This window comes from Paraburkholderia sp., from assembly GCF_024281035.1.
GTDB lineage: Bacteria > Pseudomonadota > Gammaproteobacteria > Burkholderiales > Burkholderiaceae > Paraburkholderia.
Genome location: NZ_JAMXLH010000049.1, coordinates 57,672 through 145,133, shown reverse-complemented (window position 1 = coordinate 145,133; position 87,462 = coordinate 57,672). Strand labels below are relative to the sequence as shown.

The following is an 87,462-nucleotide window of genomic DNA, read 5'->3' as shown; positions in this document are numbered from 1 at the left end:
ATCTCGGTCGGCGAGATCACGGCGCCCACGCCGGTTTCAGTCGGCTTGATGACGTTGATCGGATCGGTGGAGATGAGCTGCGGGAACGCGAGCGGATTGCGGCCCCAGATCATCATGGCGAGCGTCTGCAGCAGAATCGACACGCCGATCGCGGTAATGAGCGGCGCGAGACGCGGTGCGCGGCGCAGCGGCTGATAAGCGATTCGTTCGATCGTGTACCCGACGAAGGCGCAAACGACTGCGGCAACTGCGAGCGCGATGCACAGCGTGGGGATGTTCCCGAGGCCCGGGAAGTGGTTCTGCAGCACCGTGATGGCGGAGAGCGCAACCATCGCCCCGACCATGAGCACATCGCCGTGCGCGAAGTTGATGATGCCGAGAATGCCGTACACCATGGTGTAGCCCAGGGCGATGATGGCGTAGATGCTGCCGAGTACGAGTCCGTTAAGGAGCTGCTGGATAAAGATGTCCATTGCAATACCGGGTTGAATGTCGAGGCGATGTCGGTAGCGGCCATTCCCACCACTACCGTGCTACTCCGTTGCTACGGTTGATATGAGATTACGAAGCCGATATCGACCGCACAAACGAAATCGCCGCATGAGATATGCCGGACTGGAATATGTTGGCTAGGGATAACCCTAGATTGTATTGCCGAGAATCCGCAGCAATTCCTGCGAGGAATGCAAAGACAGCGCGACGACGGTCGCGCTGGAACGACGACTTCGTCTGGATCAGATCGTGGTGAGCAGCCAGTCGCGGAACGTTGCAGCCTGCGTACTAAGCGGACGATGTTTCACATACACGAGATGATCGCCGCGCCCCGTCTCGTACTGAAACTGACCGACTCGCTTGAGTTTGCCGGATTCAATCGCCGTGCGCGCCATCGAATCCCAGACAAGACTCACTCCAAGTCCTTCGAGCGCGGCGTTTAGCGTCAACGTCAGTTGGTTGAACGTAATCGCTTTTCCGGGGATTTGATAATCGACGCCGAAATGGTCGAACCAGTCCTGCCAGTCGAGGCAGTCCCACTGGTGCGAATCGAGTTGTATAAGCGGTAACGAACGCAGATCACCCGGCGTGGCAGGCTCGGGATATTGCATCTCGGCACTGCAGACCGGATAGACAATCTCGTGAATGAGGGGCGTGCTCTCCAGCGTCGTCCAGTCACCCGATCCATAAAGGATGCCCAGGTCGTTTTCACCGACGCTGTGCTCATTCATTGAGTTGGTCGAAACGACGCTCACCGTAATGTCCGGATATTTCTGGTTGAAACGAACGATTCGGGGAAACAGCCAATAATGCGCAACCGACAGTGTGCAGCTTATGGTGACGGCCTCCCCGGATTGCGCATTCCGGGCCTTTTGCACCGCACGCTGCAACCTGTACAAAACGGGTTCCACTTCCTCAAGAAAGCTTGCGCCCGCCTTGCTCAACGTGATGCCGCGCGCGTGCCGGTCAAACAGCGCACAATGAAGCGCCTCCTCCAAAGCCTTGATCTGTTTGCTCACGGCGCTCTGCGTGATCGAAAGCTCACGCGCGGCCGCCGTAAAACTCCCGCTGCGGGCGACGGCCTCAAAGCACACGAGCGTCTCGATCGGAGGCAACGAATTCAACATCCTCAACACATTCGTCATCTCTTCACCATTGCGTAGCCACGGGAATCCCCTCAAGATCGCCGATTATAGGGGATGATATTTGGCGCCATTCCGAATGAGCATAGGCCCGATGAACTTGCGCATCAGCCAGGTTCTGTCCGTATAGCGGACGTCATTTCCCGTTTTCCATTACGCCGAAATCGGGCGTGGCGCCAAGGTATTCCATCCAGGAAGGCATCATGACGAGATTTCGTTTGCTTCAGAGACATCTTGCTCTCTACGATTTCGCTCACCTATCCCTCACTCTCTGAATGCTTATCATGATCCCGGCATCCGCTTACCTTCCGCACGATCTCGAACGTGCATTGCTGGTTGGACGAATCTGGCGACAAACCCCTGCGGGTGCCGGCCCATGTGTCGTTGTCGTTCGCGACGGTATAGTCTTCGACATCTCCCGAGCGGCGCAGACCACGGCAGACCTGTTCGATCGAGAAGATCTGGTCGATTTCGCTCGTGCCGTATCGGGCGAATCGCTCGGCGATGTGCATGTCCTGCTCGAGCACAGCCTCGACGCATCGCGCGACACCGACCGGCCTTATTTGCTCACGCCATGCGACCTTCAGGCAATCAAGGCATGTGGCGTAACCTTCGCGGTGAGTCTCCTCGAGCGTGTCATCGAGGAGCAGGCCGGAGGCGATCCAGCGAAAGCACAAACCGTTCGCGCGGAAATCACGCAACTGATCGGCACCGATCTCTCGAAGATCAGGCCGGGCTCCGAGGCTGCGATCAGGCTGAAGGAAGCGCTTCAACGCCGTGGTGCGTGGTCACAGTACATGGAGGTCGGGATCGGCCCCGACGCCGAGGTGTTTTCGAAGTCGCAGCCGATGTCCGCCCTTGGATTCGGCGCGGATATCGGCCTGCATCCGGCCTCCGCATGGAACAACCCCGAGCCGGAGATCGTTCTTGCCGTCAACAGCAAGGGCAACGTGATCGGAGCGACGCTCGGCAACGACGTCAATCTGCGCGACATCGAAGGCCGTTCCGCTCTGCTGCTCGGCAAATGCAAGGACAACAACGGCTCGTGTGCGATCGGCCCGTTCGTTCGCGTATTCGACGGAACATTCACGCTCGACTCGGTTCGCGCGACCAGCGTGTCGCTTCGGGTGGAAGGCGCAGACGGCGACTTCCTGCTCGAAGGTGTGAGCCATATGCGGGAAATCAGCCGTGATCCGCTCGATCTCGTCTCGCAGGCGTGGGGCCGGCACCATCAGTATCCGGACGGCTTCATGCTGTTCCTCGGCACGATGTTCTCGCCGATCAAGGACCGTGACGCGCCCGGCGGCGGCTTTACCCACCACATCGGCGATCGTGTCACAATCAGCGCGCCGCCGCTTGGCGCCATCGTCAACACCGTGCGTCTTTGCACCGAAATCGAACCGTGGACGTTTGGCGTGCGAGCGCTTTATGCCAATCTCGCTGCGCGCGGTCTTTTTTAAATCGGAGTCAATTCGACATGCAGACAGAGAACCCTGTGACGTCGGCGCCTTTCGCGCCTATCGACGAAGCGGTCGCGCTCGCGCACGCTGCCCAGGCAACTTACGGCACGGCTTCGCGTGCGGTGCGCAGCGCCCTGCTGCGCGGCCTTGCCGACACGCTTGAGCGCGACGCCGCCCAGCTCGTCGCGATCGCCGACGACGAGACCTCGCTTGGCACCGCGCGTCTGAATGGCGAACTCGCACGCACCGCATTTCAGCTGCGCGGCTTTGCCGAACGCGTGGACGCAGGCATCGCCAATCTCCAGGTTGACGACGCGGCCGTGCCCGGCGCGCCGCCAGCGGGCCGACCGCAACTCACGCGCGTGCACGTTCCGCTCGGGCCTGTCGCGATGTTCTCGGCGAGCAATTTCCCCTTCGCATTCTCGGTGCTGGGCGGCGATACGGCGTCCGCGCTCGCCGCGGGTTGCACGGTGATCGTCAAGCCGCATCCGGGCCATCCTGAACTCTCACGCCGCGTGCATGCACTGGCCGCGCGCGTGCTGCGCGAACAGGGCCTGCCGGAAGGCGTGATCGCGTTCGTCGATCAGGCATCGCGCGAAGCGGCGGTGCACCTCGTGGGTCATGCAGATATCGCTGCGGTGGCGTTCACGGGTTCGTATCAGGGTGGCGTGGCCCTGTGGCGCGCCACCAATGCACGCCGTCGGCCCATTCCGTTTTATGGCGAACTGGGCTCGATCAATCCGCTCGTCGTGCTGCCGCAAGCGCTCACGGATGGGGTCGAAACGCCTGCCGCGACACTCGCCGCCTCGATCACGATGGGCTGCGGACAGTTTTGCACGAGCCCGGGGTTGATCGTCGTGCGCGACGATACCGACGGCGATCGCTTTGCGCAGGCGCTGGCGCAGACGTTGTCCACCCAGAAGCCGCATGCGATGCTCACGGCGGACATGCGCCGCGGCTTCGAAAGCGCTACGGCGCATGTCGCCGCGCAGGCGGGCGTGCGCGTGCGTCTCGCGGCGTCGGCAGAAAACGACGAAGCGACAGCGCCCGCGCCCCGCCTGTTCGAAACCGACGCGCAGACGTTCATTGCCAACGCGGCGTTGCACGAAGAGATGTTCGGCCCGGCTGCGTTGATCGTGAAGGTGCGCGACGAAGCGCAAACGCTCGACGTGCTCAGCGCCGTGGAAGGCTCGCTCACGGTCACACTGTGGGGCGCGCAAGCCGACACGGCCGCAAATCGTGCGCTTGCAGCTACAGCGCAACGTATCGCGGGGCGCGTGCTGTTCGGCAGCGTGCCGACGGGTGTGGCCGTCTGCGACGCGCAGCAGCACGGCGGACCGTGGCCCGCTTCGACGCAACCGCAAACGACTTCAGTGGGCTATGCCGCGATCGAGCGCTTCCTGCGCCCCGTTGCATTGCAGGGCGCACCACAGTGGGCAATTACCGCGACTGCCGGAACGGCTACGGTGGCATAAAGCTGGACAAGGCGGCACGTTGTCCGCGGACGACGCGGCGCGGATCGTCAGCGAAATGTCTCGGCGCAAATGCGTTATAGCGAGGATCGGCGAAAGCGGTTAAAACATTTGTTGACAGGTTTTATCGGGCCGCTATAATGGCCGCCTAGCTTCAAGACGTGCCCAGGTGGCGGAATTGGTAGACGCACCAGGTTCAGGTCCTGGCGGTGGCAACACTGTGGAGGTTCGAGTCCTCTCCTGGGCACCAGAAGATGTTCCGGCACAAGCCGAAGTAGTTCGAGAAACCCCGTAAGATCGAAATCTTACGGGGTTTTTTGTTTCTGCGGATGGCCGTCATATTCCGGTGGCATCAGCAATTTTTGCGTATACACATGCGTATACGCGGAATTGCGGTGCAAGCCATGTCCAAAGGCGTCAGAACCCAAGTCTGAAGCGGTGTTTCGCGTCGCTAAACCGCGCGAACGTCCCTATCTAATCACCGATGGAAGCGGGCTTGCCCTACGCGCCTGACTAGACGAAAGCAAAACGCGGCTGCTCCGCTATCGTCGCCCAGGTACGGGAAAGGAGAACTTTCGCAGCCTGCCCCCTACCCCGAGGTTGCATTCGTCGAGGCCCACAAGTCCGCCGCGATTGCTCGCGAACCGGCTAACGAGGCGCTTTAAAAATTAACGGAGGCCGAGGACCGAAGCCAAATTCCGTGGTTCACCGAGGGAGGATCTCAACGTTCCGTCGTCGTCTTTCCAGTAAAGCGCCGGTGTCGCGTCAATACCAAGATCGGACATCAGTTGCTGATTCTCGTCCAGTTCCTTCCTGATCCTCGCATCCACGTTTTCTAGCGGCGCTATTCCACTGTCATTAAGCGACTTCATCTGTCCCGGTTCACTCACTCGATTGATGCCGAACTGGACCATTTGATGGTCATGAAATGCCTTCTGTGGGTCTTTTGCCGAGAGTAACGCCGCGGCCTTGCCGTAACTCGTTGGCGTCAGAATGCCAACCAGGATGTTCCGGATCTGAACCTTCCCGGCCTTGACCCAAGGTTGCGTATCACTCCAGAGGCGGCTGCAATATGGACAATTTGGGTCTGTGAAAACGTACATGATCCGCGGTGAATTCGGATTTCCTTCCCGAATCCAATGACTTTTTTCCAGTTGACTCCAGACACCGCCACTCAATTGGCCACCAACAACCTTTATCAATGCGCCCTTGGTTACATCATGGCCCTGCGCATCGAACAGCGTGCCAGCTAAAAAGTACTTGCCGTCACTTGTACTGTAAAAGGCCAGCGGCTGTTGCCCCTTGTATGCAGCCCACCCAGTCATGCCCGCGGGTGCCGGCGCTATACGTCCCACAATTTTGACTCCAGCCGATTCGGCGAACTTCTGCAGTCCCGGCGGAACGACGGGCTGATCCGCTGCGGAAGCAAAGCGGCTGACAATTGCCACCGAACTTAACGCGATTAGGGCAATCGCACCCGCTGCAAACGAGACTGACTTCAATCTAATATTCATTCGTGAGCACCTTTTCCTGGTAAGTCGCCTATATCGCCGGTTCTTGCTCGCGATGCACTCCCGGCTTGGCCGCCTTCTGCATCTACCAGAGAGGCCACCCGTTGACAGGTACCTGCTTGACTAACCAGCCACCGCTGACCGGCTCCCGTGCCGTCGCGGAAAACGACCGAAGTCGTCGGCAAACCGATACCGTGGAACGCCGACGACAGACCCATAGCCTTGCCCTTTGATCGCGTCACGTCCACGCGAATCAACGTGACATCACGAAGCGCTGGTCAACGCGCACGATGTGATGCGGGTACTGTCCATCAGCTGTAGCCGAGGCAGCAAATGATCATTGCGATTCACGCATTTATGTTTCTGATAGATATCGCCACCAGATACATCCCGAATCCAAACACAGAGTGCCCTACGACACTCTTTAAACGTTCAAGATTTGGATGCGGCGTCCTGGATGCCGCAATTCCCTCGCCCATTCCAGGCATCATCACAAAATAAGGAGCGACCAAAAACATCCAAAGCAAGAGCATTGGAGGAAGGATTGTTGGCTGCCGCAACCACTCACCACCCCATATGGTGACGAGAATCAAGCCGTACACGATCCCCGTCACATAATGCACCATCCAACCGAGTGCGAGTTCCCCATTGATGGGAGAGGCGCGATCGATATTCGCGTGAACGAAGCGCCCCGAAGCCATATGGCCGACCCAGCGCCCCACCATCGCCCAATCGGGTCCCGAGATACCGAAAAGCCTCGAACCCACGGTTATCCACAGGTCGAGGATCACCGTCGCACCGATACCTATAACGGACGCCCGCACCGCACTTTCCATTACCGCAATCATTAATGCGCCCTGCTTGATAATTGATTAAAAAACTGAGTGCAGTTTCGAGAACACGTGAGAATGGGAACGTGATGTGTCGATAAGCATTAGCGAAGACCGGGATGCCGCAAGCCGAAGTCCAACAAAGTAGCTTGCCGAGATATCGACTTCATAACCATCGCGTTTCGGATATCGTCAGCCGCCACCTGCCAGGACCATCTGGGGCCGCGCCGCTCCCGCCTACAAATTGCCACGGAGCCGAACGGCGAATCCGCTGCGCGTTAGTTGCGACCTGCCATAACGCCACCATCCACGTCCCAAATCGCACCCGTGACCCAGCTCGCTTTATCCGACAGCAGGAACGCAACTACCTCCGCCACATCTTGAGGCGTGCCTATGCGACCGATGGGGTGAAAGCTGTTGAAGCCCTGCAGGGCATCATGCACTTCAGACTTCGAGATAAACCCTTCGTAGATCGGCGTCGCAACGACCGCGGGCGACACCGCGTTAACGCGGATCTTCCTGGCGGCCAACTCCATCGCGAGGTGTTGCGTTAACGAGTGAAGACCCGCCTTCGCCATCGAGTATGCTGACGACGGCGTTGCTGCGATAGCTTGTCTGGCCCACATCGAACCAATGTTGACGATCGAACCCGGTCGATTCGCGTCCGCCATGTTCGCGGCGACCTTCTGCGTGATAAAGAAGAACGCCTTGTTCAGCTTCATATACTGGTCGTAGTCCGCTTCATTGTGCTCCAGGAACGGCTTCGGGAAGAAAATGCCTGCTGCGTTGACGAGCAAATCAATGTCTTTGTGATCTTCGTCGATTGACCTCAGAAGCGCAGCCAGTCCTTCCTCGCTGGAGATATCCGCGGCCAACGCCATAACTTCGCCCTGCGCACTCAGTTCCTTTCGCGCCTGCTCAGCTTTCTCAGCACGGTTCCCAACAATCACAGCGCGGCCACCAGACGCCACGACCGTCCGAGCCGTTTCAAAACCCATCCCGCTAGTACCACCAATCACCAGCAACTTCTTACCGTTGAACTCGTTACTCACGTTGATATCCTTTCTGACCGGCCACAGGTTATGTCCGACAACTACCAAACGGTGCTACACATCGCTTTTCCGCGACCACCGATGAGACGCCGGGTACCGACACCGAAACAGCGCACTTAGTAGATTAGCTATCGATGTCCAGGCAGATCTTCTGCACCGCCACGGCGAGGCAAATCGTCAACACGCCCGAATTTTTGATAATTATTGTTTCTTTCGAACCAGCAGACAAACGAGATTAAACATGCGACGCAAAAAGAAAATCTTTGTGACAAGTCGAAGCCAGTGCGATCTTCCGGCGTTAAACCATTCACCGAAACTTCAACAGCGAACGCCCCACTAGAAGCAAGGATCATCAGCCTTACCGCGTGCTGTGCACACGCTCCCCCTCGGTGTGAAGCCCTCGGTTTCGGTCACGGCAGCAATTGGGCGCCAGTGTCAGCCGCGCCGTGTAGAGCCCCACGGCGGCGGCTGACCGCATTGAGAACCGATGCGCTAGCCGCGCGAAGAAGTCGGCTCCGGCTCAGCGAGAATCACTTCGCTCCTCGTGTAGAACTTGTAGGCGATGAATACGACCACGACCCACGCGGCAGACACTGCCAGAGACATCCGCATATCAGGGAGAATTGCGATGCAGACCATCACAGCCGCCATGAAACCCAATGCCAAGTAGTTGCTATACGGGTAGAAAGGCATCTTGTAAGAGATTTCCGCGTCGCGACCGCTTTGAATGCGCGTCTTTCTAAATTTCAGATGACTGACAAGGATGGACGACCACGCGCAGATCAGACCGAACACGGTGACCGAAGAGAAAAGCTCAAACGCACTTTCCGGCATGATGTAGTTGAGAACGACCCCCGCAAACATCGCCCCAAAGACGAGCATAATCGCGCGCGACGGCACCTTCTGGCTGTTCACCACGCTAAGGAAAGCTGGGGCATTCTTTTGCAAGGAAAGGTTGTAGAACGTGCGACTATTCGTGAACACGCTGGAGTTGACCGCCGATAGTACCGCCGTAACCACCACCAGATTCATGATCCCCGCCGCCGCCGGAACGCCGATCTTCGCAAAGACTTCCACGAATGGACTGCCCTTCGTGGTCAGCGAGGTCCACGGAAAGATCATCAGCAGCACGGCAATCGCACCCACATAGAAAATCAGCAGTCGCCAGAACGTGGCGCTCACGGCCTTTGGCATCGTTGTTTTGACGTCCTTTGCTTCTCCGGCGGCCAGACCAAGATTTTCAACACCGCCGAACGCAAACGCGACCATCACGATGGACAGAAGCGCACCTCCCCATCCTTTTGCGAAGAATCCGCCGTTAGCGACGAGATTGTGCGCACCAATCGGCACACCATGATTTCCCACCCCGAAGAAAATCATGGCAGCGCCGAAGCCGATCATCGCGACGATAGCGGCAACCTTTATGAGCGAGAACCAGAATTCGGCTTCACCGTATATCTTCACACCAGCGATATTGACCACGAACATCCCCGATACAGCCACCAGAGCAGTGACCCAGATCGGCAAGCCCGGATACCAGAAGTGCATGTAGTTGCCGAGCGCATTCAGTTCTGCCGCACTTGTGGCCAGCAGGAAGATGAATGCATTCCACCCATTCAGGAAGCCGACGAATCGATGGATGTAGCGATTCGAATAGGATATGTAGGACCCGGACACAGGTTCCTCGACCGCCATCTCGCCAAGCGCCCTCATCACGAAGTAGATGGCTATTGCTGCGAGTATGTACATGAGGAGAATCGCCGGGCCCGCTGTCTTGATGGCCCAGGACGACCCATAAAAGAGACCGGTCCCGATCGCGCCGCCGATCGCGATCATCTGGATGTGGCGGCTTTTGAGGTCTCTCTTTAAATCTTCCTGCTCGTACGCCTGTATTTCATTCGCTTCGCTCATTTTGTCTCCTCCAACGGACCTATACGTCCGTACTGTCTTCAAGATGCATAGCAACAACCCACGTACAGATGGGCCATGAAATGCCTTCACCCGAGATTTCCTCTCCCTCCCCATTTCTTTATCGTTATATGTAGTGCTAATTTATATATTTAATCGTTACTACACCGATTCGCGCCCGCGAAGTGATACAAAATCTACCGGTGGCTCTGCGGCCTGGCTTGCCACACGGAATTGATTAGATTTCCCTCTGGTGGTCGACCAGAGAGTCGGACGGCCAGCGTATCGCTTTCACTTTTGCAATGAAGCAACTGCACTGGCTTTCGGCTTCTCGAAGGTACGCGTCGGCGTCAGGTCTTATGCCGCCGCCCACTCCTGTCGCGCACCTTTCCTCAGAGTCCCGCCAACGCGACGGCGAGTCGCTTTACGGACTCGTCTACAGTAGACCTCGGACAACCGAGATTCACACGCATGTACCCGTGACCTTCGATCCCGAATTTCTGCCCTTTGTCGAGCCACAACCGCGCCTTCGTCAGCATGAACTTGTCTAGCGCTATCGCATCCATGCCAAGCCCTCGACAATCCATCCAGGCGAGGTAGAGCGAATCCGCGGGCAACACCTTGATTTTCGCCGTGACGTCGCGAACCGCATTGCGGAAATAGGTGTGGTTTCCACGAAGGTAAGACAGCATTTCTTCGAGCCACGGCTCGCCATGCGCATAGGCGGCTTCCGCCGCTACCATTCCCAGCGTATTGACGAGCGGGAACATGTTCCGGTCGTACTGTCGAAGCAGCTCCTCGCGCAAGCGCCGGTTCGGCACAAAGACGTTGGCGCTTTGCAGACCGGGCAAGTTAAACGTCTTGCTCGGGGCCGTACACGTGATGCTGTTCTGCGCGAATTGCTCGCTGAGGGAAGCGAACGGAATGTGCTTTTTTGCCGGGTTGATTATCAGGTCCTGGTGAATTTCATCGGAAATCACAAGCACGCCGTGGCGCAGGCAGATCTCACCCATAGCCCGCAACTCGCCTTCAGACCACACATTGCCTGTCGGGTTATGAGGATTGCTCAGAATAAAGAGCTTGGTATTGTCGCGAATCGCGGCCTCGAAGACCTTTTCGTCGAACCGGTAACCCGTTTCCGTTCGCTCCAATGGCGCAAAGGCCAGATGGCGCCCGTTCATCAGCACATCATTGTGGAAATGGGCATAGACCGGGGGCTGAATAAGGACGGAATCGCCTGGTGCGGAAAATGCCTGCACCGCCGTCTTCAGCGTCGTGATAATGCCCGACGTCTGTACGACCCACTCCTTCGCGACATCCCAGCCGAACCGCCTGGCCTGCCATCCAGTCACGGCATCGACATAGCTGTCCGGTGCGCCACCGGGATAGCCAAACACGCCGTGCTCAACGGCTTCGTGAAGCGCGTCGATGACCGGTTGGGGGGAGCGAAAATCCATGTCCGCGACCCACATAGGTAACGGCCGTGCTTCGAATTCGTCTGCGGAAAGGAGTTTTTCTGCGATTGCCCATTTCATCGAGTTCGATTTTTTTCGGTCGATCACTTCATCGAAAATCGAAACACTCCGGGCAGTCGGAGCACCATCCTTCAACACTGTTGAATAAGCAGTCAACATATCTTCCTTGTCTCGATAAATCGGCGCGCTGATGTTGCGTGCCCCTGGATTTCGGTCAGAATAGCAACTTGAAATCATGATTAAAAATGGTATTTTTTCACACACCAATGAGCTGAGGTCATGGATGCTAGATCGTCAACAACTCGCTATGCTGATGGAGGTCGGTCGTCTGGGAAGCGTCACGGCCGCGGCCGAGCGCCTGAACGTCACGCAGTCGGCACTCTCACACATGGTTCGCAAGCTCGAGGAGCGTTACCGTGTCACGATCTGGACCAAGGACGGGCGCAATCTACGTTTCACGCAGGCCGGCGAGTACCTGCTGGCTCTGGCCCATCGCGTACTACCCCAGATCGATCATGCTGAACGCGTCCTCGTCGATTTCGCCGAGGGCCGGCGCGGGGCATTGCGTGTGGGTATGGAGTGCCATCCCTGCCAGAAATGGCTGAACCGGCTGACACCGCGTTATCTGGCTGCATGGCCTGACGTCGACTTCGACGTCCGCACCGCCTTTCGCTTCGATGGGATCGCGGCACTTCAGGGGCATGAGATCGACGTGCTCATCACCCCGGACCCTGTCGACCTGCCCGACATCGTCTTTACGCCGGTAATCGACTACGAACTGGTTCTCGTCGTCCATGAGGGGCACGCGCTGGCCACGCGCACGTTCGCTCACCCGCGTGATCTGCTCGGCGAGGAATTGATCACCGTTCCCGTGAGCATCGAGCGACTCGACATCTACACGCGCTTCCTTGTACCGGCGCATTGCAAACCGAAAAGCCACAGAACCGCGGAAGCCACCGACCTGATGCTGCAGCTCGTATCCGCCGGCCGTGGCGTTTCAGTCCTGCCGGACTGGCTCGTGCTCGAGGAGGGCGCAGGTTTGCCCATCCGCGCGGTGCGACTCGGAAAGCGCGGCATCCAGAAAAGTATCAACGTGGGGATCCGACGCGGCGAGGAAGAGATTGCGTATATTGCAGGTTTCCTGGAGCTGGCCCAGGAAACAGGTGTCAAAGGCTCACGGAATACCGTGTGAAGATGCAAGCAATAACGGGCGGCAAGACCAGGGAAAAGTTTGTCAAGCCAGATGCCTCACTTACGAAATGGCTGACCTGCTGTTTAACCGGTCGGTGAAGTTGTTTTCATCGTTAGCACCATACGGAACTTGACGTCGCCTGATTTCATTCGCTGATACGCTTCATTGGCTCGCTCAAGCGGCATGGTTTCGATTAGCGGTCGCGCCCCCGTCAACACGCTGAAGGTCAGCGCGCGCTCCGTATCGTAAGGTGAGCCTGTGAGCGACCCACTTACGCTGCGCTCCCCGACGACCAGACGACCGATTGATACAAGCAGCGGATCTTTGTCGGCACCAAGCACGATCAGGCGGCCATGGGGTGCGAGTCCGTTCATTAGCGCCGACAACGTCCCGGCATGGCCGATGGTGGCCACGATCGCCCGTGCGCCACCCATGTCATTGAGTCGCGCGACCGCATCCTCCCGGTTGGTGTCGATATACACGTGTGCGCCCAGCGCAAGCACATCCTCAACAATGTCTTCGCCTCTCCCAACCGCAACCACCTTGAACCCCATCCTGCGCGCATACTGCAACGCCATGTGACCCAGCCCGCCGATGCCCAGTATCGCGACCAGATCGCCGGGCTCGGCGCCGGATTTCCGGAGCGCATTGAAGGTGGCAATGCCCGCACACAGGATCGGTGCCGCTTCTTCGGCGCCGAGTTCATCGGGGATGGAGACCAGCGCCGTGCTACGCGCGATCATCATTTCTGCATAACCGCCATCGCATGTAGCACCGACGAAGGGCTGGTTTTGACAGAGCTGGAACTCTCCACGGCGACACTGAACGCACTCATTGCAATGACCACCGAGGCGGCCCACACCGACCCGCTGGCCGATCTTCCAGATTGAGGGGATACCACTTCCACTCGCAACAATGCGGCCCACCACTTCATGTCCCGGCACACGAGGCGGTTGCGCTGCGGGATCAGCACCTTCGATATCACTGACATCGGCACCGCAGATTCCGCAGGCCTCGACTTCGATCAGGACTTCTCCAGCGCCGGGCACCGGTATCTGGCGATCCACCAGATCAAGTGTTCCAAGCGTCGTCACCTGCATAGCTTGATAGGTATTCTTCATAACTGCACCCCCATATGTCGTTGCTATTCAACGATGCCTGACCGGAGCCCCCTCCGCTTTATTGCCCTTCCAGCAGCATCTGAACGCCGTGGTCGGCCGCTTCGATAGCACCAGCAACGTAGCCCGGAAAATGGGAAGCCCATTCGCTGGCGACACCGACGAGGCGTCCGCACCAGACGCCCGATGTGGGCGACGCTGCAGGCGCTGACCCGTGCTGCTGAACGCCAGCATCCTGATCAGCTTCCGTGGCAGTGAGCACGTCCTCGGCCCAGTCCTTGACGACCATGGCCTTCGGTGCGGCTGCCTGCGGACCGAACATCCGTTCAAGTTGTGCACGACACAGTGCACGTAATGCGCTCGGTGATGTTTTCCTGCGAATAAGAGCAGGCACGCCGATGAAACCAGATAACCCCGCACTACCGCCCGGCATGGATGCATCGTGGATTTCAGTAAGCGGGCCACAGGCACTTCTTCCTTCACCAGAAAGCCCTTGCTCGCGCCAGAAGGGCGTGTCGTAGATCGCGATGTATTTTGCGTGTCGCGCCATCCAGGTTGCCGTATCACGCCACGCCCGCACTAACGTATTCGGTAGTTCAGGTTGAAAACCGATCGTCGCAGCGGCAAGGCGCGGCGGAACTGCCAACAGGACCTGCTCGACTGAACAGGACGTGAGTTGCCCGTGCGAATCCTCGACATTCAGTTCAATCCGATCGCCTGCGCAGCGCATGTGTCGCACGCGCTGATCCCCCCTGAGCCGCGTGGTTGTTAACTTCCGATGCAGGGCATCGACCAGCGCGCTCATTCCGCCGACGAGGCGCACCGCCTGTGGCGACGTAGCATAGCTGCCCATGTGCGTGGGAAGCTGGTGCGGTGATCGCTCAACCACGATATCGCCGGTTTCGTTCTGTTCGAAGCGTTCCAGACCGAGTTCGCGAACCAGACGGTCCAGTCGGGGTTGAAGTGTGGGCCAAAACCACGTCGCGCCAAGATCGAAGCGATCCAGATCACGCTGCACGTTACTGCCTCCCGAAACCGAAAACTCACCGGAAGACACAGATTCGATGCGGCCGCCATAGGTATGGCGCGCCTCCAGGAGCACGTAATCCTCGATCCCCCGCTGTTCAAGACGAAATGCCGCGTACAAACCCGCGAGACCTCCTCCCACGATCGCGATCCTGGCCACCACCATGAGACCTCCCCCTGTCTAAGACCGATGACGCAGCCCGTCTTCAGATACACGGTGACACCCGTGTGTCCCGCAATTGACAAGCATGGCCATTCTTCAAGAATCGAACCCGGGACTGGCCAGCTTGTCGTCGGTGGACAGCCCCGGTTCGGATTACTTATTCAGCAGCGAAGCGTAGGTATCGAGGACGCGAGCCGAGTAAACCAGTGCGGGCCCCGCATTCAGCGCAATCGCGACGCCCAGTGCTTCGGCGATTTCTTCCCGCGTCGCACCCAGCTCGGCCGCTTTCTGCGTATGAGTAGCGATACAGCCGTCGCACCGCGTCGTAACTGCCACCGCGAGCGCAATCAGTTCGTGAACCTTCGGCTCCAGCTTGTTACCTTTCTCGGCGGCACCGCTGATCATCGCCAGGCCATTCATCACGTCGGGATTCAGTTGTGCAAATTCGCCAATGCGGACCTGCAATGCGTTACGGTAAGCGTTCCAATCCTGCATCATGGTTTCAGCTCCAGTTGGGCTCCGGGAAGCCCGAGTACTCAAATTCGCGGCAGAGAGCGGTATTACACGACCTCGTAGATGCGCACGTCGGGCGCATCCGCCAACAACGGTTTGAGTTCGCCTACCACATCGGCGGTGAACAGGTCACTTTCCAGGTAGGCTTTGGCGTTATGCACACTGTCGAAGCCATGGAGCACCTGCACATCGACATCGCGCACCAGCAGTTCCTTTGATTGGGCGCCCGCAACCGTGTTGAGGAAAGGAGCCTTGTATTTCTGATAGACACCCGCCGCAGCCTCCCGGTTAGCAGGATTAACTTTCAGATTGATTTGCAGATAGACCATATTTGACACCGTAGTGAGGGGAAATTAAACCTGACGCCCAGCGGTCTCGCCACCGTCAGTTGAAGAACGATGAGAAATTCAGAGGGAGAATTTGCTCCATTGATTGACTGCGACAGTTACCACCGCCTGGAGAGTTTTATCGGAAAATGTCGAATGAATCGGCTTGATCCAGGTAGATCATTTTCTACTTGTCGATACCCGATCACAAACGAGATAAAGTATCGATCATGGAAAGCATTTCTTCATCGGCTTATCCACGCATCCAGATTTCCCGTCTCATCCGTCCGACTCGTGGTGCACGCATTATTCAATTTAGAGATCCTCACAAATAAAGAGAATTGATTTTCATCAGGATGCACGAAGCTGGATACCATTACGCCCGCACGGCACCCTGGTGTGAACACATTGTCGTTGGCGACACCGCTCGGGCCTTACCAAGTAACTGACCCAACCGCACCGGCCTGCCGGCATCGAGTGCGTCCACCCAATTCACCTGCCAGGGTCCGAACAATACGATCGCGGTGGAGCCCAACTTGAAATGCCCTAGTTCAGCGCCCTTTTCCAGACGAATCCGCGCGTGTATCGCATCGTAGCCAAACGTCGTCAGCGCTCGCCTGGGCGGGTTCACCGGGCCAGCCCAAACGGTCTCGATCGAAGCAACTATCATTGCGCCAACCAGCACTACGGCCATTGGGCCATGCTCGGTGTCAAACAGACAGACCACTCTTTCATTGCGAGCGAACAACTCCGGAACGTGCGCAACAGTTAGCGGGTTCACGGAGAACAGTCGCCCAGGGATGTAAACCATCTCACGCAATGTGCCAGCCACCGGCATGTGCACACGGTGATAGTCCCGTGGCGACAGATAGACGGTAACGAACTCGCCGCCCATAAACAGTGAGGCGCGGTCGGCATCGCCGCCGAGCAGTTCGACCAGACTATAGCTGTGGCCTTTGGCCTGGAATATGCGGCCGCGTTCTATGGTACCGAACTGGCTGATGGTTCCGTCTCCTGGGCAAAGCACTCCCCCGGCAGCTTTATTGAGCGGTCGAACGCCATCCTTCAGGAAGCGCGTGAAGAAGGCATTGAAGTTTTCGTAGCCTTCCAGATCTTCGACACGAGCATCGCGCATATCGACCTTGTAGTGGTGGATGAACCAGGCAATCAGATGGATCTTGAACCAGTGCACGCGGCATTCGGCGGCATAGCCGATGAGACGGGACAGTAGATGGTGTGGCAAGAGGTACTGAGTAAGGACAAACAGGCGATCTTTAAAGAACATTACACAAACCGCTATCCAGAGCGGCCTCGATCTGTGGCGTAAAAGGCGGACCTATCCTGTGATCAATCCGCCCGTGCGGCATGAGTATCGCCACGCATCCAGGTCGCTTCGCGTAGCGTGTACCAGTGAGAACACCTCAATCATCTGCCGTAATTTCCGATACTGAATTTCAGATTGCCAGCGCCACCAGAAAGCGGGAGACCATGTTGTAGGCCGCAACCGTGGCAACGGCTTCGACGGTTCGCGTTTCATCGAAAAGGCGCTTTAGTTCCTCGATGACGCCAGCATCCACATCAACCTGTTTCGTGGACTGGTCGGTCAACACGATCAGGGCGCGCTCCTTCTCGTCGAAGATAGGGCTAGCTACGCTTCGCGCTTTGAGCGCGAGGCACTTTTCTTCCGTGCCGCCGGCCTGCAGGTAAGCGGGATAATGCACATCCCATTCAAAGTCGGCATGGTTCAACACCGCCACCCGCAGCATGATGAGTTCACGGTATTCCAGTTCCAGGCTGAAGTCGGTGCGAACTCGGCGCAGTAGTTCGTTCCAGCCTGTTGCGAGTGGAAAACTCCTCAGCAACACACGGTCAATATCGATCAGCTCACCATTGGGCCGACGGGCCTGCATGCCAGCAAGCAACTCTCGAGGGACGAACTCGCCCTCTCGCCACGGGGTAACGCGTACACCACTCACACTTCGCTCCTTTGTCGAACTGCCATCTGCGCAGATGCCAACGGGCCGGCTTCAAGCCAACGGATTGACAGAAAATCTTTCCTGTTCGCACCATCGTGCGCCATTGAGCCCGGCGGTCGCTTCATACCGGCATTTGCGTGTTTCTGGCGTTATTATTCGCGTGGTGAACCGTGCGGACAACTGCTATATTCTTCGCACCAGGCAAAGAAAATATTTCTTATGAAAGCCCCCGTATTCCTCAATGCACTTCGCGCCTTTGAAGCCAGCGCACGCCATCAAAGTTTTTCGGCGGCGGCAGCGGATTTGAACGTAACGCCCGCAGCCGTGGGGCAGCTAGTCCGGTCCCTGGAAGAATGGCTCGGCACGCCTCTATTTCATCGCGGAGCAAGCGGTCGTGCCCGCCTGATTCCAACCGAAACGGCAGAGCGGGCTCTACCGGACATCCGGGCCGGCTTCGATCGCCTATTTCTGGGCTTGAGCCGATTGCGGGAGGGATCGCCCAGCGGGGTGTTGACCGTTGCCATCAGCCCTGCATTCGCGGCCAAATGGCTGCTGCCGCGAATCGAAAAATTTCATGTCCTTTGCCCCGAAACCGATGTCCGTCTCGATACGAATCTCAAGCTGGTGGACTTCGCCGCGCAAGGCATCGACATTGGCGTGCGATACGGCCGTGGAAGCTGGGTGGGCCTGGTTGCCGAAAAACTGCTGGATGAACAGATCTATCCGGTGTGTTCGCCAGCATGGCTCGCCCGGACCGGCGGCCTGACTACCCCGCACGATCTTGCCGGAAAACCGTTGATACATGATCTGTCCGTGGACACGCACACGGGGTTCGCCACCTGGGGTGACTGGCTATTGCGAGCCGGAGCACCCGAGGTCGATACCAGCCGCGGTATGCAGGTCAATAATTCCGCTGCGGTCCTGCAAGCGGCCATTGACGGGCACGGTGTTGCCCTGGCACGAAGCGTCATGGCCTGCGATGACGTGGCGGCAGGTCGGCTGGTCCCGCTGTTTCCCGGGATAAAGCTGGCGTCGGAGCTGGCTTACTATGTCGTCTATCGGGCGGAATGCGCGTCGCAGCCAAAGCTGGTGGCATTTCGCGAGTGGCTGATGCAGGAAGCAACGCCCTGTTAATCTGGCCATCACATCATGGCCTACTGACAATCTGAAGTTACTCGCCTTGAGTCAGGCTCGTCATTGAGCCTGACTCTTCCCCCAGCGGACTTGTAGCCTTGCACCAACCGCAAGACCTGCGGTCCACGCGTGAAGGCTTGCATTGCAACGCGGCATCATTTCATCATTCACGATTTGCTCACGTCATCATGTCGATTGGTTCGTTCGCCCTGCCTATACCTGCGCTGATTTTCATGTTCGGCGTCACTGTCGTATTGACGATGGGCTGGCTGATGGAGAAGCGCCACGGTTCCATCGAGGCCGATGTCTTGATGATCGTTGCAGCAGGGCTGATTGCGGCACGCATCGCGTTTGCAATCCGATTTCTTCCGCAGTATCGGCACGACATGATCGCCGTGTTCGATATTCGCGATCTCGGCTTCGATCCGCTCACCGGCGTGGTTGCCGGCGCCCTCATGACCGGATGGCGCCTGTTGCGCAGCGGGAAAACCCGAGTGCCACTTGCACTCGCCCTGACGACAGGTGTCTTGGCTTACGGTTCCGCACAGGTACTTCGAAATGACGCTCCCGCTCCATCACCGATACCGGCAGTCGTACTGCAATCGCTCGATGGAACGTCGCACCTCTTGAACACGGAAGGTCTGCCCACAATCGTCAATCTCTGGGCAACATGGTGCCCACCCTGCCAGGCTGAACTACCTGCATTTGAGCGCGTCCAGGCAGAAAATCCCCATGTACGCTTCATTTTCGTCAATCAGGGTGAGCAGGCAGATACTGTTCGCCGCTATCTTGCAGGTCGCTCGCTTCACCTGAGCAATGTGTGGCTTGATCCAACATCCTCTCTTGCGGCGCGCATTCATGCGGCAGGCTACCCGACTACCTTGTTCTATGATGCTAACGGTCGGCTTCTGGAAACACATCTCGGACCTTTCTCTACCGCGACGTTGCATGATGCCCTGGGGCGGTTCTATCCGTGACGTCCTTCCGGATGGCGAGATCTACGTCTGCCAGCGTGGAATTGAATCGTCTTTACCCGTCCTGTCGCGGTAGCTTTGTCACTTCACATGGCTTGTGCGGTTTGAGAACGTGACGGATAGGTTCACTCACGCGGCTTACCGTCGGCGACTACTTGGGGTCACTACAGACGTATTGTCTGGACCGGTACATAGTGCCCGTTCTTGACCTGATACACCGTCACACTGCTTGATCGCAGGCACGAATCCCTCTGGAAGCGCTTGGGTCATGACTGAACACTAGCCCTTGTCTGGTCTGCGCATCCCGACACTGCGGCGGACATGCTGCCCGTGGACGACGCAGCGCGGATCGTCAGCGAGATGTCTCAGCGCAAATGCGTTGTAGCGAGGATTGGCGAAGACATCCACTATTTTTGCGTATACACAAGCGTATACTCGCCCAAAGACAAGCGCCAAATTCACATATACTCAATAACTTACAAGCAGTGTTCGAGTCCTCTCCTGGCGCCAGAAAGCTAATCGAAGCAGTAGAAAGAAACAAACAGATAACCCCGTAAATTATCGAATTTGCGGGGTTTTTTTGTTTACTTCCCGTGGGCGCGAAGCGCGGTATTTAAAGCAGCGAATGAGCCTGGCAACTGAGCTGACAACGACGCCAGGCTTACGCTGCTTCAAGCCGCTTCAAGCTGCCTCAACAGCGCATCCACACTGCCCTTTGCATCGCCGAACAGCATCCGCGTGTTGTCCTTGTAGAACAGCGGATTGTCGACGCCGGCGTAACCGGTCGCCATACTGCGCTTCGACACAACCACAGTGCGCGCCTTCCACACTTCGAGCACCGGCATACCTGCGATCGGACTCGACGCATCTTCCTGCGCGCCCGGATTCACGATATCGTTCGCGCCAATGACGAGAACGACATCGGTTTCCGTAAACTCGTCGTTGATCTCGTCCATTTCCAGCACGATGTCGTATGGCACCTTCGCCTCGGCCAACAGCACGTTCATGTGTCCCGGCAGACGCCCTGCAACCGGATGGATGGCAAAGCGCACGCGCACGCCCGCCGCACGCAGACGCCGCGTAATCTCGCTGATCGTGCCCTGCGCCTGCGCAACCGCCATCCCATAGCCCGGCACGATCACGACTTCGGCGGCGTCGCGCAGCAGCGAGCCCACTTCGTCCACGGTCGTCGGCACCACCTCGCCCTGCGGCGCGGCGCTCCCCGTTGAAGTACTCGCACCGAAGCCGCCCAGTATCACCGAGACAAAGCTGCGATTCATCGCCCGGCACATGATGTAGCTGAGAATTGCGCCGCTCGATCCGACCAGCGCGCCAGTCGTGACGAGCAGATCGTTGTCGAGCATGAAGCCCGTCGCGGCGGCGGCCCAGCCGGAATAGCTGTTGAGCATCGACACCACCACCGGCATGTCGGCACCGCCGATCGCCATCACCAGATGCACGCCGAGCGCCGCCGCCAACACACACATGACGAGCAGCGCGTAAAGACCGCCGTCGCCTGCGGACGCACTGACAAAGCGATAGCCGAGCACGACGCACGCACCGAACACGACCGCGTTCAGCAGATGCCGTGCGGGCAGCACGAGCGGCTTGCCGCTCAGCGTCCCCTGCAACTTCAGGAACGCGATGATCGATCCGCTAAAGGTCACCGTACCGATGAATGCACCCACATAGATCTCGGTGTCGTGAATCACGCGCTCCACACCGACCATCGGCGTATCGCGAGCCACATAATTCGACACGCTGATTAACGTCGCGGCCAGGCCGACGAAGCTGTGCAGCACGGCCACCAGTTGCGGCATTTGTGTCATCGCTACGCGCTTCGCGAGCACGGTGCCGATGGCGCCGCCCACGACCGCCGCGACAAGCACAATCTGCAGCCCCGCACCGCGCGTGACGAGCAGCGTGGCGAGCACCGCGATCAGCATGCCTGCCACGCCATAGATGTTGCCGCGGCGCGCACTCGCGGGATGACTGAGTCCGCGCAGGCTCAGGATAAAAAGCGTCGCCGCGCCGAGCCACGCCATGCTTCCGATTCCATTCAACATGACGTCTCCTCAGGTCCGCTGGAACATTTTCAGCATGCGCTGGGTGACGAGAAATCCACCCGCGATATTGATCGTCGCCACCACGAGTGCGATGCCCGAAAGCACGCGCACGATCATTCCGGCATCGCCCGGATGCAGCAGTGCGCCGATCACGATGATGCCGCTGATGGCATTGGTCACGCTCATCAACGGCGTATGCAGCGCAGGCGTCACGTTCCAGACCACCTGATAGCCGACGAACACCGCAAGCACGAACACCGTGAAGTGCGCCACGAACGCACCCGGGGCAACCGCGCCGAGTGCGAGCAGCAGCAAAGCGATAACCATCAGCGCAACGAGCGACCACGCGCCGTGCCGACGCGCACTATCGCCATCGCCAGCCTTGCTCGCCTTGCCCGCCGCAGGCGCGGTGTTTGCCGCCGCGTTGCTTGCAGGCGTGGGCGACGGTTCTACGGCGGGCGGCGGCCAGCACACCGTGCCGCGCTGCATGACGGTCGTACCGCGTTGCACGACATCGGCCATGTCGAGTTGCACTTCACCGTCCTTCGCGGGCGTAATGTCCGCGAGCAGGTGGCGCACATTGGTCGCGTAAAGCTGGCTCGACTGGTTCGCCATGCGGCTCGCGAGATCCGTATAGCCGATCACCGTCACGCCGTGCACGTTGACCACCTCGCCCGGGCGCGTCAGTTCGCAATTGCCGCCCTGCTCCGCCGCCATGTCGACAATCACGCTTCCCGCGCGCATGCACGCGAGCGTGCGCGCGTCGATGAGCAGCGGCGCTGCCTTGCCGGGAATGAGCGCGGTCGTGATGATGATGTCGACCTCGCGCGCCTGTGCCTCGAAGAGCGCCATCTCCGCTTCGATGAATTTCGCGCTCATCTGCTTCGCGTAGCCGCCCGCGCCGCCGCCCTCCTCATCGATATCGATGGTGAGGAACTCCGCGCCCATGCTCTCGACCTGTTGCCCCACTTCCGGCCGCGTGTCGAACGCGCGCACGACCGCACCGAGCCCGCGCGCCGCGCCAATCGCCGCCAGCCCGGCGACGCCCGCACCGATCACGAGCACTTTCGCGGGCGGCATCTTCCCCGCCGCCGTGATCTGCCCGGTGAAAAGACGCCCGAAGTGCTGCGCCGCTTCGATCACGGCACGATAGCCCGCCATGTTCGCCATCGAACTCAATGCATCGAGCTTCTGCGCACGCGAAATGCGCGGCACGCAGTCCATCGCGAGGACAGTCGCGCCGCGTGCGGCCAGCAGATCGAGCAGCGCGGCGTTTTGCGCGGGCCAGATAAAACTGATGAGCGTCGCATCGCGCTTGAGTAGACCCGCTTCGTCAGCCGATGGCGGGCGCACCTTGATCACGATATCGGCGGCGGCCCACAGCGCGTGTGTATCGGCGACGATCCGGGCGCCCGCCTGGCGATAGGCCTCGTCGGTGAACGATGCCTGCGCACCCGCGCCCGTCTCGACATCGACTTCATATCCGAACTTGATAAGATGTGCGACGCTTTCCGGCGTCGCGGCCACACGTCGCTCGCCTCGATGCGTTTCGCGCGGCACTGCAATGGTCATTGCCAAATCGCACCTCCGACAAGCGGAATCGCAATGGCAAGGGAACAGCAGACAGAACAGATCGGCCACACGCCGTTGCGCGTGGCGTGCCGAATGCATAGCCGCGACTTCATCAAACGTCTCCTGCTCGATGTTGGAATGCTGCGAATGGCGCGACCTGGCGATGCGTGCCGCTTCGCGCGTACACGCTCGTATCGATCACCCAGCGCCCTGGAAATGCGGCTTGCGCCACGTGCCGTGCGTTGACCGCTGTGACCGTTGTGACCGCAACAATATGAAGCGGCGACAATCAGTCCGGACGTCGTCGTTAATCGGTGTGTACCGCAAGCGTTGGATTTTGCGGCAAGCAGGTTGTCCGGCGTAAATCGAAGGCGCCGGCACGGCTCACGCCGTGCCGGCGCCTCTATCGCGGATCCCCCCCGATCACACTGCGCGTACTTCGTGTAGCGTCGCGATCTGCTGCGGCGTGTAGCCAAGATCGGCCAGCACTTCGTCGGTATGCTCGCCGAGCAGCGGCGAACTCTTGATTTCCGGCTTGAGATCCGAAAATTTGATCGGGCTGCCGACGGTCAGATACGAGCCGCGCTGCTTATGCGGCACCTCGACAATCGTGCCGCTCGCACGCAGCGACGGATCGTTCGCCAGTTCTTTCATGCTCAACACCGGCGAGCACGGAATGTCGAACGTGCGAAGAACGTCGACGGCTTCGAACTTCGTCTTGTCGGCAAGCCACGCCTCGATCGTTTTGAAAATCTCGAAGATGTGCGGCTGGCGAGCCTTCGGCGTCGCGTAGTCCGGATGCTCGATCCACTCCGGCTTGCCGAGCGCGCGGCAGATCGGTTCCCATGCGTGATCCTGAACCGTGAAGTAAATGTACGCGTTCGGATCGGTTTCCCAGCCCTTGCACTTGAGCACCCAGCCCGGCTGGCCGCCGCCGCCCGCATTGCCGCCGCGCGGCACCGCCTCGCCGAACGTGCCATGCGGATACTGCGGATACTCTTCGAGGAAGCCCATGCGTTCGAGACGCTGCTGGTCACGCAGCTTCACGCGGCACAGATTCAGCACGCTGTCCTGCATCGAGACGGCCACCTTCTGCCCCTTGCCGGTCTTGTCGCGCGAGATCAGCGCCGTGAGAATGCCGATTGCCAGATGCATGCCGGTGTTGCTGTCGCCGAGCGCGGCTGCGCTCACCGTCGGCGGGCCGTCCCAGAAGCCCGTCGTCGAAGCCGCGCCGCCCGCGCACTGCGCAACGTTCTCATAGACCTTCAGGTCGCCGTAATGATGGCCCTCGCTGAAGCCCTTGACCGAAGCAACGATCATCTTCGGATTCAGCTCCTTGATGCGCTCCCACGTAAAACCCATGCGATCGAGTGCGCCCGGGCCGAAATTCTCGACCATCACGTCCGATTCGCGGATCAGCTTTTCAAGCACTTCTTTACCTTCGGGCTTCTTCGTGTCGAGCGTCAGCGAGCGCTTGTTGCTGTTGAGCATCGTGAAGTAAAGCGCATCGACGTTCGGGATGTCGCGTAACTGGTTGCGCGTAACGTCGCCCGCACCCGGACGCTCCACCTTGATCACGTCCGCGCCGAACCATGCGAGCATCTGCGTGCAGGCAGGCCCGGCCTGTACGTGCGTGAAGTCGATGATCTTGATGCCGTCGAGGGGTTTGCTCATTGCGTATCTCCTGTTTTCCGATCGATTGAATTTATTTTTTCATTGCCGCGCTTTGCGGATTCAGATTCGTGAGACGGCCGCTCTCCGTGCCGGCCGCTTCGTCGATAACAGCGTTGATCAAGGTGGGCTTGCCCGATGCGATCGCTTCGAGCAGCGCAGCGGTCAGCTCCTCAGGCGTGCTGGCCTGATGACCGATGCCGCCGAACGCTTCCATCATCCTGTCGTAGCGCGCGTTCTTCACGAACGCGGTGGGCGCCGTATCGGCGCCGCCGCCCATGTTCACGTCCGTGCCGCGATACACGCCGTTGTTGTTGAAGACGATGGTGCAGACCGGCAAGTTGTAGCGGCAGATAGTTTCGAGTTCCATGCCGCTGAAACCGAAAGCACTGTCGCCTTCGATCGCGACGACCTGTGTCCCGCTCGTCACCGCTGCGCCGATTGCGAAGCCCATGCCGATGCCCATGATTCCCCACGTGCCCGAGTCGAAGCGCTTGCGCGGCTCATACATGTCGATGATGCTGCGGGCGTAGTCGAGCGTATTCGCGCCTTCGTTGACGACGTTGATGTCCGGTCGCGTCTTCAGCACGTCGCGAATCGCGCGCAGTGCGCTGTGGAAGTTCATCGGCGTCGGACTCTTGTCGAGCGTGGCCGCCATCTTCGCGAGGTTCTTGTTCTTGCGGTCCGCCACGGCTTCGAGCCATTCGGCGCCGGGCTGCGGGAAGTGCTCGCCGATGCCTTCGAGCAGCGCCTCGACGCACGAGCCGATATCGCCGATCACCGGTGCTTCGATCGCGACGTTGCTGTCGATCTCGGTGGGCGCGATGTCGATCTGGACGAACTGCTTCGGCCCGTTCGCGGCGCCCCATGTCTTGCCCTTGCCGTGCGAGAGCAGCCAGTTCAGGCGCGCGCCGATCAGCAATACGACATCGGCTTCGGCGAGCACGAACGAACGCGCGGCCGACGCCGACTGCTCGTGCGTGTCGGGCAAGAGCCCCTTGGCCATCGACATCGGCAGATACGGAATACCGGTCTTCTCGACGAGCGCGCGGATCTGCGCATCGGCTTGCGCGTAGGCCGCGCCCTTGCCGAGCAGGATCAGCGGGCGCTTCGCGCCCTTGAGCACGTCGAGTGCGCGCTTGACCGAATCGGGCGCCGGGATCTGGCGCGGCGCGGCATCGATCACCTTCACGAGCGATTGCCTGGCCCTAACGGCGTCCAACGTCTGTGCGAGCAGCTTGGCCGGAAGATCGAGATAAACGCCGCCCGGTCGACCCGATACGGCCGCGCGGATCGCGCGCGCCACGCCGATGCCGATGTCCTCCGCGTGCAGCACGCGATACGCGGCCTTCGCGTAGGGCTTCGCCGCGTTGAGCTGGTCCATCTCCTCGTAGTCGCCCTGCTGCAAGTCGACGATCTCGCGCTCGCTCGATCCGCTAATCAGAATCATCGGGAAGCAATTCGTCGTGGCGTTCGCGAGCGCGGTAAGGCCGTTCAGAAAGCCCGGCGCGGAAACCGTCAGGCAGATACCGGGTTTTTTCGTCATGAAACCGGCGACAGCGGCGGCGTTGCCGGCGTTCTGCTCATGCCGGAAGCCGATGAAGCGCATGCCCTCGGCCTGGGCTAGGCGAGCGAGATCGGTAATGGGAATACCGACCAGCCCGAAGATCGTGTCGATATCGTTCAGCTTCAGCGCGTCGATGACGAGATGAAAACCGTCGGTGGTTTGCTGAGCTTCGGGCGCTGGGCTGTTTTGCGCCTGGTTAATGCCTGCTTCTGCCATGACGTCTCCTCTTTGGCGGGGCGTTACGTAACTGTGATATACAATATTCCACACACAATATTAGTCAAGACGTTTTTTCCCGGCCCCATACTGCTGCATTGCGATAAATACCGGGCCGATGTGCATCAGCAAAGAAGCACGTCCTGGCGATACTGAAAACCACAAATAAATACGCACTACATATCAATTATTAGAATGCTCGACGCTGTAATTCAGACGCAAAACTTATAGACCGACGCGCTCAGTCGAGAAAATCACAATTGGCTTCAACGAACAGGGCAAGCTCGATCGAATGCTGACGTACCAGTTGCTCGACGCGCGCCGTATCGCGTTGTTCGAGCGCCTCGATGATCCGCATATGGTCCACGATCGAGCGCTCTGCGCGGTCGCTCTGCGCGATCGTCATGCGCCGGATCGCACGCACATGCATGAAGATGTTCTTGATGGTCTCGACGATGATGGGCGACTTGGACAATTCCACCAGCGACTGGTGGAACATGATGTTCTTCTCCGAATACTCCTCGATGTGGTCGGCCGGCATCGCATCGCTGAAGTCGGCGAACATGCGCCGCAGGCGGGCGATATCGCCGTCGGAGGCGCGCTCGCTCGCGAGTCTCGCCGCCATGCTTTCGAGCGCGGCCCACATATAGATCATCTCGACGACTTCTTTACGCGTCTTGCGCAGGATGTAGACGCCGCGTCTCGGCACCGTGCGCAGAAAACCCTCCTGCTCCAGCAGCGTCATCGCCTCGCGCACCGGCGTTCGGCTCACGCCCAGCTTCTCGGTCAGCTCTTTTTCATCGATCCGGATTTCGTCTCGCGAGCGGTAGATGTCGGTCTCCGCGATGGCCTGTTTCAGCTTTGCATAGGCTTGATCGCGCAGCGAGACGGTGGCGTTGATGGGTTCGAGCGTCAAGGTGAGCTGGGCGATCCCAGCATCGGCTTGTCTATCGGCGGACATCGGTGTTTGTCTCCAACGTTCTGATTTGCCGGCTCTACTCTGGACATTCCACATTTTCAATACAATATATCAGACGTCAGCGAACAACCCAGCCGGGGTTTACGCTCACGCCGCACACAAAGCGCTTCATTTCAAACAATCAATAAACAATGCCTTATACAAAAAGCAAAAAACTTTAACTATCGTTTATTCATCGCCGCTTCTACGCTTGGCTCATCCGATCCGACATTGAGGAGACTGCAATGAGCCATTCACAAGCCAACCGGCACGGCATCGAACACGACCGCCAACTGGACGCGCATCTCGGCGCATTCAATTCGGCATTCGCGGAACTGGGCCTGCGGTTTCGCTGGGACGCGCAAACGCTCTACTCGCTTGCATCGATCGATGGCGAGCACGCGCGCGTCGCGGCCTATATCGAAGCGCATCACCCGCACCTGCTCAATGCCTACAGCATCGACTTCCTGTGCGAAGCGATTCTCGCGCTCAAGCGCGCGCAGGTTCCGGGCGAATGGTTTCCGGAGCGCGTCGTGCAACACGGACTGTCGAGGGAGCTGCCCGCCACGCGGGCGCATTGGGAAGAAGACTGGCGCGATCCGGGCGCGGGCGTGCCGGCGCTTGCCGGTGCCTGATGCCCGTGAGGGATTCAAAACGGCGCGGAGTTGTAGCGAATTGGAGTGCAGAAGATTCCGAGGCCGCAAGCGTGAGCGCTGCGGCCTCGGCTGGCGATTCGGCGCGCGCCGGGCGCGCCGAATCACCGTAGGCCATTTGCGCCGAGAAAATCAGCCGCGCGCTTGCGCCTCGTCTTCCTGAAGCTTGCGCCACAGGATCTTGCCGCTGCCCGACTTCGGCAGCGTGTCGACGAACTGCACGATGCGCGGCGCCTTGTAGGCCGCCATGTTGGCGTGCGCCCACGCGACGATGTCGTCCTCGCTCACGCTGCCTTGCTGCTTCGGATCGAGCACCACACAGGCTTTCACCGTTTCGCCGCGGCGTTCGTCCAGCGTGCCGATCACGCACACTTCCTTGATCGCCGGATGACGGTACATCAAGGCTTCGACTTCGGCCGGCCACACCTTGTAGCCCGACGCGTTGATCATCCGCTTCAGACGGTCGGTCATGAAGTAATAGCCTTCCTCATCGCGCCGCACGAGGTCGCCCGTGCGCAGGAAGCGCTTGCCGTCGCGTTCGATGAAAGCGTCGCGCGTCGCCTGCGGATTGCGCCAGTAACCCTGCATCACCTGCGGCCCGTGCATGATGAGTTCGCCCGATTCGCCGGCAGGCAATTCTTCGAGCGTGATCGGATCGACCACGCGCGCATCCACGTCGAATACCGGAATGCCGAGACACTGCGGCTTCGGACGCTGCGGCGGATTGATGTGCGTGGCCGCCATCGTCTCGGACATGCCGTAGCCCTCGACGAACTCCAGCCCCGTGAGATCGCGCAGTTTCTTCACCACCGCATCGGGCATCGTCGCGCCGCCGCCGCGCATCCACGCGAGACTCGACAGATCGTATTCGTCGATGCGCGGATTCGAAATGAAATCGACCACCATCGTCGAAATCGCCTGCCATCCGTTGATGCGATAGTGCTCGATCGCGCGCGCGGCGGCATCGCGATCCCAGCGCGGCAGGATGACGATGGTCGAGCCGTTGTAGAGCGGGCTGTTCATGCCGCCCTGCATGCCGGTCACGTGGAAGAGCGGCAGCACCGAAAGCTGCACGGCATCCTGGTTGCTGCCGAACCAGTTGCAACCGCCCACCGCCGTGCTCATCACGCTGCGATGCGTATGCATGCATCCCTTCGGCTTGCCCGTCGTGCCCGACGTATAAGGCATCACGCACAGGTCGTCCGGACCGGCGCTCAACGCGCCCGGAGCGCAGCGCGCATTGAGCACGTCGGCCCAGTGGACGACACCCGGCCCGGCAACATGACGCGGCGCGCTCACGAACTCCGGCGGCGGCGACGAAGGCTCGCGCTTGAGGTAATCGGAATAGGTCGCGACCAGCAGATGATGCAGACCCTCGCCCTCATCCTCGCGCACGTGCGGCGCGATCCGCGCGTAAAGATCCTGCGCGACAAAAGCGGTCGTCGCGCCGCTATCCTCGACGTAATGCGCGAGTTCCTCGGTGAGATTCATCGGATTCACGGGCACGACCACGGCGTTGGCGCGCAGGATGCCGTAATACGCAATGATCCACTGCGGGCTGTTCTGCATGTAGAGCAGCACGCGGTCGCCCGCTTTCACGCCGCAGTGCTGCTGCAGATAACCTGCGACGCGCTCGGCCTCGTCCTTGAACTGCGCGAACGTGACAGGCGTGTCGTAGAAGTAGATATACGGTTTGTCGGGAAAGCGCGCCGCCGACACTTCGGCGTTATAGAACAGGTTCGTGGCCGGAATCGTCAGATGCGGCGACAGATGCGACGGCCAGTGCGGCGAAGGCTGCGCAGATCTCGCGGGCGCCGCGGGTTGAGAAGCGGACTGTGACAGTTCTGACGTGGACATGGCGGTTTCCGTCTCGTTGGATGCGCGCCGCTGCGGCACGCATGTCATGCCATCCGTGCATGCGCCGCGCATGAGGCGGCGCATGCAGGCCGTGATGAAACTCAGACGACGCTCGCGCCGCCGTCGACAGCCAGGTACTGGCCGGTGATATGACGCGAAGCGGCGCTCGCGAGAAACACGACGACGCCCTTGAGATCGTCGTCGTCGCCGAGGCGGTGCAGCGGCGTGCGTTCGATCACGGACTCGCCGAGCTTGTCGAGCAGGCCCGCCGACATCTTCGACGGGAAGAAGCCCGGGCAGATCGCGTTGACGTTGATGCCGTACTTGCCCCATTCGGCTGCGAGCGCACGCGTGAAGTGGATCGCCGCGGCCTTCGACGTGTTGTACGCGATGGTCTGCATCGGGCCGGGCGACGCTTTGAGGCCTGCAACCGATGCGATGTTGATGATCTTGCCGCGCTTGCGCTCAATCATGCAGCGTTTGCCGACTTCGCGCGCGAGGAAAAACGGCGCGTTGATGTTCAGGTTCATGACCTTGTGCCACGCCTCGTCGGGATAGTCCTCGGCCGGTGCGCCCCACGTCGCGCCCGCATTGTTCACGAGGATATCGATCTTCCCGCATGCCGCCAGCGTTTCGTCGACGAGCGGCGCGATGCTCTCTGCGCGCTGGAGGTCGGTGACGACAGTCATCGCCTCGATGCCGCGCTCCTGCAAGTGACGCTGCGCCTGTGCGAGCTCGTCGGCCTTGCGCGCCGTGATCACGACGCGGCACCCCATCTCGCCCAGCGCCTCGGCCATCTGCAGCCCGAGGCCGCGCGAGCCGCCGGTGATGAGCGCCACCTGCCCGCCCAGTTCGAACATGTCCCTGACCTGCATGCTTGCTCCTCCTTGATCTGGGCTGGCCGGTGCGCGGCGCAGCCGATACGTTTGACAGACCCGGCATCGCCGGATCACCGACGATGGCGACCGATTCTAGCGACGCCTTCCGCTGAGGTAAATAAGGAAAGCACGGTCGTTCATTTGAAATGCGCAAAGGGATCACGGAGGTATCGCGTTGAAAAGACGAACCGTTGCGCGATTGAAATCCGTCACTGAATCGTTAATCCGAGTTAACCCGAGTTAACCCGACAGATAAATATGCGCAGAAAATCGATATTTTATAAATTACGTTTTTCTTTCCATTAACACAAATAGCTTTCAGTTGCGACAAATGACCCCAGGGATTAGTCCGAGGTTGTCGCAACATTGGTGCGGATGTTTAATGCCTGGCGTACACTCCCGCCAGGTCCACCGGCTGGCGCGTACCGGACCACACAAGACCTCGCCGCGACAGACGGCGCAGCGCAGCAATATCAGGAGAACAATCAATGAGCTGGACGCGTGAACAGAAGCACGTCACGATCGCCGCCTATCTAGGCTGGACACTTGACGCTTTCGATTTCTTTCTGACCGTATTCGTCCTGAAAGATATCGCCACGGCATTCAACGTCAAAATCCCTGAAGTCGCATTCGCCATTACGCTCACGCTGGCCATGCGCCCGCTCGGCGCGCTGATATTCGGACGCCTCGCCGACAAATACGGTCGCCGCCCGACGCTGATGCTCAACATCGCGTTGTATTCGGTGCTCGGCATGCTCTCGGGCTTCTCGCCGAATCTCACGACCTTCCTCGTCCTGCGCTCGCTCTTCGGCGTCGCGATGGGCGGCGAATGGGGCGTCGGCTCCGCGCTCACGATGGAAACCATTCCGCCGAAATCGCGCGGCATCGTTTCGGGCCTCCTGCAGGCCGGCTATCCGAGCGGCTTCCTGCTCGCCTCGATCGTGTTCGGCGTGTTCTATCAATACGTCGGCTGGCGCGGCATGTTCTTCATCGGCGTCGTGCCGGCGCTGCTGGTGCTCTATATCCGCCGTAACGTGCCGGAATCCCCGGCGTGGAAGGAAATGGAAAAGCGCCCGCGTCCGAGCCTGCTCACGACGCTCAAGCACAATTTCGGCCTTTCGATCTATGCGATCGTGCTGATGACCTGCTTCAACTTCTTCTCGCACGGCACGCAGGATATGTATCCGACGTTCCTGCGCGAACAGCATCACTTCGATCCGCATACCGTCTCGGTCATCACCATCGTGCTGAACATCGGCGCGATCTGCGGCGGTCTGTTCTTCGGTTCGCTCTCCGAGAAGATCGGCCGCCGCAAGGCAATCTTCATCTCCGCGCTCATCGCGCTGCCGGTGCTGCCGCTGTGGGCCTTCTCGAGCGGGCCGGTGCTGCTCGCCATGGGCGCGTTCCTGATGCAGATCTCCGTGCAAGGTGCGTGGGGCGTGATTCCGGTGCATCTGAACGAGATCTCGCCCGACGAAGTCCGCGCGACGTTCCCGGGCCTCGTCTATCAGCTCGGCAACCTGTTCGCCTCGGTCAACGCGACGATGCAGGCGTCGTTCGCCGTCTCGCATGACGACAACTACGGCCTTGCGATGGCGGTCGTGGCCGGCACGGTGGCGGTCATCATCGCCGTGATGATTCTCTTCAGCCGCGAGCGCCGCGGCATCGACATGACGCAGTCTGCAAAGCAAGTGTCGGCTGTCTGATCGCGCATACGCACTGCGGCCACGCGCCGCCGCATCGCAACACGAGACCGCGCGGGTTCACGCCCGCGCGGTTTTTTCGTTTGCGCGTGACGTTCCGTACGCTTTCGCGCCGCGCCGCGGCATGGCACGATTCGGACTGACGAATGGCTGCCGCACGGCTCCCTGCTCGCTGATGCTCACTGCGGCTTGCTGCTCGCCGTTGGCTTGCGGCCATTCGCACCACGCTCCATGCACGATGAACGCAACAACTACTCAAACGACGCCCGGAGAGACCTCATGACCGATCTGCCCTGCCCGCCCTCGACCACCGGCGGCGCCGCGCAACCCGCGCCGGACACCGACGGCGTCTGGTACGCGTCGTATCCCGCAGACGTCCCGCGTGAAATCGACGTGCACAGCTACGCCTCGCTCACGCAATTCTTCGATGACTGCACCGCACGCTACGGCCAACGCGTGGCCTACGTGAGCGCCGGTTCGCCGATGACCTATGCCGCACTCGCGCGCAAGGCCGCCGCGTTCGCATCGTGGTTACAAGGCGCAGGCGTCAAGCCGGGCGAGCGCGTCGCCATCATGCTGCCCAACACGCTGCAATATCCGGTCGCGCTGTTCGGCGCGCTGAAGGCCGGCGCCATCGTGGTCAACGTGAATCCGCTCTACACCGCGCGCGAACTCACGCACCAGTTGCAGGACAGCGGCGCGCAAACCATCGTCGTGTTCGAAAATTTCGCGAAAACGCTCGAAGACGCATTGCCCGGCACGCGCGTCAAGAACATCGTCGTGACGGGGCTCGGCGATCTGCTCGGCGAAGGCTTCAACCTGAAGGGCCGCTTTATCAACTTCATGCTGCGGCACGTCAAGAAACTCGTTCCTGCGTACCGGCTGCCGCATGCGGTCAAACTCCTCGACGCGCTCGCACAAGGCGCACGGCACCCCGTCGCGCCCGTCAACGTCAAGAGCGGCGATCTCGCGTTCCTGCAATACACGGGCGGCACGACGGGTGTCGCGAAAGGCGCGATGCTCACGCACGGCAATCTCGTCGCCAATCTCGTGCAGGCGAAGGTGTGGACGGCGGGCCAGCTCGACGCCGATCAGGAAACCGTGCTCACGCCGCTGCCGCTCTATCACATCTATTCGCTGACCGTGAACGCGATGGTGTTCATGGCGCTCGGCGGCCGCAACATCCTGATCGCGAATCCGCGCGACATCAAACGCGTGATGAAGACGATCCGGCATGAGAAGTTCAGCTGCATCTCGGCGGTGAATACGCTTTACAGCGCGCTGCTCGATAACGAGGAATTCCGCCAGCGCGACTTCTCGGGCCTCAAGCTCGCGATGGCGGGCGGGATGGCGACGCAGCGCGCCGTCGCCGAGCGCTTCAAGGCCGTGACCGGCCAGCCGATTATCGAAGGCTACGGCCTCACCGAATGCTCGCCGATCGTGACGCTCAATCCCGTCGATATCGGCCACCAGCACGACTTCGACGGGATGATCGGCCTGCCCGCGCCGTCGACGCAGGTGCGCTTTCGCCGGGACGACGGCACGTGGGCGAACATCGGCGAGGCTGGCGAGCTCTGCGTGAAGGGCCCGCAGGTCATGCAAGGCTACTGGAACCGCCCCGACGAGACCGCCAAGGTCCTCGACGCCGACGGCTGGCTCGCAACCGGCGACATCGGCGTGATGGACGCACAGGGCTACGTGCGGCTCGTCGACCGCAAGAAGGACTTGATCATCGTGTCGGGTTTCAATGTGTACCCGAACGAGATCGAGGACGTGATCGCCTCGCATCCGGGCGTGCGCGAAGTGGCGGCGATCGGCGTGCCCGATCCGGTGCAGGGCGAACGCGTGAAGGTGTTCGTCGTGCGCCGCGACCCGACGCTCACCGAGGACGCGCTGATCCAGTTCTGCCGCGAGCAGCTCACGGGCTACAAGGTGCCGCGCATCGTCGAGTTCCGCGATGCGCTGCCGCAATCGAACATCGGCAAGATCCTGCGGCGCGCGCTGCGCGACGAAGCCGCCGGGAAGAAAGCGCCGGCCTGATTCGTTGATGCCGTGTCGGCGCAGCTTCATCGTGGCTTCCCGCGCAGGTTCCCGGTGAGTGCGCGCCGCAACGGATCGACGAATTCATGGAGCGTGCGCCGATGAGGTTTCGCACAACGCCGTCTGCCTGTCTCCTGACCCTCTGCGCCGCGCTCGTGCTTCCCTGCGCCGTCGCGCGTGCGCCGTCTGCAGCCGTGGACGCCGACGCGCGCGCGCTCGCATCGCCCGGCGACGAACGGTCCGCGGACGTCGGGCGTCTGCCGCTAGACGATCAGGTCCGCTGGCTGCAACATGCCGCGCAGGACGGAGGACTCGCCACGCTCGACGACGCGCAACTCGTCGCGCTTTTCGCCTCGCTCGATCCGCGCGCGCTGCCGCGCTACATCGAGGCAGGCCCGAACGGCTATGCCTCGTGCGAGTTCGTGCTGCGGCGCAAGGAGCGCATCCACGGCCGCTGGCCCGCCGAACCCGACCACATGCTCGTGCGGCTTGCGCACGCGCCGCTGCGGATCTACGCGCGCTGGCTCCCCGACGGCGCGCACGCGGGCCAGGAAGTGCTCTACGACGCCGCGCGCCGCACTGACGCCATGTACGGCCATCCGGGCGGCCTCTTTCACAGGGTGTCGCTCTGGACGCAACTCGACGGCGTGTTCGCCCATGCGCAATCGCGCCATCTGCTGACCGATCTCGGCACCGAGTACATCGCGCACCGCTTTGTCGATGAGGACGCGCGCCTTGAGCAAGCGGGGCTCGTGCGGCCCGCGCAAATCAGCGTGAAGACGGTGGACGGCGTGCGTGTGGTCGCGTTCACCTGGGATGCGCCGCCCGGCGAGAACAGCGGCTACGCGAGCAAGGAAACGCTCGGGCTGGATTTACGGCATCCGTGGTTCCGCTTGGCGCAGTCGTACGACAGCGACGGCAGGCCGTTCGAAGAGATCGTCTTCGAGCACATCGAGCCGAAGTCCTTCGACGCGCTCACGTTCGATTCGAAGAATCCGGACTATCGCTTTCAGGCGTGGCGCTGATCGTAAGCACATCAGCACGTCAGCACGTCAGCACATCAACACGACAGCGCCGCTCGGCGCTGCGAGACGCGTCAGCACGAACTGGTCGGAGGGCCGCAGCGCGGCAATCATGCGCGTGTGCGCTCCGGCGTGTTGGGCGCGTTCGGCGCGGGAGGCGAGGCGCGCATGCCAGAGCACGCCGATGTCGTCGTCAGCGGGCCACGCCTCGATGCCTGTGCGCGCAGCGTATTGCGCAAGCGCCCTGCCTTGCGCGAGCGCGGGATCGAAGAGCGCGATACACGAAAGCGCACACGCGCGCGCGCTTTCGCCCGTGAACGCAACTCGCACACCGCGCGCGGGCGCGATATCGCACGCGGCGGCGAAGAGCGCGCCGCCCGTCTCGCACAGAAATGTCCGCCGGTCCATCGCAGCCTCCCGCTTACGTGTAGCCGCGCTCGTGCCGCCACACCGCCGGCCACACGCCTTGCTTGCCCGGCGACAACACGCCGTGCGGATCGAGCGCGTCCTTGAGGGTTTCCGCGAGACGCAGCAACGCGCCGTCGTTGAAGCCGTATTGCGCAGCGGCGAAGTCCATGTACAGCAGATGCGAGCGGTACACGCCATAGCCCGCCGCGCGCGCGTCGCTCATCAGCGCGCGCAGCAGATCGCCCGCACGTTCGGCATCGTTGCGCCGCTCGCGCGCGAAGATCGCCGCGAAGATGTGATGCAAACAGCGCCCCGCCGCCGTGAAGCCGCCGTAGTAATCGAAACCGTATTCGGCCGCGCGCGTCTTCACGAGCGTGTACTGGCGCATCGCATCGCGCCCATCGGCGGGACACAGCGGAGAGAAATCCACATGCGCGCCCAAACCGCCGCGCCAGTCGAGCATGCGAAACGCGGTCATCGTCGGAATGCCCACGAGGTTGCGGTCCGCACCGCCTTGCGGCCCGTCGCCTGCTACGTCGTCCGCCAAGTAGCGCGTCGCGGCGATGCGCGCGTGCGGCGCCGCTGCAAACGCGCGCTCGACCACGCGCCGCTGCGCATCGATGACTTCGGGCGTGCCGTACAGACCGAAGTGCAGATTCCAGCGGCCCACGCCGAGATCGCGCTGCATCGCGCTCACGGCAGCCTCCGGCATCGGCCCGTCGCCGTCGAACCAGCGCGTACGCGGCGCGATGCCCGCCGCGCGCCGGATCACGCCTTCGATCGCAGCATGATTGCGAATCGTCCCATCGAGCTGCAGCGGGCGCAGGGTATCGACAAGCACGGCGAGATCCGCTTCGTCGGGAACCTGCACCTCGCCGAGCAGATACGCCGGCGGCGCGGGCATCAGCCATACGCCCAGTTTCGTGACGACGCCGTAGTTCGACTGCGTGAAAAGCGCATCGAATCCGGGGCCGTAGCCATGCCGGTAAAGCTGCCATGCGGTGCCGGTTTCGATCGCGCCCATGCCGGTGCGCACGATGTCGCCGTTCGCGAGCACGACCTCGATGCCGCACAGCGTCGCGGCGTGATCGCCGTAGGGTGTCGTGCCGAAGCCGCGTTCGAGCGTGTTGCCGGTCACGCTGCCCCACCCGGCGGCGGGCGGATCGACCCACAGGCGGTAGCCGCCGTCGCGCAGATGGGCGTACAGATCGAAGTAGCTCACGCCGGGTTCGACGAGCGCGTAGGCGAGCCGCTCGTCGACGGCGAGAATGCGTTTCAGGCGCTGCAGGTCCAGCACGACCGATCCGGACAGACGCGGCGCCGCACCGCCATAGGCGAAGTTGCGGCCCGTCGACACGGTCCACAGAGGCACGCGCGTCTCGTTCGCGACGCGCAGGATCGCGCGGACTTCGTCGACGTCGGCGGGCAACAGCGCCGCCGACGGCGCGAACGCGCGCGGATTGGCAACCGGCACAAAGGGATCGAGATACGGTTCGAGCGCCGCGCCGCCCCGGCACACATTGGGTGTGCCGACGATCGACTCGAACGCCGCCAGCGCGCGCTCGAAGTGCGCCTCGCTCATGCCCGGCGGCAAGATGCGCGCGGCGTCCCGCATCGCGCCGCCCGTCACCACCGTCCCCACTGCGAGGGCTTGCCGCCCAGCGCGCCGCAGAGTTCGTACGCGATGGCCTGCAGCTTGCCTTCCGTGGGCGGGCCGGATAGCGCGTAGCCCATGCGGTCGGTGGTCCAGTAGAACGTGCGGCGATTGCCGTCGCGCAGCAGGCGCACCGCGCCGCTGTCCTTGCCGGATGCGCCGACGTACAGCGTGAGCCGCTCGCCCGCGTCGTTCTCGTACATGAACTGCGCAGCCGGTCCCGTGGTGCCCGGCAGCAGCCGTCCGCCGACGAGTGCATAGCCATATTCGCTCAGCGACGGCACCGAGAGCGGCTTGCCGAGCCGCTTCGACAGCCACGCGACCAGATGCGTCTCATCGGCCGCACCGACTTCGACCGGATGGCGTTGCTCGGGCGTATAGACGGCGTAGGCGACGTCCGCATGGCGCGCGAAGGCATCGGGATCGGCGGGCGTGACGAAGCCGCCCGCGCGTGCGCTGTCCGCTTCCGCACCCGATCCGGCGCTTGACCCGGTAACCACCGCGTTTGCCCCGCCGCGCGGAACAAATGCGGCGGCAGCGAGCGCGATGCCCGCACCCGCGGCGCACCAGGCGGCGGCCATGCCGAAGCTCCACCACCACGGATTGCGTGGCCGCAGCACGAGCCAGGAAGCCGGCGTCGGGTCCGCAGCGCTTGCGCGGCAGAGCGCCTGCAACGCCGATTTCTGGGCGAAATACGCGCCAACGCGGTTTGCGGCGAGCGGATCGTCCGTAATTCGTGCATGCAGCGCGGCCCGTTCGTCAGACGACAGTTCGCCGTCCACGTACGCCGAAAGCGTTGCGAGATCCGTTTCGGGCGCGCCGCCATCGGCTGCTGCGGCCAGCAGGCGCTCCCGATCGCGTTCGAGGTCGTCGTGATTCATCGCGTAGTCCCCACCACCCTGAGCGATGCAGTGCGCCGCGCGGGATCCTGGCCGAGCAGCACCCGCAGATGTTCGCGCGCGCGCGACAGGCGCGACATCACGGTGCCGGACGGCACGCCGAGCACGGCCGACGCTTCCTGGTAGCTCAGTTCCTCGACACACACGAGCAACAGCACCTCGCGCTGTGCGGCGGGCAGCAGATAGAGCGCGCGCTGCAGGTCGCGCAGATCGAGCCCGTCGACCTCGCCGTGCGGCGCTTCGAGCGTGCGCCACGGCGCGCTTTCGTCGTCGACCGTAATCTCGCGGCGGCCGCGCAACTGGTCGATATAAATGTGACGCAGGATCGTCAGCAGCCAGGCGCGCAGATTGCTGTCCGGCCGAAACGAATTCCAGTGCGAGAGCGCGCGCTCGGCCGCATCCTGCACGAGATCGTCGGCCCAGGCTGCGTCGCCCGTCAGCGAGCGCGCATAGCGCCGCAGTGGCGCGAGCTGCGCCACCACTTGCGCCTCGAACTCCCTGGACGGATGGCGCGGCACCCCGTCCGCCCGTCAGTAACCGCTGCCCGAGCTGCTGCCCGCACTTCCCGACGACGAGCTACCGCTCGTATTCATGTCGCTGCACGCGGCCAGCCCTGTCCCGGAAACAGCGACCAGCATCAGGAACACCAGTAGCTTGCGAAACCGCTTCATCGTCACCTCCTTCGCAGGACGCGCCTTGCCGTGTTGCCCCGGATACCTTGCGAAGCGCACGATGCGCGACGCAAGTGCCGACACACGGATAAACGCGCCGAAAGTCCCCGTTATTCCCTTTATTCCCGTTGTGTACGTTGTTTCCGGCTGTTTTTTGACTGTATATCGTGTGCAGTCGCGTGCATGCTGCATGTGAGGCGCCGCACATAACGAATGGGGCGCGAGACGCGAGAATGACTGCCGCTGTAAAGCGAAAGCAAAGTGTCGGCAATCGACGAGAATCAGTTGCGCACGGGCCGCCGCTTTGCACTACGCTGTGAGCGTACGCCGCAAATGCGGCGCACTGTCACAGATCGGGCGTGAATGCCGTCGCTGGTGTCATCACGGGTGTCTTCGCAGATTTCAGGCGCGGATGCAATGTAGCGGACGCCGAAGACGCCTCGGGCACGAAGCTGACCCCGCCCGCAACCTTGCCGCCGCCGAGGGAAGCAACGATGAGCACGACCCGCCACTCTGCCGATCCGGCGCCGAGCCGGTATAGTGCTGCAGTAGCGCGTGCTCACGCACGCGAATCCCGCCGCCACAAGGTAGAATCCCGGCGAGCAAACGTTTTCAACTGAATGCGGCATCGAGCCGCCAGGTCATATTTCGTCCATGCCTTCCGCAGAATCGCATCCTCAAAACGACTTCATGAACGCCGCGCGCAAGGAACGTAAGCGCGTCGAAATCTATCTGGTCAACGGCATTCGCCTGACCGGATGCATCGAGTCGTTCGATCAGTACCTCGTGATGCTGCGCACGCCTGTCGGCCTGCAAGGCATCTACAAGCGCGCCATCTCCACGATCCAGCTCGACACCGGCACGCGGCCGGGCCCGCGTCCGGCGCGACCGGCGCATGCCGGCGAGCACACGAGCCGCGGCGTCCATGGCAGCCATGGACCGCGCGAGCCCCGCGAACCGAGAGAGCCGCGCGAATCGCAGGAATCGTGGAACGCTCCCGCCCCGTCAGGCGATCGTCCGCCGCAGGACGGCCCGGTGGTCGTCACGCGCCGACGCCGGCTCTACGGCACCGGCAATAATGGCGGCGGCGACTCCGGCAACGTCTGAGCGGTATCACCGCGCGCATCGCCGCGCACGCGTTTTCAACCGGAAACCGGCGACCCGATGCGGTCGCCGCGCCGGTACGCAGCGGCGCGTCTGCCGCACATAGCGCCTCTTTTGCCACTTCCATTGCTTTCGGGCAGCACCGCAGGTGCCGCCCGAAACCCGCCTGCATTCAGGGTTTTATCCGTTGGGATATGCTGGGACACGCACGTCCTGCCACGGAGAACATCATGAGTGCGTCGAAGAAAACCCCCATGCGGTCACCTGCAGATCCGCTCGACGAAGCGCTGGAAGAAACCTTTCCGGCGAGCGATCCGATCGCGGTCAAGCCGACCCCAAGCAAGCCCGAGCATCACCACGCGGTGAAGCGAGGAAGGCGCGCGGGCACCACCGCCCACGGCGCCAGACATTGAGTTGTGCGATGCGCGCGGCAGCGCGCACGGCAAAAATCGCACGCAGATGATCGCGGCGCGCGCAGCCGGGCCGCTGCACCGCTCAAGAGGCTATGTCGGCAGTCTGTGAGGGTGGGTCGCGGCGCCAGTCGCGCATCCAACAACGAACGATGTTGGCGGCTGATGGGCGCGAGCGAGAAAAGCCAGACGCGCGCGGCGGCTAAATCACAGCGCGCGAAGGGACACGAAGCCGCCGAACGTGGCGGCCCCATGAAAGAAATGTCTCACGGCGAACCGGCGTGCCGAAGCATCGCCGCGCAGGCGAGCGAACGCAAAGGCGGCGGTACGTCCGGGACGCCCGTCCGCCCTTTGATCGCGAAAGATTCATGCCGCCGCAAACCGCAGCGGCACGACACTTATTGCGTCGGCAAGCCGCCTTCGACCTGACGCTGCAGTTCGCGCACCTGGCGCTGCACCGAGCGCAGCTGATCTTGCGCCGCCGTCTTCTGAGCCTGCAGCGCAGTCGCCTGCTCGCGCGACTGTTTCTGCTGGTCGGCCACGAGCGCCTGCTGCTGACGCGCGACCGTGAGGTCGGCTTGCAGCCTGCTTGCGTGCTCCTGGGTCAGCGCAATCATGCGATCGGTGAATGCCTTCTGCGCTTCGAGGCGGATGCGGCGAATCTCGACTTCCGAAAGCTGCTGGGTCTTTGCCGCGAAATCGCGGTAGATCGCTTCGGCGCGCGTTTCGTCGCTCGTCTTGATGACGCGCCAGAACGTCTTGTTCTGGAACAGTGCGACGTAGTACGTCATTTCCTTGCCGTAAAACAGCAGGCTCGCGCCGTACGCACCGTTATAGGTCGTGCGAAGCTCATTAAGCTGCGACGCGCCGATCATCTTCTGAAGCTCGGCCACGTTACCGGCCGCGTTCTGCTGCGCCTCATCTGGCGTCAGCACATCCGTCTGGCCCGGCGCTACCGATGCCGCCACAGTCGCCTGAGGCGCCGACGCCGCGATAACCGCGGCAGGCTGGGCCGCCGACGCGGCAGATTCAGCGTTAGACGCTTCAATACCCTGCGTTGTTTGCTGGGTGGTCGGCCCAGCGGATTGCAATGCAGACTGCGCGCAGCCCGCTTGCGTACCCCCGATTAGCACCATGACTGCCAGTGCCGCGTTTCGAACTCTCCGGTCGTAGTTCATGTAGTTCCTGCTTTGAACAGTTCTAGTTTTGGCAAAACGGCCTAATTATTACTCACTTTCCCCGGTTTCGGGCTTCTCATCGCAAAATTGCTGCTTTCACTACTTTTCCCGCAACACTTTTCGCCTGATACCGGGAAATCGTGACTTATCTTTGCGCCGGCATTTGCGCCCGTAGCGGGTCTGGTATACGGCAGCGGAGGCGACGCATCGCGCCTACATGCCCGACACACAACTTCGCGATGCCAGTTTGCACCAGGAACCCTACGCTGCCGGGCGCGAGTATGGACTCGCCTTGAGCCGTCGCAAGGCTTACTGCCGCTTGCACGGCCATCACGCCGGTCTGCACGCCCCGCTGAGATGCCGTTGAGCGGCGTTGACTACGGAAATCGCGAGTTCAGGATGCACTGAAGTGACGTACTGCCCGCATAGGTGTGCCCATATGGCGATAGAACGGGATCGCGCGAGTCCACATCGCCTGAAATCGAAACGCACCACGCGAGTGTCGGCAACCCGGACCTGCGCCTCGGTCGAACGCAAGGCGATGAGTGGCTGGATCACTGGCTCGCTCCCGGCTCGGATGCAACTTAACCATGCGGGCCGCGCGCTCAACGACACAAGCGCCGATCCGGCAATTAATAAGGATGCCTTCAGTTATCCAGCCCACGCACGGCACAGCGCAATTCAAGCCACGTCTGCACCCTCACGCCAGATGGATCGAACACGACATACGCGTCGCCCCGACCCATCGCACGAGCGACTAGAGTCCCTCCTCTCAAACGGAGACACCGCTTTCGCGTATGCTGCCCACACCGCCGGGCGCGGCGCGCGATGCGCGGTCCGCACGGCCAGGACAAACCATAGGAGACAAAGGATGAACCGGATCACCGGACGCACCGTTGCGTTCGCCGCGCGCGCGGCAACCCAGCTCGCGCTCGCGAGCGCCTTGCTCGGCGGCGCAATTGCGGCCTATGCCCAGACCGATACGCCGGTCGGCGTGTGGCAGACCGTCGACGATCACACCGGCCAGCCGAAGGCGCTCGTCCAGATCAGCGTCGACGGCAGCGGCCAGCTCAGCGGAAAGGTCATCAAGGGACTCAGCGCGAACGACAATCCGGAGCGCAAGTGCACTGCGTGCACGGACGCACGCAAGGACCAGCCGATTCTCGGCATGACGGTCATTGACGGGATGAAGAAGACCGACGATGGCTGGGACAACGGTCACATCCTCGATCCGGAAAACGGCAAGGTGTACCGCTGCAAGATGCACGTCGAAGACGGCGGTCACAAGCTCGTGGTGCGCGGTTATCTGGGCATCGCGCTGCTCGGCCGCTCACAAACGTGGATTCGCCAGCAGTAGTTGTCAACAGTAGTTGCCAGCAGCAGTCGCCAACTGAAGCGGCATTTCGACGTGGATGAGGAGAACGGATGCGAAGCAGTGCGGGGCCGCGAGACATCGCGCGCACCCGCCTGCATGCGCATCCGGAAGTGGCTTCGCCTGCCACGGTGAACCTGTGGGCCGGACGGCGATCCACAGGCCGTGATGCTACTCAGGAACTCGGGCGAAACAGCAGGCGATGAGTGGGGAACGGCGGCGTCCCCGTGGATGTGACCGGGCCGAACGGCGAACCCTTCTTCACCGGCTGCGGCTCGTTGCGCATGCCCTTGCCCGCGCGGTTCATCGGCTTGCGCATGCGCGATTCAAACGCATGGCACACAACCGCGCCTTCATCACCGAACAGTTCGGCCATCACGCGCTTGAGTACGCCGTCGTCGTACCAGGCTTTGAACCGGCGATGGCAGGTCTGGTACGAGGGATAGCGGCGCGGCATGGCCGACCACGTCGCGCCGCTATACATGACCCACAAAACACCATTGAGTACCGACCGCGTATTGGCGAGCGGCCGGCCGCGCAATTCGGTACGCTGCCGCAATTCGGGGAAAAGCGGCATGACGCGTTCCCATTCGTCCTCGTTGATATCGCGATGCGGGGTCAAGGTGTTCTCCTTTGTCGGGGCAGTCACCGACAAACGATATCCACTTGCCCCCGCGCCGAGTATCAGACGGGTCTGAATCTTGAAAACATCGACGCACCCGTTTTTCGCGACATTCGCTACCTTCACGACGACGCGCGGGCGCGCTTGCTCAGGTGAGCGACGTATCGACGATACGGCGCGGCGCTTCGAGATATTCCTTCGACTGCATTTCGACGATCCGCGAGACCGTGCGCGTGAATTCGTTCGCCATCGGGCCTTCGACGTAGAGCGCCTCGGGACACACCGCCGCCGACATCAGCAGCTTCACCTTGTGGTCGTAGAACACGTCGATGAGCCATGTGAAGCGGCGCGCTTCGGACTGCATGCGCGGCGTCATCTGCGGCACGCCCGACAGAATCACGGCGTGAAAGCGGCTCGCCAGTTCCAGATAGTCGTTCTGCGAGCGCGGCCCGCCGCACAGCGTCGCGAAATCGAACCAGACCACGCCGTCGGCGCGACGCAGCGCCTTGATCTCGCGCTTCTCGATGTGCAGGATCGGGCTTTCGTCGGGCACCGCCGCGAGTTGTGCGAACGAGTGCCGCAGTGCGCGGTCGGCTTCGGCGCCGAGCGGCGTATGGTAGACCTCGACCTGCGCGAGCGTGCGCTGCCGGTAGTCGATGCCCGCGTCGACGTTGAGCACGTCGAGCTTGTCCTTGAGCAGCGCGATGGCGGGCAGCATGCGATCGCGGTGCAGGCCGTCGGGATAGAGCAGATCGGGATCGTAGTTGGACGTCATCACGAACTGCACGCCGTTCGTGAAGAGACGATCGAGCAGCCGATACAGGATCATCGCGTCGGCGATGTCCGAGACATGGAATTCGTCGAAGCAGATCAGGCGGTATCGCTTCGCAATGCGGCGCGCGAGTTCGTCGAGCGGATCGGCCTGGCCCTTGAGTTCTTCCAGCTCGCGATGCACCTCGCGCATGAATTCGTGAAAGTGCAGGCGCGTCTTGCGCTGCACGGGCACGACCGCATAGAAGCTGTCCATCAGGAAGCTCTTGCCGCGCCCCACGCCGCCCCACATGTACACGCCGCGCGGCAGATCGGGGTGAATGATGAGCTTCTTGAACGCGTTCGAGCGGCGCGCCTTGTACGCAACCCATTCGTCGTAGCACTGCTGCAGCCGGTCGACCGCGGCGCGCTGGGCCGCATCTGACTGGTACCCGCGGTTTTGCAGTTCCTTTTCGTAGTACTCGGTGACGTTCATTTCATGGGCCGCAAATAAGCAAAGGCGGGAGGGATAGACCCCACCCGCCTCTTCGTCGTGATGCAAATTACAACGCGGCAGAGCATCCAAAAGAGCCGGACGCCCTGCCCGCGCGCATTACATGTTGAGTGCGCGCTTGTCGGTGGCGAGAGCCGCCTCGCGCATGACTTCGGAGAGCGACGGGTGCGGATGGCAGATGCGGCCGATGTCTTCGGCTGCCGCCTTGAATTCCATCGCCACCACGGCTTCCGCGATCAGGTCCGATGCGTTCGCCGAGATGATGTGCACGCCGAGCAGCTCGTCGGTCTTCGCGTCGGCGATCATCTTCACAAAGCCGTCGGCCTTGTTGATGCCGAGCGCGCGGCCGTTCGCCATGAACGGGAACTGGCCCGTCTTGATGTCGCGGCCTTCGGCCTTGAGCTGCTGCTCCGTCTTGCCGACCCATGCGATTTCCGGCTCGGTGTAGATCACCCACGGAATGCAGTTGTAGTCGATGTGCGGCTTCTGGCCATCGATGATCTCGGCCACCAGCACGCCTTCGTCTTCGGCCTTGTGCGCGAGCATCGGGCCGCGCACCACGTCGCCGATCGCGTACACGTTCGGCACGCTCGTCGCGCAGTGGTTGTCGACGTCGATGAAACCGCGCTCGTTCGCCTTCAGGCCGATCGCTTCGAGGCCGAGGTTGTCGGTGTTCGGCACGCGGCCCACCGAGACGATCAGGCGGTCGGCTTCGAGCGTCTGCGCCTTGCCGTCCTTGTCCGTGTAGGCGATCGTGACGTTCTTGTCCGTTGCCTTCACTTCGCCGACCTTCACGCCGACGTGAATGTCGAGCCCCTGCTTCTTGAGGAGCTTGGCGGCTTCCTTCGACAGCGACTGGTCGGCCGCGCCGAGGAATTCCGGCAGCGCTTCGAGCACCGTGACTTCGGAACCCAGACGACGCCACACCGAGCCGAGTTCCAGGCCGATCACGCCTGCGCCGATCACGGCGAGCTTCTTCGGCACGGCGTCGAACGAGAGCGCGCCTTCGTTGTCGGCGACGATCTTGTTGTCGACCGGGATGCCCGGCAGGTGACGCGCCTTCGAACCGGTCGCGATGATGACGTTCTTCGCCGTCACGACTTCCGCGTCGGCTTCGCCGCTCACTTCGATCTGCACGCCGGCTTCGTTCTTGCCGACGAACTTGCCGTGACCCTTGAGCCACGTGATCTTGTTCTTGCGGAACAGGAACTCGATCCCCTTCGTCATCTTTTCGACGATGTCGTTCTTGCGGGCCAACATCTTCGAGACGTCGATCTTGACGTCCGAAACGCTGATGCCGTGATCGATCAGGTGATGCTGGGCGTTTTCGAACTGTTCCGACGAAGCGAGCAGCGCCTTCGACGGAATGCAGCCCACGTTCAGGCAGGTGCCGCCGAGCTTCAGCGCGCCGGCCGGGTTCTTCCACTTTTCAATGCAGGCAACCGACTTGCCGAGTTGGGCAGCGCGGATCGCCGCGATATAGCCGCCGGGGCCGGCGCCGATCACGACGACGTCAAATTCTTTGGACATGGTCATCCTTTCGAGACTTGAGCGCGGCACGCGGGCGGTGGTTTCCACCGCCCGCGCACGCGACGCTCAGAGAGACTTGATGATGCGAATGATGCGCAATGAAGAAGCGCCGCTTTACAGATCGAGCAGCAGACGAGCCGGATCTTCCAGCGCGTCCTTCATGGCGACCAGCGACAGGACGGCTTCGCGGCCGTCGATGATGCGGTGGTCGTACGACATCGCGAGGTAGTTCATCGGACGGATCACGATCTGGCCGTTCTCGACGACAGCGCGTTCCTTCGTGGCGTGCACGCCGAGGATCGCCGACTGCGGCGGGTTGATGATCGGGGTCGAGAGCATCGAGCCGAACACACCGCCGTTCGAGATCGAGAACGTACCGCCGGTCATTTCCTCGATCGACAGCTTGCCGTCCTTCGCCTTCTGACCGAACTCGGCGATCTTCTTTTCGATGTCGGCGAGGCTCATCTGGTCGGCGTTGCGCAGGATCGGCACCACGAGACCGCGCGGCGAGCCGACAGCGATACCGATGTCGAAGTAGCCGTGGTAGACGATGTCGTTACCGTCGATCGACGCGTTCACGAGCGGGAACTTCTTCAGCGCGTGAACAGCCGCCTTCACGAAGAACGACATGAAGCCGAGCTTCACGCCGTGTTCCTTCTCGAACTTGTCCTTGTACTTGTTGCGCAGGTCCATGACCGGCGCCATGTTCACTTCGTTGAACGTCGTGAGGATGGCGTTGGTCTGCTGCGACTCGAGCAGACGCTCGGCGATACGCGCACGCAGACGCGACATCGGCACGCGCTGTTCCGGACGGTCGGCGAGCCAGTTGCCGGCAGCGGCCGGCGCCTTGACGTCCGGCAGCGACGGGCGTGCAGCGGCGGGCTTCGCAGCCGGTGCGGGTGCGGCGGCCTTCGGCGCACCGGCGCCGAGCACGTCCTGCTTCGTGATGCGGCCGTCACGGCCCGTGCCGGCGACGTCCGAACCCGACAGACCCTTCTCGGCCATCAGCTTCGAAGCGGCGGGCGAAGCGACGCTGCTGCTGGCGCCCGTCGTTGCTGCCGCGGCGGCGGCAGCGGGTGCTACGGCAGCGGCCGGAGCGGCTGCGGGTGCAGCGGCTGCAGCTGCAGTAGCGGGCGCTGCTGCGCTTGCCTTGCCTTCCGTGTCGATCTTCGCGATCACTTGATCGGCCACGACGGTGTCGCCGTCGTTGGCCAGGAACTCGGCCAGCACGCCGGCTGCGGGCGCCGGCACTTCGAGCACGACCTTATCGGTCTCGAGTTCGATGAGGATTTCGTCCTGGGCAACAGCTTCGCCCGGCTTCTTCTTCCACTGCAGCATGGTGGCTTCCGAAACCGACTCCGAAAGCTGGGGGACCTTGACTTCAACGATAGCCATGTGATTTTTTCCTGAATACGTACCGGGGTTTCCCCCGTGAAACGAACCGGGTCGCGCACGTGAGCGCGGGAAAGCGCGTCATTCGCGAGTCGCGCCTTCCCGGTTCGAGTTGCTCTTTCGTGCTTACTTCGCGACCTGCGCGCCCTTCAGGCGGCCGAACGCACCTTCGATCAGCGCCTTCTGCTGCTCGTAGTGCTTCGCGTAGTAGCCGACCGCCGGCGAGGCGGAAGCAGGACGGCCGCTGTACGCGAGCTTCTGCCCTTCCTTCATGCCTTCCTTCAGGTGGTGCTCGATGTAGAACCACGGGCCCTGATTCTGCGGCTCGTCCTGCACCCAGACCACTTCGGTCGCGTTGTCGTACTTCTTCATTTCCGCTTCGAACTGCTTGTGTGCGAACGGATAGAGCTGTTCGATCCGCACGATCGCGACGTCGCCCACCTTCGCTTCGCGGCGATGCGCGACGAGGTCGTAGTACACGCGGCCCGAGCAGGCGACCACGCGCTTGACCTTCTTCGGATCGATCGACTCGTCCACTTCGCCGATGACCGGCATGAACGTGCCGTTCGCGAGATCGGACAGATCCGACACGGCTTCCTTGTGGCGCAGCAGCGACTTCGGCGTGAAGACGATGAGCGGCTTGCGGAAGAGGCGGATCATCTGGCGGCGCAGCAGGTGGAAGACCTGCGCCGGCGTGGTCGGCTGAACGACCTGCATGTTGTGCTCGGCGCACAGTTGCAGATAGCGTTCGATACGCGCCGACGAGTGCTCCGGACCCTGGCCTTCATAGCCGTGCGGCAGCAGCATCGTGAGACCCGAGACGCGGCCCCACTTCACTTCGCCCGACGAGATGAACTGGTCGATCACGACCTGCGCGCCGTTTGCGAAGTCGCCGAACTGGCCTTCCCACAGCACGAGCGTGTTCGGTTCGGCGGTCGAGTAGCCGTACTCGAAACCGAGCACCGCTTCTTCGGACAGCACCGAGTCGATCACCGTGAACTTCGCCTGGTTCTCGGCGATGTTCTGCAGCGGGATGTACGTGCCGTCGTTCCAGCGCTCGCGGTTCTGGTCGTGCAGCACCGCGTGACGGTGCGTGAACGTGCCGCGGCCCGAATCCTGGCCGGTCAGACGGACGGTGTAGCCCGAAGCGACCAGCGATGCGAACGCGAGGTGTTCGCCCATGCCCCAGTCGAGCTTCGCGTCGCCCTTGCCCATCGTGCGGCGGTCGTTGATGACGCGCTCGACGAGCGGGTGAACCTTGAAGTTCTCGGGGACCGTGGTAATGCGTTCGGCGAGGCGCTTGAGTTCGGCGAGCGGAACGGCCGTATCGGCGGCGTCGGTCCACTTGCGGTTCAGGAACGGCACCCAGTCGACGGCGTACTTGCTCTTGTAGTTCGAGAGCACCGGGTCGAGCGTCTGGTTGCCTTCGTCCATCGCGGCGCGATACGCCTTGACGTAGCCGTCGGCGTCCGCTGCCGTGATCACGCCCTGCTGCACGAGCTTCTCGGCGTACAGCGCACGGGTGCCCGGGTGCTGCGCGATCTTCTTGTACATGAGCGGCTGCGTGACCGCCGGCGTGTCCTGCTCGTTGTGGCCGAGCTTGCGGAAGCACACGATGTCGACGACGACATCCTTGTGGAACTGCATGCGGTATTCGATCGCGAGCTGCGTGGCGAGCACGACTGCTTCGGGATCGTCGCCGTTCACGTGCAGCACCGGCGCTTCGATCATCTTGACCACGTCGGTGCAATACAGCGTCGAGCGCGTATCGCGCGGGTCCGACGTCGTGAAGCCGATCTGGTTGTTGATGACGATGTGCAGCGTGCCGTGCGTGCCGTAGCCGCGCGTCTGCGCGAGGTTCAGCGTTTCCATCACGCAGCCCTGGCCCGCGAAAGCCGCGTCGCCGTGGATCTGCACCGGCAGCACCTGCAGGCCGTTTTCGTCGCCGCGGCGATCCATACGCGCCTTGGCCGAGCCTTCGACCACCGGGTTGACGATTTCGAGGTGCGACGGATTGAATGCGAGCGACAGGTGGACCGGGCCGCCTTCGGTGGCCATATCCGACGAGAAGCCCTTGTGGTACTTCACGTCGCCGGCCGGCAGATCGTCGACGTGCTTGCCTTCGAATTCGGCGAAGAGGTCGGCCGGCATCTTGCCGAGCGTATTGACCAGCACGTTCAGGCGGCCGCGGTGGGCCATGCCGATGACGATTTCCTGCACGCCCTTCGCGCCTGCGTGACGAACGACTTCGTCCATCGACGCGATGAAGCTCTCGCCGCCTTCGAGCGAGAAGCGCTTCTGGCCGACGTACTTGGTGTGCAGGAAGCGCTCGAGGCCTTCGGCGGCCGTCAGGCGCTGGAGGATGTGCTTCTTCTTGTCGTTGGAGAAGTTCGGCGTCGAACGGATCGACTCGAGCTTTTCCTTCCACCAGCGCTTCTGTTCAGGATCGCCGATGTACATGTATTCGACGCCGATCGTACCGCAGTACGTATCGCGCAGCGACTTGACGATCTCGCGCAGCGTCGCACGCTCGTAACCGAAATACAGGTTCGTCGCGCTGAACGTCTCGTCCATGTCGGCTTCGGTGAAGTCGTAGAACGCGGGCTCGAGTTCGGGGATGTTCGGACGCTCGCGGCGCTTGAGCGGATCGAGGTTGGCCCATTGCGAGCCGAGGAATCGATATGCGCCGATCAGCGACTGAACGTAAACCTGCTTGCGGGCCGTGGCGAGGTCTTCGCCGCCGCCGCGCGAAACGAACGCGTTGGCCTTGGCACGCTGGGCAAACGACTCGACGATCGGGCCGTGCGCGACGTCGCTGTCCGCCGTGCCGCTCGACGAGGGCACGTTTTGCAGCGCGTCGAAATACTCGCGCCAGGTGTCCGGTACGGACGCGGGGTTATCAAGATATGCTTCGTATAGCTCTTCGACATACGGAGCATTACCGCCGAACAGATAGGAGTTCAGCTGGAATTGCTTCATCGTTTCCGACATTTACGCTCACCTTTCTTCGAGTTTCTCGAGAAATAGCGGGTTACTCAACCTTCCGCGCCACGGCCTGACCGTTTAGCGGATTGCGAATCAAGTCTGCTTGGAAGGACCTAAATCATGCATCCGCGGAGGATAGCACATAAGTGCTGCTCTCCGTCGGACGCAACGTGACGCGAGAACCGCATGCAAACCCTTTCCGGACAGGCTTTCGCGGCTCTTGCAGCACATTCTTTTTGCACTGCAATACAGTTATTCCGGACGCAAAAAAGCCGCCTGCATAGGGGCGGCTTTTTTGCATCCTTATTTGCATTGCAGTGCGCAAAATCGTTGAAACCGATTATTCAGCAACGGCTTCGCGGCTTGCGCGACGGCGCTCATGCTCTTTCAGGTGACGCTTGCGCAGGCGAATCGACTGCGGCGTCACTTCAACGAGTTCGTCGTCGTCGATAAATTCGACCGCATATTCGAGCGACATCTGGATCGCCGGCACGAGGCGCACGGCTTCGTCGGTACCCGAGGCGCGCACGTTGGTGAGCTGCTTGCCCTTGATCGGGTTCACGACGAGGTCGTTGTCGCGGCTGTGGATGCCGATGATCATGCCCTCATACAGTGCGTCGCCCGGCTTCACGAACATGCGGCCGCGATCCTGCAGCTTCCACAGCGCGTAGGCGACGGCCGCGCCGTCGTCCTGCGAGATCAGCACGCCGTTGCGGCGCTCGCCGAGCGAACCGTCCTTGATCGGACCGTATTCGTCGAACACGTGGCTCATCAGGCCCGTGCCGCGCGTGAGCGTCATGAATTCGCCCTGGAAGCCGATCAGCCCGCGCGCCGGAATGCGGTACTCGAGACGCGTGCGGCCACGGCCGTCCGACGCCATGTCGAGCATTTCGCCCTTGCGGCGGCCCAGCTCTTCCATCACGCCGCCCTGGTGGCCGTCTTCGACGTCCACGGTCAGTTGCTCGTACGGCTCCATCTTCACGCCGTCGACTTCGTGCAGCACGACGCGCGGACGCGACACGGCCAGCTCGTAGCCTTCGCGGCGCATGTTTTCGATCAGGATCGTGAGGTGCAGCTCGCCGCGGCCCGACACTTCGAACGTCGTTTCGTCGCCCGTGTCCTTCACGCGCAGCGCGACGTTGTGGTTCAACTCCTTCGTGAGGCGGTCGCGGATCTGGCGGCTCGTCACGAACTTGCCTTCCTTGCCCGCGAGCGGCGACGAGTTCACGAGGAAGTTCATCGTGAGCGTCGGCTCGTCCACCGTGATCATCGGCAGCGCTTCGGGGTTGTCGACCGCGCAGATCGTGGCGCCGATGCCGATATCCTCGATGCCGTTGATCAGCACGATGTCGCCGGCTTCGGCCGATTCGACCTGCACGCGCTCGAGGCCGTGGAACGACAGCACCTGGTTGATCTTGCGGTTCATCACTTCGCCTTCCGGGCCGAAGCGCAGCGCGACCGGCTGGCCCGGCTTGATGCGCCCGCGCGTGATGCGGCCCACGCCGATACGGCCGACGTAGGTCGAGTAGTCGAGCGAGGTGATCTGCAGTTGCAGCGGGCCTTCCGGATCGGCGGCGCGCACCGGCACGTGCTGGAGGATCGCCTCGAAGAGCGGGCGCATGTCGCCTTCGCGGACCGAATCGTCAAGCGACGCGTAGCCGTTCAGGCCCGACGCGTACACCACCGGGAAGTCGAGCTGCTCTTCGGTCGCGCCGAGCTTGTCGAAGAGGTCGAACGTCTGGTTGATGACCCAGTCGATGCGGGCGCCCGGGCGGTCGACCTTGTTGACGACGACGATCGGCTTGAGGCCGAGCGCGAGGGCCTTTTTCGTGACGAAGCGCGTTTGCGGCATCGGGCCTTCGACGGCGTCGACGAGCAGCAGCACCGAGTCGACCATCGAGAGCACGCGCTCCACTTCACCGCCGAAGTCGGCGTGGCCCGGGGTGTCGACGATGTTGATGTGGGTGCCTTCGTACTCGACCGCGCAGTTTTTCGCGAGAATCGTGATCCCGCGCTCTTTTTCGATGTCGTTCGAGTCCATGACGCGTTCGGCGATCTGCTGGTTTTCGCGGAACGTGCCGGACTGGCGCAGCAGTTGATCGACGAGCGTGGTCTTGCCGTGGTCGACGTGGGCAATGATGGCGATGTTGCGAAGAGCGCGGGACATAGGAACCTGGGGACACAGTTGAGTGCGCGGCTAACAGACAGGCATCGGGGGCATCGACGTGTTGCGTTCGTGCCCCATTCGCCCGGTTCTGCCGGCTGCCGTTGCGCCGGCTCCGGACAAACCGGGACACAGCACCTCGACAAAAACGCACTTTTCGGGAACCTGAAAGTATAGCACGCGATGATGACTTCCTCTGACACATGTCCTCATCGCGGCCTGTAAGGTGACAGGACAACCGCCCGGAGCCATCCGGACCGCAGTCGGCGGCGCAAGATTCATCGCCGGGATAACCGCCTCGAATTAGCCCCTTCCATAGGGCACCGGCGCGCGCCAGCCTTTTGCCACGGCCTTTCCGCGCCAAAACGGATGATTCTCCCACGCCCTCGGGACCGGATTAAGCTCGATAGCTGCAAAACTTCTTCGGCAATTGCATAATTGACGCTTGCCGCGTCAACTAATCGCACTCTATAATCCATGCCTGGTCAATCATTGCAGGCGCAGCAGAATTATGACGGATCCGGCCCATACACCTCCGTCCGAAGTCCTCGAGTACGACTTCGGAGAAAGCGTCGGCTATCTGATTTCACGCGTGAAGTCGACCATGTCGAATCTGGTCAACCAGCGCACCGTCGCGGAACTCGGCGTCACGAGTCAGCAGGCTAGCGTGCTGTTCATGGTCGCGAGCGGCAAGTGCGTGCTCGCTGCGGAACTGGCCCGCGAGTACGGGATCGACGCGAGCGCGGTGACGCGGCTCGTCGACCGGCTGGAAACGCGTGGGCTGCTCAAGCGCGTGCGCAGCTCGGAGGACCGCCGCGCAGTGCGTCTTGCGCTCACGCCCGAAGGCCAGGCGATCGCGAGGCGTATGCCGGCGATGTTCACGAGCATCAGCGAGTGCATGTTGAGCGGCCTCTCGCCCGAGGAGGTCGGGTTCCTGAAGAGCATGCTGCGACGCGTGCTGGCGAACGGCTGCGAAGCGAGCCAGAACCCGCCCGCTAATTCATGACGGGGCAATTAAATTTGAAAGCATCTCAGAAGAAAATAGCTGCACCGTCCAGTATTACCTTCACCTCACACGCATCGAGACGAGCAATGACTCCCCATTCCCAGTCCCGGCCAGCCGTGCGCCGGGCCGCCGCCGCAGCAGCAGCGGCCATGGCGGCGATGGCCCTTTCGGGATGCGCGAACTACTTCGGCATCAAGAGCGACAAGACCATTGCCCAGCCGCAGCAGTTCGAGACCGCGCAGAGCATTCCCGCGCAGGGCGGCCAGTGGCCCACGCTCGACTGGGCGAACCAGTTCGGCGACCCGCAACTGCCGAAGCTGGTCGACGAAGCGCTCGAAGGCAATCCGACCATCGCGCAGGCGCAGGCGCGCATTGCCAAGGCGTCGTCGTACATCCAGACGTCGAAGTCGGCGCTCTTTCCGAAGGTGAACGCGAGCTACTCGTGGACCCGCGAGCTGTACTCGGCCAATGCCCTCTACCCGCCTCCGTTCGGCGGCTCCTGGTATAGCGAGAACAACGCGCTTGCGAGCGCGTCGTGGGAACTCGACCTCTGGGGCAAGAACCGTCAGCGCCTCGCGCAGGCCGTCTCCGCGCAAAAGGCCGCCGTCGCCGACATGCAGCAGGCGCGCATCACCCTCGCGGCATCGGTCGCACGCACGTATAACCAGCTCGCCCAGCTGTATGCGCTGCGCGACATCGCCTCGCACGAAATCGACAACCGCAAGACCATTGGCACGATCACCAATGGGCGCGTGCTCGCGGGCCTCGACACCAACGTCGAGCGTCAGACCGCGAACGGCAATATCGCGTCGAGCCAGGCCAATCTTTCGCAGATCGACGGCCAGATCGAAACGGTGCGCTACCAGCTCGCCGCGCTGCTCGGCAAGGGACCGGATCGCGGGCTGCAGATCGCGCAGCCGGTGCTGCAGCCGGCCGCCGATGTCTCGCTACCCGACAGCCTGCCCGCCGATCTCGTGTCGCGCCGCCCGGACATCGTCGCCGCGCGCTGGCAGGTCGAAGCCGCCATGCACGACGTGAAGGAAGCCAAGGCCGAGTTCTATCCCGACGTGAACCTCGCGGCGGGCTTCGGCTTCGATGCGTTCGGCTGGGGCAAATTCCTGAACTTCACGAGCCGCCAGATGCAGCTCGGTCCGGCGATCCATCTGCCGATCTTCGATGCGGGCGCCCTGCGCGGACAGTTGAAGGGCCGCTATGCCGACTTCGAACTCGACGTGGCGACCTACAACCAGACGCTCATCGGCGCGTTCCAGGACGTCGCGACCCAGGTCGCGTCGATTCATTCGGCCGACCGGCAGCTCGTCGACGCCGAGCGCGCGCTCGACGCCTCGACGAACGCCTGGCAGCTCGCCGTGATCCGCTACAAGGCGGGCCTGTCCGAGCAGCTTCAGGTGCTCAACGCCGACCAGAACCGCCTCGCCGCCGAACAGACGGTGACGAACCTGAAGGCGCAGCGGCGCGACGACCAGATGGCGCTCATCAAGTCGCTCGGCGGCGGGTTCGACGCACACGGTGCGGATCTCGTGCCGCCTTCCGACGTCGGCAGCGAAGCGAAGGGCCCCAACGGCGCGCCGTGGACCGGTACGTCGGCGCCCACACTACCCGCACTGCCCGCTTCGGCGGCTGCATCGACGTCGGCATCGAACTGACACCGCGCCCGCCCGACCAGAACAGCCTCGATCGAATAGTCGAACGAACAGCACAAGAGAACCCCGGAGATCATTTCCATGAGCACCCCCCAGCAACCGGCCGCCGGCCCGCAACCGAACGCGCAGCCGAGCGCGAGCAACGGCAAGCGCCGCCGCATGATGACGCTGCTTGTCCTCGTGATCGCGATTGCAGCCATTGCCTACGGCCTCTATTACTTCCTCGTCGCGCGCTATACGGAAGGCACCGACGACGCCTATGTGAACGGCAACGTCGTGCAGATCACGCCGCAGGTCACGGGCACGGTGATCGCAGTGAAGGCGGACGACACGCAGACGGTCAAGGCAGGCGATCCGCTCGTGCTGCTCGACCCCGCCGATTCGCGCATCGCACTGCAGCAGGCCGAAGCGAATCTTGCGCAGACGGTGCGCCAGGTGCGCGGCCTCTTCGCCGACGATAGCCAGTACCAGGCACAAGTCGCCGTGCGCGAGGCCGATCTCGCGCGCGCCCAGGACGACCTGCGCCGCCGCATGCTGGTTGCGCAGACGGGCGCCGTCTCGCAGGAAGAGATCTCGCACGCACGCGAGTCCGTGCGGGGCGCCGAAGCCGCACTCGAAGCCGCCCAGCATCAGCTCGCCGCCAACCGCGCGCTCACCGCGAACACGACCATCTCGTCGCATCCGAACGTCATGGCTGCCGCGGCCAAGGTCCGCGACGCGTATCTCGCGAACGCGCGCAACACGCTGCCCGCGCCGGTCACCGGCTACGTGGCGAAGCGCTCGGTGCAGGTGGGCCAGCGCGTCGCGCCGGGCACGCCGCTCATGTCGGTCGTGCCGCTCAACGCCGTGTGGGTCGATGCGAACTTCAAGGAAGTGCAGCTCAAGCACATGCGCATCGGCCAGCCGGTCGAGATGACGGCCGACGTGTACGGTTCTTCGGTGGTCTATCACGGCAAGGTCGTCGGCTTCTCGGCGGGCACGGGCTCGGCGTTCTCGCTGCTGCCCGCGCAAAACGCCACGGGTAACTGGATCAAGGTCGTGCAGCGCCTGCCGGTGCGCATCTCGCTCGATCCGGCCGACCTCGAGAAGCACCCGCTGCGGATCGGCCTGTCGATGCAGGTGGACGTGAACATCAAGGACGATTCGGGCAGCCAGCTCGGCAACGCGCAGAACACGGTCTATCAGACCGACGTGTTCGACCAGTATGGCGCGGAAGCCGATGCCGAAATCGCCCGCATCATTTCGGAAAACACCGGGGCCAGTGCCGGTACCAACACCGGCAAGGCGGCTGTGTCGTCGGCGAACGTGCGCGCGGCGAAATCCGCCGCCAAAGCGATGTAAGCCGCCCCCGCCAACCAGAAGCGAATTAATGGCAGAGCACCAACCCGTCGTCCATCCGCCGCTGCAAGGCGCAAAACTCGTGTTCGGCACCATCGCGGTGTCGCTCGCGGTTTTCATGAACGTGCTGGACACCTCGATCGCCAACGTGTCGATCCCGTCGATCTCGGGCGACCTCGGGGTGTCGTCCGACCAGGGCACGTGGGTCATCACCTCGTTCGCGGTCGCGAACGCGATCTCCGTGCCGCTGACCGGATGGCTCACCGACCGCATCGGTCAGGTGCGTCTTTTCATGGCGTCGATCATTCTGTTCGTGATCTCGTCGTGGATGTGCGGCCTCGCCCCCACGCTGCCCTTCCTGCTCGCCTCGCGCGTGCTGCAGGGCGCCGTGGCGGGCCCGATGATCCCGCTCTCGCAGACGCTCCTGCTCGCGAGCTATCCGCGCGCGAAGGCGCCCATCGCGCTCTCCATGTGGTCGATGACGACACTCATCGCGCCGGTGGCCGGGCCGATTCTCGGCGGCTGGATCTCCGACAACATCTCGTGGCCGTGGATCTTCTACGTGAACATTCCGGTGGGCATCGTGGCCGCGTTCGCGACGTGGACGATCTTCCGTGACCGTGATTCGGTCGTGAAAAAGGCGCCCATCGACGGCGTCGGCCTCGCGTTGCTGATCATCTGGGTCGGCTCGCTGCAGGTGATGCTCGACAAGGGCAAGGACCTCGACTGGTTCTCGTCGACGACGATCGTTGTGCTCGCACTCACTGCGGTCATCGCGTTCGCTTTCTTCGTCGTGTGGGAGCTGACCGACAAGCATCCGGTCGTCGATCTTTCGCTCTTCGCGCGACGCAACTTCACCGGCGGCACAATCGCGCTTTCGGTGGGTTACGGCCTTTACTTCGGCAATCTCGTGCTGCTGCCTCTGTGGTTGCAGACCAGCATCGGCTATACCGCGACCGACGCGGGCCTCGTCATGGCGCCGGTGGGTTTCTTCGCAATCATGCTTTCGCCGATCACGGGCCGCATCCTGCCGCGCACCGATCCGCGCTATATCGCGACCTCGGCGTTCATCGTCTTCGCGCTGTGCTTCTGGCTGCGTTCGCGCTACACGACCGGCGTGGATACGTGGGCGCTGACCCTGCCGACACTGATCCAGGGTATCGGCATGGCGGGGCTCTTCATTCCGCTCGTGTCGATCACGCTGTCCGGGCTGCCCGGCAACCGCATTCCGGCTGCATCGGGGCTGTCGAACTTCGTGCGGATCATGTGCGGCGGCATCGGGACGTCCATCTTCGAGACCGCTTGGGATCACCGCACGACGTTTCACCACGCGCGCCTCACCGAACAGGCCACGCCGACCAATCCGATCTTCAACCAGTCGATGCTGCAGATGCAGAACGCCACCGGCCTCGATCCGGCGCAGGCGCACGGACTCTTCGACAAGATGCTGTCGCAGCAGGCCGCGCAACTCGGCGTCAACGACCTCTTCTACATTTCGTCGGCGATCTTCATCGTGCTGATCGGGCTGATCTGGATCACGCGCCCCGAGCGCACGAGTAGCGCGGACGCGGGTGCGGCGGCATCAGCGGCACACTGATGATCCACTGATCCGGTAACAGCGCAAGCGGGCGTCATAGCCCGTCCCAAACAAATACGGCACGCCCGGTTCACACCGGCGTGCCGTTTTGCTTTGAACGATGGAGCAGGCTTACGCGGCTGCGTTCACCACTAGCCGCTCCGGCGCGAGCACGCCGTTCGCGGGCTTCGCGACGCCCAGCAGACGGCCATCGTCGCCATAGACGCGCACGCGCAGCACGTCGCCCCACTGCGACCGGTCCACCGCAAGCTCGGCCAGCGGCAAACGCTGGCCGTGGGTGAAACGGCGCGACGCTTCGGCGTCGAGCGTCACGGCGGGAAACGTCGAAAGCAGCGCATCGACCGGTTGCAGCCACGCGTCGCGCGATGCGTCGTCGGCGTCCGAAAGCGCATCGAGCGTCACGGCATGTTCGAGTGTCAGCGCGCCGACGCCCGTGCGCCGCAGCATCACGAGATGCGCGCCGCAGCCCAGCGTCTCACCGATATCCTCGGCAAGCGTGCGCACATACGTGCCCTTGCTGCACGTCACGCGAAACGTCACGTCCGGCAACGCGCACGCGATGATCTCCAGCGCGAGGATCGTCACCTGACGCCCTTCGCGCTCGACGACCTGGCCCGCGCGTGCGTATTCGTAGAGCGGCTTGCCGTCGCGTTTGAGCGCGGAGTACATCGGCGGAATCTGCACGATATCGCCGACGAACTTCGCCATCGCCTCGCGCACCGCCGCCTCGTCGCAGGTCACCTCGCGCGTGTCGAGCGCTTCGCCTTCGGCGTCGCCCGTCGTCGTGCGAATTCCGAGGCGCATCGTGGCCTCGTAGGTCTTGTCGGCATCGAGCAGATCCTGCGAGAACTTGGTCGCTTCGCCGAAGCAAAGCGGCAGCAGGCCCGAAGCCAGCGGATCCAGCGTACCGGTGTGGCCGGCCTTCTTCGCGCGGTAGAGGCGCTTTGCGCGGATCAACGCGTCGTTGCTCGAAAGGCCGATGGGCTTGTCGAGCAGCAGCACGCCATCGAGCAGGCGGCGCGGAATCTTCGGCCGGGCCGCGCCGGGTTGGGCAGATGAAGAGGATGCAGTCATGTCGGGCAGAAAAAACAGCCAGGCGAGTCGTTCACAAGCACGTTCACAAGCACGTTCGCCCGCCGCCTTCGGCGGGCACGAACCTCACGCGAGCGCACGCCCGGCGAGCGGCGCTCAGTCTTCCTTCGCGCGCGTCGAATTGGCCTCGTCGATGAGGCGCGACATCTCGACAGCCCGTTCGACCGTCTTGTCGTAATGGAAATGCAGCGTCGGCACGGTGTGGATGTGCAGGCGCTTGAAGAGCAGGTTGTGCAAATGGCCCGCCGCATGATTGAGCGCTTCCTGCGTAGCCAGCGGGTCGCCGGTGAGCGTCGTGAAGAAGATCTTCGCGTGGGCGTAGTCCGGCGTCAGCTCGACGCTCTGGATCGTGACGAGCCCGATGCGCGGATCCTTCACTTCACGCGCCACGAGTTCAGAGAGATCGCGCTGGATCTGGTCGGCGATCTGCACGTTGCGATTCGGAGAGGAACGTTTTTTCGTCATGATTAATCCACCTTGTTCGGCGGCTTGAAAAGCGGAACGCCGGAAACAAACACAGCAGTCCGCACAAAAACAAACGGGCGGGGCCGGCCAGCGCCCGCCCCGCCCGTCAAGCGTCGCGCCTGTGCGTTACAGCGTACGCGCGACTTCGGTGATTTCGAACACCTCGAACTGATCGCCTTCGACGATGTCGTTGAAGTTCTTGATCGACATACCGCACTCGAAACCCTGCTTCACTTCCTTCACGTCGTCCTTGAAGCGCTTGAGCGAGTCGAGTTCGCCGGTGTGGATGACCACGTTGTTGCGCAGCACGCGCACCGACGACGAACGCTTGACCATGCCGTCCGTGACCATACAGCCGGCCACGGCGCCGACCTTCGGCACCTTGAAGACCTGGCGCACTTCCACCATGCCGATGATGGTCTCGCGCTTTTCCGGCGGGAGCATGCCCGACATGGCCGCCTTCACCTCATCCACTGCGTCGTAGATGATGTTGTAGTAGCGGATGTCGACGCCGTTCGCTTCGGCCAGCTTGCGCGCCTGAGCGTCGGCACGCGTGTTGAAGCCGATGATGACCGCCTTCGAAGCGACCGCGAGGTTGACGTCGCTTTCGCTGATGCCGCCGACCGCACCGTGCACGATCTGCACGCGCACTTCGTCGGTCGAGAGCTTGAGCAGCGCGTGAACGAGCGCTTCCTGCGAGCCCTGCACGTCGGCCTTGACGATGAGCGGCAGGTTCTGCACTTCGCCTTCGCCCATCTGTTCGAGCATGCTTTCGAGCTTCGCGGCTTGCTGCTTCGCGAGCTTGACGTCGCGGAACTTGCCCTGGCGGAACAGCGCGATTTCGCGCGCCTTGCGTTCGTCCGGCAGCACGATGACTTCTTCGCCCGCAGCCGGCACTTCCGACAGACCCTGGATTTCGACCGGGATCGACGGACCCGCTTCCTTCGTGGCCTTGCCGGTTTCGTCGAGCATTGCACGCACGCGGCCGTAGGCGCTGCCAGCAAGCACGACGTCGCCGCGATTCAGCGTACCCGACTGCACGAGCACCGTTGCAACCGGACCCTTACCCTTGTCGAGCTTCGCTTCGATCACGAGGCCCTTCGCAGGTGCCACGACCGGCGCCGTCAGTTCCAGCACTTCGGCCTGCAACAGCACGTTTTCGAGCAGCTCGTCGATACCTGCGCCGGTCTTCGCCGACACCGGCACGAACGGCGATTCGCCGCCGTATTCTTCCGGCACGACGCTTTCCGCGATGAGTTCCTGCTTCACTCGATCGAGATTCGCGTCCGGCTTGTCGATCTTGTTGATCGCCACGACGAGCGGCACGCCGCCCGCCTTGGCGTGAGCGATAGCTTCCTTCGTCTGCGGCATGACACCGTCGTCGGCAGCGACGACGAGAATCACGATGTCGGTCGCCTTCGCACCGCGCGCACGCATGGCCGTAAAGGCCTCGTGACCCGGGGTATCGAGGAAGGTGATGACGCCGCGCGGCGTTTCGACGTGGTAAGCGCCGATGTGCTGCGTAATGCCGCCCGCTTCGCCCGCGGCAACCTTCGCGCGGCGGATGTAGTCGAGCAGCGAGGTCTTGCCGTGGTCGACGTGACCCATGACCGTGACGACCGGCGGACGCGGCAGCTGCTCGGCATCCGTCGACGTGGTCTGGCCTTCGATCAGCAGCGCTTCCGGATCGTCGAGCTTCGCGGCAACCGCATGGTGGCCGAGTTCCTCGACGACGATCATCGCCGTTTCCTGATCGAGCATCTGGTTGATCGTCACCATCTGGCCGAGCTTCATCATCACCTTGATGACTTCCGAAGCCTTCACGGACATCTTGTGCGCGAGGTCGGCCACCGTGACGGTTTCCGGCACGTGCACTTCACGCACGATGGGTTCCGTCGGCGCCTGGAACGACGAGCCGCTGTCCTGGTGCTTGCCACGGCCCTTCGGACCGCCGCGCCAGCCGCGATCGACGCCACCCGAGGAGTCGCCGCGCGTCTTGATGCCACGGCGTTTCGCGGCGTCGTCCTGCCAGCCGCCCTTGCCGGCGCCCGGCTTCTTGTTGCGGTCGCCCGCGCCTGCGCCCGGTGCGCCCGCCGCCGGCGCAGCAGCAGCCGGAGCCGCCTTCTTCGCCGCAGCGCCAGCACCGGCCTGCGCCGGGCGTGCCGCACCTTCCGGACGCGGCGGCTTGTGCAGCGTGCCCTTCGCCTCGGCGGTCTTGGCCGGCTCGACAGGCTTCGGCGGCTCAGGCGCCTTGACCTGCGCCTTGCGCGGCGTGTTCATCATTTCGCGGATCGCGCGCGCTTCGGCCTCGGCGGCCGCACGGCGGCGCGCGATCTCTTCCTGTTCCTTGCGCGCCTTGTCGGCGGCCTCGCGCGCAGCGGCCTCGGCCTTCTGGGCAGCTTCGCGTTGCGCGGCGCGCTCGGCTGCGGCGCGCTGCTCTTCCTGGCGGTCTTGCTGTTCCTGCTGTTCCTGGTTCGCCTGTGCCTCGGCAGCGGTGCGCTGCGCCTCGACTGCCTGGGCGGCCAGCTCGCGCGCGGCGGCATCGGCCGCTGCTTTCTTCTTCGCGGCTTCTTCCTCGGCGCGGCGGCGCTCGGCTTCAGCGGCCTCTTCGCGCGCGAGACGCTCGGCCTCCTCACGCGCGAGATGCTCCTGGCGCTCCTTCAGTTCCTGAGCCTGACGTTCGAGCAGCTCGGCCTCGCGGCGAGCTTCCTCTTCGCGGCGCTGCAGCTCGGCCTCTTCGGCGGCGACAGCGTCGGCTGCATGATTCGATGCCTCCGCCTGATCGGCGGATTCGTCACGGCGGACGAAGGTACGCTTCTTGCGCACCTCGACCTGAATGGTGCGAGCCTTACCCGTCGCGTCGGACTGCTTGATCTCCGACGTATGCCGGCGCGTCAGCGTGATCTTGCGCTTGTCCGCGTCGTTCGAACCGTGCGACTTGCGCAAGTGGTCGAGCAGGCGTGCCTTATCGGTTTCTGACAAGGCATCGTCCTCACTCGCTTTCTGGACGCCCGCCGCCTGCAATTGCTCGAGCAGCACACCTGCAGGCATTTTCAGTTCCGCGGCAAATTGGGCTACGTTGATACTCGCCATTCATTCCTCTTAATGCAAGGAGCGATTCCTTGCGGTTGACATCGGTTCATGCGGCCCGTTTGGGCCCCGCTCGGCGGCGGGGCCAGCCGCGATCAGTTCAGTGGGTCATGGTCGCTTCCTGCTCGTTGCGCACCGGCTTCATTACTGAAACCAGTGTTCACGCGCCTTCATGATCAACGCCTTGGCGGCGTCCTCTTCCATTCCCGTCATTTCGACCAGCTCGTCCACGGCCAGCTCGGCAAGCTCGTCGCGGGTGTGAATTGCGTGCTGCGCCAGAAGCGCAAGCAGATCCGGGTCCATGCCGTCGAGGCTCTTGAGGTCCAGTACGGCGGTTTCCACCTTCTCCTCGTTCGCGATGGCCTGCGTGAGCAGCGCGTCGCGCGCGCGGTTGCGCAGCTCGTGCACGGTGTCCTCGTCGAACGCCTCGATCTCGAGCATCTCATTGAGCGGCACGTAAGCGATCTCTTCGAGACTCGTGAAGCCCTCGTCGATGAGAATGTCGGCGACTTCTTCGTCGACATCGAGACGGGCCATGAACAGGTCGCGCAGCACCGTGCGCTCCTGGTTCTGTTTCTGCGCGCTTTCGTCCGGCGTCATGATGTTGATCTGCCAGCCGGTCAGTTCGCTGGCAAGACGCACGTTCTGGCCGCTGCGGCCGATGGCGACCGCCAGCTCGCTCTCGTCGACGACCACGTCCATCGAGTGCTTTTCCTCGTCGACGACGATCGACTGGACAGCTGCCGGCGCGAGCGCGCCAATGACGAACTGGGCGGGATCTTCCGACCATAGCACGATGTCGACGTTTTCGCCACCGAGCTCATTGCGCACGGCCTGCACGCGCGAACCGCGGATGCCGACGCAGGTGCCGATCGGGTCGATGCGCTTGTCGTAGGCGACGACGCCGATCTTGGCGCGCACGCCCGGATCGCGCGCGGCCGCCTTGATTTCAAGGAGGCCCTGCTCGATTTCCGGCACTTCCATTTCGAAGAGCTTCATCAGGAACTCGGGCGCGGTGCGCGAGAGTTCGATCTGCGGACCGCGTGCCGTGCGGTCGACCTTGCTGATCCAGGCGCGCACGCGGTCGCCCACGCGCAGGTTTTCCTTCGGAATCAGTTGGTCGCGGCGCAGCAGCGCTTCGACGCGGCCCGATTCGACGATGAAATTGCCCTTGTCCATGCGCTTGACCGTACCGGTCATGATGCTTTCGCCGCGCTCGAGGAAGTCGTTCAGGATCTGCTCGCGCTCAGCGTCGCGCACCTTCTGCAGGATCACCTGCTTGGCGGCCTGCGCGCCGATGCGGCCGAACTCGACCGACGGCACCGGCTGCTCGATGAATTCGTCGATCTGTGCGTCCGGGTTTTGCTCGCGTGCCTCGAACAGCAGGATCTCCTGATCCGGCTCCTGAAGACCAGCCTCGTCCGGCACGACGCGCCAGCGGCGGAACGTCTCGTGCACGCCGCTCTCGCGGTCGATGTGCACGCGGATGTCCGCGTCTTCGTCGAAGAGTTTCTTGGAGGCGGACGCCAGCGCCGCTTCAAGGGCGGCAAACACCACGTCCTTGTCGACATTTTTCTCGCGTGCCAGTGCGTCCACCAGCATCAACACTTCGCGACTCATTGTTTGCGGCTCCTAAAGTCAACTTTGGGGATAAGGCGTGCGCGGTCAATGTCCGCGAGCGTAAAATCCAGCATCGCGGGACCCGCCTTCCCTTCGAATTCCAGACCGATGGTTTCGCCCTCGGGTGCATGCACGATGCCCCGGTACGACTTCCGTCCGTCCAATGGCTTTTTCAACGTGATGACCGCTTCGCAGCCTGCGAAGCGTTCGAAGTCCGCCAGTTTCTTCAGCGGACGGTCGAGGCCGGGCGACGAAACTTCGAGTCGCTCGTAGTCGATGTTCTCGACCGTCAGAACGTGCTGCAGCTGACGCGTGACCTTCTCGCAGTCCTCGATCGCAATTCCCGCGGGCTGATCGATGTAGATCGTCAGCATGCCGCGCCCGGTGCGCTCGAGGTCGACCAGCTCGTAACCGAGTCCGGTGACCGTGGTTTCAATCAGTTCCGTCAGTTGCACAATACCTACTCCAGATGTTCGCGCAGCAGGCCAGCAACTTCCTGAAATCCAGTCTCGCGGGCCGCGCGCCAGGTGAGCGCGCGCTCCTGCACATTGCCTGCTCCCCGGTTGACTCACCCCTGCCTGTGGCTGCTTGCGCGTGCTTGCGCCTGCTTGCTTCTGCTTGCGCGGCTCTGCAAAGAGCCTTGTCCGTTCGCTTTCGCACGTATTACTTTTATTGCGCGCTGCCGCTTTGCTTCATGACTTTGCTTCATGATGCAAAGCGGCCGGACCAAAAAAAAATGGGCGAAACGCCCATCTTCTTTTCTTGCCAAGGTGGTCGCACCTGAGGCGCAAATAAAAGCTGCACGCCCAGCGACGACGAGATTGTAGCCTTTTTTTGATTTCAGCGCAAACCGGAGCGCGCTAACTGCCTGTATGGAAAGGCTTGATTCGCGTTTGTCGCAGGTTGCGCAACATTGTTTGCAATGTGCCTGCAAGGTAATGCAAGCGCGTGTTCGAGACCCTTCGGCAACTTGCGACGGCGCTCGCTGCTTGTGCCGCAGCGAGCGCCGTGCTGTCGAATTCAGTGACCGCGCGTACGGTTGCGCGGGGCGCCGCGCTGGCCGCCACGGTTGCTGCCCGGTGCGCGGTTGCCGCTGGCGTTGCCACTTGTGTTGCCATTGCCGCCAGGACCGCTGCGACGATTGGCTCCCGCATTGCCGCCCGCGTTGCCGCCCGCGCGTTTGCCCGCCGCGGGCGCGCGATTGCCATCGACATCCCGACCGCCGCGATTGCCGTTGCGGCCGCCACCAAAACCGGTGCCGAAGCCGCCGGCCGCGCCGCCGCTGCTGTGGCTGCTGCCGCCGCCGAAGCCGCCAGCGACGCCGCGACGCCCCTGACGCGGCTGGTTCATCGCGCCGTGCGAACTCAGGACAGGCTCGCGGTTAATGAAGCCCATCGAGGTTTGCATCGGGTCCGGTTGACGGCGCTCCTGCGCATTGCCGCCACGGCCGCCTTTTTCCTCGGTCGGCGACTTCAACCCGACGGCCGCCATCAGCGCGCGCACCTGGTTGTCCTCCAGCTCCTCCCAGCGACCGCGCTTGAGCCCGCGCGGCAGATCGATCGGACCGTGACGCGTGCGGATCAGGCGGCTCACCATCAGGCCGACCGCTTCGAACATGCGGCGCACTTCGCGGTTGCGGCCTTCGGCCAGCGCGACGTGATACCAGTGGTTCGTCCCCTCGCCGCCGCCATCGCGGATGCGCAGGAAATTCGCCGGGCCGTCGTCGAGCTCGATGCCCTTCAGCAGCTTCTGGCGGTTCCCCTCCGAAAGCTCGCCGACCACACGTACGGCGTACTCGCGCTCGACGCTGTAACGCGGGTGCATGAACCGGTTTGCGAGGTCGCCCGAAGTGGTCAGCATCAGCAGACCTTCGGTGTTGAAATCGAGGCGCCCGACCGCGAGCCATTTCGCCGTCTTCATCGTCGGCAGCCGGTCGAACACCGACGGGCGGCCCTCCGGATCGGCGTGACTCACGATCTCGCCGGTCGGCTTGTGATAAAGCAGCACGCGCGGCGGCTTGTTCGGCAGCTTGCGCTTGATCGGCTTGCCGTTGATGCGGACCTGGTCGGTCGGCAGGATGCGCTGGCCGATGTGCGCCGGTTCGCCGTTCACCGAAACGCGCCCGGCGATGATCAATTCTTCCATGTCGCGGCGCGAGCCCATGCCCGCGTCGGCGAGCACCTTGTGCAGCTTGGGCGCGTCGTCATCCGCGCTCAGGACGCGCTTGGCCTGCTGCGGACGGCCGCGGCGCAGCATCGGCGCACGCACGCCGGATCCCGCGGTGTTGTCGGCATCGAACGCCGGCGACGTCACGTAGAGGAACAGATCGTCCTGCGCGCTCTCGCCCGCGGTGGACGGCGCTTCGGCGCGCCCCTGGCCAGGCTGCTGGCCCTTCTGGCGTTTGCGCGCGGGCTTGCCAGCCGCTGCGGCGGTCTGGTCGGCGCCCTCGGCCTGACCGCGGCGGCCCGGCTTCGCCGTGCGTTCCTTGCGCGGGGCGCGCGCCTGCGCGCCGGACGCACCTTCCGCCGGCATTTCTGCCGCAGCCGGCGCACCCTCGGCGGATGCCGCATCGGCGGCCTTCGCCTTGGCGCCCGCCCGGCGGCGCGCGATCAGGCTGCGCGGACCCCGGCGCAGGCCACGGCGCGGACGGTCTTCGCCCTCGCCCGAGCCACCGGACGCCTGCACCTCGGCGACATCGCCCCCGCCTTCGCGAGCATGCGGTTCGTCGCCATGCGCGGACGCCGCGCGGCGCGAGGATTCGGACGCGTCGGTCGAATCGGTGTCGTGGATATCAGTCAAAACAACCTCAAAATGTCAGGTTGCGCGCCCCATTGCGGGGCGCGTCAATCACGCTTGTTGCATCAGATGCCGCGCTGAGCGGCTTCGTCATCCGCCGTCGAGGCGGGATCGTCCTGCGCCGCGTCGCGGCGGCTTTCATGTTCGCGTCGATCTTCGCTTGCGGGCTCGACGCTCAGTGGATCATGCGCTTCGGGCGCGGCGCCCGGCGCTTCCAGGTGCGGCCCGGATTCGGCGGCGAGTGCGTCGAATGCGGCGCGGGTGTCGCTTGCGTCGCTTGTGTCACCCGAGCCGTTCACGCCCTGTGCGCCAGCCTCTGCCGCTGTCTCGCGACCGTCGGCTTCAGCGTCCTGCGCCGCGACAACGGGCGCCTGCGCGTGCGGCTCTGCCTGCGCAACTTCAACCGTTCCAGGCGTCACGGCCGCGTCAGGCTCAAGCGCCGCGGAGACTGGCGTTTCGTCAGCCACAGCGCCTTCGCTGCCCGCCGCGATCCGTTGCACCGCTTCGTTGTCCGCAAACTCGATCGCGTGCTGTGCGAGCAGCTGCTCGCCGATCTGCGACGACGGGTCGTCGAGCGGCGGCAACTCCTCGAGCGATTTAAGCCCGAGGTCGTCGAGAAACTGCCGGGTCGTCGCGTAGAGCGCCGGACGGCCCGGCACGTCGCGATGACCGATGACCTCGATCCAGTTCCGGTCTTCGAGCTGCTTCACGACCTGCGTGTTCACCGTTACGCCGCGAATTTCCTCGATATCGCCGCGCGTAACCGGCTGCCGGTACGCGATGATCGCAAGCGTTTCGAGTACCGCGCGCGAATAACGCGGCGGTTTTTCGGGGTGCAGGCGGTCCAGATACGTCCGCATTGCGGGTTTGCTCTGAAAGCGCCAGCCGGACGCGAGCCCCACCAACTCGACGCCGCGTCCCGACCACTCTTGCTTCAGGTCTTCGAGCAGGTGACGAACCGTGTCGGCCGAAATGTCATCCGCGAACAGTTTGCGCAGATCGCCGATTTTCAGCGGCTCCTGCGTGCAGATCAATGCAGTCTCGAGGACGATTTTCGCCTCTTGGGTATTCATGCAGCCAGGTCAGACCTTAAGTCGGGTTCAAGGAACCGGATCAGACAGAGACGATATGGAACTGGAGACGCGCTCGCCCGATTCTGATCGGTCATATTGATGGGAGCACGCACCGGGGGGCCGCAATACAGGCACTAGAGCCAGACCCAGCCGGACGGAGCAGCGATAATCCCGTGGGGAATCGCTAGACTGAGCGCCATATTACGCAAAAACACCGGGTGCGTAAAGACGCTCACGCGCAGCCCCGGTGTCGCGGCGCCATGCATATGCCGAGCGCAAATTGCACACACCACCCCGCACACGCCCGGCACGCGCTCAGCCCCAACTCAGCCCCGACTCAGTCTGAACTCAGCCCACCCCGCGCGCCGCCAGATAGCCCGCAAGACGCTCGACGCCCGCATCGAGGCGCGCAGGATCGCAAGCGTAGCACCAGCGCACGAAACCCTCGCCCTCGGGGCCAAATGCGCTGCCGGGCGCAAGCCCGAGGCCCGCGTCGCGCACGAGCGCCTTGCACAGCGCGAGGCTCTGCTGCGCGCCGGGGAGTTTGAAAAACAGGTACATCGCACCGCGCGGCACCTTCACGTCGACGCCCGGCAGCCGGGCGAGCGCCGCCGCCAGATGGTCGCGCGACACGCGCAGATCGGCGACGAGGGAGCGCGTGAACGGCTCGCCATGCGCGACCGCCGCGATGCCGGCCTGCTGCACGAACGACGGCGCGCACGACGTGTTGTACTCGACCAGTTTGCCGAGATCGCCCATCAGCGTGGGCGGCGCGACCATCCAGCCGAGCCGCCAGCCCGTCATGAGCCATGCCTTCGAAAAGGAATTGACGCAAATCAGGCGCTCTTCGCGCGACGCGAGGTCGAGAAACGAAGGCGCCGCGCGCTCCTGAGCCTCACCGTAGTACAGGCGCTCGTAGACTTCGTCCGCCACGATCCAGATCCCGTGGCGGCGGCAGTGATCGAGCACCGTGCGCTGCTCGTCGCGCGTCATCACCCAGCCGGTCGGGTTGTTCGGCGAGTTGATCATCAGCAGCTTCGTGTCCGGCGTAAGCGCCGCGAGCAGTCGGTCGAGGTCGAGCGTCCAGCCGCGCTCGCCGTACGAGAGCGACACCGTCTCGACCGTCGCGCCGAGAATCTTCGGAATCTCGACCAGATTCGGCCACAGCGGAGTAAGCGCGACCGTCCGGTCGCCCGCGCCAACGACGAGCTGCGCGGCGAGCATCAGCGCGTTTACGCCCGCGCTCGTCACCGCGATGCTCTCCGGCAATGTCGCGCCGTGCAGCTCGCTTACGTACCGGGCGAGTACTTCGCGCAGCGGCGCGATGCCGAGATTGTGCGTGTAGAACGTGTCGCCGCGCCCAAGCGCCTCTGCCGCGGCCTCGCGGATAAACGGCTGCGTCACGCGATCGGATTCGCCGAACCAGAACGGCAGCACGTCCGGCACGCCGAAGCCCGCGTTCGCAACCTCCCGGATCTGCGACGAGCGCAATGTCTGCACGGCGTCGCGCGCCTCAGGCAAATCGGATTTCAACGTAAAGGAGGAAACGGACGAAAAGGACGAAGTCAGGGCGGAATCGCTCATCGAAGGACATCCCGGGAGTTCGGCAGTTGCGCAGGCAACTAGTGTAGCGCGCACGCGACACATGTGAAGATTTACGTTTTACTTAAAAACCCTTGCGCGGACGACTTCGGTTAGCGGAATTTCATGGTGCGTTGGCCTGCGCGTTCGACCCCGATTTCGGTTTCGCGCACGCAATATCGAACCGACGATTGTGCAATGCAAATCGCATCGCACGCCTGACCTAAGCAGCCCGGTCGGGGTAAGGCAACAGGCAGCCACGAGCACACGTGGCGGCTGCCGGTCGATATTACCCAACGACGACCCAACAAAACCCAACGAAGCCCCAACGAAGGATTATTCGCCGCAATGCAGCAATACGGCGCGCACGCACGCGTTGCGTGCCCGATTGCACACGATTGGTGATTCTCCTGATATTCGGGACCCGCAATTTCTAGTCAGATACGGCGCTGGCAAGCACCCGCGCGGACTTGCTGCCACGCGGCTTAGAGGCGAAGAGCGTACGAATTGGCACGCTTTTCGCATCTGGTCACGCACAGGATCGGTCGACGCCCGGAACGTACAAGTCCGGACCTTCAACCGAACAAGCCTGAAACTCCGCCAACCAGGCCGGAAATACATGAAGAGTGCGCAGCGCGGGGCAGTGCACCAGAGATAGCTTCGCTGAGGTGAAACATGATGCTTTTCGACGATTTGAGAGACAACGAATGGGCGCTGGTCGAGTCGCTGTTCTGTGCGGAACCCGCACGGAGCGAACGACGCGGGCGGCCCCGCGTCGAAGCGCGGGCAGTGGTCAATGCTGTGCTGTGGGTCCTGTCGACCGGTGAAGGCTGGTCGAAGCTGCCGGGCCGCTATCCATCGCCGCCCACCTGCCGCCGCCGGTTCGACGAGTGGCAAGCCGACGGCACGCTCGCCGAAATCGTCAAGCGCCTCGGCACGAGTGGCCGCGAAATTTCGCTGCGCGGCCGCATCGGGGCGACGGCGACCAAGCCGCCCGCGCCGCCGAGCCGCGATCGCCTGCGCGGCGCGTTCTGGACCAATCCGGAGTCGTGGCGCGCGCCCGTCAAGATGGCCTGAATTCCGGGCCGCATCCATTGCAGTGTCACTGGCCGGGCGCCGCACGCGCCCGGTGATGCGTCCCTCCCCGAAGCCCTCTGCCCGAGGTGCGCTCGCGCCCTCGCCTGTCAGTTTCTCGCGCGGGTTTTCCGGGCTGACAGGCGAAACATCTCATTACCAATATTCACAACACCCGTTGGCGGCCAACGTTAGGGTGTGAGCATGTCTATCAACGTCGACAACCCGGGTTGACGGGAGGCCGCCATGAAACCCATGACGCTGCTCGCCCGGGGCATCATGGTTTCGCTGCCCACCCTCGCACTGCTTGCCTCGCTCGCGCCGTCCGGCGCGCTCGCGCAGCCGCCGCGCGCAGGCGCTGCAGGCTGGCCCATGCCCCGCATCGCGACTCAACAACCGAACGAAGCGCATTTACCGCGCGGCGCAAATGCGGCCGTGCCGCGTGGCAACCTGCGCGGCGATATCGTTGATAACGCGCGTCAGCGCGCCGCCACACAGCCGCGGACGGAACCGCCAGCGCAGCGACACCGCTGAGCCTCCCCGGTCGCCTCCTCGCTGCCTCGCCTCGCTCAACACCCAGGTTTTCCGGCGCGGTTCGCCTGCAACACGTCTATCCGATCGCTCGAACGTTGCCGTGACGCAAACCCGGCGTTTTAGCCGCACAGATTGCGGGAACCACTGCGCACGGCCGCCGGTCTACCGTTAGCCATTAAGCACAGCGTGGCAGCAGTAATTCCGGTAAGCCCGTATCGTCCGATACGGGCTTTTTTTCGCAGAGAGACGCGGGGATCCGCCCAGCGTGGGAACGGCGTGACAGCGGCGTGGCCGTGGAGCGGTAGTGGAGCGGCTTACTGGCGGGTTTCGAGGCCGACCTGCGGCACGCATGCGAGCGCGTAGCGGGCGATACGGTGGTCGGCCCACTGAAGCGAGCGCTCGTCGCGCGCGAGCCGCGCAAATTCGGCGCGGCCGCGATCAGTCAAAACGGCGATGTCGACCGGTGCGTGGAAACCGGGCGCTGGTGCGACCGTACGCTGTCTCACCGTGTCCATCAGGCCAAGATCGCGCAGGTATTGGAAGACTTCGGGACGCCGCGCCCATGGGACCTGCCGGTACTGCACCCGCCGCAACGCTTCGAGCACTGCTTCGTTGGAATACGTGGTCATCTCACTTCTTTCTTAAAATACGGCCTTCGAACGGTTGTGCCCGACAGCGCCGGCCAGCGGAGCGCGCAGCCCGCCGCGACCGGGCGTCGATATGCGTGCGCCGCGAGGCGGGCACTGCAAGCTCTCCGGGCCCCGGCAAGCGTGGCGAGCCACCCCGCTCACCACCGGCGCCGCGCCGCGATTACGCCACGATTACGGCGCATGAGCGCGTGGGACCATTCCCCGAAAACACTACGTTACCTCATTCGCATTGATTCTATTTGTTTTCTTTGTGTCATTTATTGCGCTGATCGTGCTCAAACGCCGCCCGCGCACGGCGTCGCGGCCCCTTGACCCGCGCCGCATTCCCCTGCTCGCGTCGGGGTGACCGACCACCATTCCGGACGATCCGGACCAGCCAGCGATGTATCGCACTCCCTAAGACCATACGAAAGCACGGCTTATGCTGTTCGGCCTGCAGACGGTCATCGTCGTCCTTCCGGGGCCGCGTACGCGTACGCGTAACGACGTGCCACGGCTCCGGCAGCGCGGAACACATCCCGTGCCCGCCGTCTCGGGCATACGTCATGCGCAGCCTCGCGCGTGCCCGCGCCACGCCAATCTTTGCAACGTCCAGACGGCGCTGCGCGACTTGATCGGCATGGGCCAATTTCATGTCTACAGAATGACCGGAGGGTTCGGGTGGCCTGCGACGCCGACGCAAACGTAACCAGATGTAACGCAGCACAGCCAGCGTCACGCGTTTTCATCTGGAGCGTATATTGTTCTTTGGTATGACATGTCCATTCGGCCTGGACAGGCAACGGCTGGGTCCATAAACCGCTTCTACGGAGGTAGAGATGAAAAAAGTGTCCCTCGCAGTCCTGATTTCGCTTTGCGCCCTGACGAGCGCTGCGTATGCGCAAAACCAAGGTGGCGTAACCATGAGCACCGACCAGCAGAAGGCAGCGGATGTCTTGCAGCGCGCGCAGGATCTGCAGTCTCGGCAGTCGGCCGCTCAATCGGCACAAATGCCGATGCAGATGCCGATGCACCAGCACCACAACATGCACCATCGCCACGGGAAGGCGGGGATGTGTTGCCATAAGGGACACCACGCGCCGCAGTAAGCGACGCGCCGCGGTCGTCTTGACCGGCCACAATCACCCAAAGGCCGATGCCGCAATTGCGGGCATCGGCTTTTTTTTGTCACCGGCGCGCGCCATCGCCGCCCGGCCGGACGCCGCCGCGCAGTATGCTAAAGTCGCGCACCTCGACCCGACCCACACACTGTGCGCCACTCGCGCGGAGAACAGAATGAGCAACATCCAGCTCGATATCGAATGGACCGAAGCGGCGTCCCGCAAGATCGAAAAATTGATGCCGCGCGGCAATCAGGACGCGTTCCTCGCCCTGCCCCCGGTCGAATGCCTGCCGATGGAAGGCGACGTGCTGTTTCTCGGCCCCCAGGGCAAGCAGCAGCCGTTCATCGTCGCCGAGCGTCAGTATCACCACGAAGGGGACGCCGACTGGACCATCATCCTGATCCTCGACGTGCCCAATACCGAGCACTAAGCCGCGCACTGAACCCCGCGCGGCGTCAGTCGACGACCCGCCGCCGCGCCGCCTTCACCTCGCCTTTGCGCGCCTTGCTGTCGAGGCGGCGCAGCTTCGAGGCGCGGGTGGGCCGCGTCGGCACGCGCGCCTTGCGCGTCGCGCTCACGCTGTCGATCAATTCGTCGAGGCGCGCGAGCGCAGCCGCGCGGTTCTGCTCCTGAGTGCGATACTCCTGCGACTTGATGACGACCACGCCCTCGCGCGTGATGCGCCGGTCGGGCAGCGCGAGCAGCCGCATCTTCAGCACCTCGGGCAGCGACGAGTTCCGGATGTCGAAGCGCAGATGAATCGCGCTCGATACCTTGTTCACGTTCTGCCCGCCCGCGCCTTGCGCACGAACGGCAACCAGTTCGACTTCATCTGCGGCAACGGGATGGTGGGCGGTCATGACGGTCAAGCGTTTCCAGGCGGGATGCAACGGCGCATGCGCGAGTGTCGCACACGCAACGCATCGCGGATATTGCGCGAGGCACGCCCGATGCGGGCCATGAAAGGGTCCGCGGCAACGCCGATTGCCGATCGTTGCTCCGTCGACCATACTTTGCGCAACCCCACAGGAGCACGCGTCCCATGAAGCTGCGCCCGGCCTTTGTCGCCGAACTGGCCGTCAATCTGCTCCTGCCCTGGGTCGCCTGGCGTCTCGCTTACCCGCATTACGGCGAGGTCGGCGGGCTGGTCGCCTCGGCGGTGCCGCCGGTCGTCTGGAGCATCGTCGAACTCGCGCGCTTCAGACGCATCGATGCGCTTGCCGCGATCGTGCTGCTCGGCATCGTGCTCTCGCTCGGCGCGATGGCCTTAGGCGGCGGCCCGCGCATGCTGCTGATGCGCGAAAGTCTCGCCTCGGGCGCCATCGGCGTCACCTTTCTCGCATCGCTCTTCGCGCGACGGCCGCTCGTGTTCTACCTTGCGCGTGCAACCGTCGCCCGCGAAACGCCCGAAGGCGCCGCGCGCTTCGAACTGCTCTGGACCGAGCACCGCGAGTTCGCTGCGGCGATGCGCATGCTGACCATCGTGTGGGGCCTCGGCCTGACCGGCGACGCAGCGCTGCGCACCTGGCTCGCCGCGACCTGGCCCATCGAGCGCTTCCTCCTCGTCTCGCCGATCTTCGGCTACGGCATGTTCGGCGGCCTGCTCGCCTGGACATTCTGGTATCGCACGCGCATGCGGCGCATCGGCGGCACCCGCGGACTGCTCCGCGATCCGGCCGCATAAGGCACATAAGGCACATAAGGCGCGGCGCATTTCCCTTCCTTGCCAACCAGGCTCATCTGAGCGCCGCAAAAATCAGTTAGACTCACCGGCAGCCTGCGGCGTCCTGCCGCTCCCGAACTTCACCGGCAGTCGATGCGCTATTCGGTAGAAATACGCAAATTCCTCTATAGCCAGTACTTCTACGGCGGCCTGCGCATCGCGATCGGCATCTCGCTTCCAGCCGTTCTGTGTCTGCTCGTCTTCCACAGGAGCGACCTCGCCTTCACCATCTCGACCGGCGCGCTCGGCGCATGCGTGGTCGATATGCCCGGCCCGCTCAAGTACAAGCGCAACGAAATGCTCGCGTGCAGCGTGATCGGTTTTCTGTCCGCTTACGCCACCGGCCTCGCGACCGTCATTCCGGTCGCGCTCTGGGCCACCGTCGTGCCGCTCACCTTCGTGCTCTCGCTGATCGTCGTCTACGGCAACCGTTGGCCGCAGATCAGCTTCGCGACGCTCTTCATGATGGTGATGACGCTCGACGAGCACTTCGGGCCGCATCAGGCGCTCGTCAACGCGCTGTGGATCCTGGTGGGCGGCCTGTGGTACACGGGCTGGTCCACGCTCGTGAGCCGGCTAATGGTCGATCGTATCGAGCAGCAGGCGCTCGCCGAAAACCTGTTTGCCTGCGCCGACTATCTGCTTGCGCGCGCACAGTTCTACGATCTCGACAACGATCTCGACGAGTGCTATCGCAATCTCGTTGCGAAGCAGATCGCCGCCGTCGAACGCCAGGACGCCGCGCGTGACATCGTGCTGCGCAATCTGCCGAAGCTCAGGCGCGGCAAGCTCGATGCGCGGCGCGCGATGCACTTCAACCTGTTCATCAACACGGTCGATCTGCACGAGCTGTTCGTGGGCGCGCACACCGACTATCCGCTCGTGCGCAACACCTTCGGCGGCTCGGATCTGCTGGTGTTCTACCGCGACCTGATCCGCAAGGCGGCCGCCGATCTCGAGGATATCGGCCTTGGCGTGCTGCAAAACCACGCGCCGCGCGCGAGCGTCAACGTGAAAGCCGAGCTGCGCGCGATCGAATACGAACTCGAACTGCTCAAGAAAAACAATCTGCCCGCGACGGACCCCGAAGCCTACGCGGCGATTTCGGCGTCGTTCCGGCGCATCTGGAGCGCGACGCGCCTGACCGAGCGCATGCGCCGCAACCTCACGAGCGAAGCGCCGATCACGCAAACCGAGTTGCGCATCGACGAGGCATTGCAGCGCTTCGTGACGAGCCGCCGCGTGCCGCTCATGCAGATTTTCTCGAACCTCACCATGGACTCACCGAGCTTTCGCCATGCGCTGCGCGTGACGATCGCCGTGGCCGTGGGCTTCTGGCTCGGACGGCTCTTGCCGCTCACGAACGCGTACTGGATCGTGATGACGAGCATCATCATTCTGAAGCCCGGCTACTCGCTCACGCGCCAGCGCAACGCACAGCGTATTGTCGGCACGCTGATCGGCTGCGCCGCGAGCGTCGTGCTGATCCTGCTCGTAAAGCAGCCGCTCGTGCTGATCGTTTCGATGTTCGCCGCGATGATCATGAGCTACAGCCTGCTGCTGTTCAATTACACGGCAAGCGTGGTGTTCACCTCGGCCTATGTGCTGCTGATGTTCCATCTGCTTGCGCCCGGTAATTTGCGCATCATCGGCGAGCGCGCGATCGACACCGTGGTCGGCTGCATGATCGCAATCGCGGCGAGCCATCTGTTCCCGTACTGGGAATACCGGTTTATGGGCAAGCTCGTGAACGACATGATCGCCGCAACGCGCCAGTATCTCGACGCAAGCTGGTGGCGTGGAGCGGCGCGCGGCGGTTCGGTCCGGCCTGCGATGGCCCACGCGGCGAGCGCGGGGCCGGGCGCAACCGCAAGCGTGCCGCCGGGCCAGCCCGTGGCCGTGGTGGGCGCGGTGGGCGCAAAAGTGAGCGCGCAGACGAGTGCGTCGTCGCAGACGCTCGACCGCGACATGCGCTACCGCCTCGCGCGCAAAAACGTGCATATCGCGTTCGCGAATCTCGGGCAGGCGTTCCAGCGCATGATGCTCGAACCGAAGCTCGCGCAGAAATTCGTCGCCGAACTTAACGATCTGCTGATCCGCAGCCACGTGCTTGCCTCGCAGATCACGGCGAGCGCACCGCTTCTCGCCAGCGCCGCGAAGCCGGGCCAGGCCGTGCCGCTCGACGCGCTCGATTACGCGCTTTCGTGCGTGCGCGAGAACCTCGTCGCCGCCGAAACCGGCACGCCTGCGCCCACCGATCAGATGGATACGACCAGGCGCCTCACGCGCGAACTCGACGCGATGGTGGTCGGCGCGGAGCGCACGCTCGGGTCCTCCGCGGACCTGTCACAGGAATTGAAGTTGCTCGCGCATCAATGCAAGCAGATGATTTCGGCGTCCTGGATCATCCGCAAGGACGCGAGCGTGATCCGGCTCCCGGATGCATAACCCGCATAACCCGCACGCGGTGCGTGACGTGAAAGAAGCGCCGCCCGCTACTTCGCGGGCGCGCTCGCCGGTGCTGCGCCGGCAGCTTCGCTGGATGTTTGCGGCGGGAAGGCTTCGTCGTGTTCGCGCTTGCCGCGAATGGCATTGAAGAGCACGGTCCCGATCACGAGCAGCACCACCACCACGATGAACACGACTACGCCAAACGCGGATGACGGCTTGCGCGGATCGTTCATGGCTCGCAGAAAAGAAATGGGGGAAGCGGGCATTCTACGCCGCGCAGCCTTGCAGACGGCTTGCGGCGCAGGCGCGCTGCGCCGCAAGCCGTCTTATTCCGTTTGCGCGTTGCGTACCGGCAGCGCCGTCGAATACTTGAGCATTTCCATCGCGAAGCTCGAACTGACGTCGGAAAGCGGCACGGCGCGAATCAACTGCTTGTAGACGCGGTCGTAATCGTCGATATCCGCTACCACGATACGCAGCAGATAGTCCGTCTCGCCGCTCATGCGGTACGCCTCGACGATCTGTGGAATGTCCTGCACCGCGCGCGTGAAGGCCTGCGCCCACGCCTCGGTGTGCTGGTTCGTGCGCACCGTGACGAACACCGTCGTCCCCACACCGAGCTTTTTCGGATCGCACAACGCCACCTGCGCGCGGATCACGCCGGTCTCCTTAAGGCGTTGAACGCGCTTCCAGCAGGGCGTCTGCGAGAGATTCACCCGTTGTGCCAGTTCGGCGACCGGCATCGTGGCGTCCTGCTGCAGCAGCTCGATGAGCTTTATGTCGATGACATCCATTCCCGCTCTTTCCCTTGTGTAGATATTTATTCTATTCAGAGTCAGCACCGGGGAATTATAGGGAAACGCCTTCTCAACGCAAGCCACAAAAAAAGCCGGCGCGCAACGGCTTCTGCGGGCGCCGGGCGGGTGCAACCGCCACCACGGTCCCACCGCGGCCCCACTGCGGCCCCACTGCGTCCATTTCGCCGCTTGCGGCGGGGTTGGTTGCGCCCGCAACCGGGCGCGTCACATCGCATCGCGCCACGGTGCCGTACGTGCCGCTAGCTGCGTTTCGCCGCGCCGCCCGCCGTTGGAATCTGCGGCGGCGAGGCGTCCGAGCCCGCCGTGGGCGGCGGGGCAGGCCGCGGCTCGTGCGAGGCGTCGCTTGGCGACGATCTCGCGCCCCTTTTCGGCCGCTCGTGCGGCGGCGCGAAATCGTCGGCGTGCGGCGCGGCATCGTCGCCGCGCGACGACATGTGAACCTCCATCTGCGGCACCGGCATGTCGATGCCCGCTTCGTCCATGCGCCGTTTCAGGCGCGCGTTGAATGCGCGCGCAACGCTCCACTGCTGCAATGGCCGCGTCTTGATCTGACCTTTGAACACCATCCAGTTCGGCTCGAAGCGGTCGAGCCCCCAGACTTCGATGGGCCCGAGAATTTCGCGCCGGTAGCGAAAATCCGCGGCCAGTTCAGCACCCGCTTCACGAATCAGCCGCGTGACCGTGTCGAGTTCCACTGAAAACGGTACGCGGACTTCGAACACCGCAAACGCAAAGTCGCGCGAGAGGTTCTTCACGATCTTGATCTGCGAGAACGGAATCGCGTGGATCGCGCCCTGCCCGTCGCGCAGGCGCACCGTGCGGATCGACAGATGCTCGACGGTGCCCGCGTGACCGTTGTCGAGATCGATCCAGTCGCCCACCGATATGGTTTCCTCAATGATGATGAAAAGGCCCGTAATGAGATCGCTCACGAGCGACTGCGCGCCGAAGCCGATCGCGAGACCGATCACGCCCGCGCCCGCGAGCAGCGGCGTCACATTGATGCCGAGATTGGCCGCCGTGACGATTCCGGCAATCGCGAGAATCGTCACGAGCAGTGCGTTGCGCACGAGCGGCAGCATGGTGCGCGCACGCGTGCTGGGCGCGCGTCCCTTGCCGCGCGGACCGCTCGGATTAAGCGCTTCGAGAAACGCGGTATCGAGGATGATCCAGACGAGCCACGCGAGAAACACCGTCACTCCAATCGCGAAGAAAGCGTGCGCGATCCCGCGCGCAGCCACGCTCGCCTCGACGATGCGCGCGAGCGAAATGTCCCACAGGCGCGCGCACAACTCGAAATAGGCGAGCCAGATGAAGACCATGGTCAGCGAGCCTGCGAAGCGCAGGAGCCGCCGCAGATACGGCGAGCGCCGCCGCACGCGGGCCGGGTCCGGGCGCGTGATGCGCCGCACGATTGCAGACAGGAAGAACGCGAGCACGAGCAATAGCGCAGTGACGACCGAGATCTGCAACACGTTCTCGCTGCTGCCGATTGCGCCGATGGTCGCGATGATGGAGGCCACCGCGAGCAGCAGCATCGGAACGTGCCAGAGCGACGCGAGCACGTCGAAGATTTCGGTGAGCGCCCGGTGGTCGTGGCGCAGTTCGTAGCCGCGATTGCGGATCAAGTGCGCGACGGGCCGCCTGAAGCCGATGGCGAAGGTAGCGGTCAGCACGGCGGCGGTCATGTTCGCGGCAGTGGACACCAGCGCGGCGAGGTTCATGCCGATCTGATTGGCGACTTCGTAGTTGGTCGCCGCGTCGCCGAGCGCGCTGAGCACGCCAATGGCAAAAAGCGGCCGCCTGGCGCGCGCGATCAGCACGCGCACGGCGGCGCGCCGGTGCCCCGAGCCGAACAGCGAGAACATGATCAGGCAGATCGACGAGAACACGGCGCCCGCGACGATCACATAAGCGATCACGAGCCCGATCGTGCGGCCGACAGCTTCCGGCAGCGCCCGCTCGACAACCAGCGCGCCAAAAAACGCGGCGATGAACGGACCGACCCGATGCAGCACGAAGACGGCCAGTTCAAGGGTAGTCGGATTGGGCTGCAAGCCCGTATCGACCGACAAGCGCCGCAGCGTCCGGCGCAACAGCCAGGTGAGCGCCGCAGCGCCTGCGCCCCACCCTGCCAGCATCGCGAACATGTCGAGCACGAGGTGACCCGCGCTCTCGTCGCCCCCGCCCGCCGCAAGCACGACTAGCTCGCCGCCCGCAGCGGTAAAGCGCCCGGCCCAGTAATGCAGCGGGCTGCTGCCGCGGCGAGCATCGGCTTCGACGGACGAAAGTCCCGAAGCAATCGCGCCGAGCAGCCCCGACGTCACGGCAGCCCCGGAAGCGGGCGCAGGCGCGACGTGGTGCGAGGCTTCGCGCAGCTTTTTGAGCTGCGCGACGAGCGCTTCGCGCTGACGCTCGTTGTCGAGCGTGGCAATCACGCTGTCGAGCGAGCGGGCGAATTCGGCCTCGCTGGCCGGGTTCGGCGCGGACGCGGCCTCGGGTGCCGAGGCGCCGGAAGCCGGCGTGGGCTGACCCGTGATGATGCTCTTCAAGGCGGGCAGCACAGGCACCGGCGTAATTGGCGCAGGCGGGCCAGCCTTGGCGGCCGGCGGAAGCTGCGCCATGGCGGGCGGCACACACAACCAAGCAGCCGCCAGCCACGCGAGTGTCATCAGCGTGTGGCGCGCGAGCCGCCGCACCAGGCGCGCAGTGCGCTCGGTGTGCGCGGTGCGCAAACCGGAGACGGAACCGGACGCAGGCGGTCTCGCGTGCTGCTGCGTCGCGCCCGCATCGACCCGTCCGGAGCATGAATTCATGGCGAAAGGGGCGAAATCAGGACCTTCCAGTTTAGCCGCACTCCGTCAGACTGCGCGCCAGGCGTGAGTAACAGAATGCAAGTGAAATTGTGAGCGAGCGTGCCGGCGTGAATGTGGGCGCGGCGACAACGGGTGCGGCGGCCCGGACCATCGACTCGCTGAAAAACGGGCTCACGCTGAAGGATCAGCCGTGCGAAGCGGCTTGCCCATCTGAAAGCGCTGCAATGGCACGCCGCCGCGCCACACCATCTGCTCTGAAATAAGCGAGAAGCCAGCGCGCTCGAAGACGGGCCGAGCAAGCGCACTCGCGTGGGTGCCTAGCACGCTTGCACCCTGTTCGCACGCGAGCGCTTCGAGCCGCGCGAGCAACGCCGTGGCGAGGCCGCGCCGCGCCCAGCCGGGCGCGACATAGAGCATCTCGACGTGGTCCGCCGGCCAAAGCTGCCCGAAGGCGACCGGCACGCCTTCATGCACCGCGACGAGGGTGCTGCCGCGCGCGAGCCGGGCACCGAACGACCCGACGTCGTCGGCCAGCGATGCCCACGCCGCACACTGCGCCGCGTCGTAGCGGGTGGCGGCCAGCGTCATGACCGAGGCCCGGAAAAGCGCGGCGAGCGCGGCGGCGTCGCGATCCGGCGCGTAGGCGCGCCATTCAATTGCAGTCATTGCGCACGGCACACAAGTGTTAAACACGCTGAGGTAGACTGCCCGGGCGATCGATGTGTTCCAACCTATCCAACCGAGGAGTCATGCGATGGCAGTCAAGAAAATTCTTTTCCTCACCGGCGACTTTGCCGAGGACTATGAAACGATGGTGCCGTTCCAGGCACTGCAGGCCGTCGGCCACCGCGTCGATGCCGTGTGCCCCGGCAAGAAGGCCGGCGAGCGCATCAAGACCGCCATTCACGATTTCGAGGGCGACCAGACGTACACCGAAAAACCCGGCCACCAGTTTGCGCTCAACGCCACCTTCGACGAAATCGAGCTGGCCAGCTACGACGCCCTCGCCATCGCGGGCGGCCGCGCGCCCGAGTACCTGCGGCTCGATCCGAAGGTGATCGACGTCGTGCGCCACTTCGCGCGCGCAAACAAGCCGATCGCGGCGATCTGCCATGCGGCGCAACTGCTCGCCGCCGCCGAGGTGATCCGCGGCAAGCGCATCTCCGCGTACCCGGCCTGCGCGCCCGAAGTGCGGCTGGCGGGCGGCGAGTATGCCGAGATTCCGATCGACGGCGCCGTCACCGACGCCCCCTTCGTCACGGCCCCGGCCTGGCCCGCGCATCCGGAATGGCTGCGGCAGTTTCTCGTGCTCCTCGGCACCCGCATCGAGCCGTAACGCACACGGCGTCACAGCACGCTCGCCGATCACCGCGTGTCCGGCGGCGGCTAGACGCTTTCCGGTGGTCCTCCCGCCTGCCGCAGCGCGGCGGCGGGACCAGGCGGCGGTTCGGCGCGTTCGTCGTCTGCCGGATTGCCCGGCTCGCCGCTCTCCCCGGCTTTCCACGTCGCCGCACCGTCTGCCAAAAGCTCCGCAGGCGCAGCAAGCTGCACCGCCTCGCCGGGCGCGGGCGGCACGAACGCCAGCGCATCGGGCAGCGATAAATAGAATGTCGTGCCTTCTCCTTCCCGCGACTCCGCCCAGACACGCCCGCCATGGCGCTCGACCACGCGCCGCACGAGCGCAAGCCCGATGCCCTCGCCGGGCACGGCGTTGCCGTGCATGCGCTGAAACGCCTGAAAAAGCCGCGGCAGCGCGACTTCGGGAATGCCGAGCCCGTTGTCGCGCACGTAGAAGATCTGCAGCGATTCGACGCCGGGCGGCGAAGGCGCCGTGCCGATCTCGATGCGCCCGTCGCGCGCGGGATCCAGGTAGTTGAGCGCGTTGCCGACCAGGTTCCCGAAGACCTGTTCGAGCGCAGTCGGATCGCCCCATACGTCCGGCAGCGTGTGCACGCTCACCTGCGCGCCGCGGGCGCGGATCGAGCCGTGCATCGCATCGACCACGCGCTGCACCAGTTCCTGCACGTTGACGCGCTGACGCCGGTACTCGACGCGCCCCACGCGCGCGAGGCGCAGCAGCGCGTCGATGATGTGCGACGCGCGCAGCACGGCAGTCTGCAGATAATGAAGCGCCTCGCCGATGTCCTCGTTGATCAGGCGCTCGACGTGCTCGCGCGCTTGCGGCCCGAGCGACGAACGCGCAACGAGGGCGCGCAGGTCGTCACAGGCGTGGTCCAGTTCGCGCGAGAAACCCTGGAGATTCACGAGCGGCGCGCGCAGGTCGTGCGACACGCTATGAATGAACATCTCGTTTTCCTGGGTCTGCTGGCGCAGGGTTTCGTTGATGTGCGCGAGCTGGTCCGCGCGGCGCGCAAGGTCCGCCTGAAAGCCGAGGCGCATGCGCTCGGCCTCGATCAGACGCTGGCTGATCTGATGCAGCGTGAGATCGAGATGCGCGATTTCGTCGTTGCCGCCGGAGAGCGGCGCGAGCGGTTCGTTGCCCGCGAGGCGGCTCGCGTTATCGGAGAGCGCGTTGAGGCGGCCGCGCACGCCGCGCGTGAAAAGCCACACGGAAAGCGCGACCAGCAGGATCGAACCCACCACCGCCGCCATCACGAGTGTCTGCTGCTGGGCCCGCGCGGCCTCGGCTTCCGTCACGCGCATCACGTCGAGCCGCCGCTCCTCGGTCTGGAACGACGTCACCTGCGCGCGCACACGATCGAGCACGTCGGCGGCCGTGAGCTCGCGAAAGTACTCGGTCAGATCGCCGTGCCGCCGCGAATGCAGCAGATCCTGAATACGGTCCGACCATTGCCGGTAGTTCTGCACTGCCTGGCGGATCTGCACCGCGCGTTCGACCTGACCTGGATTGTCGGAGACGAGTTCGACGAGACGGTCGATGCGCCGGTCGACCTCCATCCACGTGGAAACCGGCGTCGTGAATGCGGTGTCGCCCGCCGCCACCGCCCCGCGCAGCCGCACCGACTCGGTGAGAACCGGCTCGAGCACGCGCGCCGCCTGCGCGAGCACGTTCTGGCTGTGCTGACTCCAGCGATCCGCGGCTTCCGCATCCGCCTCGGCCTTCACGATGCCCGATAGCAGGGTCAGCTCGAATACAGCGGGAATCGCGATCAGCAGGAATCCTTTTGTCGTGAGTCGCATGCAATGAGCCGGTTCGGAGCGTCCGGACGACGGGGTGACTGGGTTCGCTCATTATGTCGGCGTTTGTGCCCCATGTGCGGTCCACGCGGCCCATACGGTCCATACGGTCCATACGGTCCACACATTCGACCCATTTCGCGTTCGTACCGGTCGTCATCGCACGCGCCGCGACGCGAATATTTCGATTTCCCGACAATCGGACAATCGAGAAAGGGAAATGGAATAGATCGCCCCGATCTGGCGCATGACCTCCCCATCTTCGATCGTCGGCACTGGAATTGTGCCGGCGCGCCCCGTGCACGACAGCCGATGCGCACCAGGCTGGAATCCGGCGCAGTGCACGCGCGCACCGCTGTAATGCCATGCACCACGGACCAATTCACCGGATTCACCGCTTTGGCACGGACCTGGCCCGCATCTTGCTCAGAATGCGCTCTTTTTGGGCAACCGCGGGACGCAAGGATGGACAATCTCAAGAATGGCGCCGACACGCTCTTTCTGCTGCTCGGCGCCGCCATGGTGTTCGCGATGCACGCAGGTTTCGCGTTCCTCGAACTCGGCACCGTGCGCAAGAAGAACCAGGTCAACGCACTCGTGAAGATCCTCGTCGACTTTTCGGTCTCGACGATCGCCTACTTCTTCATCGGCTATACGATCGCCTACGGTGTGCAGTTCTTCGCGCATGCGAACGTGCTCGCCGCGCACAACGGCTACGCCCTCGTGCGGTTCTTCTTCCTGCTCACCTTCGCGGCGGCGATTCCCGCGATCGTCTCGGGCGGCATCGCCGAGCGCTCGAAGTTCAATCCGCAGCTTTTCGCGACTTTCGTGATTGTCGGATTCATCTATCCGTTCTTCGAGGGCATCGTCTGGAACGGACGGTTCGGCGTGCAGGATGCGCTCGCGCATCTGTTCGGCGAGCAGTTTCACGATTTCGCCGGATCGGTGGTCGTACATGCGTTCGGCGGCTGGGTGGCCTTGCCGGCCGTGATCATGCTCGGTGCGCGCCACGGACGCTACACGCGCGACGGACGCATCGCCGCGCACCCGCCTTCGAACATCCCGTTTCTCGCGCTCGGTGCGTGGGTGCTCACGGTGGGCTGGTTCGGCTTTAACGTGATGAGTTCCCAGAGCATCGACAAGATCAGCGGGCTGGTCGCCGTCAATTCGCTCATGGCGATGGTGGGCGGCACGCTCGCCGCGTGGGTGGCGGGACGCAACGATCCGGGCTTCACCTACAACGGACCGCTCGCAGGGCTCGTGGCCGTCTGCGCCGGTTCGGACCTTATGCATCCGCTCGGTGCGCTCGCGACGGGCGCGGTTGCGGGCGTGCTGTTCGTCTACATGTTCACGTGCGTGCAGAACCGCTGGCGCATCGACGACGTGCTCGGCGTGTGGCCGCTGCACGGGCTGTGCGGCGCATGGGGCGGCATCGCGGCGGGAATCTTCGGCAAGCACTGGCTCGGCGGCATGGGCGGCGTGTCGTTCTGGGCGCAGGTGGTGGGAACGGTCGGCGGAATCGTCGTGGCGGCGCTCGGCGGCACGATCGTCTATGGCGCGCTCAAGCTGACGGTCGGGCTGCGCATCGATCGTGAAGAGGAGTTCAGCGGCACCGATCTGTCGATCCACAAGATCACGGCGACGCCGGAGCGCGAGTCGGTTTTCTGACGCAGCCGTCACCGGCATGCGGGCGAACCGCCGCGGCACCGCGCGGCGGTTCGCTGTTCTCGCGTGTCACCGCGCATCTCACTGCGCTTTTAACCCGCGCTTTTTACCTCGCCCCACCTCGCGGTGCGTCCATCACGCACCGGGCGCCGGATTGCCCGCCGCCCGCCTGATTCCGTCCCCGCGTTTCCGCCCCACCGTTTTGATCGCGCTTTTATTGCGTTTCTGTTGCGCGCTTATTGCGTACTTATTGCGTACCTATTGCGCATTTGTTGCACGCTTATTACACGCCTGTTGCATGTTTATTACCTATCCATTGCCTCCGGATCTGGTTTTCGAATATGACCAGAATCAACGGCCGTGCTTTTGATAATCCGTGCATCGCACATGCAAAATGACGGCAATTAGCGTGGCAAGACCTGGAAATAAGGGCCACTTAGACAGCCTTAGGTAGCTTTAGGCTGCATCAAGGAATAAAAAAAGCGTCACGCGTTAGCGTGACGCACCTAAAAGTTCTAGCCATTCCG

Annotated in this window: 71 protein-coding genes, 1 tRNA gene and 1 pseudogene; 25 read left to right on the top strand and 48 right to left on the bottom strand. The window is 63.0% G+C overall.

The features are described from left to right. The coding region (locus Q0L30_RS16270; protein WP_296658331.1) for a branched-chain amino acid ABC transporter permease at positions 1-473 on the bottom strand (473 nt) is incomplete at its 3' end. Between the two features lie 261 nt (positions 474-734). Continuing rightward, positions 735-1,637, bottom strand: coding sequence for a LysR substrate-binding domain-containing protein (locus Q0L30_RS16265; protein WP_296658329.1), 903 nt, complete (start codon positions 1,635-1,637; stop codon positions 735-737). 281 nt (positions 1,638-1,918) lie between these two features. Here Q0L30_RS16265 and Q0L30_RS16260 point away from each other — a divergent pair, with 281 nt between their 5' ends. The 3 genes from Q0L30_RS16260 (at position 1,919) to Q0L30_RS16250 (ending at position 4,816) form a co-directional block, all read left to right on the top strand. Further along, positions 1,919-3,094, top strand: coding sequence for a fumarylacetoacetate hydrolase family protein (locus Q0L30_RS16260; RefSeq protein WP_296658325.1), 1,176 nt, complete (start codon positions 1,919-1,921; stop codon positions 3,092-3,094). Positions 3,095-3,111: 17 nt separating this feature from the next. Further along, positions 3,112-4,569, top strand: a complete 1,458-nt coding sequence (locus tag Q0L30_RS16255) for an aldehyde dehydrogenase (NADP(+)) (protein ID WP_296658323.1) — start codon at positions 3,112-3,114, stop codon at positions 4,567-4,569. Positions 4,570-4,729: 160 nt separating this feature from the next. Continuing rightward, a tRNA-Leu gene (locus Q0L30_RS16250) sits at positions 4,730-4,816 on the top strand. Between the two features lie 418 nt (positions 4,817-5,234). Here Q0L30_RS16250 and dsbG read toward each other — a convergent pair. The 5 genes from dsbG to Q0L30_RS16225 all read right to left on the bottom strand — a co-directional run bounded on the left by dsbG (position 5,235) and on the right by Q0L30_RS16225 (position 11,501). Beyond that, complete coding sequence (dsbG, locus tag Q0L30_RS16245) at positions 5,235-6,080, bottom strand: thiol:disulfide interchange protein DsbG (protein WP_296658321.1); 846 nt, start codon at positions 6,078-6,080, stop codon at positions 5,235-5,237. Positions 6,081-6,424: 344 nt separating this feature from the next. After that, the gene (locus Q0L30_RS16240) at positions 6,425-6,925 is read right to left on the bottom strand and encodes a DUF2938 domain-containing protein (RefSeq protein ID WP_296658319.1); all 501 of its coding nucleotides are present in this window, start codon (positions 6,923-6,925) and stop codon (positions 6,425-6,427) included. Between the two features lie 260 nt (positions 6,926-7,185). Next, positions 7,186-7,959: an SDR family NAD(P)-dependent oxidoreductase gene (locus tag Q0L30_RS16235; RefSeq protein WP_296658316.1), complete on the bottom strand. Its 774-nt coding sequence runs from the start codon at positions 7,957-7,959 to the stop codon at positions 7,186-7,188. Between the two features lie 492 nt (positions 7,960-8,451). Continuing rightward, positions 8,452-9,870, bottom strand: coding sequence for an amino acid permease (locus Q0L30_RS16230; protein WP_296658314.1), 1,419 nt, complete (start codon positions 9,868-9,870; stop codon positions 8,452-8,454). A gap of 389 nt (positions 9,871-10,259) precedes the next feature. Further along, positions 10,260-11,501 carry a MalY/PatB family protein gene (locus Q0L30_RS16225; protein WP_296658311.1) on the bottom strand — a complete coding sequence of 414 codons (1,242 nt, stop codon included), beginning with the start codon at positions 11,499-11,501 and terminating at the stop codon, positions 10,260-10,262. A 124-nt stretch (positions 11,502-11,625) separates the two neighbouring features. Here Q0L30_RS16225 and Q0L30_RS16220 point away from each other — a divergent pair, with 124 nt between their 5' ends. Then, complete coding sequence (locus Q0L30_RS16220; protein WP_296658343.1) at positions 11,626-12,534, top strand: LysR family transcriptional regulator; 909 nt, start codon at positions 11,626-11,628, stop codon at positions 12,532-12,534. A gap of 83 nt (positions 12,535-12,617) precedes the next feature. On the opposite strand, the gene Q0L30_RS16215 is transcribed toward Q0L30_RS16220, so the two are convergent. The 6 genes from Q0L30_RS16215 to Q0L30_RS16190 all read right to left on the bottom strand — a co-directional run bounded on the left by Q0L30_RS16215 (position 12,618) and on the right by Q0L30_RS16190 (position 17,656). Beyond that, positions 12,618-13,655, bottom strand: a complete 1,038-nt coding sequence (locus Q0L30_RS16215) for an alcohol dehydrogenase (protein ID WP_296658308.1) — start codon at positions 13,653-13,655, stop codon at positions 12,618-12,620. Between the two features lie 58 nt (positions 13,656-13,713). Next, positions 13,714-14,844 (bottom strand): FAD-dependent oxidoreductase, encoded by a 1,131-nt coding sequence (locus tag Q0L30_RS16210; protein WP_296658305.1) that lies wholly within the window; start codon positions 14,842-14,844, stop codon positions 13,714-13,716. A gap of 150 nt (positions 14,845-14,994) precedes the next feature. Further along, entirely contained in the window at positions 14,995-15,339 is a 345-nt protein-coding gene (locus tag Q0L30_RS16205) for a carboxymuconolactone decarboxylase family protein (RefSeq protein ID WP_296658302.1), read from the bottom strand. Positions 15,340-15,401: 62 nt separating this feature from the next. Next, positions 15,402-15,683 carry a hypothetical protein gene (locus Q0L30_RS16200; RefSeq protein WP_296658299.1) on the bottom strand — a complete coding sequence of 94 codons (282 nt, stop codon included), beginning with the start codon at positions 15,681-15,683 and terminating at the stop codon, positions 15,402-15,404. A gap of 373 nt (positions 15,684-16,056) precedes the next feature. Continuing rightward, positions 16,057-16,965, bottom strand: coding sequence for an archaetidylserine decarboxylase (gene asd, locus Q0L30_RS16195; RefSeq protein ID WP_296658298.1), 909 nt, complete (start codon positions 16,963-16,965; stop codon positions 16,057-16,059). A gap of 169 nt (positions 16,966-17,134) precedes the next feature. Continuing rightward, positions 17,135-17,656, bottom strand: coding sequence for a carboxymuconolactone decarboxylase family protein (locus Q0L30_RS16190; protein WP_296658296.1), 522 nt, complete (start codon positions 17,654-17,656; stop codon positions 17,135-17,137). A 219-nt stretch (positions 17,657-17,875) separates the two neighbouring features. Between Q0L30_RS16190 and gcvA the strand changes: the two genes are divergently transcribed. Together gcvA and Q0L30_RS16180 are read left to right on the top strand one after the other, a co-directional pair. Beyond that, positions 17,876-18,790 carry a transcriptional regulator GcvA gene (gene gcvA, locus Q0L30_RS16185; protein WP_296658294.1) on the top strand — a complete coding sequence of 305 codons (915 nt, stop codon included), beginning with the start codon at positions 17,876-17,878 and terminating at the stop codon, positions 18,788-18,790. Positions 18,791-18,888: 98 nt separating this feature from the next. Next, positions 18,889-19,767, top strand: a complete 879-nt coding sequence (locus tag Q0L30_RS16180) for a TlpA disulfide reductase family protein (protein ID WP_296658292.1) — start codon at positions 18,889-18,891, stop codon at positions 19,765-19,767. A gap of 668 nt (positions 19,768-20,435) precedes the next feature. Here the strand turns inward: Q0L30_RS16180 and Q0L30_RS16175 are convergent. From Q0L30_RS16175 to Q0L30_RS16155, 5 genes are all read right to left on the bottom strand, one after another. After that, positions 20,436-21,830 carry an NAD(P)(+) transhydrogenase (Re/Si-specific) subunit beta gene (locus Q0L30_RS16175; RefSeq protein ID WP_296658289.1) on the bottom strand — a complete coding sequence of 465 codons (1,395 nt, stop codon included), beginning with the start codon at positions 21,828-21,830 and terminating at the stop codon, positions 20,436-20,438. 9 nt (positions 21,831-21,839) lie between these two features. Then, a complete protein-coding gene (locus tag Q0L30_RS16170) occupies positions 21,840-23,402 on the bottom strand; it encodes a Re/Si-specific NAD(P)(+) transhydrogenase subunit alpha (protein WP_296658286.1) in 1,563 nt (520 codons plus the stop codon). A gap of 423 nt (positions 23,403-23,825) precedes the next feature. Continuing rightward, a complete protein-coding gene (gene frc / locus Q0L30_RS16165; protein ID WP_296658284.1) occupies positions 23,826-25,076 on the bottom strand; it encodes a formyl-CoA transferase in 1,251 nt (416 codons plus the stop codon). A gap of 31 nt (positions 25,077-25,107) precedes the next feature. After that, complete coding sequence (gene oxc, locus Q0L30_RS16160; RefSeq protein ID WP_296658281.1) at positions 25,108-26,856, bottom strand: oxalyl-CoA decarboxylase; 1,749 nt, start codon at positions 26,854-26,856, stop codon at positions 25,108-25,110. Between the two features lie 241 nt (positions 26,857-27,097). After that, positions 27,098-27,817 carry a GntR family transcriptional regulator gene (locus Q0L30_RS16155; protein ID WP_296658340.1) on the bottom strand — a complete coding sequence of 240 codons (720 nt, stop codon included), beginning with the start codon at positions 27,815-27,817 and terminating at the stop codon, positions 27,098-27,100. Between the two features lie 242 nt (positions 27,818-28,059). Between Q0L30_RS16155 and Q0L30_RS16150 the strand changes: the two genes are divergently transcribed. Continuing rightward, on the top strand, positions 28,060-28,449 hold the full coding sequence (locus Q0L30_RS16150; RefSeq protein WP_296658280.1) for a hypothetical protein: 390 nt from the start codon (positions 28,060-28,062) through the stop codon (positions 28,447-28,449). Positions 28,450-28,599: 150 nt separating this feature from the next. Here the strand turns inward: Q0L30_RS16150 and Q0L30_RS16145 are convergent, their stop codons facing one another. Together Q0L30_RS16145 and Q0L30_RS16140 are read right to left on the bottom strand one after the other, a co-directional pair. Continuing rightward, a complete protein-coding gene (locus Q0L30_RS16145; RefSeq protein ID WP_296658278.1) occupies positions 28,600-30,324 on the bottom strand; it encodes a long-chain fatty acid--CoA ligase in 1,725 nt (574 codons plus the stop codon). Between the two features lie 101 nt (positions 30,325-30,425). Then, on the bottom strand, positions 30,426-31,199 hold the full coding sequence (locus Q0L30_RS16140; protein WP_296658275.1) for an SDR family oxidoreductase: 774 nt from the start codon (positions 31,197-31,199) through the stop codon (positions 30,426-30,428). Positions 31,200-31,690: 491 nt separating this feature from the next. Here Q0L30_RS16140 and Q0L30_RS16135 point away from each other — a divergent pair, with 491 nt between their 5' ends. From Q0L30_RS16135 to Q0L30_RS16125, 3 genes are all read left to right on the top strand, one after another. Next, positions 31,691-32,908, top strand: coding sequence for an MFS transporter (locus Q0L30_RS16135; protein WP_296658272.1), 1,218 nt, complete (start codon positions 31,691-31,693; stop codon positions 32,906-32,908). A gap of 276 nt (positions 32,909-33,184) precedes the next feature. Then, the gene (locus Q0L30_RS16130; protein ID WP_296658270.1) at positions 33,185-34,945 is read left to right on the top strand and encodes an AMP-binding protein; all 1,761 of its coding nucleotides are present in this window, start codon (positions 33,185-33,187) and stop codon (positions 34,943-34,945) included. A 101-nt stretch (positions 34,946-35,046) separates the two neighbouring features. Continuing rightward, positions 35,047-35,970 carry a DUF1571 domain-containing protein gene (locus Q0L30_RS16125; protein ID WP_296658267.1) on the top strand — a complete coding sequence of 308 codons (924 nt, stop codon included), beginning with the start codon at positions 35,047-35,049 and terminating at the stop codon, positions 35,968-35,970. Between the two features lie 27 nt (positions 35,971-35,997). On the opposite strand, the gene Q0L30_RS16120 is transcribed toward Q0L30_RS16125, so the two are convergent. The 6 genes from Q0L30_RS16120 to Q0L30_RS16095 form a co-directional block, all read right to left on the bottom strand. Next, positions 35,998-36,375, bottom strand: coding sequence for a hypothetical protein (locus Q0L30_RS16120; RefSeq protein WP_296658265.1), 378 nt, complete (start codon positions 36,373-36,375; stop codon positions 35,998-36,000). A 13-nt stretch (positions 36,376-36,388) separates the two neighbouring features. Then, the gene (locus tag Q0L30_RS16115; RefSeq protein ID WP_296658339.1) at positions 36,389-37,990 is read right to left on the bottom strand and encodes an FAD-binding oxidoreductase; all 1,602 of its coding nucleotides are present in this window, start codon (positions 37,988-37,990) and stop codon (positions 36,389-36,391) included. Between the two features lie 11 nt (positions 37,991-38,001). Then, positions 38,002-38,910: an anti-sigma factor gene (locus Q0L30_RS16110; RefSeq protein WP_296658263.1), complete on the bottom strand. Its 909-nt coding sequence runs from the start codon at positions 38,908-38,910 to the stop codon at positions 38,002-38,004. Beyond that, the gene (locus Q0L30_RS16105; protein WP_296658261.1) at positions 38,907-39,446 is read right to left on the bottom strand and encodes a sigma-70 family RNA polymerase sigma factor; all 540 of its coding nucleotides are present in this window, start codon (positions 39,444-39,446) and stop codon (positions 38,907-38,909) included. The genes Q0L30_RS16110 and Q0L30_RS16105 overlap by 4 nt, the downstream gene beginning before the upstream one ends. A 12-nt stretch (positions 39,447-39,458) precedes the next feature. Beyond that, positions 39,459-39,599, bottom strand: a complete 141-nt coding sequence (locus Q0L30_RS16100; protein WP_296658257.1) for a hypothetical protein — start codon at positions 39,597-39,599, stop codon at positions 39,459-39,461. Between the two features lie 346 nt (positions 39,600-39,945). Next, positions 39,946-40,101, bottom strand: coding sequence for a hypothetical protein (locus Q0L30_RS16095; RefSeq protein WP_296658255.1), 156 nt, complete (start codon positions 40,099-40,101; stop codon positions 39,946-39,948). 152 nt (positions 40,102-40,253) lie between these two features. Between Q0L30_RS16095 and hfq the strand changes: the two genes are divergently transcribed. Together hfq and Q0L30_RS16085 are read left to right on the top strand one after the other, a co-directional pair. After that, on the top strand, positions 40,254-40,706 hold the full coding sequence (gene hfq, locus Q0L30_RS16090; protein WP_296658252.1) for an RNA chaperone Hfq: 453 nt from the start codon (positions 40,254-40,256) through the stop codon (positions 40,704-40,706). A 227-nt stretch (positions 40,707-40,933) separates the two neighbouring features. Beyond that, a complete protein-coding gene (locus Q0L30_RS16085; RefSeq protein ID WP_296658251.1) occupies positions 40,934-41,116 on the top strand; it encodes a hypothetical protein in 183 nt (60 codons plus the stop codon). Between the two features lie 395 nt (positions 41,117-41,511). On the opposite strand, the gene Q0L30_RS16080 is transcribed toward Q0L30_RS16085, so the two are convergent. Continuing rightward, positions 41,512-42,291 carry a DUF2968 domain-containing protein gene (locus Q0L30_RS16080; protein WP_296658249.1) on the bottom strand — a complete coding sequence of 260 codons (780 nt, stop codon included), beginning with the start codon at positions 42,289-42,291 and terminating at the stop codon, positions 41,512-41,514. An 871-nt stretch (positions 42,292-43,162) separates the two neighbouring features. Between Q0L30_RS16080 and Q0L30_RS16075 the strand changes: the two genes are divergently transcribed. Next, positions 43,163-43,648 (top strand): DUF2147 domain-containing protein, encoded by a 486-nt coding sequence (locus Q0L30_RS16075; protein WP_296658247.1) that lies wholly within the window; start codon positions 43,163-43,165, stop codon positions 43,646-43,648. A 190-nt stretch (positions 43,649-43,838) separates the two neighbouring features. On the opposite strand, the gene Q0L30_RS16070 is transcribed toward Q0L30_RS16075, so the two are convergent. The 6 genes from Q0L30_RS16070 to typA form a co-directional block, all read right to left on the bottom strand. After that, the gene (locus tag Q0L30_RS16070) at positions 43,839-44,285 is read right to left on the bottom strand and encodes a transposase (RefSeq protein ID WP_296658244.1); all 447 of its coding nucleotides are present in this window, start codon (positions 44,283-44,285) and stop codon (positions 43,839-43,841) included. Between the two features lie 148 nt (positions 44,286-44,433). Continuing rightward, entirely contained in the window at positions 44,434-45,531 is a 1,098-nt protein-coding gene (gene zapE, locus Q0L30_RS16065) for a cell division protein ZapE (RefSeq protein WP_296658242.1), read from the bottom strand. A gap of 117 nt (positions 45,532-45,648) precedes the next feature. After that, positions 45,649-47,079 (bottom strand): dihydrolipoyl dehydrogenase, encoded by a 1,431-nt coding sequence (gene lpdA / locus Q0L30_RS16060; RefSeq protein WP_296658240.1) that lies wholly within the window; start codon positions 47,077-47,079, stop codon positions 45,649-45,651. 114 nt (positions 47,080-47,193) lie between these two features. Then, positions 47,194-48,474 (bottom strand): 2-oxoglutarate dehydrogenase complex dihydrolipoyllysine-residue succinyltransferase, encoded by a 1,281-nt coding sequence (gene odhB, locus Q0L30_RS16055; protein ID WP_296658238.1) that lies wholly within the window; start codon positions 48,472-48,474, stop codon positions 47,194-47,196. A 123-nt stretch (positions 48,475-48,597) separates the two neighbouring features. Next, positions 48,598-51,462 carry a 2-oxoglutarate dehydrogenase E1 component gene (locus Q0L30_RS16050; RefSeq protein ID WP_296658235.1) on the bottom strand — a complete coding sequence of 955 codons (2,865 nt, stop codon included), beginning with the start codon at positions 51,460-51,462 and terminating at the stop codon, positions 48,598-48,600. Between the two features lie 334 nt (positions 51,463-51,796). Beyond that, on the bottom strand, positions 51,797-53,623 hold the full coding sequence (typA, locus tag Q0L30_RS16045) for a translational GTPase TypA (protein ID WP_296658233.1): 1,827 nt from the start codon (positions 53,621-53,623) through the stop codon (positions 51,797-51,799). 508 nt (positions 53,624-54,131) lie between these two features. Here typA and Q0L30_RS16040 point away from each other — a divergent pair. From Q0L30_RS16040 to Q0L30_RS16025, 4 genes are all read left to right on the top strand, one after another. Beyond that, positions 54,132-54,626 carry a MarR family winged helix-turn-helix transcriptional regulator gene (locus tag Q0L30_RS16040; protein WP_296658230.1) on the top strand — a complete coding sequence of 165 codons (495 nt, stop codon included), beginning with the start codon at positions 54,132-54,134 and terminating at the stop codon, positions 54,624-54,626. Positions 54,627-54,712: 86 nt separating this feature from the next. Beyond that, a complete protein-coding gene (locus Q0L30_RS16035; protein WP_296658228.1) occupies positions 54,713-56,293 on the top strand; it encodes an efflux transporter outer membrane subunit in 1,581 nt (526 codons plus the stop codon). 78 nt (positions 56,294-56,371) lie between these two features. After that, positions 56,372-57,631 (top strand): EmrA/EmrK family multidrug efflux transporter periplasmic adaptor subunit, encoded by a 1,260-nt coding sequence (locus Q0L30_RS16030; protein WP_296658226.1) that lies wholly within the window; start codon positions 56,372-56,374, stop codon positions 57,629-57,631. A gap of 28 nt (positions 57,632-57,659) precedes the next feature. Next, a complete protein-coding gene (locus Q0L30_RS16025) occupies positions 57,660-59,225 on the top strand; it encodes a DHA2 family efflux MFS transporter permease subunit (RefSeq protein ID WP_296658225.1) in 1,566 nt (521 codons plus the stop codon). A gap of 111 nt (positions 59,226-59,336) precedes the next feature. Here the strand turns inward: Q0L30_RS16025 and truB are convergent, their stop codons facing one another. The 8 genes from truB to Q0L30_RS15985 form a co-directional block, all read right to left on the bottom strand. Then, the gene (gene truB, locus Q0L30_RS16020; RefSeq protein WP_296658223.1) at positions 59,337-60,299 is read right to left on the bottom strand and encodes a tRNA pseudouridine(55) synthase TruB; all 963 of its coding nucleotides are present in this window, start codon (positions 60,297-60,299) and stop codon (positions 59,337-59,339) included. Between the two features lie 114 nt (positions 60,300-60,413). After that, complete coding sequence (gene rbfA / locus Q0L30_RS16015) at positions 60,414-60,782, bottom strand: 30S ribosome-binding factor RbfA (protein ID WP_293036494.1); 369 nt, start codon at positions 60,780-60,782, stop codon at positions 60,414-60,416. Positions 60,783-60,908: 126 nt separating this feature from the next. Continuing rightward, entirely contained in the window at positions 60,909-63,875 is a 2,967-nt protein-coding gene (gene infB, locus Q0L30_RS16010) for a translation initiation factor IF-2 (protein ID WP_296658217.1), read from the bottom strand. 141 nt (positions 63,876-64,016) lie between these two features. Next, complete coding sequence (nusA, locus tag Q0L30_RS16005) at positions 64,017-65,492, bottom strand: transcription termination factor NusA (protein WP_296658214.1); 1,476 nt, start codon at positions 65,490-65,492, stop codon at positions 64,017-64,019. Continuing rightward, positions 65,489-65,947 carry a ribosome maturation factor RimP gene (rimP, locus tag Q0L30_RS16000; protein ID WP_293036264.1) on the bottom strand — a complete coding sequence of 153 codons (459 nt, stop codon included), beginning with the start codon at positions 65,945-65,947 and terminating at the stop codon, positions 65,489-65,491. Before rimP ends, nusA begins: the two co-directional genes overlap by 4 nt. Positions 65,948-66,512: 565 nt before the next feature. Continuing rightward, a complete protein-coding gene (rluB, locus tag Q0L30_RS15995) occupies positions 66,513-68,291 on the bottom strand; it encodes a 23S rRNA pseudouridine(2605) synthase RluB (protein ID WP_296658210.1) in 1,779 nt (592 codons plus the stop codon). Between the two features lie 62 nt (positions 68,292-68,353). Beyond that, entirely contained in the window at positions 68,354-69,361 is a 1,008-nt protein-coding gene (gene scpB / locus Q0L30_RS15990; protein WP_296658207.1) for an SMC-Scp complex subunit ScpB, read from the bottom strand. Between the two features lie 348 nt (positions 69,362-69,709). Continuing rightward, positions 69,710-70,945 carry a pyridoxal phosphate-dependent aminotransferase gene (locus tag Q0L30_RS15985; RefSeq protein WP_296658202.1) on the bottom strand — a complete coding sequence of 412 codons (1,236 nt, stop codon included), beginning with the start codon at positions 70,943-70,945 and terminating at the stop codon, positions 69,710-69,712. Positions 70,946-71,617: 672 nt separating this feature from the next. Here Q0L30_RS15985 and Q0L30_RS15980 point away from each other — a divergent pair. Together Q0L30_RS15980 and Q0L30_RS15975 are read left to right on the top strand one after the other, a co-directional pair. After that, entirely contained in the window at positions 71,618-72,019 is a 402-nt protein-coding gene (locus Q0L30_RS15980; protein WP_293036273.1) for a transposase, read from the top strand. A 252-nt stretch (positions 72,020-72,271) separates the two neighbouring features. After that, positions 72,272-72,550: a hypothetical protein gene (locus Q0L30_RS15975; protein WP_296658195.1), complete on the top strand. Its 279-nt coding sequence runs from the start codon at positions 72,272-72,274 to the stop codon at positions 72,548-72,550. Positions 72,551-72,945: 395 nt separating this feature from the next. Here Q0L30_RS15975 and Q0L30_RS15970 read toward each other — a convergent pair. After that, a pseudogene (locus tag Q0L30_RS15970) lies at positions 72,946-73,179 on the bottom strand (hypothetical protein); the annotation flags it as partial. An 839-nt stretch (positions 73,180-74,018) separates the two neighbouring features. Between Q0L30_RS15970 and Q0L30_RS15965 the strand changes: the two are divergent. Then, the gene (locus tag Q0L30_RS15965) at positions 74,019-74,288 is read left to right on the top strand and encodes a hypothetical protein (RefSeq protein ID WP_296658192.1); all 270 of its coding nucleotides are present in this window, start codon (positions 74,019-74,021) and stop codon (positions 74,286-74,288) included. Positions 74,289-74,475: 187 nt separating this feature from the next. Beyond that, the gene (locus Q0L30_RS15960) at positions 74,476-74,733 is read left to right on the top strand and encodes a DNA-binding protein (protein WP_296658189.1); all 258 of its coding nucleotides are present in this window, start codon (positions 74,476-74,478) and stop codon (positions 74,731-74,733) included. Positions 74,734-74,758: 25 nt separating this feature from the next. Here the strand turns inward: Q0L30_RS15960 and arfB are convergent, their stop codons facing one another. Beyond that, positions 74,759-75,163: an alternative ribosome rescue aminoacyl-tRNA hydrolase ArfB gene (gene arfB, locus Q0L30_RS15955; RefSeq protein WP_296658186.1), complete on the bottom strand. Its 405-nt coding sequence runs from the start codon at positions 75,161-75,163 to the stop codon at positions 74,759-74,761. Between the two features lie 182 nt (positions 75,164-75,345). On the opposite strand from arfB, the gene Q0L30_RS15950 reads away from it, so the two are divergent. After that, positions 75,346-75,987, top strand: a complete 642-nt coding sequence (locus tag Q0L30_RS15950) for a VC0807 family protein (RefSeq protein WP_296658184.1) — start codon at positions 75,346-75,348, stop codon at positions 75,985-75,987. Positions 75,988-76,119: 132 nt separating this feature from the next. Continuing rightward, the gene (locus tag Q0L30_RS15945; RefSeq protein ID WP_296658181.1) at positions 76,120-78,474 is read left to right on the top strand and encodes an FUSC family membrane protein; all 2,355 of its coding nucleotides are present in this window, start codon (positions 76,120-76,122) and stop codon (positions 78,472-78,474) included. 47 nt (positions 78,475-78,521) lie between these two features. On the opposite strand, the gene Q0L30_RS15940 is transcribed toward Q0L30_RS15945, so the two are convergent. From Q0L30_RS15940 to Q0L30_RS15925, 4 genes are all read right to left on the bottom strand, one after another. Then, entirely contained in the window at positions 78,522-78,710 is a 189-nt protein-coding gene (locus tag Q0L30_RS15940; RefSeq protein WP_296658177.1) for a hypothetical protein, read from the bottom strand. Between the two features lie 93 nt (positions 78,711-78,803). After that, entirely contained in the window at positions 78,804-79,271 is a 468-nt protein-coding gene (locus tag Q0L30_RS15935; protein WP_296658174.1) for an Lrp/AsnC family transcriptional regulator, read from the bottom strand. A 263-nt stretch (positions 79,272-79,534) separates the two neighbouring features. After that, positions 79,535-82,111, bottom strand: coding sequence for a mechanosensitive ion channel family protein (locus Q0L30_RS15930; protein WP_296658170.1), 2,577 nt, complete (start codon positions 82,109-82,111; stop codon positions 79,535-79,537). A gap of 171 nt (positions 82,112-82,282) precedes the next feature. Beyond that, positions 82,283-82,777: a GNAT family N-acetyltransferase gene (locus tag Q0L30_RS15925; protein WP_296658168.1), complete on the bottom strand. Its 495-nt coding sequence runs from the start codon at positions 82,775-82,777 to the stop codon at positions 82,283-82,285. Positions 82,778-82,865: 88 nt separating this feature from the next. Between Q0L30_RS15925 and Q0L30_RS15920 the strand changes: the two genes are divergently transcribed. Then, a complete protein-coding gene (locus Q0L30_RS15920) occupies positions 82,866-83,447 on the top strand; it encodes a DJ-1/PfpI family protein (protein WP_296658165.1) in 582 nt (193 codons plus the stop codon). Between the two features lie 50 nt (positions 83,448-83,497). Here Q0L30_RS15920 and Q0L30_RS15915 read toward each other — a convergent pair whose 3' ends face one another. Beyond that, positions 83,498-85,273 (bottom strand): ATP-binding protein, encoded by a 1,776-nt coding sequence (locus Q0L30_RS15915; RefSeq protein ID WP_296658163.1) that lies wholly within the window; start codon positions 85,271-85,273, stop codon positions 83,498-83,500. 462 nt (positions 85,274-85,735) lie between these two features. On the opposite strand from Q0L30_RS15915, the gene Q0L30_RS15910 reads away from it, so the two are divergent. Next, positions 85,736-86,938: an ammonium transporter gene (locus Q0L30_RS15910; protein ID WP_296658160.1), complete on the top strand. Its 1,203-nt coding sequence runs from the start codon at positions 85,736-85,738 to the stop codon at positions 86,936-86,938. Positions 86,939-87,462: the final 524 nt, after the last annotated feature.

What these genes read in the sequence shown, in the direction of transcription:
- Q0L30_RS15935 (WP_296658174.1), bottom strand. Translation starts at nt 79,271, where the DNA reads ATGGATGTCATCGACATAAAGCTCATCGAGCTGCTGCAGCAGGACGCC.
- Q0L30_RS15985 (WP_296658202.1), bottom strand. Translation starts at nt 70,945, where the DNA reads ATGAGCGATTCCGCCCTGACTTCGTCCTTTTCGTCCGTTTCCTCCTTT.
- Q0L30_RS16210 (WP_296658305.1), bottom strand. Translation starts at nt 14,844, where the DNA reads ATGGTGGTGGCCAGGATCGCGATCGTGGGAGGAGGTCTCGCGGGTTTG.
- Q0L30_RS15980 (WP_293036273.1), top strand. Translation starts at nt 71,618, where the DNA reads ATGATGCTTTTCGACGATTTGAGAGACAACGAATGGGCGCTGGTCGAG.
- Q0L30_RS16260 (WP_296658325.1), top strand. Translation starts at nt 1,919, where the DNA reads ATGATCCCGGCATCCGCTTACCTTCCGCACGATCTCGAACGTGCATTG.
- infB (WP_296658217.1), bottom strand. Translation starts at nt 63,875, where the DNA reads ATGGCGAGTATCAACGTAGCCCAATTTGCCGCGGAACTGAAAATGCCT.
- Q0L30_RS16205 (WP_296658302.1), bottom strand. Translation starts at nt 15,339, where the DNA reads ATGATGCAGGATTGGAACGCTTACCGTAACGCATTGCAGGTCCGCATT.
- Q0L30_RS16040 (WP_296658230.1), top strand. Translation starts at nt 54,132, where the DNA reads ATGACGGATCCGGCCCATACACCTCCGTCCGAAGTCCTCGAGTACGAC.
- Q0L30_RS15910 (WP_296658160.1), top strand. Translation starts at nt 85,736, where the DNA reads ATGGACAATCTCAAGAATGGCGCCGACACGCTCTTTCTGCTGCTCGGC.
- Q0L30_RS16145 (WP_296658278.1), bottom strand. Translation starts at nt 30,324, where the DNA reads ATGTCCACGTCAGAACTGTCACAGTCCGCTTCTCAACCCGCGGCGCCC.
- Q0L30_RS15915 (WP_296658163.1), bottom strand. Translation starts at nt 85,273, where the DNA reads ATGCGACTCACGACAAAAGGATTCCTGCTGATCGCGATTCCCGCTGTA.
- zapE (WP_296658242.1), bottom strand. Translation starts at nt 45,531, where the DNA reads ATGAACGTCACCGAGTACTACGAAAAGGAACTGCAAAACCGCGGGTAC.
- Q0L30_RS16125 (WP_296658267.1), top strand. Translation starts at nt 35,047, where the DNA reads ATGAGGTTTCGCACAACGCCGTCTGCCTGTCTCCTGACCCTCTGCGCC.
- Q0L30_RS15965 (WP_296658192.1), top strand. Translation starts at nt 74,019, where the DNA reads ATGAAAAAAGTGTCCCTCGCAGTCCTGATTTCGCTTTGCGCCCTGACG.
- truB (WP_296658223.1), bottom strand. Translation starts at nt 60,299, where the DNA reads ATGACTGCATCCTCTTCATCTGCCCAACCCGGCGCGGCCCGGCCGAAG.
- Q0L30_RS16075 (WP_296658247.1), top strand. Translation starts at nt 43,163, where the DNA reads ATGAACCGGATCACCGGACGCACCGTTGCGTTCGCCGCGCGCGCGGCA.
- Q0L30_RS16050 (WP_296658235.1), bottom strand. Translation starts at nt 51,462, where the DNA reads ATGTCGGAAACGATGAAGCAATTCCAGCTGAACTCCTATCTGTTCGGC.
- Q0L30_RS16100 (WP_296658257.1), bottom strand. Translation starts at nt 39,599, where the DNA reads ATGAAGCGGTTTCGCAAGCTACTGGTGTTCCTGATGCTGGTCGCTGTT.
- Q0L30_RS16265 (WP_296658329.1), bottom strand. Translation starts at nt 1,637, where the DNA reads ATGACGAATGTGTTGAGGATGTTGAATTCGTTGCCTCCGATCGAGACG.
- Q0L30_RS16215 (WP_296658308.1), bottom strand. Translation starts at nt 13,655, where the DNA reads ATGAAGAATACCTATCAAGCTATGCAGGTGACGACGCTTGGAACACTT.
- Q0L30_RS15930 (WP_296658170.1), bottom strand. Translation starts at nt 82,111, where the DNA reads ATGAATTCATGCTCCGGACGGGTCGATGCGGGCGCGACGCAGCAGCAC.
- Q0L30_RS16170 (WP_296658286.1), bottom strand. Translation starts at nt 23,402, where the DNA reads ATGACCATTGCAGTGCCGCGCGAAACGCATCGAGGCGAGCGACGTGTG.
- lpdA (WP_296658240.1), bottom strand. Translation starts at nt 47,079, where the DNA reads ATGTCCAAAGAATTTGACGTCGTCGTGATCGGCGCCGGCCCCGGCGGC.
- Q0L30_RS16255 (WP_296658323.1), top strand. Translation starts at nt 3,112, where the DNA reads ATGCAGACAGAGAACCCTGTGACGTCGGCGCCTTTCGCGCCTATCGAC.
- Q0L30_RS16240 (WP_296658319.1), bottom strand. Translation starts at nt 6,925, where the DNA reads ATGATTGCGGTAATGGAAAGTGCGGTGCGGGCGTCCGTTATAGGTATC.
- Q0L30_RS15920 (WP_296658165.1), top strand. Translation starts at nt 82,866, where the DNA reads ATGGCAGTCAAGAAAATTCTTTTCCTCACCGGCGACTTTGCCGAGGAC.
- Q0L30_RS16085 (WP_296658251.1), top strand. Translation starts at nt 40,934, where the DNA reads ATGAGTGCGTCGAAGAAAACCCCCATGCGGTCACCTGCAGATCCGCTC.
- nusA (WP_296658214.1), bottom strand. Translation starts at nt 65,492, where the DNA reads ATGAGTCGCGAAGTGTTGATGCTGGTGGACGCACTGGCACGCGAGAAA.
- Q0L30_RS16130 (WP_296658270.1), top strand. Translation starts at nt 33,185, where the DNA reads ATGACCGATCTGCCCTGCCCGCCCTCGACCACCGGCGGCGCCGCGCAA.
- Q0L30_RS16150 (WP_296658280.1), top strand. Translation starts at nt 28,060, where the DNA reads ATGAGCCATTCACAAGCCAACCGGCACGGCATCGAACACGACCGCCAA.
- Q0L30_RS16030 (WP_296658226.1), top strand. Translation starts at nt 56,372, where the DNA reads ATGAGCACCCCCCAGCAACCGGCCGCCGGCCCGCAACCGAACGCGCAG.
- Q0L30_RS16115 (WP_296658339.1), bottom strand. Translation starts at nt 37,990, where the DNA reads ATGCGGGACGCCGCGCGCATCTTGCCGCCGGGCATGAGCGAGGCGCAC.
- Q0L30_RS16175 (WP_296658289.1), bottom strand. Translation starts at nt 21,830, where the DNA reads ATGTTGAATGGAATCGGAAGCATGGCGTGGCTCGGCGCGGCGACGCTT.
- Q0L30_RS16035 (WP_296658228.1), top strand. Translation starts at nt 54,713, where the DNA reads ATGACTCCCCATTCCCAGTCCCGGCCAGCCGTGCGCCGGGCCGCCGCC.
- frc (WP_296658284.1), bottom strand. Translation starts at nt 25,076, where the DNA reads ATGAGCAAACCCCTCGACGGCATCAAGATCATCGACTTCACGCACGTA.
- Q0L30_RS16120 (WP_296658265.1), bottom strand. Translation starts at nt 36,375, where the DNA reads ATGGACCGGCGGACATTTCTGTGCGAGACGGGCGGCGCGCTCTTCGCC.
- Q0L30_RS16225 (WP_296658311.1), bottom strand. Translation starts at nt 11,501, where the DNA reads ATGTTGACTGCTTATTCAACAGTGTTGAAGGATGGTGCTCCGACTGCC.
- Q0L30_RS15975 (WP_296658195.1), top strand. Translation starts at nt 72,272, where the DNA reads ATGACGCTGCTCGCCCGGGGCATCATGGTTTCGCTGCCCACCCTCGCA.
- arfB (WP_296658186.1), bottom strand. Translation starts at nt 75,163, where the DNA reads ATGACCGCCCACCATCCCGTTGCCGCAGATGAAGTCGAACTGGTTGCC.
- Q0L30_RS16025 (WP_296658225.1), top strand. Translation starts at nt 57,660, where the DNA reads ATGGCAGAGCACCAACCCGTCGTCCATCCGCCGCTGCAAGGCGCAAAA.
- Q0L30_RS16140 (WP_296658275.1), bottom strand. Translation starts at nt 31,199, where the DNA reads ATGCAGGTCAGGGACATGTTCGAACTGGGCGGGCAGGTGGCGCTCATC.
- odhB (WP_296658238.1), bottom strand. Translation starts at nt 48,474, where the DNA reads ATGGCTATCGTTGAAGTCAAGGTCCCCCAGCTTTCGGAGTCGGTTTCG.
- Q0L30_RS15960 (WP_296658189.1), top strand. Translation starts at nt 74,476, where the DNA reads ATGAGCAACATCCAGCTCGATATCGAATGGACCGAAGCGGCGTCCCGC.
- oxc (WP_296658281.1), bottom strand. Translation starts at nt 26,856, where the DNA reads ATGGCAGAAGCAGGCATTAACCAGGCGCAAAACAGCCCAGCGCCCGAA.
- Q0L30_RS16110 (WP_296658263.1), bottom strand. Translation starts at nt 38,910, where the DNA reads ATGAATCACGACGACCTCGAACGCGATCGGGAGCGCCTGCTGGCCGCA.
- Q0L30_RS15940 (WP_296658177.1), bottom strand. Translation starts at nt 78,710, where the DNA reads ATGAACGATCCGCGCAAGCCGTCATCCGCGTTTGGCGTAGTCGTGTTC.
- Q0L30_RS15925 (WP_296658168.1), bottom strand. Translation starts at nt 82,777, where the DNA reads ATGACTGCAATTGAATGGCGCGCCTACGCGCCGGATCGCGACGCCGCC.
- Q0L30_RS16135 (WP_296658272.1), top strand. Translation starts at nt 31,691, where the DNA reads ATGAGCTGGACGCGTGAACAGAAGCACGTCACGATCGCCGCCTATCTA.
- Q0L30_RS16155 (WP_296658340.1), bottom strand. Translation starts at nt 27,817, where the DNA reads ATGTCCGCCGATAGACAAGCCGATGCTGGGATCGCCCAGCTCACCTTG.
- gcvA (WP_296658294.1), top strand. Translation starts at nt 17,876, where the DNA reads ATGAAAGCCCCCGTATTCCTCAATGCACTTCGCGCCTTTGAAGCCAGC.
- rbfA (WP_293036494.1), bottom strand. Translation starts at nt 60,782, where the DNA reads ATGACGAAAAAACGTTCCTCTCCGAATCGCAACGTGCAGATCGCCGAC.
- Q0L30_RS16230 (WP_296658314.1), bottom strand. Translation starts at nt 9,870, where the DNA reads ATGAGCGAAGCGAATGAAATACAGGCGTACGAGCAGGAAGATTTAAAG.
- asd (WP_296658298.1), bottom strand. Translation starts at nt 16,965, where the DNA reads ATGTTCTTTAAAGATCGCCTGTTTGTCCTTACTCAGTACCTCTTGCCA.
- hfq (WP_296658252.1), top strand. Translation starts at nt 40,254, where the DNA reads ATGCCTTCCGCAGAATCGCATCCTCAAAACGACTTCATGAACGCCGCG.
- scpB (WP_296658207.1), bottom strand. Translation starts at nt 69,361, where the DNA reads ATGAATACCCAAGAGGCGAAAATCGTCCTCGAGACTGCATTGATCTGC.
- dsbG (WP_296658321.1), bottom strand. Translation starts at nt 6,080, where the DNA reads ATGAATATTAGATTGAAGTCAGTCTCGTTTGCAGCGGGTGCGATTGCC.
- Q0L30_RS16080 (WP_296658249.1), bottom strand. Translation starts at nt 42,291, where the DNA reads ATGAACTACGACCGGAGAGTTCGAAACGCGGCACTGGCAGTCATGGTG.
- Q0L30_RS16220 (WP_296658343.1), top strand. Translation starts at nt 11,626, where the DNA reads ATGCTAGATCGTCAACAACTCGCTATGCTGATGGAGGTCGGTCGTCTG.
- typA (WP_296658233.1), bottom strand. Translation starts at nt 53,623, where the DNA reads ATGTCCCGCGCTCTTCGCAACATCGCCATCATTGCCCACGTCGACCAC.
- Q0L30_RS15950 (WP_296658184.1), top strand. Translation starts at nt 75,346, where the DNA reads ATGAAGCTGCGCCCGGCCTTTGTCGCCGAACTGGCCGTCAATCTGCTC.
- Q0L30_RS16200 (WP_296658299.1), bottom strand. Translation starts at nt 15,683, where the DNA reads ATGGTCTATCTGCAAATCAATCTGAAAGTTAATCCTGCTAACCGGGAG.
- Q0L30_RS15945 (WP_296658181.1), top strand. Translation starts at nt 76,120, where the DNA reads ATGCGCTATTCGGTAGAAATACGCAAATTCCTCTATAGCCAGTACTTC.